Annotated in this window: 96 protein-coding genes, 3 tRNA genes and 1 pseudogene (2 of these 100 only partly in view); 56 read left to right on the forward strand and 44 right to left on the reverse strand. The window is 30.1% G+C overall.

Annotation, left to right across the window (positions count from 1 at the left end):
- The 9 genes from Lupro_RS10140 to Lupro_RS10180 all read right to left on the reverse strand — a co-directional run.
- On the reverse strand, positions 1 to 953 hold the beginning of the coding sequence (locus Lupro_RS10140) for an efflux RND transporter permease subunit (protein WP_068209650.1). Its footprint begins 2473 nt before the window's first position; only the first 953 of its 3426 coding nucleotides appear in the window; the start codon lies at positions 951 to 953; its stop codon lies off the left edge, out of view.
- 30 nt (positions 954 to 983) lie between these two features.
- Entirely contained in the window at positions 984 to 2117 is a 1134-nt protein-coding gene (locus tag Lupro_RS10145) for an efflux RND transporter periplasmic adaptor subunit (RefSeq protein ID WP_068209653.1), read from the reverse strand.
- 13 nt (positions 2118 to 2130) lie between these two features.
- A complete protein-coding gene (locus tag Lupro_RS10150) occupies positions 2131 to 3474 on the reverse strand; it encodes a TolC family protein (protein ID WP_068209655.1) in 1344 nt (447 codons plus the stop codon).
- Complete coding sequence (locus Lupro_RS10155) at positions 3471 to 4082, reverse strand: TetR/AcrR family transcriptional regulator (RefSeq protein WP_068209658.1); 612 nt, start codon at positions 4080 to 4082, stop codon at positions 3471 to 3473. Before Lupro_RS10155 ends, Lupro_RS10150 begins: the two co-directional genes overlap by 4 nt.
- Positions 4083 to 4381: 299 nt before the next feature.
- Complete coding sequence (locus Lupro_RS10160) at positions 4382 to 5266, reverse strand: patatin-like phospholipase family protein (RefSeq protein WP_068209661.1); 885 nt, start codon at positions 5264 to 5266, stop codon at positions 4382 to 4384.
- A gap of 44 nt (positions 5267 to 5310) precedes the next feature.
- Positions 5311 to 6657, reverse strand: coding sequence for a TolC family protein (locus Lupro_RS10165; RefSeq protein WP_082703894.1), 1347 nt, complete (start codon positions 6655 to 6657; stop codon positions 5311 to 5313).
- Positions 6658 to 6666: 9 nt separating this feature from the next.
- Positions 6667 to 9750: an efflux RND transporter permease subunit gene (locus Lupro_RS10170; RefSeq protein ID WP_082703895.1), complete on the reverse strand. Its 3084-nt coding sequence runs from the start codon at positions 9748 to 9750 to the stop codon at positions 6667 to 6669.
- A gap of 38 nt (positions 9751 to 9788) precedes the next feature.
- Positions 9789 to 10805, reverse strand: a complete 1017-nt coding sequence (locus Lupro_RS10175) for an efflux RND transporter periplasmic adaptor subunit (RefSeq protein WP_158499566.1) — start codon at positions 10803 to 10805, stop codon at positions 9789 to 9791.
- 110 nt (positions 10806 to 10915) lie between these two features.
- Positions 10916 to 11497 (reverse strand): TetR/AcrR family transcriptional regulator, encoded by a 582-nt coding sequence (locus Lupro_RS10180; RefSeq protein ID WP_068209670.1) that lies wholly within the window; start codon positions 11495 to 11497, stop codon positions 10916 to 10918.
- A 137-nt stretch (positions 11498 to 11634) separates the two neighbouring features.
- Here Lupro_RS10180 and Lupro_RS10185 point away from each other — a divergent pair, with 137 nt between their 5' ends.
- Positions 11635 to 12606 carry a polyprenyl synthetase family protein gene (locus tag Lupro_RS10185; protein ID WP_068209673.1) on the forward strand — a complete coding sequence of 324 codons (972 nt, stop codon included), beginning with the start codon at positions 11635 to 11637 and terminating at the stop codon, positions 12604 to 12606.
- Positions 12606 to 12944, forward strand: a complete 339-nt coding sequence (locus Lupro_RS10190; protein ID WP_068209676.1) for a hypothetical protein — start codon at positions 12606 to 12608, stop codon at positions 12942 to 12944. The genes Lupro_RS10185 and Lupro_RS10190 overlap by 1 nt, the downstream gene beginning before the upstream one ends.
- On the opposite strand, the gene Lupro_RS10195 is transcribed toward Lupro_RS10190, so the two are convergent.
- Entirely contained in the window at positions 12928 to 13377 is a 450-nt protein-coding gene (locus tag Lupro_RS10195) for a hypothetical protein (RefSeq protein ID WP_068209678.1), read from the reverse strand. The genes Lupro_RS10190 and Lupro_RS10195 overlap by 17 nt on opposite strands.
- Before the next feature lie 155 nt (positions 13378 to 13532).
- Here Lupro_RS10195 and Lupro_RS10200 point away from each other — a divergent pair.
- From Lupro_RS10200 to Lupro_RS13855, 8 genes and pseudogenes are all read left to right on the forward strand, one after another.
- Positions 13533 to 13606, forward strand: a tRNA-Ile gene (locus tag Lupro_RS10200).
- Between the two features lie 374 nt (positions 13607 to 13980).
- Complete coding sequence (locus Lupro_RS10205; RefSeq protein ID WP_068209681.1) at positions 13981 to 14523, forward strand: hypothetical protein; 543 nt, start codon at positions 13981 to 13983, stop codon at positions 14521 to 14523.
- Between the two features lie 94 nt (positions 14524 to 14617).
- Entirely contained in the window at positions 14618 to 15166 is a 549-nt protein-coding gene (locus Lupro_RS10210; protein WP_068209684.1) for a hypothetical protein, read from the forward strand.
- 195 nt (positions 15167 to 15361) lie between these two features.
- Positions 15362 to 15624 (forward strand): annotated as a pseudogene (locus Lupro_RS13975) (IS982 family transposase); the annotation flags it as partial.
- 261 nt (positions 15625 to 15885) lie between these two features.
- Positions 15886 to 16434, forward strand: coding sequence for a hypothetical protein (locus tag Lupro_RS10215; protein ID WP_068209687.1), 549 nt, complete (start codon positions 15886 to 15888; stop codon positions 16432 to 16434).
- 88 nt (positions 16435 to 16522) lie between these two features.
- Positions 16523 to 17074, forward strand: a complete 552-nt coding sequence (locus tag Lupro_RS10220; RefSeq protein ID WP_068209690.1) for a hypothetical protein — start codon at positions 16523 to 16525, stop codon at positions 17072 to 17074.
- Between the two features lie 117 nt (positions 17075 to 17191).
- Complete coding sequence (locus Lupro_RS10225; RefSeq protein ID WP_068209693.1) at positions 17192 to 18730, forward strand: IS1182 family transposase; 1539 nt, start codon at positions 17192 to 17194, stop codon at positions 18728 to 18730.
- A gap of 593 nt (positions 18731 to 19323) precedes the next feature.
- Positions 19324 to 19455: a PID-CTERM protein-sorting domain-containing protein gene (locus Lupro_RS13855; protein ID WP_257720991.1), complete on the forward strand. Its 132-nt coding sequence runs from the start codon at positions 19324 to 19326 to the stop codon at positions 19453 to 19455.
- On the opposite strand, the gene Lupro_RS10230 is transcribed toward Lupro_RS13855, so the two are convergent.
- Positions 19456 to 20040: a riboflavin synthase gene (locus Lupro_RS10230; RefSeq protein ID WP_068209696.1), complete on the reverse strand. Its 585-nt coding sequence runs from the start codon at positions 20038 to 20040 to the stop codon at positions 19456 to 19458.
- A 62-nt stretch (positions 20041 to 20102) separates the two neighbouring features.
- Between Lupro_RS10230 and pdxA the strand changes: the two genes are divergently transcribed.
- From pdxA to Lupro_RS10265, 7 genes are all read left to right on the forward strand, one after another.
- Positions 20103 to 21155: a 4-hydroxythreonine-4-phosphate dehydrogenase PdxA gene (gene pdxA / locus Lupro_RS10235; RefSeq protein ID WP_179945743.1), complete on the forward strand. Its 1053-nt coding sequence runs from the start codon at positions 20103 to 20105 to the stop codon at positions 21153 to 21155.
- Between the two features lie 56 nt (positions 21156 to 21211).
- Positions 21212 to 21769, forward strand: coding sequence for a YceD family protein (locus Lupro_RS10240; RefSeq protein ID WP_068209702.1), 558 nt, complete (start codon positions 21212 to 21214; stop codon positions 21767 to 21769).
- A complete protein-coding gene (gene rpmF / locus Lupro_RS10245) occupies positions 21756 to 21950 on the forward strand; it encodes a 50S ribosomal protein L32 (RefSeq protein WP_068209706.1) in 195 nt (64 codons plus the stop codon). Before Lupro_RS10240 ends, rpmF begins: the two co-directional genes overlap by 14 nt.
- A 153-nt stretch (positions 21951 to 22103) precedes the next feature.
- Positions 22104 to 23096 (forward strand): beta-ketoacyl-ACP synthase III, encoded by a 993-nt coding sequence (locus Lupro_RS10250; RefSeq protein ID WP_068209708.1) that lies wholly within the window; start codon positions 22104 to 22106, stop codon positions 23094 to 23096.
- Between the two features lie 31 nt (positions 23097 to 23127).
- Positions 23128 to 23604: an acetyl-CoA carboxylase biotin carboxyl carrier protein gene (gene accB, locus Lupro_RS10255; RefSeq protein WP_068209711.1), complete on the forward strand. Its 477-nt coding sequence runs from the start codon at positions 23128 to 23130 to the stop codon at positions 23602 to 23604.
- An 83-nt stretch (positions 23605 to 23687) separates the two neighbouring features.
- Entirely contained in the window at positions 23688 to 25037 is a 1350-nt protein-coding gene (gene accC, locus Lupro_RS10260; RefSeq protein ID WP_068209714.1) for an acetyl-CoA carboxylase biotin carboxylase subunit, read from the forward strand.
- A gap of 68 nt (positions 25038 to 25105) precedes the next feature.
- Complete coding sequence (locus Lupro_RS10265; protein WP_068209716.1) at positions 25106 to 25570, forward strand: Lrp/AsnC ligand binding domain-containing protein; 465 nt, start codon at positions 25106 to 25108, stop codon at positions 25568 to 25570.
- 19 nt (positions 25571 to 25589) lie between these two features.
- On the opposite strand, the gene Lupro_RS10270 is transcribed toward Lupro_RS10265, so the two are convergent.
- Positions 25590 to 26288, reverse strand: coding sequence for a zinc metallopeptidase (locus Lupro_RS10270; protein WP_068209719.1), 699 nt, complete (start codon positions 26286 to 26288; stop codon positions 25590 to 25592).
- A gap of 80 nt (positions 26289 to 26368) precedes the next feature.
- On the opposite strand from Lupro_RS10270, the gene Lupro_RS10275 reads away from it, so the two are divergent.
- The 6 genes from Lupro_RS10275 to Lupro_RS10300 all read left to right on the forward strand — a co-directional run bounded on the left by Lupro_RS10275 (position 26369) and on the right by Lupro_RS10300 (position 30773).
- A complete protein-coding gene (locus Lupro_RS10275) occupies positions 26369 to 27406 on the forward strand; it encodes an asparaginase (RefSeq protein ID WP_068209722.1) in 1038 nt (345 codons plus the stop codon).
- A 296-nt stretch (positions 27407 to 27702) separates the two neighbouring features.
- On the forward strand, positions 27703 to 28449 hold the full coding sequence (locus tag Lupro_RS10280; protein WP_068209725.1) for a MotA/TolQ/ExbB proton channel family protein: 747 nt from the start codon (positions 27703 to 27705) through the stop codon (positions 28447 to 28449).
- 8 nt (positions 28450 to 28457) lie between these two features.
- Positions 28458 to 28916: a hypothetical protein gene (locus Lupro_RS10285; protein WP_068209728.1), complete on the forward strand. Its 459-nt coding sequence runs from the start codon at positions 28458 to 28460 to the stop codon at positions 28914 to 28916.
- Between the two features lie 7 nt (positions 28917 to 28923).
- A complete protein-coding gene (locus Lupro_RS10290; RefSeq protein ID WP_068209731.1) occupies positions 28924 to 29541 on the forward strand; it encodes an ExbD/TolR family protein in 618 nt (205 codons plus the stop codon).
- A gap of 9 nt (positions 29542 to 29550) precedes the next feature.
- A complete protein-coding gene (locus Lupro_RS10295; RefSeq protein ID WP_068209734.1) occupies positions 29551 to 30018 on the forward strand; it encodes an ExbD/TolR family protein in 468 nt (155 codons plus the stop codon).
- Between the two features lie 80 nt (positions 30019 to 30098).
- A complete protein-coding gene (locus Lupro_RS10300) occupies positions 30099 to 30773 on the forward strand; it encodes a porin family protein (protein WP_068209736.1) in 675 nt (224 codons plus the stop codon).
- On the opposite strand, the gene Lupro_RS10305 is transcribed toward Lupro_RS10300, so the two are convergent.
- The 12 genes from Lupro_RS10305 to Lupro_RS10360 form a co-directional block, all read right to left on the reverse strand.
- Positions 30761 to 31366, reverse strand: a complete 606-nt coding sequence (locus tag Lupro_RS10305) for a hypothetical protein (protein WP_144439137.1) — start codon at positions 31364 to 31366, stop codon at positions 30761 to 30763. The genes Lupro_RS10300 and Lupro_RS10305 overlap by 13 nt on opposite strands.
- A gap of 16 nt (positions 31367 to 31382) precedes the next feature.
- A complete protein-coding gene (gene rpoN, locus Lupro_RS10310) occupies positions 31383 to 32840 on the reverse strand; it encodes an RNA polymerase factor sigma-54 (RefSeq protein ID WP_068209743.1) in 1458 nt (485 codons plus the stop codon).
- A gap of 83 nt (positions 32841 to 32923) precedes the next feature.
- Positions 32924 to 34357, reverse strand: coding sequence for an asparagine--tRNA ligase (gene asnS / locus Lupro_RS10315; protein ID WP_068209746.1), 1434 nt, complete (start codon positions 34355 to 34357; stop codon positions 32924 to 32926).
- Positions 34358 to 34505: 148 nt separating this feature from the next.
- On the reverse strand, positions 34506 to 36872 hold the full coding sequence (locus Lupro_RS10320) for an efflux RND transporter permease subunit (protein ID WP_068209749.1): 2367 nt from the start codon (positions 36870 to 36872) through the stop codon (positions 34506 to 34508).
- A 56-nt stretch (positions 36873 to 36928) separates the two neighbouring features.
- Positions 36929 to 39439 (reverse strand): DUF5686 family protein, encoded by a 2511-nt coding sequence (locus Lupro_RS10325; RefSeq protein WP_068209752.1) that lies wholly within the window; start codon positions 39437 to 39439, stop codon positions 36929 to 36931.
- 96 nt (positions 39440 to 39535) lie between these two features.
- Positions 39536 to 40090 carry a ribosome recycling factor gene (gene frr, locus Lupro_RS10330; protein WP_068209755.1) on the reverse strand — a complete coding sequence of 185 codons (555 nt, stop codon included), beginning with the start codon at positions 40088 to 40090 and terminating at the stop codon, positions 39536 to 39538.
- 24 nt (positions 40091 to 40114) lie between these two features.
- A complete protein-coding gene (gene pyrH / locus Lupro_RS10335; protein ID WP_068209758.1) occupies positions 40115 to 40822 on the reverse strand; it encodes a UMP kinase in 708 nt (235 codons plus the stop codon).
- 79 nt (positions 40823 to 40901) lie between these two features.
- Positions 40902 to 44192, reverse strand: a complete 3291-nt coding sequence (locus Lupro_RS10340; RefSeq protein ID WP_068209761.1) for a VCBS repeat-containing protein — start codon at positions 44190 to 44192, stop codon at positions 40902 to 40904.
- Between the two features lie 73 nt (positions 44193 to 44265).
- A complete protein-coding gene (locus Lupro_RS10345) occupies positions 44266 to 46320 on the reverse strand; it encodes a beta-N-acetylhexosaminidase (protein ID WP_068209764.1) in 2055 nt (684 codons plus the stop codon).
- Positions 46321 to 46323: 3 nt separating this feature from the next.
- Complete coding sequence (gene nagB / locus Lupro_RS10350) at positions 46324 to 48240, reverse strand: glucosamine-6-phosphate deaminase (RefSeq protein ID WP_068209767.1); 1917 nt, start codon at positions 48238 to 48240, stop codon at positions 46324 to 46326.
- 154 nt (positions 48241 to 48394) lie between these two features.
- A complete protein-coding gene (locus tag Lupro_RS10355) occupies positions 48395 to 49972 on the reverse strand; it encodes a RagB/SusD family nutrient uptake outer membrane protein (RefSeq protein ID WP_068209769.1) in 1578 nt (525 codons plus the stop codon).
- A 4-nt stretch (positions 49973 to 49976) separates the two neighbouring features.
- The gene (locus tag Lupro_RS10360; RefSeq protein WP_068209772.1) at positions 49977 to 53069 is read right to left on the reverse strand and encodes a SusC/RagA family TonB-linked outer membrane protein; all 3093 of its coding nucleotides are present in this window, start codon (positions 53067 to 53069) and stop codon (positions 49977 to 49979) included.
- A gap of 193 nt (positions 53070 to 53262) precedes the next feature.
- Here Lupro_RS10360 and Lupro_RS10365 point away from each other — a divergent pair, with 193 nt between their 5' ends.
- The 4 genes from Lupro_RS10365 (at position 53263) to Lupro_RS10380 (ending at position 57628) form a co-directional block, all read left to right on the forward strand.
- Positions 53263 to 54318, forward strand: coding sequence for a sensor histidine kinase (locus Lupro_RS10365; protein ID WP_227807442.1), 1056 nt, complete (start codon positions 53263 to 53265; stop codon positions 54316 to 54318).
- Positions 54308 to 55030 (forward strand): LytR/AlgR family response regulator transcription factor, encoded by a 723-nt coding sequence (locus tag Lupro_RS10370; protein ID WP_068209775.1) that lies wholly within the window; start codon positions 54308 to 54310, stop codon positions 55028 to 55030. The genes Lupro_RS10365 and Lupro_RS10370 overlap by 11 nt, the downstream gene beginning before the upstream one ends.
- 152 nt (positions 55031 to 55182) lie before the next feature.
- Entirely contained in the window at positions 55183 to 56514 is a 1332-nt protein-coding gene (locus tag Lupro_RS10375; RefSeq protein WP_068209778.1) for a sugar MFS transporter, read from the forward strand.
- A gap of 10 nt (positions 56515 to 56524) precedes the next feature.
- Positions 56525 to 57628 carry an acyltransferase family protein gene (locus tag Lupro_RS10380; RefSeq protein WP_068209780.1) on the forward strand — a complete coding sequence of 368 codons (1104 nt, stop codon included), beginning with the start codon at positions 56525 to 56527 and terminating at the stop codon, positions 57626 to 57628.
- 53 nt (positions 57629 to 57681) lie between these two features.
- On the opposite strand, the gene tsf is transcribed toward Lupro_RS10380, so the two are convergent.
- The 8 genes from tsf to polA form a co-directional block, all read right to left on the reverse strand.
- Positions 57682 to 58647: a translation elongation factor Ts gene (tsf, locus tag Lupro_RS10385; RefSeq protein ID WP_068209783.1), complete on the reverse strand. Its 966-nt coding sequence runs from the start codon at positions 58645 to 58647 to the stop codon at positions 57682 to 57684.
- A 52-nt stretch (positions 58648 to 58699) separates the two neighbouring features.
- Entirely contained in the window at positions 58700 to 59443 is a 744-nt protein-coding gene (rpsB, locus tag Lupro_RS10390; RefSeq protein ID WP_068209785.1) for a 30S ribosomal protein S2, read from the reverse strand.
- Between the two features lie 171 nt (positions 59444 to 59614).
- A complete protein-coding gene (rpsI, locus tag Lupro_RS10395; RefSeq protein ID WP_068209788.1) occupies positions 59615 to 60001 on the reverse strand; it encodes a 30S ribosomal protein S9 in 387 nt (128 codons plus the stop codon).
- Complete coding sequence (gene rplM / locus Lupro_RS10400; RefSeq protein ID WP_068209790.1) at positions 60001 to 60456, reverse strand: 50S ribosomal protein L13; 456 nt, start codon at positions 60454 to 60456, stop codon at positions 60001 to 60003. The genes rpsI and rplM overlap by 1 nt, the downstream gene beginning before the upstream one ends.
- Before the next feature lie 166 nt (positions 60457 to 60622).
- Positions 60623 to 61333, reverse strand: coding sequence for a hypothetical protein (locus tag Lupro_RS10405; RefSeq protein ID WP_068209793.1), 711 nt, complete (start codon positions 61331 to 61333; stop codon positions 60623 to 60625).
- Between the two features lie 53 nt (positions 61334 to 61386).
- On the reverse strand, positions 61387 to 61785 hold the full coding sequence (locus Lupro_RS10410) for a hypothetical protein (protein ID WP_068209796.1): 399 nt from the start codon (positions 61783 to 61785) through the stop codon (positions 61387 to 61389).
- A gap of 82 nt (positions 61786 to 61867) precedes the next feature.
- Positions 61868 to 63832 (reverse strand): LTA synthase family protein, encoded by a 1965-nt coding sequence (locus tag Lupro_RS10415; protein WP_068209799.1) that lies wholly within the window; start codon positions 63830 to 63832, stop codon positions 61868 to 61870.
- 9 nt (positions 63833 to 63841) lie between these two features.
- A complete protein-coding gene (polA, locus tag Lupro_RS10420) occupies positions 63842 to 66679 on the reverse strand; it encodes a DNA polymerase I (RefSeq protein ID WP_068209803.1) in 2838 nt (945 codons plus the stop codon).
- 123 nt (positions 66680 to 66802) lie between these two features.
- Between polA and Lupro_RS10425 the strand changes: the two genes are divergently transcribed.
- Positions 66803 to 68011, forward strand: a complete 1209-nt coding sequence (locus Lupro_RS10425) for a metallophosphoesterase (protein WP_068209806.1) — start codon at positions 66803 to 66805, stop codon at positions 68009 to 68011.
- A gap of 86 nt (positions 68012 to 68097) precedes the next feature.
- Positions 68098 to 68397, forward strand: coding sequence for a thioredoxin family protein (locus Lupro_RS10430; protein WP_068209809.1), 300 nt, complete (start codon positions 68098 to 68100; stop codon positions 68395 to 68397).
- A 3-nt stretch (positions 68398 to 68400) separates the two neighbouring features.
- Here Lupro_RS10430 and Lupro_RS10435 read toward each other — a convergent pair whose 3' ends face one another.
- Complete coding sequence (locus tag Lupro_RS10435; RefSeq protein ID WP_068209812.1) at positions 68401 to 69039, reverse strand: polysaccharide deacetylase family protein; 639 nt, start codon at positions 69037 to 69039, stop codon at positions 68401 to 68403.
- A 20-nt stretch (positions 69040 to 69059) separates the two neighbouring features.
- Positions 69060 to 72146 (reverse strand): glycosyltransferase family 117 protein, encoded by a 3087-nt coding sequence (locus Lupro_RS10440; RefSeq protein ID WP_068209815.1) that lies wholly within the window; start codon positions 72144 to 72146, stop codon positions 69060 to 69062.
- A gap of 168 nt (positions 72147 to 72314) precedes the next feature.
- On the opposite strand from Lupro_RS10440, the gene Lupro_RS10445 reads away from it, so the two are divergent.
- A tRNA-Gln gene (locus tag Lupro_RS10445) sits at positions 72315 to 72385 on the forward strand.
- A 55-nt stretch (positions 72386 to 72440) separates the two neighbouring features.
- Here the strand turns inward: Lupro_RS10445 and Lupro_RS10450 are convergent.
- Positions 72441 to 73271, reverse strand: a complete 831-nt coding sequence (locus tag Lupro_RS10450) for a universal stress protein (protein WP_068209818.1) — start codon at positions 73269 to 73271, stop codon at positions 72441 to 72443.
- Positions 73272 to 73437: 166 nt separating this feature from the next.
- On the opposite strand from Lupro_RS10450, the gene rimP reads away from it, so the two are divergent.
- From rimP to infB, 3 genes are read left to right on the forward strand one after another with little or no spacing between them, the layout of a single operon-like run.
- Positions 73438 to 73902 (forward strand): ribosome assembly cofactor RimP, encoded by a 465-nt coding sequence (gene rimP, locus Lupro_RS10455; protein ID WP_068209821.1) that lies wholly within the window; start codon positions 73438 to 73440, stop codon positions 73900 to 73902.
- 12 nt (positions 73903 to 73914) lie between these two features.
- The gene (gene nusA / locus Lupro_RS10460) at positions 73915 to 75174 is read left to right on the forward strand and encodes a transcription termination factor NusA (protein WP_068209824.1); all 1260 of its coding nucleotides are present in this window, start codon (positions 73915 to 73917) and stop codon (positions 75172 to 75174) included.
- 40 nt (positions 75175 to 75214) lie between these two features.
- A complete protein-coding gene (gene infB, locus Lupro_RS10465) occupies positions 75215 to 78091 on the forward strand; it encodes a translation initiation factor IF-2 (protein ID WP_068209828.1) in 2877 nt (958 codons plus the stop codon).
- A 154-nt stretch (positions 78092 to 78245) separates the two neighbouring features.
- Here infB and Lupro_RS10470 read toward each other — a convergent pair whose 3' ends face one another.
- Positions 78246 to 78617: an SPOR domain-containing protein gene (locus Lupro_RS10470; protein ID WP_068209831.1), complete on the reverse strand. Its 372-nt coding sequence runs from the start codon at positions 78615 to 78617 to the stop codon at positions 78246 to 78248.
- A gap of 214 nt (positions 78618 to 78831) precedes the next feature.
- On the opposite strand from Lupro_RS10470, the gene Lupro_RS10475 reads away from it, so the two are divergent.
- The 18 genes from Lupro_RS10475 (at position 78832) to Lupro_RS10555 (ending at position 100992) form a co-directional block, all read left to right on the forward strand.
- Complete coding sequence (locus Lupro_RS10475) at positions 78832 to 80406, forward strand: c-type cytochrome (RefSeq protein ID WP_082703898.1); 1575 nt, start codon at positions 78832 to 78834, stop codon at positions 80404 to 80406.
- Positions 80407 to 80437: 31 nt separating this feature from the next.
- Positions 80438 to 83488 carry a TAT-variant-translocated molybdopterin oxidoreductase gene (locus Lupro_RS10480; RefSeq protein ID WP_068209834.1) on the forward strand — a complete coding sequence of 1017 codons (3051 nt, stop codon included), beginning with the start codon at positions 80438 to 80440 and terminating at the stop codon, positions 83486 to 83488.
- Positions 83489 to 83509: 21 nt separating this feature from the next.
- Complete coding sequence (gene nrfD / locus Lupro_RS10485; protein ID WP_082703899.1) at positions 83510 to 84904, forward strand: NrfD/PsrC family molybdoenzyme membrane anchor subunit; 1395 nt, start codon at positions 83510 to 83512, stop codon at positions 84902 to 84904.
- Positions 84897 to 85415 carry a DUF3341 domain-containing protein gene (locus Lupro_RS10490; protein ID WP_068209840.1) on the forward strand — a complete coding sequence of 173 codons (519 nt, stop codon included), beginning with the start codon at positions 84897 to 84899 and terminating at the stop codon, positions 85413 to 85415. Before nrfD ends, Lupro_RS10490 begins: the two co-directional genes overlap by 8 nt.
- A 5-nt stretch (positions 85416 to 85420) precedes the next feature.
- Positions 85421 to 85981 carry a c-type cytochrome gene (locus Lupro_RS10495; RefSeq protein ID WP_068209843.1) on the forward strand — a complete coding sequence of 187 codons (561 nt, stop codon included), beginning with the start codon at positions 85421 to 85423 and terminating at the stop codon, positions 85979 to 85981.
- A gap of 33 nt (positions 85982 to 86014) precedes the next feature.
- On the forward strand, positions 86015 to 87358 hold the full coding sequence (locus Lupro_RS10500) for a quinol:cytochrome C oxidoreductase (RefSeq protein ID WP_068209845.1): 1344 nt from the start codon (positions 86015 to 86017) through the stop codon (positions 87356 to 87358).
- Positions 87359 to 87451: 93 nt separating this feature from the next.
- Positions 87452 to 88459 (forward strand): cytochrome c oxidase subunit II, encoded by a 1008-nt coding sequence (locus tag Lupro_RS10505; protein WP_068209848.1) that lies wholly within the window; start codon positions 87452 to 87454, stop codon positions 88457 to 88459.
- A gap of 37 nt (positions 88460 to 88496) precedes the next feature.
- Positions 88497 to 90248 (forward strand): cytochrome c oxidase subunit I, encoded by a 1752-nt coding sequence (locus tag Lupro_RS10510; RefSeq protein WP_068209852.1) that lies wholly within the window; start codon positions 88497 to 88499, stop codon positions 90246 to 90248.
- Positions 90249 to 90321: 73 nt separating this feature from the next.
- The gene (gene ruvB / locus Lupro_RS10515) at positions 90322 to 91344 is read left to right on the forward strand and encodes a Holliday junction branch migration DNA helicase RuvB (protein WP_068209855.1); all 1023 of its coding nucleotides are present in this window, start codon (positions 90322 to 90324) and stop codon (positions 91342 to 91344) included.
- A gap of 80 nt (positions 91345 to 91424) precedes the next feature.
- A complete protein-coding gene (locus Lupro_RS10520; RefSeq protein ID WP_068209858.1) occupies positions 91425 to 93158 on the forward strand; it encodes a SulP family inorganic anion transporter in 1734 nt (577 codons plus the stop codon).
- Between the two features lie 73 nt (positions 93159 to 93231).
- Entirely contained in the window at positions 93232 to 94953 is a 1722-nt protein-coding gene (locus Lupro_RS10525; protein ID WP_068209862.1) for a SulP family inorganic anion transporter, read from the forward strand.
- Between the two features lie 79 nt (positions 94954 to 95032).
- Complete coding sequence (locus tag Lupro_RS10530) at positions 95033 to 96448, forward strand: MBL fold metallo-hydrolase (RefSeq protein WP_068209865.1); 1416 nt, start codon at positions 95033 to 95035, stop codon at positions 96446 to 96448.
- A gap of 129 nt (positions 96449 to 96577) precedes the next feature.
- Entirely contained in the window at positions 96578 to 97027 is a 450-nt protein-coding gene (locus tag Lupro_RS10535) for a rhodanese-like domain-containing protein (RefSeq protein ID WP_068209868.1), read from the forward strand.
- Between the two features lie 9 nt (positions 97028 to 97036).
- Positions 97037 to 97603 (forward strand): Tll0287-like domain-containing protein, encoded by a 567-nt coding sequence (locus Lupro_RS10540; protein ID WP_082703900.1) that lies wholly within the window; start codon positions 97037 to 97039, stop codon positions 97601 to 97603.
- 5 nt (positions 97604 to 97608) lie between these two features.
- Positions 97609 to 99066 (forward strand): NAD(P)/FAD-dependent oxidoreductase, encoded by a 1458-nt coding sequence (locus Lupro_RS10545; protein WP_068209874.1) that lies wholly within the window; start codon positions 97609 to 97611, stop codon positions 99064 to 99066.
- Between the two features lie 26 nt (positions 99067 to 99092).
- Entirely contained in the window at positions 99093 to 99257 is a 165-nt protein-coding gene (locus Lupro_RS13600; protein ID WP_169792340.1) for a hypothetical protein, read from the forward strand.
- A gap of 37 nt (positions 99258 to 99294) precedes the next feature.
- On the forward strand, positions 99295 to 99567 hold the full coding sequence (locus tag Lupro_RS10550; protein WP_335339103.1) for a heavy-metal-associated domain-containing protein: 273 nt from the start codon (positions 99295 to 99297) through the stop codon (positions 99565 to 99567).
- 111 nt (positions 99568 to 99678) lie between these two features.
- Complete coding sequence (locus Lupro_RS10555) at positions 99679 to 100992, forward strand: NAD(P)/FAD-dependent oxidoreductase (protein ID WP_068209881.1); 1314 nt, start codon at positions 99679 to 99681, stop codon at positions 100990 to 100992.
- A 143-nt stretch (positions 100993 to 101135) separates the two neighbouring features.
- Here Lupro_RS10555 and Lupro_RS10560 read toward each other — a convergent pair whose 3' ends face one another.
- Complete coding sequence (locus tag Lupro_RS10560) at positions 101136 to 103520, reverse strand: TonB-dependent receptor (RefSeq protein ID WP_068209884.1); 2385 nt, start codon at positions 103518 to 103520, stop codon at positions 101136 to 101138.
- A gap of 531 nt (positions 103521 to 104051) precedes the next feature.
- Here Lupro_RS10560 and Lupro_RS10565 point away from each other — a divergent pair.
- A complete protein-coding gene (locus tag Lupro_RS10565; RefSeq protein ID WP_144439138.1) occupies positions 104052 to 105167 on the forward strand; it encodes a hypothetical protein in 1116 nt (371 codons plus the stop codon).
- A gap of 14 nt (positions 105168 to 105181) precedes the next feature.
- Positions 105182 to 106444 carry a thiamine pyrophosphate-dependent enzyme gene (locus tag Lupro_RS10570; RefSeq protein WP_068209890.1) on the forward strand — a complete coding sequence of 421 codons (1263 nt, stop codon included), beginning with the start codon at positions 105182 to 105184 and terminating at the stop codon, positions 106442 to 106444.
- 11 nt (positions 106445 to 106455) lie between these two features.
- On the opposite strand, the gene arfB is transcribed toward Lupro_RS10570, so the two are convergent.
- From arfB to Lupro_RS10595, 5 genes are read right to left on the reverse strand one after another with little or no spacing between them, the layout of a single operon-like run.
- A complete protein-coding gene (gene arfB, locus Lupro_RS10575) occupies positions 106456 to 106860 on the reverse strand; it encodes an alternative ribosome rescue aminoacyl-tRNA hydrolase ArfB (protein ID WP_068209893.1) in 405 nt (134 codons plus the stop codon).
- Positions 106861 to 107514, reverse strand: coding sequence for an AAA family ATPase (locus Lupro_RS10580; RefSeq protein ID WP_068209895.1), 654 nt, complete (start codon positions 107512 to 107514; stop codon positions 106861 to 106863). It abuts the gene before it with no gap.
- Positions 107475 to 108185, reverse strand: a complete 711-nt coding sequence (pnuC, locus tag Lupro_RS10585) for a nicotinamide riboside transporter PnuC (RefSeq protein ID WP_068209898.1) — start codon at positions 108183 to 108185, stop codon at positions 107475 to 107477. Before pnuC ends, Lupro_RS10580 begins: the two co-directional genes overlap by 40 nt.
- Positions 108182 to 108889, reverse strand: coding sequence for a phosphoglycerol geranylgeranyltransferase (locus Lupro_RS10590; protein ID WP_068209901.1), 708 nt, complete (start codon positions 108887 to 108889; stop codon positions 108182 to 108184). Before Lupro_RS10590 ends, pnuC begins: the two co-directional genes overlap by 4 nt.
- On the reverse strand, positions 108882 to 109520 hold the full coding sequence (locus Lupro_RS10595; protein WP_068209904.1) for a 4'-phosphopantetheinyl transferase family protein: 639 nt from the start codon (positions 109518 to 109520) through the stop codon (positions 108882 to 108884). The genes Lupro_RS10590 and Lupro_RS10595 overlap by 8 nt, the downstream gene beginning before the upstream one ends.
- 86 nt (positions 109521 to 109606) lie before the next feature.
- Here Lupro_RS10595 and ahcY point away from each other — a divergent pair, with 86 nt between their 5' ends.
- From ahcY to Lupro_RS10610, 3 genes are all read left to right on the forward strand, one after another.
- On the forward strand, positions 109607 to 110923 hold the full coding sequence (gene ahcY / locus Lupro_RS10600) for an adenosylhomocysteinase (RefSeq protein WP_068209907.1): 1317 nt from the start codon (positions 109607 to 109609) through the stop codon (positions 110921 to 110923).
- Positions 110924 to 111012: 89 nt separating this feature from the next.
- Positions 111013 to 111807, forward strand: a complete 795-nt coding sequence (locus Lupro_RS10605; protein ID WP_068209910.1) for a universal stress protein — start codon at positions 111013 to 111015, stop codon at positions 111805 to 111807.
- Positions 111808 to 111815: 8 nt separating this feature from the next.
- Positions 111816 to 111889: transfer RNA gene (locus Lupro_RS10610), tRNA-Ala, on the forward strand.
- Positions 111890 to 112120: 231 nt separating this feature from the next.
- On the opposite strand, the gene Lupro_RS10615 is transcribed toward Lupro_RS10610, so the two are convergent.
- Both Lupro_RS10615 and Lupro_RS10620 read right to left on the reverse strand, forming a co-directional pair.
- Positions 112121 to 114673: a fused MFS/spermidine synthase gene (locus Lupro_RS10615; RefSeq protein WP_068209913.1), complete on the reverse strand. Its 2553-nt coding sequence runs from the start codon at positions 114671 to 114673 to the stop codon at positions 112121 to 112123.
- A gap of 108 nt (positions 114674 to 114781) precedes the next feature.
- Positions 114782 to 115343 carry the 3' end of a RagB/SusD family nutrient uptake outer membrane protein gene (locus Lupro_RS10620; protein ID WP_144439139.1) on the reverse strand. The gene runs 773 nt beyond the window's last position, so only the last 562 of its 1335 coding nucleotides appear in the window; its start codon lies beyond the right edge, outside the window — the gene reads right to left on this strand; the stop codon is at positions 114782 to 114784.

The raw sequence follows: 115343 nt of genomic DNA on the forward strand, positions 1-115343 counted from the left end.
TCTTCTTTAGCTTTCGCAATAATTACATCAATTTGTTCAGAAGCATTTATTAAATTTTCACCACCACGCTTTGTAACATCAAGCATAACTACTGGCTGCGAAAACTCACGCGCATAACTTTGTTTTTCTTGTTCTTTAAAATTAACACTAGCAATATCACGCAAGTAAACAATGTGTCCATGTTCTTGCTTTACAATAATATCTGCTATTTCTTTTGCCGATTTAAATTCGCCAATAATGCGCACATTTCTACGCAAACCTTCTTCTAATAAATCACCGCCAGAAATAGTTATATTTTCATTTTGAATAGCTTGAGCGATATCATTAAAACTAATTAGTGAGACTTCCATTTTGTACAAGTCAACACTAATTTCCATTTCTTTATCTTGAATACCGCGAATATCAACTTTTGAAATTTCAGGAACCTTTTCAATTTCATCTTCTAAATATTCGCCATATTCTTTTAATTCATCCATAGAAAAATCTCCTGACAAATTAATATTCATTATTGGCCTTAATTCGGCAAAATTCATTTCTTGTACGTTGGGATCGGCAGGTAAATCTGTTGGGAAATCTTTGTCAGATTTTGCTGCATCAACTTTGTCTTTTACCTTACGCAATGCTTCAGTTGGGGTAATACTAAAATCAAATTTTACTTGAATAGAAGAAAAACCTTCAATTGAAGTTGAAATAATTTCATCAACTCCAGATATTCCATTAATTTCTTTTTCAAGTGGACGTGTAATTAACTTTTCGATGTCAATTGCTGAGTTTCCGGGATAAGGTGTTGATATAAATATTTGAGGAATAACAATTTCAGGGAAGGCCTCTCTAGGCATACTTTGGTAAGAGAATATACCAGCTATAAAAATCATTACAATCAACACAAATACAGTCATTTTATTATGAATTGACCATGTTGAAAGTTTAAACTCTTTTAATACTTTATTCATTATAAGATTTCTTCTAAGTTAATTTTAAATTTAGTTTGCACTTATTTTAACAATTTCACCAGCTTGTACAAGCCTAGCTCCTTTATTTACGATAGTATCATTTTTTGTCAACCCTTCACTTACATACGTTTTATGATTGTACTCTTTTGCAGCAGTTATTATGCTTTTTACAACGGTATGTTCTCCATTTTTAGTTTTAACTGTAAATACATAATTATTGTTATTTTGATCTTGCTGTACTAAATTTGATGGAACTATAATACCATTGGCTTTAAAATCTAAAAATTTAACATCAGCCAATAAGTTAGGTTTAATACGTTGATTTTTATTTGGAAGGTTAATTCTTGTTTTAAAACTTCTATTGTTTGGATTTATATAATTTCCAACTTGAGTTATTTTTGCAGTTACTTCTTTATGAATTGAAGGGAAACTAATTATAGTTTCTGTACCTATTTTAATTATTGGTAAATACGTTTCGGTTACGTCAGCTTCAACGTAAATATTGTCTAAATTTAATAAACGTATAATTACTAATTGAGGGCTGGTAAGTTCCCCTTTTTTAGGAAAAATTTCATCAACAACACCACTAAAAGGTGCTGTAATTTTCATTTTTTTTGCTTGGGTTTTTAAACTAGCTAGTTTGTTTTCTAAACTTTCTTTTTTAGTTTTAGTTTGTAAATATTGTATTTCAGAACCTATTTTTTGATCCCAAAGGCGTTTTTGACGTTCAAAAGTTGTTTTTGCTAAAAATAGTTGGGTGTTTAGCTCAGTAATTGCATCTTGAAGTTCGACATCTTCTAATTGAATTAGTGTTTGTCCACCAGTAACACGTTGCCCTTCTTTTACAAAAATAGTTTTTACAATTCCTCCTAACTCAGGACGAATTTCAATGTTTTTATCGGCTTGTACTATTCCCTGAATTTCTACGTAATGTTTAAAAGTATCATTTTTAACAGGTATTACAGTTATTATTTGTAAATTTTCACGATTATCTAATTTTGAAATTTGCTCTTCAACCGTTTTTAACTCCTTTGATAAACTTTCAATTTTACCAGTTAGAACAGTTTTCTGATTTGTTAACTCTTCTAATGAACCTTTTTTAGATTCGCTTTTACAAGAGATTAGTAGTATAGAAATTATTAAAAAGGTGATTATGTTTTTCATTGTTGACTATTTTCTAGTTATTAATTGGTGTATTTAATGCATTGTCTAAAGCTGCTTTGGTTTCAATTACTGTAAGCATTGCTTGTAAATAATTTTGTTGTAACGTGTACAATTGTCTTTGAGCTTGTAGCAAATCAAAACTTGTTGAAATTCCTTCAAAAAATTTGATTTGTTGTTTATGCTCTATGCGTTGAGCCAATGTTAAATTTTGCTTTGCAGTTTCTAGTTCTTCAATACTAAAATTGTATTCGGTTTTAGCAGTTTCTAATTGTAGTTGTAATTTTTGTTCAGTTTCTGTTAAATTGGTTCGTGCTTTTTCAAGTTCAATTTTAGCTTGTTGTGTTCTAGCACTTCTTGCCAAACTACTAAACAGGGGTATATTTAAAGTTACGCCAAGTAATGATGAGCCAAACCATCGTTGTTCTTTATTAAGAAAATTAAAGTTATTTCCAAACCCGCCGTAATCAAAGTTCACAAAACTACTTAAAGAAGGCAGTGCTTTACTTTGCTCTAATTTCACTAGAAGTTCATTTGATTTTTCTGTATTCTTTGCAATTTTAAAGTCTACGTGATTTTCAATTGTTAAATCAGAAGACAGTAATCCTAAATCAATATTTTCTTTTGTTAATTTGTTTAATGAGTCGGTTAAAATAACGTTGGTGTTTATATCAATTCCCAAAGTTATGTTTAACATTTTATAGGCAATGTTTCTTAAATTTTTAGTTTTTGAAAGCTTACTTCTAACGGATGATAATGTTATTTTTAATTGCTCAACACTCTCTTCTTCACCTAAACCATTTAAATAAATTTGCTCAGTTTCTCGAAGTGTTTTTTCTAAATTTTGAATGTTTTTTTGTAAAATTAGAAGACTTTCTTCACTTAACAGAACATTGCCATATGCATTTATAGTTGCCTCTCTAATACTTAAATCTGTTTTTTCCTTGGCATTTTCATATATTTTTAAGTAAGTTTTGGCTGATTGTAAACCAACGATATAAGAACCGTCAAAAATTAACTGACTTAAAGTAGCAGAAGCATTCATATTGTGTTTTGTTACAAATGATACTTCTGTAAATTCTCCCGGATTACCACCAATAAATTCAGCAGGTATTAAAATTAATTGCTCTTTTAACCATTGCTTGTAATCAATTTTGGCATCTATTTGTGGTAAGCCCATGGTTGTAGTTTCCCATTTTTTCTTTTTAGCAACGTCAATATCTCTTGATGCATTAATAGCAGCGTAACTATTTTTTAATGCGTAATTTATAGCTTGTTCAAGTGATAGTGAAATATTTTCTTGTGCATTTACAACAACACTCAAAAATATTCCTATAAATAATAGTGTTATTTTTTTCATAGTTGACTTTTGTTTTTCTCTAATTGTTCTTCTAACATTTCTATTCCTTTTTTTGTTGCAATTGCTCTGGTATGATATTCCAAGGCATCTATTTCTAGTTGATTTAATGTTTTGTTTTCTAGCGGAAATAAATTTGCATCATGTATGCCAAAAACTAAGGTAAAGTATAGTTTAGTTATAAGGTTAACATCTAAATTCTCTCTATATAATTTTTCAGAAATACCTTTTTCTATGTTTTGAGAAATGCAATCTCTAAACATGGTAAATTCGTTTTTCATTACATTTTTATAGGTTTCGGGATAATATTTTTGCAATTGAAACATGGGAGATTCACTAGAGTTTTGAAGTAAATCTTTAAACATTTTTTTTATTTCAAAATTTTCTTCAATAGCGTTATACCCTCTGCCGCAAACGCTAATAACTTCATTATGAATGGTATTGTGAAAAAAACTAACAGATTCTTTAACTAGTTGTTCTTTATTTTTGAAGTATTTATAAATGGTTTTTTTAGATATTGCCATTTTATTTGCAATATCATCCATAGTGGTACTTTTAAAACCAAATTTTAAAAATATTTCACCTGATTTTTTTAAGATTTCACTTTTCATTAAATTGTTTTACAATTTTTAAAGTGCAAAGATACTAAAGGAAACTTAAAACACAAATAAAGTTTCCGCAGTATCTGAGGTTTGTATGGTGAAATAAATTTGATAGGTGCATTTTAAGGTGGGTAATACAATAACTATTTTAGTTTATGGAGATATTAGTAGCTAACTTAGCTTATATATTTAAAATGATAAAACGTGAGTGTTAAACATATAAATTTAATAATTTATCAGGTCAAGCGCAGTCGAGACCTAATACTAACAAAGAGAATTCCTAAATAAATAATTTTATGTTTTATAATTTAAGTAGATTTATTTTTATGTGTCTCAATACTTTTACTTGCTATGTGTTTACCTATTTCAACTAATTCTTCAGCTTTATAAAAATCAAAAAGACCACAAGTTTTTCTAGATACATTGATTAAAATATCAGGATTATATTCTGCTAATATTAATTTAGAAAGTTGGTTTGACATTAAGCCTAGGGTTTTATTTATAAGGTTAAAATAGCCAAACTTTTTATCATGTTGGTTTGATTTTAATTTATTAATCTGGTTTTGAAAGTTCTTTATTTTAGTGAAATAAGATATTTCTTTAATTTTTTTTTCGGTAGTTGATAGAAGGGGTTTGTAAACAGGAACATCGGCATTTACATGAACAACTACCAATAAATCATTTTTATGCCTTGTAACATGTTTTATTGGTATATTATTGATAACACCTCCATCTACTAGTACAGATGAGCCTTTTTTAACAGGAACAAAAACAGTTGGAATTGATACGGAAGCTCTTATAGCTTCAAAGATGTCTCCAGATTCAAAAATATATTCTTTATCATTAACTATATCTGTTGCTACACAGGTAAAATCTATATCAAAATCTTCAATATTTTTATTAGAAATAAAACTTTTCATTTTTCTTAAAATTTTATCTCCCTTTACTAAACCATTAGCGCTAAATGAAAAATCAATAAGCTTAAAAATATCTAATTTATCAAGTGTGTACATCCATTTTTTATACGCTTCCATTTTTCCAGAAGCATAAACCCCACCAACTAAGGCTCCCATTGAAGTTCCTGCAATAGAACTAATTTCAAATCCTTGTTTTTCTAACTCTTCAATAACACCAATATGAGCGATACCTCTTGCTCCGCCTCCTGATAGTACTAATGCAATTTTTTGTTTCATTTTTAAGCTAAAGATACCATAATTATATTTATTTGTAAATAAGCTTATTCTGTTGTTTTGCCAACTGAAAGCAAATAGGTTGCTACTTTAATTTTGTATTGGCTTTTAGCATCTATAAATTCATCTTTAGCCTGTTGCGCAAGTGCTTTTGCTTCCAGTAAATCCGAAGTGCTAGTTAATCCAGCATCGTAGTTATCTTCCAATTCTTTTTGATATTCTAACGATTGTTTTAAAGATTTTTTTGCAATTTCAATTTGCTTATAACTAATAGTTAAATCCTTATATGCTTTTGTTATTTGTAACTTTAATAGCTCAGATTTATCTTCTAAATTGTTTTGTGCTATTTTAATTTTTATATCTTGTTCTTGTAATTTTTTAGAACCTCCCCACCAATCTGATATTGGAATAGATAAAGTAGCAAAGGCTAATCCATAGCTATTATTTTGTTCAAATGCATCTAAGTACAAACCGCTTGCTCCTACAGCTAATTGAGGGAGGTATTCTCCTAATGCCATTTTCTTTTGTAACTCTTCTGCTTCAATTACTTTATTAAGCATTTTATATTCATTGCGATTTTTTAAGGCGCTATCTGTTGCTAAAAAATAACTTTCTGGAGGTAGTACTGAAACAATGGAATCATTCACATTAAAGGACTGATTATAACGAATACCAATGTGTTGACAAAATACCCTCTTAAGCATTTCTATACCATTATTCAGTTTTAACTTATTAACTTCAATTTTATTTAATTCTAATTTCACTTTAAGCAAATCACTCTTATTAATCATCCCTGCATCATAATAATCTTGGACTTCCTTTTGTAATCTAAGTAATAACTTTTCATAATTATAGAGCGTTATTTTTTTTTCATTTAGAGCAACCAAACTCCAATAGTAACCCTCTGTAGTTGTTAAAATTTGATCTATAGATAGATTAAGTTGGTCTTGGTTAATTTCTACACCCAATTGGGCTAGATTATTTCCATTTCGAATACGTCCTCCAGCATAAATAGGAAGTGTAGCTGTAATCATTGCAGTATTCACATAATCTAATGATTGAATACTAAGTGATGGTACATAAGCAAACAGGGTTGCATTAGGTAAATTTGCAGGGTTTCCATCATATATCGGTAAATTCATTTCAGGTGTTTGTATGTCTAATAAATAATCTGATGAACGTAGTGCAAAACCTGAAGCCTCTACTTTTGGAAAAAAATTTGTAAAAGCACTTTCTTTTACTTTTTCAGAAGCCTTGAGTTTAAAAAGAGCATCTTTAATACGTTTATTATTCTCTAAAGAAAGAACTTTAGCAGAGTCTAACTTTATGTTTTGTGCGCTTAGAGGCACACTTAATATAAGTGCTAAGCTGATGTGTAAAATTATATTTTTCATTTATATATTTTATTCTGTTATTGTTTTTTTTATCTCTTTTTCACTTGTAGATTTCCAATAAAGTACTGGTAGTATTAACAAAGTTAAAATCATACCTGTAATTAACCCAAAGAATATTACGGTTCCTAAAGGAGCCCACAAAGAAGACTTACTAATAATCATTGGCACTACACCAATTGCGGCAGCCATAGAGGTAAGGAATATTGGTCGCATTCTTCTTTTACCAGCTGCAATACCTGCATCTTTAAAAGACATCCCTTCATTTACTAATTGATGTGCATAATCAACCAAAATGATTCCATTTCTTACGGTAATACCCATTAACCCCATAATTCCAATAAAGGAGGTGAAACCAAATTGATATCCCATTATTAATAATCCTAGACCAGCACCAAATAAACTTAGAAGCATGGTTGACATTATTAGCATAGATCTTCTTATGGTGTGAAATTGGAACATTAAAATAAAGAAAATAAGCAGCACACTAACTGCCATAGATTTTCCCATTGGAATAAAATTTTCTAAAGAAGCCTCATAATCTCCACCATAAGTAATATTTAAATTTTTAGGTAAGGTTATTTTACTAATGTATGGTTTAACTTGTTTCAAAAATGTTGAAGGAACTACACCTGTCTTTAAATCTGCCATTACTGTTAAAGTTCTAACTCCGTTTCTATTTACAATAGTACCTTCAGTAAAATCAGGAACCAATGTACCTATAGAACGTAATGGTAATGATTCTAATGTTAATGGTGATGTAACATATTGATTATTTAAATCGTCTATACTATTTTTTAAATAATCGTCTTTAGTAAGGATAACATTTATTGGATAATCGTTTTCCCAAACCGTAGCTACTGGCAAACCATCTAATGAAACTAGTAATGATGAGGCTACCAAAGATTTTGCATATCCTAATTTATTAGTTTTGTCTTTATTTAATTTCACAGCTATTCCTTGCCTTAGTTCATCCCAATCATCTCTAATCCAAGCAACATCATTACCTTCTTGTTTCAGTACGTTTTTTACTTTTTTAGCAACTTGTTTTAAATCTTTAATATTATTGGAAGCAATTCGTATTTCAATTGGTGCTTTATATGTTTCCATAGCAAGTTGCTTCCATTTTATGTGCGCTTCAGGAAACAAATCGTTGTACTTTTCATTATATTCTGCCAGTACTTCTAGTGTGGCCTCATTAGATATGGTATTAACTAATATTTGACCATAATTTTTAGCTGGTAAATGAGGCGCATATAATGCATTAAATCTTGGAGACCCATTACCTATAAAACTAGCTACATTAGTAATTCGAGAATCTGTTTGTAAAATAGTTTCTAAATTAGTTATTACTTTTTCTGTTTTTTCTATAGAGGATCCTTCTGGTAGATATACCTCTACAGAAAACTGCTTTCTGTCCATTTCTGGAAATAATTTTTGATCTATGTTTGCGAAAAATAAAATTCCAGCAACAACAAATAAAACACCTGTAAGTATGGTAAATTTTGGGTTTTTAAAGGTGAAATTTAAACCTTTATTATAGGTGTTTTGCAACCTGTCTAGTATGCTTTTTCTTTTCTCCTTACCTTCTTTTTTATGTAAGCCCTTTTTAATAAGGAGGTAGTTGATAAAAGGAACTAACAACATAGCTACTACCATTGAAACAGCTAAAGCAATACTAATTGTAATAGGAAATGTTCCAACAAAATCACTTGCCATACCTTCAAGAAAAATCATTAATGGTAAAAAGGACATAGATATGGCTAAAGTAGCTGAAAGTACTGGAACAAAAAGTTCTGTGGCAGATTTCCAAGCAGCGTTCCAAGGAGTTTCTCCTTCGTCTAGTTTTTCTAAATGATTATCAATTACCACAATGGCATTGTCAACCACCATACCTAAAACTGTTATTAATGCTGCTAAGGTTACAATATGAAGTTGAATCCCCACCAATTGCATAATACCAATAGTAATTAATATAGATACCGGAATAGAAATTGCTGCAACTGTTGCTACTCTAAATGGTAAAAAAATTAATATTACAATGATAACAGCGATAATAGCAAACATAAATTCTACTAAAAAATGTGAAATCGAATCATCAACAACTTCTGGTAAATTTGAAATAATATTAATTTTCACATCATCATCAATTCGGTTTGAAAATTGTTCTAATATTTTATTTACCTCTTCTCCAAAATGAACAATATTATTTCCTTTTTGCATTTCTAAAGATAACAGCAAGGAATTATTACCATTGTTTCTAATATAATTGATTGGTTTTTCATAGCGTCTTTCAATAACAGCGATATCTTTTAATCGTATTATGTTACCTTGGGGGTCTGAATATATTATTTGTTCTTCAATATCTTTTTCAGATTCATACCTTGGAGGTAAATGAATAGGGATATCTAAATCTCCATTATCTAATGAGCCTGAGTAATTGATTGCATTTTGTAGTTGGAAAGACCCTAAAATTACAGATGGTTTTACATTGAACTTATTTATTTTTTCAGGTTTTATATAGATATAGATGTTTTCTTTTTGAACACCAAATCTTTTAATTTTAGAAATAGAATTTAATTTTCTAACTTCTGACTCTAAGTCTTTTAAGATAACCTCTAGTTCTCTATAACTTTTCTCTTCAGATGACATTGTAATTAATAGTGCAGAAGTGTCACCAAAATCATTACTACCAATTAATGCCAATACATCTTTTGGCAATTGTTGTGCTTTAAATTCGCTCAAGCCTAACCTTAGTTTAGACCAGAATTTATCAGCATTTTTAACATTGTCATTAAGCTCTACATAAACAATCATCATTCCTTCTTTGGAATGTGAATAGGTTTTAGCTTTTTTTACTTCTTCGTAACCAAACAAGTAATTTTCAACTTTTGTAGTCAGTTGTTCTTCAACTTCTTTAGAGGTATGACCAGGATATACACCAACAACGATTCCCTGACGTATCGTAAATTCAGGAAATTCTCGTCTGGGCATATTTTTAAGTCCAAACGCTCCCAGCACCATCATTACCACAATTATAGATAGTATAATTTGGTAATGCTTCATCCCAGCTTCTATAAAATTTATTTTTTTCATTTTAAAACTTCATTAATTATGTTAGAAAAAGTTGATTGTTAAAAAGTTACTTTTTGCTGGTCAGTTATTTTTTGCTTACCATCTATAATGATTAAGTCTCCTCTAGAAATGCCAGAAATTATTTCAATTTTATTATTAACAAACGAACCTAATTGCACTACTTGTTTGGAAGCAACTTTGGAATTTGGATCTACAGTAAAAACATAATTTTCACCATCTTCATCTTTAGTAATACTTTGGTAAGGAATTGTAATCATATCCTCTTTAGAACCCATTATTATAGTAACATCACACGCCATACCAGGCTTTATTACACCTTTTTTGTTTGCAACTTTAATTTTTACATCGTAAGTTTTAGAAACGGTATTTGCTATAACTCCTATTTTATCTACTTTCCCTTTAAAATGTTCACTGCCTATTGCAGGAATAATTATATCTGCGGAAATACCTTTATTAAATCTATTAATTTCATTTTCTGGAACAGCAATTTTCACATACACATCATTAATAGATACAAGATTTAAAATTGGAATTCCAGTTATAGCTAATTCTCCTATTTCAACATTTCTCTTACCTATATATCCATTTGAAGGAGCTTTAAGAATTGTATTAGATAAATTTTGGTACGCAATTTTATTTAATGATTTTGCTTGTTGTAATTTGGCAGTAATCTCTTGCCATTTAATCTCGGGCAAACTCCCTTTGTCGTACACTGTTTTTAATCTATTATATGCATCCTGCGCCTGTTTTTCTGTAGCAGCAGTACTTTCAAAAGCACTTCTGTAAGCACTCTCATCTAACTTAGCCAATATTTTTCCTTTTTTTACAAAATCACCTTCCTCAACAAAAATATTAGTTATTGTTCCGGATAATAAAAAACTTAAAGGTGTTGTAATGGTTGGCGTTATTGTGCCATTATAGGAAAGTGAATAGTTTAATTCATCAGTATTTACTTTTTGTACAGTGACTTTAATTAATTTATTTTTGTAGCTTGTTTTAGAATTCTCGTGTTTTTCTTTTGTTTGGCAACTTTGTGTTAATAATATTAAAGCCATTGGTAACAACCATTTGATTCTTATTATTAATTTGTTTTTTGTCATCATCATTATTAAAAATTATTATATTTATACTAATATTGTTTTATAGTCAGTTTTTTGTAAAAAAATTAGGGTTGTAAACCTTTGGTAAAAATTCTTGTTAAATCATCAAAATAAGGAGAATATTTTTTATACTTACCTTGAATGAAGAATGGTATTTCTAAACCTTTTAAAACCATAATATAAACATCTAATAGGGCATTAATGTCACCCTTAATTTCAAATTCCTTTGTTTTAATGCCTTGTTCTATAATTTTTTTGATGTTTTCTTTTTCCCACACGTCCAATTCAGTTCTTAAATCATCAATAAAATCGAAGTGTTCAAAAAAATCTGCTTTAATAGTCTCGTGATAGTTAGAAGCATTGTGCATAACATCCATTCGAACAATAAAATAGGATTTAATTTTTTCGGATGCGCTAAGTTGTTTGTTTTGAACTAAAATAGAAAGCTGGTTTTTTATATTTATAATTTCTTTAGAAACTACTTCTTTAAATAAATCTTCCTTGCTTGCAAAATGATAATATAATGAGCCTTTTGCTTTTCTAGAAATTTTAGCAATTTCATCCATAGAGGTTTTATGAAACCCAAATCTGCTAAATAATTTGTTTGCAACGGTTATAATTTTTTCTCGTGTTCCTTCTATTGCCATAATTTGTAAAATTAATAAAACTGACTAAAATCGTTTAACGGTACAAAATTAAAATCTTTTTTTTAGATAGCCAAAAAAATATATAAATATTTTAAAGTAATTTTTAAAGCCGTATTTTTACCAAAATTAATTGATAAATGAAAGCAGTTGCTAGTTATAAAGATGATTTTTTAAATTTTTTATTTGAAAACATATCTGTAAAAGAGCCTAAAAAATTATACGAACCAATACATTATATATTACAACTTGGAGGTAAACGTTTACGTCCAGTTTTAACCTTGTTAATTTGTGATATATATAATGGAAATGTTACAAAGGCAATGAATGCAGCAGCGGCTATTGAAGTATTTCATAATTTCACTTTAATTCATGATGATATTATGGATAGCGCTACAATAAGAAGAGGTAAAACTACGGTTCATAAAAAATGGAATGTAAATACAGGTATTTTATCAGGTGATGCTATGATGATTATGGCCTATCAATTTTTAGAAAAATATGAACCACAGTTATATAAAAAATTAAATAGTTTATTTAGTAAAACAGCCTTAGAAGTTTGTGAAGGGCAACAACTAGATATTGATTTTGAAACTAAAAATGAAGTTGCCATTGCTGAATATGTAAAAATGATTACTTATAAAACATCGGTTTTGGTTGCAGCTGCAATGAAAATGGGCGCAATTATAGCAGATATTCCAGATGAAGAAGCTGAAAACATTTATAAATTTGGGTTAAATTTGGGGATAGCCTTTCAATTACAAGATGATTATCTTGATACTTTTGGAGACATTGCCACATTTGGGAAAGAAATAGGAGGAGATATAAATGAAAATAAAAAAACCTTTTTGTTTTTAAAAGCGTTGGAAGTTTGTAATAGTAATGATAAAAAAGAATTATTAAAATGGTACAGTTCCAAAAGTGCGTCTGAATTAAAAGTAAATGCGGTAACCAAAATATTTTCTAAAAATAAAATTTTGGAGCTTACTAAAACCGAAATTAAACAGTATACCAATGTAGCTATTGAAACCTTAAGTGATCTATCTATAAGTGAGGGTAAAAAAGAAATATTAAAAAAATTCGGTTTAAATCTAATGAATAGAGCTTTATAATGTTGCAAATTGTTGAATTATTAAATAAATCTATAACTGAAAATTTATATATTAAAATTATTCAGCAATTGAATAAAGATTTTTTATTAGCAAACATTTCTCATCATTTTTCGGAAGCTATAACCCCTTCAGAATTAAAAAATACGTTAACCACCATTTTAAACAAAATGATGGTTAATAATTATGACGATTACTTAAATTTAATTTACAGAATTGATATTTCTGAAAAAGATTTAGTAAAAGTAAAAGGACAAACCCTCAATTTGATTGTTGAAGAGATTGCATATTTAATTTTAAAAAGAGAATATCAAAAAGTGTGGTTTAAAAATAAATTCTAAAAACCGGATTTAAAGCTGAAGAACTAGTAATACTTTTAACTTTATCAAATAGAACATCATAACGTAAACCCATAGAAATATTACCAGTTACATATTCAAGTCCAAAATATAATGCATTTTGCCATTGAGAAATATTATTTGCAGAATAATAGTTTTGATTTATTTTTAAATTCTCGTATTCGGTAGATATTTGTAAATAATATACGGGTTTAAAAAGAGCCAATATGCTTCCTCCGTAAAGATTAGTAGTAGAATTTTGAATTGATTTATTTTTAACATAAACATAAGTCATACTTAATCCAGCACCAAATTTATCAGAAAAATCGTAAATAGCACTTGGAGATAAAGAAAAGGTTGAATAATTACTGCCAACACCTATATTAAACCCTCCACCAAAACGCACATTTTCAAAAAAAGCAGATTTATTGGACACGGAATTCTGTGCAAATAAATTAAAATTGATAAAAATAACTAAAACGAAAAAATTAGGATTTTGCTCATATTTATTATTTTCAGCTAAGATAATTTATTTTGTGAAATAAATATTGTACATAATACAAATAAGTATTATTTTCGCACCCAGATTTAGGTCCCATAGCTCAGTTGGTTAGAGCACCTGACTCATAATCAGGGGGTCCAAGGTTCGAGCCCTTGTGGGACCACAGGCTAAAAAGACTTTACTTAGTTGTAAGGTCTTTTTTTATAAATCACCTTCTTTCAAGATGAAAAACGACATAAACAAAAGGGATACCGCTAGTTAAATACACTAAAATTATAAAAATAGGTCTAATTTAAATCTAAATTTAAGTTTGGGTATTTGTACTTATTTCTTGTATTTGTAATTATTAATAAGTACTTTTGTAATGTGTTATTTCAAACACCCTTATGAAAAAGAAAAATACCCAAGAGTGTTGCAATAACACCCTACCCAAAAGTATATGGCTTATTAACTTTTACCCCCCCCCCACTATTTTTTTAAACTTAAAAGAAACTAAAATTATTTAATAGATTAATTATTAATTACAAATAAAACATTATGAAAAGAGTAACAATTATTAGCTGTTTAATTTTAATGACAGCATTAATTACAAGTTGTGAACAAGAAACATTAGACCCAGCAGAAAATGCTGAGTTAAATTCAAAAACAGAAATACAATCTTCTAAATTAGACGCTATTTCAGGAGAAACTATCTCAGATTATGACAATGATGGCTGCCTAAATGTTGATGATGCTCACCCAAGGTCAAATATGAGTGAAACAATATGGTTTGACGATTATACAGATACGGGCGTAGAAAATTCGTTTGTGAATTGCGGTTCTACTATGGCCGATTTAGTAGATGATCTTATTCGAGAAATGAATGAAGAATACGGGTGCTATATGAAAGTAAAATCAAACCTTTCTGAAAAAACTAGAATACGCGATGTAAATTGGGAGGTTATACACCGTAAATTTGTTAGAAGAATAGCACGTTTAACGTATTATTGGAGGAAAGATAAGTCAATTACAAGAGGTGAGAGATCTCAATTGTATCGTGCAGCTAAAGAATCAAATGTACCTTACTGTTATTACGACTAAAAATGAGAGTAAGTAAATAAGCCTTTCTGTTTTGAGATTTTTTAATTTATCAGAACAAACATTTAACTAAACATTTAACTATTAACCAAACATTATGAAAAGAGTAACAATTATTAGCTGTTTAATTTTAATGACAGCATTAATTACAAGTTGTGAACAAGAAACATTAGACCCAGCAGAAAATGCTGAGTTAAATTCAAAAACAGAAATACAATCTTCTAAATTAGACGCTATTTCAGGAGAAACTATCTTAGATTATGATAACGATGGCTGCTTAAATGTTGATGATGCCCACCCAAGGTCAAATATGAGTGAAACAATATGGTTTGACGATTATACAGATACTGGCGTAGAAAATTCGTTTGTGAATTGCGGTTCTACTATGGCCGATTTAGTAGATGACCTTATTCGAGAAATGAATGAAGAATACGGGTGCTATATGAAAGTAAAATCAAACCTTTCTGAAAAAACTAGAATACGCGATGTAAATTGGGAGGTTATACACCGTAAATTTGTTAGAAGAATAGCACGTTTAACGTATTATTGGAGGAAAGATAAGTCAATTACAAGAGGTGAGAGATCTCAATTGTATCGTGCAGCTAAAGAATCAAATGTACCTTACTGTTATTTTGAGAACAGATGAGAGTAAGTAAATAAGCCTTTCTGTTTTGAGATTTTTAATTTCTCAGAACAGAACAAACATTTAACTATTAACTAAAGGTTATAAAAAAAGTAATAATCATTTTTAATATAACCCATTGTGCACTATGATTTAAGAAATAAAAATTGAATATGTCGCTGATTGTCAGTAGACTACCTTAGCTGTAAAATATTAATTATGAACAACTTAAATGTAAATCATGAAAGAATATAGGAGGTATTACAAAAAACAACAAAAGATTAACATTTAGTCTATCAAAGCCGGCAACCTAAGATGAGATATTTGGAATTGATTAGTTTATTATCTAACTACTGAATTTATGGAAATAGATAGTGAGAATGATTTGTTCAGGAAGCTTCCTAAGGTTATTTTCTCAAAGATTAAAAAGAGGTGTTTATAATCGAAGACGGTTAAAGTTAGCGGCTTACCTAGATAACATATAATTAAAATCAACATTACTTAAAGTACGCAACGGATTTATTAGAATAGTGATACATAATAAAGGAGCTACCAATCAATTTAATTTTTAATTTGTATATGTAATTATTAATAAGTAGATTCGCATTCAAGTGTTTAAATCATCTTTTGAAAAAGATGATTTAAATAGGTTTTATATTGAAGTATCCCCCTCATATTCAAAAAATAAATATTAAAACATTAGGAGTAAATAATTACTTTTAATTAACTATTAACCAAACATTATGAAAAGAGTAACAATTATTAGCTGTTTAATTTTAATGACAGCATTAATTACAAGTTGTGAACAAGAAACATTAGACCCAGCGGAAAATGCTGAGTTAAATTCAAAAACAGAAATACAATCTTCTAAATTAGACGCTATTTCAGGAGAAACTATCTCAGATTATGACAATGATGGCTGCCTAAATGTTGATGATGCTCACCCAAGGTCAAATATGAGTGAAACAATATGGTTTGACGATTATACAGATACGGGCGTAGAAAATTCGTTTGTGAATTGCGGTTCTACTATGGCCGATTTAGTAGATGATCTTATTCGAGAAATGAATGAAGAATACGGGTGCTATATGAAAGTAAAATCAAACCTTTCTGAAAAAACTAGAATACGCGATGTAAATTGGGAGGTTATACACCGTAAATTTGTTAGAAGAATAGCACGTTTAACGTATTATTGGAGGAAAGATAAGTCAATTACAAGAGGTGAGAGATCTCAATTGTATCGTGCAGCTAAAGAATCAAATGTACCTTACTGTTATTTTGACGAAAGATGAGAGTAAGTAAATAAGCCTTTCTGTTTTGAGATTTTTTAATTTCTCAGAACAAACATTTAACTAAACATTTAACTATTAACCAAACATTATGAAAAGAGTAACAATTATCAGCTGTTTAATTTTAATGACAGCATTAATTACAAGTTGTGAACAAGAAACATTAGACCCAGCGGAAAATGCTGAGTTAAATTCAAAAACAGAAATACAATCTTCTAAATTATCTAAATTAGAGGAAGAAGGATTACATTTTATTTCAGATGATTATGACAATGATGGCTGCTTAAATGTTGATGATGCCCACCCATGGTCAAATATGAGTGAAACAATATGGTTTGACGATTATACAGATACGGGCGTAGAAAATTCGTTTGTGAATTGCGGTTCTACTATGGCCGATTTAGTAGATGATCTTATTCGAGAAATGAATGAAGAATACGGGTGTGGAGAATGGGTCTCCTCTGATCAAGGTTCTGAAATAAATATGGATAACTGGAAAGTTATACACCGTAAATTTGTTAGAAGAATAGCACGTTTAACGTATTATTGGAGGAAAGATAAGTCAATTACAAGAGGTGAGAGATCTCAATTATATCGTGCAGCTAAAGAATCAAAGGTACCTTACTGTTATTTTGAGTATTAATTATTAAGGAGGAAACTACAACCGTACTGTTGTATAGATAAAAGTAAATGTAAGAGGCTGTCTGAAAAGGCAGTCTTTTTTTTTGGAAAAAAGTTAGCGATTGCTTATTTTCATGGTATGAAATCAAAAGCAGTATTCAAGACCTATAATCAAGACCAATTAAGCTTACTACCTCCAAGTTACGATGAATTAGTACCAAAGAATCATCCAGTCCGCATAGTAAATCATATCATAGATAATGTAGACATTAGTACTTTAGAATCAACTTATAAAGGAGGAGGTACTTCGAGTTATCATCCACGCATGTTATTAAAAGTAATTGTTTATGCCTATTTACGCAATTTATATTCTTCCCGAAAAATAGAGCAAGCTTTATATGAGAACATTCATTTTATGTGGCTTAGTGGACAAAGCAAACCAGACCACAATACCATTAATGATTTTCGAGGAAAGCGACTACAAGGACATTTAAAAAAAATATTCCATCAAGTAGTGCTACTTTTGTCAGAACAAGGTGTTTTATCCTTAAAAGATATTTTTGTAGATGGTACTAAAATTGAAGCCAATGCCAATCGCTATACTTTTGTATGGGGAAAATCTATAAAGACCAGTAAAGAGCGTATTAAAAAACAACTCAAAGAACTTTGGTATTATGTAGAAAAGGTTTATAAAGAAGAACAACATATTCCAAATACACCAGATTTTCAAGCCCTTGATGCAGACAAAATAGAAGCCACTATTAATCAAATAAATGAAGCTTTACAAGGAAAGGAAATAGACAAGAAAGTAAAACAAAAACTCTCTTACGCTAAGAGAAATTGGCCAAAAAACATGGCTAAATATCAACAACAAGAAGCAATTTTAAAACAGCGAAACAGTTATAGCAAAACTGACACAGACGCTACTTTTATGCGTATGAAGGATGATTATATGCAAAACGGGCAACTCAAGCCAGCCTACAATGTTCAAGCATCCACAAATAATCAATACCTAACCAATTATACTTTAGCACAAACCACAGCAGATACCACTACTTTAAAAGACCACATCAATAATCGTATAGAAAACTACAAACAAAAACCCGAAACACTTACAGCTGATGCAGGCTATGGTAGTGAAGAAAACTACACCGATTTAGAAGATAAAGAGATTACTGCTTATGTAAAATACAATTACTTCCATAAAGAACAACAGGACAAGAAAAAAGGTAAATCAAATCCATTCCATCCAGATGAATTATACTACAATCAACAAACCGACACCTATTACTGTCCAATGGGACAAGCTATGACTTATATTGGAAGTTATCAAAAGAAAACTAAAAATGGTTTTAGCCAAGAACTGCACAGATACCAAGCACAAAACTGTGATGGTTGCCCACTAAGGAGTCTCTGTCATAAATCAAAACACAATCGTATTATAGAACGAAATTACAACCTAATACGGTTAAAATCTAAAGCAAGAAAATTACTGTTGAGCCAACAGGGAATAGCTAAACGAAAACAACGTTGTTGGGATGTGGAAGCTGTTTTTGGAAATATAAAGCAAAACATGAACTTTAAACGATTTATGCTAAGAGGAATTGGTAAAGTAAACGTAGAAATAGGGCTAGTTGCAATGGCACATAACCTTAAAAAGTACAGTTTAACGCTCTAAAGAGTGTTTTTTCTCTTTTTTGTTTATTGGTTTTTAGATTAAAAATCAATGTGAAAAAATAACAGAGATTACAAAAAAGAAAATCGTCTAAAAATTACTTTTTAGACGACCTCACCTCTTTTTTATTATCTTAATTTAGGGAGTGGGTAAATAAAAATAATGTTGATTATAGAAACGTAAAAAATATAATAGATATATTGGGAAAATAAATTTTCTTATAACCATTAGTTTATTTTTAAAAATAAACCAATTATATTACATAATATACCGTTGGTTTAATAACCTTGAAAAGGTATAGGTTCTGAAATAATAAATTTATATTTGTGTTCAATAGCAACTATGTTAATAAAGAATTGAGCATTATTTTTTTTGATTGAAGTAGGTATAAATACGGTTTGGCGGCAAAATTCAAACAGTTGTTTACTAACTGTATAAATTTATAAATATTTTTATGATATTTAAAAAACAATACGCTTGTAAAAAAGAACTATATTTGTATTCTTGTAGTTTTATAACAATAACCTCAACCCCAAATGAGAAGTAGATTTAATAAATATTTATTAAGTTTTTGCTTTATGCTAATAAGTTCAACAATGTTTGGACACAAGCCACCTCCTTTACCAACAGGAGCTCCAAACCCGGGTTTACCAATTGATGGTGGTATATCTTTCATGCTTATTTCAGGTGTTGCTTATGGAATTTATGAATTAAAAAGAAAAAAATAATTATTTTTCTAATAATCGAGCTACATATTTACCTATTACATCAAATTCTAAATTAACTACAGTGCCATTTTTAAAGGTGTGAAAATTAGTAAATTCATAAGTGTAGGGTATAATTGCAACAGAGAAGCTATTTTTTTTAGAATTAACCACAGTCAAACTGGTTCCATTAATAGTAATTGACCCCTTTTCAATGGTAATATTATTAAGAGAACTATCATACTCAAAACTAAAAACCCAACTGCCATTTTCTTCAATAACATTTGTGCAAATCGCAGTTTGATCAACATGTCCCTGTACAATATGCCCATCTAATCTAGCACCAAGCACCATTGCTCTCTCTAAATTTATGAAATCTCCAATTTTCAAATTTTTAAAATTCGATTTATCAATCGTTTCTTTAATTGCGGTTACGGTATAATTATTACCATTTATATCTACAATAGTTAAGCAAACTCCATTGTGGGCAACACTTTGGTCAATTTTTAATTCAGAAGCAAAACTACTTTCAATAGTGACATGTACATTTTCACCTTCTTTAATAATATTTTTTACAATACCTAATGTTTCTATTATACCTGTAAACATAATTTTATTAATTTAATTGATTACTTTTGTACAGCCAAAATTAAGCATAATATACCTGATTGATGAATAAATCTAAAAAAATAATAATAGGAATTTCCATAGGAGATTTTAACGGTGTTGGAATAGAAATTATTCTAAAAACATTTTTAGATAAACGAATGTTAGATTTTTGTACACCTATTGTATTTGGATCAACCAAATTAATTTCAGCCTATAAAAAAGGCATGGATTTAAACATTCCATTCAATGGCATAAAACAAATAAATAGAGCAATACATGGGAAGTTAAATATCTTAAATATTTGGGATGAAGAAATTAAAATAAATTTAGGAATACCTACGGAAGCCTCTGGAAATTACGCATTCAAATCTTTAGAAGCAGCAACTAATTCGTTGGTGAATAATGAAATAGATATTTTAGTAACCGCACCTATAAATAAAGATAATATCCAATCTGAAAATTTTAAATTCCCAGGGCATACAGAGTACCTAGAATCAAAATTAAACGGAGAAAGTTTGATGATTTTAATGGAAAACAATTTAAGAATAGGCTTAATAACAGGGCACATTCCAATTTCAAAAGTAGCAGAAACAATTACACCTGATTTGATTCAGAAAAAGGTAGCTATTTTATATCAAACATTGGTTCAAGATTTTGCTATTTCAAAACCAAAAATCGCAATTTTAGGCTTAAATCCACATTGTGGAGATAATGGCGTAATTGGAAGTGAAGATGATGAAATAATAAAACCAACAATTACAGAAATTCAAAATGAAAACAAGTTAGTTTACGGCCCTTATGCTGCTGATAGTTTTTTTGGTTCAGAGAATTATAAAAATTTTGATGCAATTTTGGCGATGTATCACGATCAGGGGTTGGCTCCATTTAAAACATTATCATTTGGAAAAGGTGTTAATTTTACAGCAGGTTTAGATAAAATAAGGATATCACCAGACCATGGAACGGCATACGACTTAGCAGGAAGAGGAATAGCCAATTTTAATTCATTTAAAGAAGCTATTTTTAGTGGAATTGAGATATTTAGAACTAGAAATGAATATAAAAGTTTGACTAAAAACAGTTTAAAAGTAAGAAAACAAAAAGAAAAACAATAAATTTTTAAAATTTATTTATAATTTCATATCTTTGCACGCTCAAATTGAAGTTCTAGATGAAAGATTTAAAAGAGTTTGATATTTCTTTTATAGGTTTAAAGGAAGGAATACATCAGTTTGACTATATAATAGAAAAGAAGTTCTTTGATTTTTTTAATTATGAAGAGTTTTATAACTCAAATATAAAAGTAGCATTATCCTTTTTAAAAAAAACCACAATCTATGAGTTGCATTTTGATTTTAAAGGTTGGGTTGAAGTAACCTGCGATGTTACAAATGAGTTGTTTAAATACCCTATAGAAACATCTATAGATTTAATTGTGAATTTTGGTGATGAGTTTAATGATGAAAATGAGGAATTGTTAATATTGCCTTATGCTGAACACAAAATGAATGTGGCACAATATATTTATGAAGCAATTATATTGGGATTACCTTTGAGGAAAATTCATCCTGGTGTAAATGATGGAACTTTACATTCAGTAGTGTTAGATAAATTAAAAGAATTAGAGATAAAAGAAGAAAAAGAGACTGAAAATAAAAAAATAGATCCTAGATGGGATAAATTAAAAGATATATTAATAGACAAAAATACAAGTAATGGCACATCCTAAAAGAAAAATATCAAAAACAAGAAGAGATAAAAGAAGAACTCACTATAAAGCAGTTACACCTCAAATAGCTATTGACCCAACTACGGGTGAAGCACACCTATACCATAGAGCTCATTGGCACGAAGGCAAATTGTATTACAGAGGACAAATTGTAATAGATTCAGAAGAAATTCAAGCTTAATTTAATTAAGTGTAAAATATGTTAAAAACTCTCATTTTGAGGGTTTTTTTATTTTTTAGCTTAAAATTGATTAGAAAATGATGAAATTAAGTAAAAAATCAAAATAAATTTCATTACTTTGAGCGTCTTTTTTCACTAAAAGAGAAACAAATTATGACAAAAATTACCGCTGCAATTACCGCCGTTGGGAAATATGTTCCTGAGGATATTTTAACAAATAAAATGTTAGAAAAATTAGTTGATACTAATGATGATTGGATTACTACCAGAACGGGAATAAAAGAACGAAGAATATTAAAAGGAGAAGGGAAAGGAACTTCATATATGGCTATTAGAGCTGCAAAAGACTTAATTAAAAAGAAAAATTTAGATCCAAAAGAAATAGATTTGGTAATTGTTTCAACGGCAACACCTGATATGCAAGCTGCTGCAACAGCAGTTTATACAGCAACTCAAATTGGTGCTACAAATGCATTTGGATTCGATTTAGAAGCGGCTTGTTCAAGTTTCTTATATGGAATGTCAGTAGCTTCAAGTTATATAGAATCTGGGAGATATAAAAAAATACTACTTATTGGCGCTGATAAATGCTCTTCAATGATTGATTATACTGATAGAGCAACGTGTATTATCTTTGGAGATGGTGCAGGCGCTGTATTATTTGAACCTAATGAAGAAGGTTTGGGTTTACAAGATGAATATTTACGTGGTGATGGAGATGGAAGGAATTTTCTAAGAGTAAAAACAGGCGGATCTATGTATCCAACTACGAAAGAAGCTATAGATAATAAAGAAAATTTTGTTCGTCAAGATGGTAAAACTGTTTTTAAAAATGCAGTATTTAATATGGCAGATGTTACCGCTAAAATATTAGAGCGAAATAAGTTAACAAATAATGATGTTACTTGGCTTGCGGCACACCAAGCCAACAAAAGAATTATTGAGGCAACAGCAAATAGAATTAATTTAGATGCTTCGAAAGTGATGATGAATATCCAAAAATATGGAAATACAACATCAGCAACGTTACCATTACTTTTGGCCGATTATGAACAACAACTTAAAAAAGGAGATACTATAATTTTTGCTGCTTTTGGAGGTGGTTTCACTTGGGGAGCTATCTATTTTAAATGGGCATATAATTAGAAATAAAAATAACAACTAAAACAAACAGAATATGGATTTAAAAGAAATTCAAAATCTAATTAAATTTGTAGCCAAATCTGGCGCAAGTGAAGTAAAATTAGAAATGGAAGATATTAAAATAACCATTAAAACTGGGACAGAAAAATCAGAAACTACTACAATAGTTCAGCAAGCTCCGTTAGCACCACAGGTTCCTGTTGCTGTTCCAACAACTCCAGTAGATACAACAGGGGTTAAAGCTACTGATAAGGTTGATGAATCTTCAAAATATATTGAAATCACTTCACCTATAATAGGAACTTTTTATAGAAGACCTTCACCTGATAAACCTGTATTTGTTGAAGTAGGAGATACAGTTAACCCAGAGTCAATTGTTTGTATTATTGAAGCCATGAAACTATTTAATGAAATTGAATCTGAAGTGTCAGGAAAAATAGTTAAAGTCTTGGTTGAAGACGGTACACCAGTTGAATTTGGACAGCCATTGTATTTAGTAGATCCATCATAAATTTAATTTCAAAAAATTTAATATTTAAATTTCAAATACCTATTTGAAATAGGTATTTTGTTTATAAAATAAGTTGAAGTCTTATGTTTAAAAAAATATTAATTGCCAATAGAGGTGAAATAGCTTTACGAGTTATTAGAACTTGTAGGGAAATTGGAATAAAAACAGTAGCTGTATATTCAACTGCTGATGCAGAAAGTTTACATGTTCGTTTTGCTGATGAAGCAGTATGTATAGGTCCAGCATTAAGTAGTGAATCTTATTTAAAAATGTCAGCAATTTTAGCTGCTGCTGAAATTACAAATGCAGATGCAATACATCCAGGATATGGTTTTTTATCTGAAAATGCTAAATTCTCAAAATTATGTGAAGAACATAATATTAAATTTATAGGTGCTTCTGCAGATATGATAAGTAAAATGGGAGATAAGGCATCAGCACGTGCTACTATGAAAGCTGCAGGTGTGCCTACAATTCCAGGATCTGAAGGACTGCTAGAAACATTTGAAGAGGCTAAGAAATTAGCTAATGAAATGGGGTATCCTGTAATGCTAAAAGCTACTGCAGGAGGCGGAGGGAAAGGAATGAGAGCTGTTTGGAAAAAAGAAGATTTAAAAGAGAATTGGGATGCGGCCAGGCAAGAGGCTTTTGCTTGTTTTGGAAATGATGGAATGTATTTAGAAAAACTAATTGAAGAACCACATCATATTGAAATTCAAATAATTGGTGATTCACTAGGGAATGCTTGTCATTTATCTGAGAGAGATTGTTCTATTCAGCGTCGCCATCAGAAATTAACAGAAGAATCACCATCTCCATTTATGACTCCTTCGTTAAGAAAAAAAATGGGTGATGCTGCGGTAAAAGCGGCTGAATATATTAAATATGAAGGTGCAGGAACTATTGAATTTTTAGTTGATAAGCATAGGAATTTCTACTTTATGGAGATGAATACAAGAATTCAGGTAGAGCATCCAATTACTGAGCAGGTGATAGATTATGATTTGATTTATGAGCAAATAAAAGTAGCGGCAGGAATTCCTATTTCAGGAAAAAATTATTTACCTAAACTATATTCTATTGAATGTAGAATTAATGCTGAAGATCCATACAAAGATTTTAGGCCATCACCAGGAAAGATAACAACATTACATATACCAGGAGGTCATGGAATTAGGGTTGATACACATGTGTATGCAGGTTATATTATTCCTTCGAATTATGATTCTATGATTGCCAAATTAATTACAACTGCTCAAACTCGTGAAGTTGCAATAAGTAAAATGAGAAGAGCTTTAGATGAATTTGTAATTGAAGGTGTAAAAACAACAATTCCATTTCACAGACAGTTAATGGATGACCCAGATTATATAGCGGGGAATTATACGACTAAATTTATGGAAGATTTTGAACTGAAACCAGAAGAAAATTAAAATAAAAATAAAGGATATGAAAACCCATATCCTTTATTTTTTTAAATTTACTTTCAATTATAAACCTTATGAAAGAAAAAGAGTTACATATTGATGGTATTGATAAAATTATTTTAAAGAATTTGATGGAAGATGCTAGAACTCCAATTTTAGGGATTGCTCGTGAAATAGGAATTTCTGGAGCCGCAGTTCATCAAAGATTACGTAAATTAGAGACATCAGGATTAATAGATGGTTCAAAGTTTATAATTAACCCAAAAGTTTTAGGATACAAAACACTAGCTTTTGTAGGTATTTTTTTAGACGCTGCAAGTAAATATTCCTTAGCGATAAAAAGACTAAAAGAAATTCCGGAAGTAATAGAGAGTCATTATACAACAGGTAATTACGCTATATTTATTAAAATTCTATGCAAAGATAATGAGCATTTAATGAAACTGCTTAATCAAGAAATACAATCTATTAAAGGAGTTGCTAGAACAGAAACGTTTATCTCTTTAGATCAACAAATAGATCGGCAAATAAAATTATAAAGATTCTTTAACTGAGAATTTAATTTCTAGATCCAAGTATTTTAATACCCCAATACAATAACATAGCTAAAGATCCCAAAGCAGCTACTAAATAGGTTCTTGCAGCCCATTTTAAAGCATCCTTAGCGCCATCTTGTTCAGCGTTTGTTAACATATTATTTGTTTTTAGCCAAGCCAAAGCTCTATTACTTGCATCATATTCAACAGGTAGTGTGATAAAACTGAAAATAGTTGCAAGAGCCATCATTCCTAAACCTACAATAGCAAGCGAAAAACCAATACCACTATTCCCAGATGCAGCTCCTAAAATTAAACCACCAATAACCAACCACTGTGAAAATTTTGATGAAATATTTACAGCAGGCACTAATTTTGATCTTAGCTGAAGCCACTGGTAGGCCTTGGCATGTTGAACGGCATGCCCAACTTCGTGAGATGCAACTGCGGCAGCAGAGGCATTACGTTCATTATATACAGATTCACTCAAGTTTACAGTTTTGTTTACAGGGTTGTAATGGTCTGTTAATCTTCCAGCAACAGAAATTACTTTCACATCAGAAATACCATTATCTCGGAGCATTTTTTCTGCAATTTCTCTACCGCTTAAACCATTTTGTAACCTAATTTTGGAATAATAATTAAATTTACTTTTTAGTTTTTGACTTACTAGCCAGCTAACAAGTGAAATAACTCCAATTATAACGTAAAAACCAATCATATAATTTCTTTTTTAATTATTGTTTTATTATTTGATAAATTTACATCATAAATTATTCCAAAACAAAGAAGGCAGACAAAATGGCAACAAAACCAAAAATACTTTTAATATATACGGGAGGAACAATAGGTATGGTTAAAGATTATAAAACAAGAGCACTTAAAACTTTTAATTTTGATAAACTTTTGAAGCATATTCCAGAGATAAATCAATTAAATTGTACAATAAACAATATCTCATTTAAAGAACCTATTGATTCTTCAAATATGAGCCCTTCAAATTGGATTTTAATTGCAAGTATTATTGAAGAAAATTATAAAAACTATGATGGATTTGTTGTTTTACATGGTTCAGACACAATGTCTTATACTTCATCAGCTATCAGTTTTATGTTTGAAAATTTAACAAAACCAATAATTTTCACAGGTTCACAATTGCCAATAGGAGATTTAAGAACTGATGCTAAGGAAAATTTGATTACTTCAATTGAAATTGCTTCTTCCCAAGAAAATGGCGTCCCAATTATTTCAGAAGTATGTTTGTATTTTGAATATAAATTATACAGAGCGAATAGAACAACGAAAATTAACGCAGAGCATTTTGAAGCATTTACATCTCCTAATTTTCCGCCATTAGCAATTAGTGGAGTTCATTTAAAATTTAACAAGCAGCTAATTTATACGCCAAATAATAGAAAACCATTAAAAGTTAGGAAGCATTTAAATAGCAATATTGCTATTTTAAAAATATTTCCAGGAATAACAGAATCCGTTATTGCCAGTATTTTAGAAAATAATACTTTAAAAGGAGTAATTTTAGAAACATATGGATCTGGAAATGCACCTACTAAACAATGGTTTCTTAATTTATTAAAAAAAACGATAGATAAAGGAATACCCATTATAAATGTAACTCAATGTACAAGTGGAAATGTAATTATGGGTCAATATGAAACAAGTGTTGAACTTGAAAAAATAGGTGTTATCAATGGAAATGACATTACAACTGAATCTGCATTGGCTAAATTAATGTACTTATTGGGAGAAAATATTGAAAAAAATAAATTTAAATCAATTTTTGAGACTTCATTAAGAGGGGAAATAAGTATTATTGAGTGATTTTTATTTAATTAATTATCAGTATTTTAAATTTATTTTCAAAAAAGTAATCTAAATTGGTTTAATTTTTGCTAATATTTAAAAAAAGAGGAGAGTTCCTAAAAAAATAACTTAAAGTAGTTCTAAAATTTTTAGAACTCAACATTTTTTTGTTACTTGCCATTCGCAAAAAGATGTTAAAATGAGAAGATCTATGAGTTATTAACTTTAAGTTCTTATTGTTTTGGCGGTTTTATTGTTTTGTGAAAATTATTATATATTTGAACCGAAAAAATTAATAAATTAACTATTACACAATGAGAAGAGTATTTACTATCCTTGCAATCACAGGATTATTGTTATTTGGAGCAGCACCTAAAGCAATTGCACAAGATGCAGCAAAAACTGAACAAGTTGCAGACGCAACAGAATCAAAAACATTTCACCAAGAATTAAAGCAACGTTTTATTGAAGGTGGTCCATTTTTTATGGGAATTGTATTAGTAGCCTTAATTTTAGGGTTAGCAATTGCTATTGAAAGAATTATCTATTTAAATATGGCAACAACGAATACTAAGAAATTAGTAAATAAAGTTGATGAAGCTTTAAAATCAGGTGGTGTTGAAGCAGCAAAAGAAGTTTGTAGAAATACGAAAGGACCTGTTGCATCTATATTTTATCAAGGGCTAGATAGAATGGATGAAGGTATTGACAATGTTGAAAAAGCGGTTGTTGGTTATGGTGGAGTTCAAATGGGGTTATTAGAGAAAAACATCTCTTGGTTATCACTATTTATTGCGCTAGCACCAATGCTTGGTTTCATGGGTACAGTAATTGGTATGATTGGAGCCTTTGACTCTATACAAGCAGCTGGGGATATTTCTCCAACAGTTGTTGCAGGAGGTATTAAAGTAGCATTATTAACAACAGTATTTGGTTTGGTTGTTGCAATTATTCTTCAAGTTTTTTACAATTATATTATTTCTAAAGTAGATAGTATTGTAAATAATATGGAAGATGCTTCAATTTCACTTATTGACCTTTTGGTTAGATATAAAAAATAAGAATAATTATGAATGATAAAATTTCAAAAATATTAACATTAGTTGCAGGACTGATTGGATTGATAGGTTTCTATTTTTTCATTAGAATTGTAATGATAGGAGATGATGTGCTTGAAACTGATGCTACATTACAAAATAGTGTATTATCACCTTTTATTTATTTTGCACAAATATTATTAATTATAACAATTATAATTTCGATTGTATTTTCCGCAATAAACCTAGTAAAGCATCCTCAAGTTTTAAAAAGAACATTGATTGGGGTAGGAGCGCTATTAATAATATTAGTGTTGGCATATTCGTTTGCTGATGACGGAGCAGTTATGTCTATGGGAAAAGTATTGCCTGATGGAGAAGCTGGAAGTGTGTCCAAATGGGTAAGTACAGGAATAAACTATAGTGCTATTTTAGGTATTATTGGTTTTGGAGCCTTTTTAACAGATTTTGTAAAATCACTTGTAAAATAAATAAAACATGGCAAGAAGAGAAAATTCAGAAATTAATGCTGGTTCAATGGCAGACATTGCGTTCTTGCTTTTAATATTCTTCTTGGTAACTACAACCATGGATGTGGATTCAGGGATTTCACGTAAATTACCTGAAAAATCTGAAGATACTCCTGAAGTAGTTATTAAAGAAAAAAATATACTTGATATTGTTGTAAATAGAAATAATCAAATTTTGGTTGAAGGTGATCGACAAGTTCAAGTAACAGATATTAAGCGTATAGCTATGGATTTCATTGATAATGGAGGTGGTTTATCTGCTCCAAAAGATGGGAAACCTGGAGAACCATGCGATTATTGTAAAGGGGCAAAAGATCCTTCATCATCAGATCATCCTTCTAAAGCAATAATTTCTTTACAAAGTGATAGAGGAACAACTTATGGTATGTATATTTCAATTCAAAATGAAATTGAAGCAGCATATAATGAGTTAAGAAATAGATTGGCTTTGCAAAAATATAAAAGATCTTATAAAGATTTATTAAGAGATTACAAAGACAGTGGAAGTAAAAAGATTAAAGAAAAGATAGATTTTTTGAAGGAAAGTTATCCTCAGATTATATCTGAACCAGAACCTATAAAATAATATCAGAATATGAGTAAATTTAAAAAGAAGAAAAAAGGGTTGCCTGCGATTTCTACGGCATCTTTACCTGATATTGTATTCATGTTGTTATTCTTTTTTATGGTGTCAACAACTATGAGAGAAACAGATTTGTTACTACAACCTATTAAATTTCCTAGCGCTACCGAAGTGAAAAAGTTAGAACATAAAAGTTTGGTAAGTACAATTTATGTTGGGAAATCTAAAGATGCTAGAATATCTGGAGATAAAATTCAGGTAAATGATAAAATTATTGATGTAAAAGATATTCCAAGTTTTATTTTTTCTGAAAGAGCATTACGTAAAGAAGAAGAAGTTAAATATATGACAACTTCTATCAAAGCTGACAAAGAGGCTAACGTAGGAACAATTTTAGATATTAAAGAACAATTAAGAGATATCAATGCGTTAAAAGTTAGTTTTTCAACAAAAGGAACTAACATAAGGAGTAATTACTAAAAAGGTATAAACTTTATTTTAATAAAAGCAATCAAATACTATTTGATTGCTTTTTTGCTTTTATGAGGTATATTTGCTTTATGAATAAAATAGTTATAGTAATTGGTATGTGTTTCATATTTTCTAAGCTTGAAGCACAAGTTCAAAATGATTCTATTGATATAAAATATTTAGAAGATCAAATCTATTTATCTTTTACCTACAATATTTTAATTAATGAGCCAAACACAATTACTCAAAACGGTTTTTCAGGAGGAACGTCTATTGGATTTATTAAGGATATACCCATAAATAAAAAAAGAACTTTTGGATTTGGACTGGGGTTAGGATACAATTATGACGTATACATTCAAAATTTGAAAATAACAAAAGAAAATCAAACAACGTTATTTAAAATAGCACAAGATTATAAGATTAATAGATTTAGATTGAGTAGGATAGAAATACCTATTGAGTTAAGATGGCGAAATTCAACTCCTCAAAAATATAAATTTTTTAGAGTTTATACAGGCGTAAAATTTTCTTACCTACTATCATCTAAAACAAAATTTACAGATTTAACAGAAACTATAATCACAAAAAATATACCTGAATTTAATAAAATACAATATGGTTTAACTTTAGCAGCGGGGTATGGTACTTGGAATTTATATATTTATTATGGGTTAAATCCATTTTTTAAAGGAGCTCAACTCAATGGAGAAACCCTTAATTTAAAAGACTTATCCATAGGCTTAAAATTTTACATTATGTAAATGTAAAAAACAATAAATTGGGATAAAATTCCAAAAATATAACCCAAATATACTTCACGTGGGTTATGAACTTGTAACCTTAGTCTTGAAGTTGCAATTAAACCACTAATTATAAAAAGTATTGATAAAATAACAATTAAGTTTATTTTATAATAGTAGCTAAAACAAATTAGAAATCCAATCAAACCCCCAATTGCTGCTGTGTGTAAACTTATTTTAAATTTTAGATATAAAAATAAATATGAAATAATAAGTCCTAATCCATATCCAAAATAGAAAAGAGATAAAATGTTTACTATAGATGATTTAAAAAGCCAATATCCTAAGAAAATGCAAATTGAAATAAAGAGTAGTGTAGGGAATTTGCGTTCTTCAATGGTTTCCATATGATAGCTATGAATCATTTTAGAGCGTTTTAAAAGGGCTAAAAGGAATAGCGGGAAAATGTATGTTCCTAGTAGAAGTACAATTAAAATAAGATGTTCTTGTTGTTTAAAAATGTATTCAGGAATTAGCAGAAAATACAAAATTGAGCCAAGAATTGGAAAATTTATTGGATGAAAAAAATAAGATATAAATTTTGAGAATTTCATAGGTTAATTTTTGGTACTACATTTCTTTTCTTAATCTTGCTACAGGAATATTTAGTTGTTCTCTATATTTCGCTACAGTTCTTCGGGCAATTGGATATCCTTTTTCTTTTAAAATATCAGCTAGTTTTTCATCGGTTAAAGGTTTCTTTTTATTTTCTTCTTTTAGTACAGTTTTTAAAATACTTTTAATTTCTTTTGTTGAAATGTCTTCTCCTTGATCATTTTTCATTGATTCTGAAAAGAATTCTTTAATTAGTTTTGTACCGTAAGGTGTAGATACATATTTACTATTAGCAACTCGTGAAACGGTTGAAACATCCATATTAATAGCATCGGCAATATCTTTTAATATCATAGGTTTCAATTTGCGCTCATCACCTGTTAAAAAATATTCCTTTTGATGTTTTACAATGGCGTCCATATTTAAAAACAGTGTTTGCTGCCGTTGTTTTATAGCATCAATAAACCATTTTGCACTATCTAATTTTTGTTTGATAAACTGTACAGCTTCTTTTTGTGATTTAGATTTATCTTTAGCATCTTTATAGCCTTGCAATAGGTTATTATATTCATTTGAAATGTGAAGTTCAGGAGCATTTCTAGAGTTCAATGATAGCTCTAGTTCACCATCAACAATTCTAATTGTAAAATCTGGAACAATTTGTTCTGCAATCTTGTTATTTCCAACATAAGACCCACCAGGTTTTGGATTTAGTTTTTCAATTTCTTTGATGGCTTTTTTTAGTTCATTTTCTGATATATGAAACTTTTGTAATAGTTTTTTATAATGTTTTTTTACAAAATAATCAAAAGAATTTTCTAAAATGTTAATTGCCAGGGTTCTACTTGGTTTTTCTTTTTTGCGTTTTAGTTGAATTAACAGGCATTCTTTTAAATTACGAGCACCAACCCCGGCGGGATCTAATTGTTGAACAATTTTTAGTAAACGTTCCAGTTCTTCTTCCGTTGTAAAGATATTTTGTGTAAAAGCCAAATCATCTAAAATATCTACTAAATCACGTCTAATGTAACCGCTATCATCAATACTACCTATTAAAAAATCAGTGATTATTTCTTCTTCCTCAGTAAGCCGGTAAGTATTTATTTGATCTTTAAGCGATTGTGTAAAGGAGATGCCCGATGCGTAAGGGATATGTTTATCCTCATCATCAGCGGCATAATTGTTGGCTTGTGTTTTGTAATTTGGAATTTCATCGTCACTTAAATATTCATCAATATTAATGTCTTCAGCTTCAATATTTTCATTTCCAGTAGTATCATATTCATCTTCTAGTTGTGAATTTTCAAATTCTTCTAATTTTTCTTTACCACTTTCTAATGCTGGATTTTCTTCAAGTTCTTGTTTTAAACGTTGTTCAAATGCTTGTGTAGGCAATTGAATCAACTTCATTAATTGAATTTGCTGAGGGGATAATTTTTGTAATAACTTATATTGTAAACTTTGTTTTAGCATAAACTAACCTAAAATAACTTTGGGTTTTGTTAAAAATACGAAAAAACATAGAACATTAAATAATATGTTTTTTAATTTATTTATTAAAATTCTGCGTTTTGGGGTGTTCTTGGGTAAGGAATAACATCACGAATATTTCCCATACCGGTTGTAAATTGTACAAGACGTTCAAAACCTAACCCAAAACCACTATGTACTGCAGTTCCAAATTTTCGTGTATCTAAATACCACCACAATTCCTTTTCATCAATATTTAATTCATTAATTTTTTGCTTTAAAACATCTAAACGTTCTTCTCGTTGGCTACCGCCAACAATTTCTCCAATTCCAGGAAATAAAACATCCATAGCTCTTACGGTTTTCCCATCTTCATTTAAGCGCATATAAAAAGCTTTAATATTTGCAGGATAGTCAAATAAAATTACCGGACATTTAAAATGTTTTTCAACTAAAAAACGTTCGTGTTCACTTTGAAGATCTGCTCCCCATTCATTAATGATATATTGAAATTTTTTCTTTTTATTTGGTTTACAATTTCTTAAAATATCAATTGCTTCTGTATAACTTACACGTTTGAAATTATTTTCAACAACGAAATTTAATTTTTCTAATAGAGACATTTCATTGCGTTGTGCAGCGGGTTTAGATTTATCTTCCTGTGTTAATCTGTTATCTAAAAACGCTAAATCATCTTTGCAATTATCTAACACATAAGAAATAACAGATTTAATAAAATCTTCTGCTAAATCCATATTATCATCTAAATTATTAAACGCTACTTCTGGTTCAATCATCCAAAATTCAGATAAATGGCGTGTAGTATTAGAATTTTCGGCTCTAAATGTAGGACCAAAAGTATAAACTTTTCCCAAAGCCATTGCATACGTTTCAGCTTCTAGTTGACCTGATACTGTTAAGTTAGTTGTTTTTCCAAAAAAATCTTTACTGCGATCAACTTTACCATCTTCTTTTTTGGGTAGGTTTTCAACGTCTAATGTGGTAACATTAAACATTTCTCCAGCGCCTTCGGCATCTGAACCTGTAATTATAGGAGCATGAAAATTATAAAAGCCATTTTTAATGAAATAGTTGTGAACTGCGAAAGATAATGCAGAGCGTAAACGCATTACAGCACTAAAAGTATTTGTTCTAATACGTAAGTGTGCATTTTCTCGTAAAAACTCAAAACTATGTTTTTTTGGTTGGATAGGGTATTCCTCAGGATTAGAATCTCCTAATATTTCTATAGTTGAAACTTTAACCTCCATATTTTGCCCCCTTCCAAGGCTTTCAACTAATGTACCTTTAATAGAAACAGCAGCTCCTGTTGTAATTCGTTTTAAAATACTTTCATCAGTATTTTCAAAATCTACAACACACTGTATGTTATTTATGGTAGAACCGTCATTTAATGCAATAAAACGATTTGCTCTAAATGTTCTAACCCAGCCTTTTAAAGTTACTTCTTGTAAAAATTTATCTGAACTTAAAAGTTCAGCAACATTGGTTCTTTTCATATTCTAAATTTTAAGAGTCGCAAAGATACATTAAGAATTGATAAGATAAAATATTTCAATCCTTATTGGTATGAATTAATGCAAGTGAAATAAAAAACTGTAATGCTAAAAAAAGCAGTTATTTCTTTCGTATTATATTTATGAATAGTTATTTTTCTTCTTCGTCAATTAAAATATCAAGTGTAGGCTCTTTAAAAACTTTTTTATTGGCTATGTTTTTTTCTAAAGAGAGCAATAATGAAGGTAGTAGTAACAAATTAGAAACCATAGCAAATAATAGCGTAATAGAAACCAAACCTCCAAGAGCTTTTGTGCCTCCAAAACTGGAAATTGTAAATACTAAAAACCCAAAGAATAAAACAATTGATGTATAAAACATACTAACTCCTGTTTCTCTTAAAGCATTGTATACGGATTGTTTAATTCTCCAATTATTCTCTTTTAACTCTTGACGGTATTTTGCTAAAAAATGTATGGTATCATCAACGGAAATACCAAAAGCAATACTAAAAACCAAAATAGTTGAGGGTTTAATAGGAACACCAATGTAGCCCATTATTCCTGCAGTTATTAGAAGAGGAAGTATATTTGGTATTAAAGAAATGAGTATCATTCTAAATGATCGAAACATAAAAGCCATAAAAAGAGCAATTAAAATAATAGCTAATGAAAGGGATATAATTAAGTTGTTTATTAAATAATTAGTACCCTTTAAAAACACCAACGCTTTACCAGTCATGGTTACATTGTATTTCTCTTTTGGAAATACTTTGGCTATTTTTTGATTTAAACGATTTTCAATAAGCTCCATTTTATCCGTTCCAATGTCTTTCATAAAAGTTGTTATACGAGCATATCTTCCTGTAGAATCAATAAAATTATTTAATAAATTAGTATTGGGAGAAGAATTTTTAGTATAAGATAAAATCCAATTTTTTTCTTGATTTGTTGGTAATTGGTAGTACTTTGGGTTTCCGCCATAAAATGCTTGTTTTGAGTATTTAACAAGGTTTAAAACGGAGATTGATTTAGATAGTTGTGGAATTTCATCAATAGTTTCATCTAATTTATTCATGCGTTTAAGTGTAGATAACTTCATAACACCTTTTTCCTTTTTGGTATCAATTATTATCTCTAAAGGCATAATACCACCAAACTCATTTTCAAAAAACACAATATCTTTAAAAAATTGTTTACCTTTTGGCATATCTTCAATTAAACTTCCAGATACTTTAATTTTATAGACTCCAATAATACTTACAATAATTAAAACAAGCGTAATAGCATAAACTGAAATTCTATGATTTCGAACGATAGATTCCATCCATTTAACAATGTATTCAATCCATTTACGTTCTAGATGTTTTAAGTGCTTTTCTTTAGGAAGAGGCATAAAACTATACATTATAGGTATAATTAATAATGCTAAAATAAATATGGCTAAAATATTTATAGAAGCAATAGTACCAAATTCACGTAGAAGTTGACTTTTAGTGAAAATAAAAGTTGCAAAACCTGAGGCGGTAGTTACATTAGTCATTAAGGTAGCATTTCCTATTTTTGTGATTACACGCTGTAATGATTTAGCCTGGTTTCCGTGTTTTTTTATTTCTTGTTGATATTTGTTTATTAAAAATATAGCGTTTGGTACACCAATTACAATAATTAATGGAGGAATTAACGCCATTAAAACAGTAATTTCATACCTAAATAACCCTATAAATCCAAATGCCCAAATTACACCTATGCTAACTACTAAAAGTGTAATTGCAGTTGCTCTTATTGAACGAAAAAATAAAAAGAAAATAAACGCTGTTACTCCTAATGCTAATCCTACAAAAACCCCAATTTCATCAATTATATTTTGGGCATTCATAGTACGTATATAGGGCATACCTGATACTCTAATATCTATGTTATTTTCTTTCTCAAACTGACTAATTATAGGGTTTAATGTATCAAAAACAAAATCTTTACGGGCAGCAGTATTTACAATATCTTTCTTTAAGTAAATAACAGTTCTAATAGTTCCTGATTTTTTATTGTATAAGAAATTATCAAAAAAGGGAAGGTTATCAAAAAGTTCATGTTTAATTTTCAAGACATCATCAACAGTTTCTGGAATCTTGGTGTAAATGGGTTCAACATCAAACCGTTGTTTCAGAGTGTTTTTCTTAAGCTTTTTGATATCTCCAACTGCTACAGTAAAATCAACTTCGGGAAAACTATCAAATTTTTCTGATAAGTTATTCCATGCATTGAATTTTTTTGGCGTAAAGATGGTTGAATCTTGAGTTGCTATGATTATAAGATTTCCTTCTTCACCAAAAAGTTCTAAAAAATGATTGTATTCAATATTAACTTTATGATTTTCAGGGAGTAAGTTAGCTTCGGTGTATGAAAAACGCATATATTGCATTTGAGAAGCTAAAAAGTAAGTTGCGGCAGCTATTAGTACCAGTATTATATATCTTCCTTTTAAGATTATCCTAGAAACATGAGTCCAAAAATTCATTCAACTATTTTTTGCAAAGTTAAAAAAATAGTTGAGCTTTTATAGGTGTATATTCGTTAAAATCCCAATCTTAATTTATAAGTTAATTTTAAGGCTAAATTATCACTCCATTCAGGGTTTTTGTAGTATCCATACCTATAAAAAGCACTTAGTCCAAAGCCTTTAAAAAGTTCATTTAATTCTAAACCACTTTCTATATATCCTTTGTTTAATTTCTTAAATATTAAACCGTAATGTTGTAGTGGTTTTTCAATGTCTCCAATTGCTACTCTTGTAACTAATGTAAATTGAGGTTTAAATTTTGAACTAATCTTTAGAGGTTTTAAGAGATGTTTTAGGTGGATTGAAACAAATTTATCTGAGATAAACTCATTGTAACCCATAGTTTCAAAGCTGTTTTTACCTGCAAGTGTAATTCTTTTTCTCCAAGGGTTTTTAAATGTATAGTTAGGTGTTGAATTGTATAGGTGAGAAATTGGGGCTTCCCCAAAAACAATGCCTCCTTCAATTAATATATTTGTGGTAGCTTTTCTTAGTCGTTTAATTTTATGTAAAATTCTTAAGTTAATTTGAGTAAAATCAAAATTACTAGCAAAAATATTTTCAAAACTCTTAGTTAGTTGAAAGGTAAATTGAGGGAATTTATTTTTCATTTTTAGTTTACCTATAGGTGAATTCATATATTCATTTTTTGGGTTAAACTGTAATCCCAAGCTTGCAGTTGTTAATTTGTATTCAGATAAATTTTTTGTAGCTGATATAAATTGATAATTAAATAGAGGTTTATATTTGCCGGTGCTTAATTTTAATTTAGCTTCCAAATTAGGTTTTATATCATGTTTAAAATACGTATTAATTGTTTTATAGTTATAAAATTTACTGACATTTAAATTTCGTGGATTTATAGGAGAAAACGATGTGTTTTCAGCTATAAAATCTAAAGATGCAGCTTCTTTTAAGTCATTTACATAACTTAATCCGAACCAAGAATTAGTATTTTTCTGAACCCTAAATGAGGCTCCTAAGCTATACTTAAAATCGGTGTCTTTTGTGCCATAAGCAGCATAGGATTCTATTTTAAATTTAGAAGAAAAGTTAGTGTTAGTTTCACCTCCAAATCCAATTCGTAGCCCTTCATAATTATTTAAGTTAATAATTTTACCAAGATTTAAATTAATATATTTTGTTGGGTAATACCCTTTTAAAATATTTCTGGCTAAATTTATTTTTTTTTCTACGCCTTCTTCTTCTGAAATGCTGTCAAGAAAAGTATATGTTCTTTTTCCACGATTTGTAAGTGAGTCGGTTCTGTAAGTATTCCAAAAAACTGCTGTCTTTTTATTCGCATCGTCATTAAATTCTATAATTGTAGCAGTATTTTTTAATATTATAGGGGTATTTATTTCAATATTTGAATTAACAGATTTAGATATAAAATAAGTAACATCTTCAGGGTTGTTTTTATGGGTATTAGTTACAGAGTCATTTTTTTTACTCTCGCTAAATTTTACAGCACCTCCAAATAAAGAAATATTTTTATTATTATCACCCTTTTTTAATACAATATTCATGTTTTTAGGAAACCAAGTATTGTACTTTTTTATATATTTAAAATTTTGAATAGCCTTTACATTAACAATACTTTTTAACTCAACAATTGCTTTAGTTATAGCAAAATTTTGAGTATCTATATACAATACACCTTCTATTCCTAAAAATTCTTTCTTTTCTTTTGGTTTGAAGTAAATGAGAATTGAAGCTCTGTTTTGAGTTGTAACAGTATCTAATATTTTATAATTATACTGTTTTATGGCGTTATTAGCAATTGGATTTGTGTATTTTGTACCAGCAATTGTATAAAATTCATTGTAAAATGAAAAATCTTGAAAAGTAATTGCAAATAATTCATAGAGAGGTTGTTTTAACCCTGCCATTCTTGAAGCTAAAATAATTTCTTTTTTCTTTTTCCCTTTTTTAAATTTAAATTCTGAAATTTTTTCTGAAATATAAATATGCTGCTTATTTATTTCTTTTTTAAATTTATAATTAGAAGAATCTAATTTTTTAAATGTTTTTTTCCCTTTTTTTAAAACAAATATAGAATCTATCTTGCCGTTAATTGAGTCAGGGTTTGCAGTAACTATTATTTTATTATAGGTAATAAACTTAAAAGAATTCAATGATTTTTCAATATTATTTTTAGACTTATTTTTAATTGTATTTCTAATAATTTTTAAGGCCGGATTTTCTTTTGCTGTAATTAAAATTTCTTTTAAATTCTCAACGGAAGGCTTTAATTTTATTTTTAAAAATTTATCATTAGTATTTATTGAAATAATTTTAGATTTATAACCAACATAGGAAATCCTAATTTGATTGAAATGTTTTTTTGTTTTTATATGAAATTTTCCATCAACATCAGTTAATGTTACATAATTTGTGTTTGTTGAAATTGAAGCAAAAGACAACGGTTGTTTTGTTCTGCTATCTACAACTAAACCCTGAATTTGATTTTGAGATATAGATAATAAAGGGACAAGTAGTAGTAAAAAGAATATTTTTCTCATTTAATTATTCTACGTTTAGCACAAACAAATATAGGATATTAAAAAAGCACCTAGAGAAGTGCTTTTTATTTTTTAGATAAGTTTAACTTTTAAAACTTAAACTTTCATAATTTCTTGATCCTTTATTTTATACAGTTCATCAACTTTAGCAATAAACATATCAGTTAATTTCTGAATATCAATTTCAGCATTTGCTTTCATATCTTCAGATGCATCATCTTTCTTAATTTCGTGCATGGCATCTTTACGATCGTTTCTAATACTTACTTTTGCTATTTCAGCTTCTGCTTTAGCTTGTTTAGAAAGTTCTTTACGCCTTTCTTCAGTTAAAACAGGAACGTTAATGATAACTATTTCACCATTATTCATAGGGTTAAAACCTAAGTTTGCCACCATAATAGCTTTTTCAATTTCATGAAGCATCTGTTTTTCCCAAGGTTGTACAGTAATGGTATGTGCATCCATAGTACTAACATTGGCAACTTGTGTAAGAGGTGTTTGAGAGCCATAATAATCTACTGTAACACTTCCAAGCATGGAAGGACTAGCTTTACCAGCTCTAATATTTCTAAATTCTTTTTCTAAGTGTGTGATAGCATTTTGCATTAATTCTTTAGTGCTATCAATAATAAATTTTAATTCTTCATTCATAATAGAACAATTTAAATTATAGAGTTATTTATCAACTTTTGTTCCAATTTTTTCTCCTGAAACTAATTTTTCTAAATTTCCTTTGGTATTCATATCAAAAACAACAATAGGTAAATCATTTTCCTGACTCAAAGTAAAAGCTGTCATATCCATTACTTTTAAGCCTTTACTCATTACATCTTTATAGGTAATAGATTCAAATTTAATGGCGTCTTTAAATTTTTCTGGATCTGAGGTGTAAATACCATCAACACGAGTCCCTTTTAAAATAGCATTTGCATTAATTTCAATAGCTCTTAAAACTGCGGCCGTATCAGTGGTGAAATATGGATTACCTGTACCTCCTCCAAAAATTACAACTCTCCCTTTTTCTAAGTGGCGAACAGCCCTTCTTTTAATAAAAGGTTCTGCAACTTGTTCCATTTTTATAGCAGTTAATAATCGAGTTTTAATTCCTGTATCCTCTAAAGCACTTTGTAGTGCCAAGCCATTTATAATTGTGGCAAGCATTCCCATGTAATCTGCTTGAACTCTATCAATACCATTGCTTGCACCTGCTACGCCTCTAAAAATATTTCCACCACCTATAACTATGGCAACTTCAACACCTTTATCAACAATTTTTTTTATTTCTTTAGCATATTCAGCTAATCTTGCAGGATCAATACCATACTGGCGATCTCCCATAAGAGCTTCACCACTTAATTTTAAAAGAATTCTTTTATAAGTCATAATATCTTTGAAAGTTATGCAAATATAAGAAATTGTTTAGAAGTATAAATGGATTGTTTTTGTTGAATTTGTGGATTAATTAATTCAATTTTAGAATTTGAAGTTTATTGTTCTTATTTAAAATAATAAGGTGTTGTTTGTGGTTAATTATAATTTTTTTAACAACTTTTGCTTCGTTATTGTTATAGAAACTTAAATTTTCACTAAAATTAAAATTTCCATTTTTATCCCCAAATAGTAAATATCCTTTTGACGCATCATACCTAATAGTTTCAACTTCAGTATCATAAATATTTCCTAAGCCAAAAATATCTTCATAACCATCATTATTTATATCAAGTGTTTCAATACTTAATGTTGGACTAAATTGTGCTTGAATTGGTAATTCTTGAATTGTAAAATTTCCGTTTTTTGTATTTTTTAAAATGAATGATTTTAAATTATTAACTTTAAAATGGAATGCTTTTTTTAAAGCATCTTCTCCATAAATACCAGGTAAAGTTAATGATGCAAATTCTTTAAAAGTGGTTATTTTTTTATTTAAAACAGGAACTTGTTGTGACGAACATTCTTTTCCTCTTACAGGCAATAATTTACCTGTTTTAGATACTTTACTTAAAACAACATCAAAAGTTGAATTTGCATCTAAATAATCGGCATATATATGTAGTGGTTTTTCAATAGTTGGATGAAACTTATTATTTGTTCCCCAATTTCCAATTATGTAATCTTTAAATCCGTCTTTATTTATATCTGTTTCAGCAATACTTTGATACCATCCATTTGAATTTTTAAGTATATCTAGTTTTTTTCTAATGAATTTTTTATTCACATTTTCAAATAATACAATAGGCATCCATTCTCCAACAATAAACAAATCAGCATCTCCATCATTGTCAAAATCTGAAAAAATAGCATCGTTTACTAGCTGTATGTCAGATAAGTTGGGGAGTTTTTCTAAAGAGATATTTTTAAAAATCCCATTTTTATTTTCAAGTAAATAGGGCTTATTGGCTAACGGATATTTTCCGTGAATCGCTCCATTTCCTATAAACAAATCTAGATCACCATCTTTGTCATAATCTGCTACTGCAATAGCTTTTGTATTTGAAAGCATTTTTGGAAGGTTATTCAATTTTTTAAAGCTGCCTTTCCCATTATTAATGTACAACCTATCTTGTAATAACGGGCTGTTTTCTTCAAGTTCGTAGCCTCCAGAAGCAACATATAAATCTAAGTCACCATCAGAATCTATATCTAAAAACGCGGCATTAGTATCTTCATAAACTTTGTCTTTTTCAAATAATTGTTCGTTCGAATTTAAAAATGTTCCATTGCTATTTTGAATAAATAATGCAGCTTTTTCTCCCAAAGCATTTCCAACAAAAAAATCATCCAGTCCATCACCATTAACGTCAGCAATGGTTAACGGGGATCCTTTTTCTGATTGTTTTTGAGGAAGTAATAATTGTAAGTCAAAATCATTAAAAATATTTTCTTTTTGTAGAAAATTAATACAAAGTTCTTCAGGATTAATGACTTCAAATAATGAAGTTTTTTTAGAAGAATTTTGTACTGTTTTTTTTGCCTCTTTATAGCTTAGAATATGAGTAATATTTATTTTACAATTGGTTATTAGTTGATTAGACCCATCAGACCAAGTAATTTTAACACTATCAATTTTTGTGCAGTTTCCTAACCCGAAATGCAATTTATGGGTTACGGAAGATTGGTAACCTCTACTTACATAAAGTTCTTTACCTTGTTGTAAGCTATCTGTATACACATAAACGATACTTCCAATACCATTTTTATTTTTTTCTGAACCAATTAAAGAAAAAGAAACAAAATTATTAGTCGCATTATTTTTATAAATAGAAGCTTCATCGGCTTGATTATTTACAACAATATCTAAATCGCCATCATTATCTAAATCAGCATAAATTGCACCGTTTGAATTTACTTTTACATCCAAACCCCATTTTTTAGTTGTGTTTGTAAAAGTTAAGTTTTTATTGTTTCTAAAAATATAGTTACTTAATTTATTGGAAGGCATCATATTTATAGCTTCCTCTAAAGAAACTTTTTTTCGGTTTTTAATATTCTTTCTCATTTGATTTCTAAAATCCTGATTGGAAAGATCATTTTTAATACCATTAGTTACAAATAAATCGTTAAATCCATCATTGTCAAAATCAGCAATTAATGGAGCCCAACTCCAATCGGTTTTAGCAATTCCTGCTAATTGACCAATTTCACTAAAACTGCCATCGTTATTATTGAGTTGTAACATATTTGACATGTATTGATGGTGATAACCAGCATTTACTAATTGTTCAAAATTTTCAGTACTCATAGATGCCATATTTTCTTTCCCTCTAATATGGTCTTCAGCCATCATATCCAAAACCACTAAATCTGGTTTTAAATCGTTATTTATATCAGCATAATCAGAGCCCATACTATTATAAGAAATATGTTTAAAACGAGTTAAAATTTCATCTTTAAATGTGCCATTTCCTTGATTTATATATAAAAAATCAGGTTCTAAAAAATCATTTGCAACATAAATATCGGGTAAATTATCATTGTTGAAGTCACCTATAGATGCACTTAATCCCCAGGCTTTATTGGTTATACCGGCTTCAGTAGTAACATTTGTAAAATGCATGTTATCATTTCTAAATAACTGATCTGAATTATAAGGTTCTTTATTCTGTTGAATTATAGGATTAATAGTTGTGTTATTTTGAAAATCTTGACGATGATTTACTAAATACAAATCCAGATCATTGTCCTTATCAAAATCAAAGAAATAAGCCTGTGTAGAAAATCCAAAATGATCAATACCATAGGAAGCAGCACTTTCTTTAAAGGTGTTGTTTTTTTGGTTGATAAATAATTTGTTTTTTCGTAATTCATGACTTTCTAAAGAACCTGATTTACAAACATAAATATCTAACCATCCATCATTATTTATGTCAATCATTGTTACGCCTGTAGACCAACCTTGTTTATCCACCACATTGGCTTTATTTGTAATATCTTCAAATTTAAAATTTCCTTTGTTTAAGTATAATTTATTTGAACCTTGGTTTGCGGTAAAATATAAATCTGGCAATCCGTCATTATTTATATCTCCAACAGCAACACCTGCACCATTATAGATATAGGAGTAATTTAAAAAATTAAAATGGAGACTTTCAGTTACTTTATTGGCAAATTGAATGTTCGTTTGGTTATTATCTAGTAAAGTAAAAAGTGAGGTTACTTCATCTCTATGAAGTTTTTTTTCATATTGAGTACATGCATTTAATAAACCAATTAATAAAAGTAAATTTAGAATGCTATTTTTTGAAAATATTTTCATAAATATATAAGGTATTATGCTTACTAGGTACGTGTTTTATTACTATAAAAGAAGCTTTCAGTAGTTTTTTTCACTAATTTATATGGACTTTTTTGTTACTCCATAAATAAGAAAGTTTTTTTAAGGAGTTATAAATTACTAGTTCTACATCTGCAACGGGTTTTTTAATTTCTATAAGCAGTTTGGTGCAATTTTCAATATCTGATTTTTTTTTATTTTTTGATTCCAAAATTGAAATTAAACTTTTTGAAATAGCACTTAAATTTTTTGATAAAGGCGCTATAGTTTTAAGAATTGGGCTACTTTTTTGGATTTGTAAAAATAACGTATAATTTGCAGCCCAATCTTTTAACATAATCAAAATTTCTTTTTTAGATGCAGTTTTTTTTGTGGTAAGATATTCGTTTACTAGATTGTTAAAAACAATAGCATCAGAGGCATCAGCAGTACAAGCATCAGCAAATAATGTAAATGGAGAATACGATTTATATTCAACGCCTCCTTTATTTCGGGTATATATTTTTAAAGGTTCATAAACTTTAGTTAGTTTTATTAAGGCTTCAATGTTTTGATTATTGGTAATATTTCTTAAAATTACATCTCTATTTCTTATATGTGTAATACCTAACTCTTCTAATCTAAAACTTACATGCTCTAAGCGTTTGTACATGTTAGAAACGTCATTAATTTCTTCTGAAGACCAAAGACGTTCTGCAATAGCGGCTGTTCTTGGCCACAACCTTGAATCTATTGTTAATGGTGTAACCAATTCACTCCACATGGTAGCTTCACCACCTAAAATACGTGCCTTTTCTATCTCAGTTAATGTATTGTTTTTTGGAAGCGGATTTACAACATAGTGTGCACTTGCTGGCTGTAATAAATCTATGTAATAACCATTTGAAAGTACTGTTTTATAACCTTTTTTAGCTGCGTTTATTAAGGATTGACCAGCAGGGACTCCTTCATTTACACCTTTCCAAGAATGAATTAATGCTGAGGTTGGTATTTTTTCGGTCATTATTTCTTCCCAACCCATAATGGACTTTCCAGATTTAGCCAAAATTCTTTCTAATCTAATATTGAAATATGTTTGTAAGTCGTGATTAGTTTCTAAGTTATGACTTTTTTTAAATTTCTGAATGTTTTCATTTTCATTCCAATGTTTACCTTCATTCTCATCACCACCAATATGAATGTATTTATCAGGGAACAAATTTGCTATCTCGCCAAATAAACCTCCTAATATTTCATACGTTTTTTCATTTGTAGGGTCTAATGTTGGATGAAATATTCCTGAAAACCGTTCAATATTATAAATAGTATCTTTACTTCCAATTTCTGGATATGCTGTTAAAATAGCTGTTGCATGGCCAGGAACATCAACTTCTGGAACAATTCTTATTCCTCTGTTGGATGCATATTCTACAACTTCTTTAATTTGACTTTGGGTGTAATACAATCCATCTGAGCCTAATTCATGTAATTTGGGATAACTTTTTGATTCAATTCTAAACCCTTGATCATCTGTAAGGTGCCAGTGAAAAACATTTAGTTTAACAGCAGCCATTGCATCTAAGTTTCGTTTTAATACATCAACTGGTTGAAAATGGCGAGCAACATCAATCATAAGACCTCGCCAAGTAAATCTGGGCTTATCATTAATAGTAACTTTAGGGAAATAGTAATTATCATGGGAAATCGTCATCAATTGTAAAAGGGTTTCCAAAGCATGGATAACTCCTAAATCTGTATTTGCATGGATATAAATTTTAGTGTCTGAAACTTTTAATTCATAAGATTCATCCTCATAAATTTCTAATTTTCCAATTCTATTAAATGTAATAGCCAATGAAGGGTTTTTAATTTTTGAAGAATTAAAAGCAAAACCATTCTCCATAAAAATACCAGTTCTTCCACTTAATCTTTGTAAAAATTTAGTAGTTGCAACCTTAACTCTTTTAGAAGAAATCTCAGTAACTGAAATTGTGAAATTAGAATTAATAATGAAGTATCCATTTCTAATATTAACTTCTCTAGGCCAGGGTATTAAGTTTAAATCTTCAGTTTGACTTATGCAATAAATTGAATGTAAACTTATAAATAAAAAGAGAATATTTTTTATCATTATTTAATAATAATATCTTTTAAAAGCTTCTAAAGCAGCATAGTCTGCTAATCCTAATTTATGATATTTTTGAGCAGTTTCATTGTTTCTCTCTTCTGCTCTTACCCAAAACTCTCTAAGGTCATTCCCCTGAAACATCACTCCATCTTTTTGAGATTGATGGAAGAAAATTGCTTTTCTTTTTTTTAGGACTTGATCTGGGCTCATTGGGATTGACATATCAATTTGGTGAATATCCCATTCGTGCCAAGCACCTCTGTATAACCAGATCCAACAATCCTTCATGAATTTTAGTGGTTTCAAGTGATTCAATGCCGAAAAAACAGCATCTAAACAAACTTTGTGAGTTCCATGAGGATCTGCTAAATCACCGGCAGCATAGATTTGATGAGGCTTTATTTTTGTAATTAGGTTCGCTACAATATCAACATCTATCTTTCCCATAGGGTGTTTTTTAATGGTTCCTGTTTCATAAAAAGGGAGATTTAAAAAATGAACATTTTTATCTGGTACACCGACAAAGCGTGTTGCGGCCAAGGATTCCCTTTTTCTTATTAAGCCTTTTAATATTCTAATATCCTTAATATCTTCAACATCTTCAGTTTTAGAATGTAATTTATTTATGATAGTATCAATTTTACTACCCTTTGAATAATCCATATCTTTAATTACTTCTGCAAATTTTAAAGCTTCCTGATTTGAAACAGCAATATTGCCAGAAGTTTGATATGCTATATGTACATCGTGTCCTTGCTCAACTAAACGGTCAAATGTCCCTCCCATAGAAATAACATCATCATCAGGATGCGGACTAAATATTATAACTCTTTTCTTGTGAGGTTTTGCTCTTTCTGGTCTTGATGAATCGTCTGCATTAGGTTTTCCGCCTGGCCATCCAGTAATAGTGTGTTGAAGTTTATTAAACATTTTAATGTTAATATCATACGATGAGCCACCTTGAATTAATAAGCTTGACATTCCATTATTATTATAATCTTCATCTGTTAATTTTAAGATAGATTTTTTAGTTAAATCACATAACCAAATAATAGCTTTACTTGATAATTCTTCATCCCAAATGCACTGCCCAACAAGCCAAGGAGTATTCAAACGCGTTAGGTCTTGTGCGGCTTCTTCGTTAAGGATAAAAGTAGTATTACTATGTTTTTGTAAATAACTAGCAGGAACTTCTGAAGTAATTTCACCTTCTATAGTATCTTTAATAATTGAAGATTTATTATGTCCCCAAGCTAAGAGAACAATTCTTTTTGCACTTTTAACGGTACCAATTCCCATGGTAATTGCTTTTTTAGGGACATTATTAATTCCTAAAAATGAAGGTGCAGCATCAATTTTTGTTAAATGATCTAGGGTAATGCTTCTTGTTCCTGAGTTGTAGTGAGAGCCAGGTTCATTAAATCCAATATGACCGGTTCTTCCAATACCTAATAATTGAAAATCTAAACCGCCATATTCTTTAATTTTTAATTCATAGTCAATGCAGTATTGATGTAATTCTTTTTGAGAAACAGAACCACTAGGGATATTAATATTGTTAGGGTTAATATTCACATGGTTAAATAGATGCTGATGCATAAAGTAAAAATAACTGTGAATGCTATTTTTATCCATAGGGTAGTATTCATCTAAATTAAAGGTAACAACATTTGAAAAACTTAAACCTTCTTCTATGTGCATTCTAACCAATTCTTCATAAACCCTTATAGGTGAGGAGCCTGTAGCAAGGCCTAATATACAAGGTTTGTTATTAGCCTGTTTCAGTTTAATTAATGTAGCAATTTCTTGTGCAACACAAATAGATGCCTCTACAGAATTTGAGAATACAACATTGTGTATTTTTTCAAACCGAGTGTCTTCAAATTGTCCAGCGGGTTTATAAGAGATATTAATAGCTTTCATAGTTAATTTTATGATTGTTATACTTTAAAAAATGAGAATGTTAAATAATATTGAAAAGAGATTATTATATTGTAAAAAGCAAACGGAAATAATTAATTTCCGTCTGCAAACAATTTATTAATTAACTTAATTCAAAATTGTATAACAATTATGTTTAGAAATTACTACCTGGAATATCCCACCAAAGTCTAGTCCCTCCATTATCGGGGCCATTTAAATAACTAATAGCGGTATTAACATTTGTACTATTAGTGTTAATTTCGTTACTAACAAAATTAATTCTTCTAATTTGGATATTAGTATCTATTGTACCTCCACTATTATTTATCATTACAGGGTAAATTCTTGGATATCCTGTTCTTCTAAATTCTGACCAAGCCTCTTGGCCATCAGGGAACATTGCAATCCATTTTTGGGTAATTATTTGTTCTAATTGTTCTTCGTTTGTACCAGTATTATTGTAGGCAATTTTTACATCGCTAGGGTAAGCAATATTATTTATTGGATTTATAGCATCTACAAAATCTTTTGGAGTGCTTGTATTATCTAATAAATACGCATCAACTCCTGAAACACTATGTTGAGAAAATGAAGTTCTAATCCCTGCTTCGTAATGAGCTTTAACATTACCAGCTCCTGACCATCCGCGTAAGGCTGCCTCAGCCATAAGGAAATGTACTTCAGCAGCAGTCATCCATTGCATTGTTTCTCCATCAATAACACTTCCAATTGATGAATGATTTCCATATTGTCCTTTGGCTTCTATTTCAATTCCCATTCTTATTCCTTTGAAAACACCATTTAAAGCAGGGTCACTAGCAGGATTAAAGTATTTTTCTTCTCTACCATCACCAAAACCTTCTAATATAGATTCCATTTCAGCACCCATTCTAACATCACCCCAAGAACCGCTAATAACTGTAATTGGATGCGCAAAACCAGTATTAATGTACATATCTTGTGTTTCTAACAAACCAGCATCACTTGATAATGATTTTTCACCTTGAGTTTTAGCTAAAGTTGGGTTAACATTTACTACACGCATAGCTAATCTTAGTCTTAATGAATTAGCATATTTTCTCCACATTGCGATATCCCCACCTAAAGATGACATATCAAAAGGAACAAATTGAGAATCGCTTTCAAATGACTTTAAACCATCTATTGCAGCTCCTAAATCGTTAAAAAATGCGTTGTAAGCAGTTTCTTGTGAGTCGTATTCTCCAGTTGTAGTAAAATCATCAAATTTTGTATAACGAATAGGGCCGTATATGTCAGACACTCTATGCATAGCACTTACCTTAATAATATTTGCCAAGTAAACAAATTTATCTCCTGAAGGGTCATTGCCTAATTCTACAGCATTTTTTATATCTAAAACAAAAGGCATTACACTTCCGTATGCATCGGACCAAGGAAAACCATTCCATCCATCAACTAATGCATAAGTCATATTATTAACATTACCAGCGAATGGCGTTGGGGGAGTCATATAACCTGAGTAAACATCTCCTAAAAGCCCTTGTTGTAATTGATAATTCCAAGCAGGAGTTACGTTGAATACATTTAAAAACATTGGTGTAAATGAGCCTCCAATGTGATTGTTCATTTGTGTCAAACTTTGGTTTGAGATTCCATTTGGATCAGTATTGATATCTTCAAAGTTATCAGTACAGTTTATGAAACTAACAGCAAGTATTGTTGCTAGTAAATATTTTAATAATTTGTTCATGTTTTTAGAAATTTACATTAATATTTAAACCAATACTTCTAGTAGAAGGTTGACCAAAAATGTCAACTCCCTGTAAACCAATCCCTGTACTTGAAGCAATATTAGGGTCAAAAGGTGCATCTTTATAAAGAAAGAATAAATTGTTCGCTATTAGTGATAAGCGAAGGTTTTCAATAAATTTATTTTCAAATTTTAAATTGTAGCCAATAGCGACTTCTCTTAAATTAACATTTGTTGCATCATAGACATATTCACCTAATAAACCTGCTCTACCACCAGTTTTTAGGTAATAGTCTTGCGCTGTCATTTGTTTAGTTACACCATTATTATCAACTACATCAATCATTCCTCCATTAGTATTTCTAGCATTAGCTGTTGCTTGTGAAACACCATAAAAATCATTTACAGCTTCAGTAACACTAACTACATCTCCACCAATTTTTGCATCAATTAAAAAGTTAAATGTAAAATTTTTGTAATCTATACTGTTATTCCACCCTAAGGTAAAATCAGGTTGGGCATGTGCAATAGTTTCCCAATCAGTAGTTTCAAGTGTTAAGTTTCCGTTATCGTCAGTAACTATAGGTAATCCATTTTCATTTCTTATAATTGAACGTCCTCTAATACTACCAAAATCTTCTCCTTCGATTAATGAATAGCCATAGCCATTAACACCTGGAGATGTTAGGATTGCTTCTCCATTTTGTAGAGAAGGGTGTACTGAGATTACTTTATTTTTGTTAGTAGCAAAATTTATTGAAGTGTTCCATTTCAAGTCATCACTTACAATTGGTTTTGCATTTAAGACTAACTCTATTCCAGTATTAGAAATTTCACCTGCATTTACAATATTTTGTGTATAACCATTAACATTAGGTTCTGCAGCTATAAAGAAAATTTGATTAGTAGTTTTTGAGTTATAATAAGTTAAGTCTATACCTAACCTGTTATGTAAAAAACGCCATTCAGTTCCGATTTCAAATGATTTTTGTTTTTCAGGTTGTAAAGTCTCACCTTCTTTAACACCAAAGGTTGGTTTTATAAAATTAGTTTGCCCTGTTGGAATTGAGTTTAAAGGAATTGTTGCATAACTAGGGATCTCTTTTCCAACTTCAGCATAAGAAACTCTTACTTTAGCAAAAGAAATACTTTTAGGTAGTTCAAACATGTCAGATAATACACCGGTTAAACCAAGTGATGGGTAAAAAAATGATTTGGTATTTGTGTTTACAAGTGTAGATGACCAGTCATTTCTACCAGTAATATCAACAAATAACATGTTTTTATAGCTAAAATTTGCAGATCCAAAAATAGATTGAACTTCTCTATTAGAAACACTCTGCGAAATGTTGTTAGTTTCAGCAAAATTGGCTATTGTAAATGCATTAGGATAAGTTAGGCCTTTACCATTCCCAGAGTCAAGAGAAAGTTTATCTCCAATAGAATATTTGGTTAAACTAGTACCAAGCACTCCAGAAAAACTATAATTCTCAGAAATATTTTTGTTGTAGGTTGCTATTAAATCAATATATTGCTGTGTGTTTTCAGTCTTTTCTAAAATATACCTACCTGTTGAAGGAACAAATGTTAAATCGCTTCCAGCATACATTTTTTTATCAAATGTAAAAAAGGATTTGTCAAAACTTCCTCTAGATTGAAGAGATAAATCATCTGTAACTTGGTATTTCACACTTACGCTTGCAAGTACCCTTTGTGCAATATCTTTACTTTGATTACGATTAATTAACCAATAAGGGTTTTGCTGAATATTTTCATCAAACGATGTAGCATATTGATCCATCATATTTGTTGATGGATTAAAATACTCATATTTGTTTTTGTAAATATTTAAATCAATTCCTACAGGGTTTAAATATAAGCCTGTTAGAGGGTTTGAGTATAACCCATTTGTTGGCCTGTTCCATATTCTTTGGTCAGATAAATTAATATTTGCTGAGACTTGAATTTTTTCATTCAAAAAATTTGCTGTTTCACGTAGATTTAAATTATTTCTAACTAATTTATTGTTTGGTAGTACACCATTGGTTAAGGTATTTGCAAACGATAAATAAGTTTGGGCTTTTTGATTTCCAGCAGTTAAGGATAATGATTGGATTGATGTGCTTCCGGTTTTAAAAAAACTATCTAGATTGTTTGATAGTCCACTAGCTTTCACCCCCCAAGATTTAGGATCTGTAACATTTCCATTTTCAGCAACAGGTTGTCCAACAGAGTTAGATTGATATTCTGTTTGTAGTTCAGGTAAAGAAATTACATTATCAATAGTTAGGTTTGAATTAAAGTTGACGCTTAATTTTCCATCTTTACCCCTTTTTGTAGTAATTAAAATAACTCCATTTGCACCTTGGCTACCGTATAAAGCAGCAGCAGAAGCACCCTTTAAAATAGACATGCTTTCAATATCATCAGGGTTAATTAATGACATGGCGTCACCACCATCTCTATTCCCTATTTGACTACCAAAAATATTAGCACCTGGTGCTTCACCATTTTGTCCATTTCCATTATTTAGCATAGGAATCCCGTCAATTACATATAAAGGATCATTATTTGAAGTTGATGAATTCCCTCTTAAAACCACTTTAGAGGCTCCGCCAGCACCAGAGGAACTCCTTGTGATAGTTATTCCCGCAGATTTACCAGATAAACTATTTATTGGGTTTGTTTGTTTAACTTTTGTTAAATCATCACCTTTAACTTCTTGAGCAGAGTATGTTAAAGCCTTTTTTTCTTTTTTCATTCCTAAGGCTGTAATAATTACCTCATCTAAACTTTGTGCATCATCAAACAATACAACGTTTAATGTATTTGAGTCAGTTACAGTTATAGACTTAGTTTTCATTCCTAAAAATGAAAATTCTAACACATCGCCATTTGAAGCTTCAATGGTGTAGTTCCCGTCAAAGTCAGTTTGGGTTCCTTTTGTTGTTCCTTTAATAACAACATTTACTCCGGGTAATGGAGACTCATCTGATACAGACGTTACTGTACCAGAAACTGTTTTCGTCTGCGCTGCTACTTCTTGAGTAATAGCGAGTGAGAAAATCATAATTAATAATGGTATTAATTTTTTCATAAATAATTAAATTAGTTAAATTTTGTAATTATAAACATATAATTAACATTAATTTATTCAAAAGTTAATCTACAAACAACCTAAAAATAACAACGAAAAGCATTTTTTTAAATCAAATTACTAGCTCTAAATTTTGTTGTGATGAAAAAAACTGCTACTTTTTCCCAAAATTTAAAATTTAAAATTCTATTTTTTGACTGCAAAATTGTTTAAAAATACTAGTTATTCCATTCCAACAAAATACCATATTTGGTTTTGGGTGTCTTATTTCATTTTTGATATAATACGCTGGGGAAGTTATTATGAAGATTATTGGTATTCTTTTAAATCAAATTTGGTTACATTTTCTTTAGGAATGCTTTTAGTTTATTTTAATATTTATTTTTTATTTCCAAAATTTATTTTAAAGAAAAAATATAAAAAATATATTCTATTTTTTCTTTTAACACTTTGTGTATTTTATGTTGTTAGAACTGAACTTATCTATTTATTAATTAATAAAAATGTTTGGCCTGAGTCAGATTCTCTTCAAAGTGCTTACTCCTTTAATCATATTGTAGTTGTTTTTTTGACTGGAATCTATGATGTTGCACTCGTAACTACTATTAAGTTAACTGCTGATTGGATTTATGAGCGTAAGCGAGTTGAAGATTTGCAAAAAGTACAACTAAGAACAGAATTGGACTTTTTAAAAGCTCAAATTCAGCCACATTTCTTTTTTAATACCTTAAATAACTTATATGCATTAACTTTAGAAAAATCTGAAGCTGCTCCAAGTGTGGTTTTAAAACTTTCAGACATCATGCAATATGTTTTATATGATGCAAAAGAGCCATTAATTAGTTTATTTAAAGAGATAAATTACATACAAAGCTATCTAGATTTAGAAAGATTGAGGTATGGAGATAATGTAATTTCAAGGACGGATGTTGTAGGTAATATAGAAGGCACTAAAGTACCTCCTTTAATTTTTTTACCGTTTGTAGAAAATTGTTTTAAACATGGTGCTAAAAATAATGACAATCTTGAAGTTAATATAAGTTTTGAAAATGTATTAGATAAATGGCTCATCTTTAAAGTTGAAAACACCTTCAATCAATTAAATGATTCTGATTTAAAACATGGAATTGGCAATCAGAATGTAAACAGACGATTAGAGTTGTTGTTTCCAAATAATTTTGATTTTAAAACAACTATTGAAGAAAATAACTATTGTATTCAGTTAAAAATTCCAATCTATGAAAATTAAGTGTATTATTATTGATGATGAGCCTTTAGCAATTAAAGTTATACAAAATCATTTAAGTGATTTTCCAGATATAGAGTTGGTGGCTACATTTAACACGGCAATTGCGGCATTACCTACTATTGAAATTGATGAAATTGATGTGATTTTTTTAGACATTAATATGCCTAAAATGAGTGGATTGGATTTTTTAAGGTCACTACCTAAAAAACCACACGTAGTAATAACAACTGCTTACAGGGAATATGCTATTGAAAGTTTTGATTTAGATGTGTTAGATTATTTGGTAAAACCAATTCCGTTTGGACGCTTTGTAAAAGCAATTGCAAAAATAAATAACAGAGTAGGTATTGGAAAAGATAAAAAAAATGAAGTTTCATTTAAAGAAGAGCCTTTTATTTTTTTGAAAGTTGATAAAAAATTGATGAAAATTAAACTTAATGATATTTTATTTATTGAAAGCTTAAAAGATTATATAAAGGTATTTACAAAAGTTGGTGATTATTTGGTTCATAAATCTATGAATAGTATTTTAGAAGAATTGCCAAGTGAAATTTTTTTAAGAATTCACCGTTCGTTTACAATAGCAATCAATAAAATAACTTCTGTTGAAGGAAATTCAGTTGAAATAGCAAATAGAAGAATTCCTATTGGTAGAAATTACCTTCAATTAGCAAAGCAAAAAATATTAAACACAAATAATTTGGTTGGTTAACTTATGTTTGTACCTGTAATTCCTTCGTTTAACTTTAATTGTATGTTGATTATAGAAAATAATTAGTAGATGTAAATTAATATGTTACTTTAGAAAACTGTCTTTTTAAAGAGCACAATAAGAATTAATTAATTTTATGTAAAACAATAAGTATGTCTATAAAAGTAAACCAAATTTCAAACAAGAAAACCAACACATTAGTACCAATTATAATTATTGCAGGATTATTTTTTATTTTCGGATTTGTAACTTGGATTAATGGCGCTTTAATTCCATTTATGAAAACCATAAACGAATTAACATCAGCTCAATCATTTTTAGTAGCATCAGCATCTTATATTTCTTTTGTGGTAATGGCTTTACCAGCTTCAGCAATTATTAATAAAATTGGATATAGAAAAGGGATGTCTTTAGGGTTAATTGTGATGGCAATAGGAGCATTGGTTTTCATTCCGGCCGCAGAAGCTAGAACTTATTGGGTGTTTTTATCAGGAATTTTTATTCAGGGTATGGGAATGACCTTATTGCAAACAGCTTCTAATCCATATATTACCATTTTAGGACCCATAGATAGTGCAGCGAAACGTATTGCTATAATGGGAATTGCAAACAAAATAGCAGGGGCATTAGGCTCTCTTATTTTTGGCGCACTGTTGTTATCAGGGATTGATGAAATTAAAGATAAATTAAGTACCGTAAGTGTTACAGAAAAAGCACAATTATTAGATACCATGGCAGATAGTGTTGTAACTCCGTATATTGTTATGGCTGCAGTTTTATTTGTTTTAGGTGTTTTAATTAGAAAAGCTCCGCTTCCACATGTGGAGGCAGAACCAATTGAGGAAGCGAAAGACGGTGAAACTACCAAAACCAGTATTTTTCAATTTCCACACTTATGGTTGGGTGTTTTAACATTATTTGTTTATGTTGGAGCTGAAGTTGTTGCTGGGGACACTATAATTGCTTATGGAATTTCATTAGGGTTTACAGCAACTAAGGCTAAATTTTTTACAACATTTACGTTAATGGCAATGGTTGCAACCTATGGTTTAGGCGTGTTTTTAATTCCGAAATATATAAGTCAGACTTTTGCTTTAAAAGTAAGTGCAATTTTAGGTATAGTATTTACTTTCTGTATTGTGTTTACTTCAGGGTTTACATCTGTTCTTTTTGTTGCAGCATTAGGAATTGCAAATGCATTGGTATGGCCTGCAGTTTGGCCATTAACATTAAAAGGATTGGGAAAATTTACAAAAACCGCATCAGCATTATTAATTATGGCAATCTCTGGAGGGGCAATTATTCCTCCGTTATATGGCTGGTTTGTTGATGAAAATAAAGTTAAATTAATTGCACAGGGTATAAGTGAAGCTACGGCCTCAGCAGAAGCCTCAACAGCTGGTTACTGGATTTTATTACCGTGTTACCTTATTATTTTATATTATGCAGTTGCAGGGCATAAATTAGGATTGAAAAAAGATTAATTTTTAGAATATGGTAGCTAAAAGATTAATAGCATTAGATGTTTTAAGAGGTTTAACCATTGCTCTTATGATTATGGTAAACAACCCAGGAAGTTGGAGTTATGTATACCCGCCTTTACTTCATTCAAAATGGCATGGTTGTACTCCAACCGATTTGGTTTTCCCTTTTTTCTTGTTTATTGTGGGAGTATCTATGTGGTATTCTTTTAAGAAATATGGAAATGGACTTACTAAAAAAGGACTTTTAAAAGTTTTAAAAAGGTTTTCAATAATTTTTTTATTAGGACTTTTTTTAAATGCTTATCCAAAATTTAATTTTGAACATATCCGTGTTTTTGGAGTATTGCAACGCATTGCTATTGCTTATGGAATTGCAGCAATTTTTTGTATGCAATTTAGTGTTAGGTATTTATTAGTTATTTGTGGTTTAATTTTAGGAGGTTATTGGGCTCTCTTATATTTTGGAGGTACTGGAGATGTATATTCTTTAGGGGCAAATATTGCACGAAAAGTTGACTTGTTTATTTTAGGTGAAAATCATATTTATAAAGGTTTTGGCATTCCTTTTGACCCAGAAGGATTGGTTTCTTCAATTCCATCAATAGCTACAGTAATATTAGGCTATTTAACAGGAAGGTTAATTGAGCGATCAAACAATGTTTTAAAAGCAATTAAAAAATTAATAATATTTGGCTTGGCTAGTGGTGTTTTAGGGTGGTTTTGGGGATATTTATTGCCAATTAATAAGCCTTTATGGACAAGCTCGTATGTGTTGTATACAGCCGGTTGGGCAATGCTAATTTTGGCTTTACTATTATGGATTATTGATGTTAAAGGTTTAAAAAAATGGGCGAATCCATTCATTCATTTTGGAACAAACCCACTGTTTATTTTTATCTTTTCAGGAATTTACGCTAAAACAATAATTTATTTAGTAAAATTCACAAACTCAGATGGTGAAATATTAACAGGTTATAGTTACCTATATAAAAATATTTTTGTTCCAATTGCAGGTAATATGAACGGCTCATTGTTATTTGCAGTTACGCATATTATTTTCTTTTGGTGGTTAACGTATATTTTATACAGGAAAAAGATATTTATCAAAATATAAATCAAAAAAAAACTCACCAATTGGTGAGTTTTTAATATCATTTTAATGTGTGCTTAAACTAAAGAAACACGTTTAAAATCAGTAATATCAACGCCTTTAGATTTAACATAATCTGCAACAGTCTGTTTTTCGTCTTTTATAAAGTTTTGGTCTAAAAGACATAACTCTTGATCTAAAGTTGTATTGTCAGAAATAAAACGTTCTAATTTACCAGGAACAATTCTATCCCAAATTTGTTCAGGTTTACCTTCGGCTTTAAGTTCAGCTTTTATATCTTCTTCAGCTTTCGCAATAATTTCATCAGTTAATTGTAATCTTGAAATATAGGTAGGTACATGTTTCAATGTTTTACCTAATCTCTCTAATTCAATATTTTCTTTTTCAATTACTGCAATGCGTGCTTCAGTTTCTGAAGCTACAAAAGCAGGATCTAAATCTTTATAAGATAATGTGGTTGCTCCCATTGCTGCAACTTGCATAGAAATATCTTTTGTAACGGTTTCAGCATCATCAATCTTACTAGATAACGCAGTTAAAGCGGCTATTTTGTTTCCTGCGTGGATGTAGAAACCTACATATTCACCAGTAACTTTTTCAAAACCTCCAATTTCTAATTTTTCACCAATAACGCCTGTTTGCTCAATCAATTTTTCAGCAACAGTCATGCCTCCAAAATCAGCGTTTAAAAATTCTTCTTTTGAATTAGTGTTTAGTGCAATTGCTGCAAATTCCTTAGCTAAATTTACAAAATCATCATTTTTAGCTACAAAATCAGTCTCACAGTTTAATGAAACAATTACACCTTGCGTATTGGCATCATTAACTTTTGCAATAACAGCACCTTCAGAAGTTTCTCTGTCGGCTCTTTTATCAGCTACTTTTTGTCCTTTTTTTCTTAAAATACTTACTGCTTTGTCAAAATCTCCTTCTGCTTCAACAAGTGCATTTTTACAGTCCATCATACCAGCTCCGGTAGATTTTCTTAATTTACTTACTTCTGCGGCTGTAATTTTTGCCATTTTATTTTATAATTTTTTGTTGAATAATGAGTATTCAACTATTGAACATTTATTATTTTTTCACTACAGTTTTTTCAACTTTCGCTTCAACTGCTTTTTCTTTATTTGCTTTTCTTTCAGCTAAACCTTCAGCAATTTCTTCGATAAGAAAACCTAATACTTTATCAATAGATTTTGAAGCGTCATCATTTGAAGGAATTACATAATCAATACCTCTTGGGTCAGAGTTTGTATCAATCATTGCAAAAATTGGAATATTTAATTTTTTAGCTTCAGCAACAGCAATATGTTCTTTTTTTACATCAACTACAAAAATAGCACCAGGTAAACGAGTCATATCAGTAATTGAACCTAAGTTTTTTTCTAATTTTTCTCTTTGACGGTTTATTTGTAATTTTTCTCTTTTAGAAAGAGCATCAAATGATCCATCTTGCTTCATTCTGTCAATTATAGCCATTTTCTTAACAGCTTTTCTAATAGTAATAAAGTTAGTTAACATTCCCCCAGGCCATCTTTCAGTAATGTAAGGCATGTTTACACTCTTAGATTTGTTGGATATAATTTCTTTAGCTTGTTTTTTTGTAGCTACAAAAAGTATTTTTCTGCCAGAAGTTGCAATTTTTTTTAGAGCTTCAGCAGCTTCTACAATTTTTGCAGCAGTTTTGTAAAGGTCAATAATGTGAACTCCGTTTCGTTCTCCATAAATGTACGGAGCCATGTTTGGATCCCATTTTCGTGTAAGGTGTCCAAAGTGTACACCTGCATCTAATAATTCTTGAATTTCAATTTTTGTCATCTGTATTTAGTTTACGTTCCGTTGAGTTAGCAATAGGGAAGTAGCGAAAATCGATCTTCCCTATTTGGATGCTAAACTTTTTTCAGTCATTGACTGATCAACGACAACTTTGTTTTAATTTTAATTTCAATGAACCACCAAATAAATTGGTGAAACAATTCACAAGTACGATTAACGTTTTGAGAATTGGAATTTTTTTCTTGCTTTCTTTTGACCGAATTTTTTACGTTCAACCATTCTAGGATCTCTGGTAAGTAAGCCTTCAGGTTTTAGAATTGCTCTATTTTCAGGGTTTATTTCAATTAAAACTCTTGAAATAGCTAAACGAATAGCTTCTGCTTGTCCTGTTACTCCTCCTCCAAAAACATTTACTTTAATATCAAATGCTTCAGCATTATCAGTTAAATTTAATGCTTGCATCACTTTGTATTGTAAGTGAGGTGTTGTAAAGTAGTTTTTAAAATCTTTTTTGTTAACGGTAATATTCCCTTTTCCTTCAGAAACATAAATACGAGCAACTGCCGTTTTTCTTCTACCTATTTTGTGTATTGTATCCATTATCTAAGATCGTTAAGGTTAATAGCTTTTGGTGTTTGAGCAGTTTGGTTATGTTCAGCACCAGCATAAACATATAAGTTTCTGTACAAAGCACTTCCTAATTTAGTTTTAGGTAACATCCCTTTTACTGCTTTTTCAACAAGACGTGTTGGGTCTTTTTCAAACATTTCTGTTGCAGTTAATGATCTTTGTCCTCCTGGATAACCTGTGTGACGAATGTAAGATTTGTCACTCCATTTTTTCCCACTTAATTTGATTTTTTCTGCGTTGATAACCACTACATTGTCTCCGCAATCTACGTGAGGAGTGTAATTTGGTTTGTATTTACCTCTAATTAGCATCGCTATTTTAGAAGCTAGACGACCCAACGTTTGGCCGTCTGCATCAACTAATACCCACTCTTTAGTAACGGTATTTTTGTTAGCTGACACTGTTTTGTAACTTAATGTATTCACAATTAAATTCTTTGTTATAGTTAAACATTCTTTTTTTGCCCCTAAAAAGGGAGTGCAAATGTAAAGAATATTATTTATATAACAAACAGTAAGTTAGGTATATTTTAAAGGGTTTAAATTTATAGTTTTTATAAATCTAAACCCTTAATATTTTAGATAAGTATTTTTATTTTATTCTAGCTTGAAGCTCAGGTATTACATTTGAGTAGCTTCGTAAAACCCTATCCCATTCCTTGTAGAATTCGTCACTTTTAACACTTGTCATCGGTAATCCAGATTCTTCACTAACCAATTTAACTTTAAAAGTTAGAGGTGCGTCAGATGTTTGTTTAATAATGATACGTGTTCTAATTGTATTTTGCTTAAATATTTTAAGAGACCAAGCAGTTCTTAAATAACCAGTTTCTTTGTCTGTCATTTCAATAACATCAATATTTGAAAGAATTATTTGGTTTATTAATTTCCAAGCTTTGTTTTTGCTAATTGTACATTTTAACTCAATATCAACATTTGCAATATCAGTTTGTATTGAAGCATCAAAAGCGTCATCTCTTACCAACTGCATATAATAAGATTTAGGTGGTTTTGCCATCCCTTTTCTATTGCAGAACTCTATTTTTTCTATTAGAAATCCAATTTTTTTCACAATAACAGTTGTACAGCTGTTTGAAGATACAACAACTACTAGATTACCTTTACCTAGTAATCTTCCGTTAATCCATATTTCAGCATCGGATTCTGAAACTCCAAACTCTATTTTTCTTTTACCTATTAGATTTTCTAAATTGACATCATCGGTATTAATATTAAGTGTATTTGCTTGAAAGTCGTTAAAAACGAAAAGGAAAAGTAGGATTAAGGATATTTTTTTTAACATTTTTTATTTTTTAAGTTATTATTAAAGTAATTATTTTTTTTGAAGTAAAGGTACTATTCTAAATTTAAAGATAATTCCCCAACTTTAATTGTCTCAAGATTAATTATTTTTTTAATTCTATCATCAATTAAGTTTTCATTTTTACAATCTTTACATATTATTGTAAGCGTTATAGTTCCTCTTGTAAGAGCAGTATTAGCGGATATACTTACTCTATCTCCCTTTGAAAAACTACCACCCCCTTGAGACCAAAGAGAAAATGCAGATTGAAGTTCATCAGACTTGCTAAATCCATCTTCACCAGTATAGATTATTGTAGTTGAGTAATCAAAATTTTGAGGAGTATCTTTAAATTCGACATTGTAAGAGACGTTTCTTTCATCATCATTAGATACATTGCAACTATTAAATATTAGTAATAAAATCCCTAGTATAAATATAATTTTTTTCATGCTTTTCTAAAGTTTTTTAGGTTGATTTTTTGCTAAAGTAATAAAATTCAAGGTTATTTAGTTTTAAAGAAAAAAATAAAACTTAATAACCAAGTTTTAATCCCTCATTTTTAAATAAATCAAAAGCAGTTTGATAGTGAAAAATAGTTTCTTTAAGAAATAACGTATCTGTTTTTTGAAGTGTTAGCTCATTGGTTTGTTTTTCCCATCTATAAAAATTTTGATTTTTATGGTTGTTTAAAATTAGAAGTTTATCACCTTTTAGTAGTCCTAATTTTCGGTGATTTGCAATTAAAGCTCTTTCATCTTTTGGTTTCATCGTATTAATATCTTTACCAAAAAAATTAGATTTATATGTCCAATTTAAATATCCAAATAGTGTAGGAAATATATCAATTTGAGAACTTAATTTGTTTATTTCTTTAGGGGTTTCGTTTTGTAGATTGTAAATAAATGCTGGAACATGATAACTTTCTACGTTAATTTCTGATCTACCAGCACTATAAGCACAGTGGTCTGATACAATTACAAATACAGTATTTTTAAACCAAGGTTTGTTTTTTGCTTCTTTAAAAAATTTATCAAAAGCCCAATTGGTATATTTTAAGGCGCCTTCTCTATTTGTTCCTGAGGGAATATCTATCATACCATTTGGATAAGTAAAAGGTCTGTGGTTAGTGCTGGTCATTATAAAATTAAAAAAAGGTTTCTGAAGTTTATGCTGTTTGTCAGCTTCTTTTAAAACTTTATCATACAAGTCGCCATCACAAACACCCCAAGCATTTTCAAAAGTAACTTCATCGTCAGTAATTTGAATTCTTTCAGTAAGGAGTTTTTTATTTAAACGATGTTTCTTTTTTCTATCTATAATATCAAAACCATTGCTTGAAAAGAAATTATTCATATTATCAAAATGACCATCACCTCCATAAAAAAAGGTTCGAGTGTATCCTTTTTGTTTAAAAACTTCTCCAATTGTGAATAAATTATTGTTATTTTCTCGCTTAACAATACTTCTGCTTGGAGTTGGAGGAATGCAAAGTGTAATAGCTTCCATTCCTCTAATAGTTCTTGTGCCAGTTGCCTGTAAATTGGTGAAGAAAATGGATTTTTTTGCAAGTGAATCTATAGTTGGAATTATGTTCTTCTCATTTCCAAACCGTTGCATAAATTTAGCGCTAACACTTTCTAAACCTATAAAAATAACATTTGGTTTTTGTTCTTCTCCTTCATTAAAAATATATCTTTTGATGCTCTTTTTTGTATCAATTAAACTATCGTTTTTTGCAGTAACCAAATTTTTAATATTTTTATAAGTTGTGTTAGATGGTATGGTTTTGTAAAAATCATAATAATTTAATTCGTTACTGTTATATGCTGCAAAAAAAGAATAAATACCAGATTTTGTTATTTCGTTTTCATATTGATTTAAAAATTTCTCAGCTTGACTATTTTTAACGTTTAAATGAAAACCACCTAGAATTAACATCCAAAATAGCGTTGGAATTATTTTTATTGAAAATGTGTCTGAGTTATTAAAGGTATCGTAAAGTGCATTTTTTTTCTTGGCTATTTTAATGGATAAAAAAGTAGCAATAATTAGAATTCCAATAATAAATGGTAACGGATACGATTGATTAATGTTTTGGACAACTTCATAGGTATATAATAAATAATCTACAGCTATAAAATTAAATCGTTTTTGATATTCTCCCCAAAAAGTGAGTTCTGCTAAAAATGAAAATATCATAAAAAATAGCACTAAAGCATACGAGGTATTTGTAAGAATTTTATCTAGCTTACTTCCGTAAAATTTAGTTGGAAGTATAAGTAAATAGATGGAGTAGAATGTTAAAATATATGAAAGACATCCTAGGTCAAATAAAAAACCTATTCCAAAAATTTTGATAAAATTTAAGAAAGAGAAATCAATTTCTCTAAAAGACCAAAAATAAAGAGTAAGTCTAATAATAAATGCAAACATCAAAAATGTTGCAGTGAAAGCTTTTACTAAAGAAAATCGTTTGGGAAATAATATTTTTAACATGATCTCTTGTTAATGTGCTTCTAACCAGTTTTGTCCTTCGCCTAAATCAACTGTTAAAGGAACAGAAAATTCAAAAGCATGTTCCATTTCTTTAATAATGAGTGGTTTTAGAGTTGCTATTTCATCATTGTGCATATCAAAAACCAATTCATCATGAACTTGTAATAACATTTTAGATTTGTAATTTCCTTCTTTTAATAATGTATCAATTTTAATCATTGCAATTTTAATAATATCAGCGGCACTTCCTTGTATTGGTGCGTTTACGGCATTCCGTTCGTCACCCGAACGAACAATGGCATTTTGAGAATTGATATTTTTTAAATATCTGCGACGGCCTGAAATTGTTTCAACATACTCATTTTCACGAGCAAAGTCTATCTGATTTGCAATATATTGCTTTAAAGTTGGAAATGTTTTGTAATAACTATCTATTAATTCTTTAGCTTCAGCTCTAGATTTGTTTAATTGTTGTGCTAAAGTAAAAGCTCCTTGCCCATAAATTATACCAAAATTAACAGCTTTTGCATCGCTACGTTGTTCTCGGGTAACTTCGTTTAATGGTATTCCGTAAATTTTAGCGGCTGTAGAAGCATGAATATCTTCACCTCTATTGAAAGATTCTATCATACTTTTATCATTACTTAAAGAGGCTATAATTCGTAATTCAATTTGAGAGTAATCAGCTGAAACAAGGGTGTAGTTTTCGTTTCTTGGAACAAAAGCTTTTCTAACTTGTCGCCCTCGTTCTGTCCGAATAGGAATGTTTTGAAGGTTTGGATTATTAGAACTTAACCGTCCTGTTGATGCTACTGCCTGACTAAAAGTTGTGTGAATTCGTCCTGTTTTTTTATTTACGTCATTTGGTAAAGCATCAACATAGGTGTTTTTTAGTTTTACTAATCCGCGCCATTCCAATATTTCTTTTACTATTTTATGTTTCGGAGCTAATTTTGATAAAATTTCTTCGCCGGTTGCATATTGGCCTGTTTTTGTTTTTTTTGGCTTTTCAACTAATTTCAAGTGCTCAAATAAAACATCACCTAGTTGTTTTGGAGAAGCTAAGTTAAATTCAATATTGGCTTCTTTGTAAATAGTGTTTTCTAAGTTTTGTATATCTTCTATTAATTTTTCAGATAATGAATTTAAAAAATCAGCGTCAAGCCTAATTCCTTCTAATTCCATAGAAGCTAATACACGTAGCAATGGAATTTCAATATTAACATATAGTTTTTTAAGATTTAATTTGGCTATATCTTTTTCAAAAAATTGTTTTAATTGAAATGTTAAATCCGCTTTTTCAACAGTAAAATTTGCTTGTTTTTTTAACTCAATTTTGCGAATAGATAGTTGGTTTTTACCTTTTTTACCAATTAAGGACTCTAAACTGGTAGGTTTGTAATTTAAATAAGTTTCAGAAAGAACATCAAGGTTATGGCGCATATCTGGGTTTAATAAATAGTGTGCTAACATTGTGTCAAATAAATTTCCTTTTAATTTAATAGCGTAATTGTAGAGAACTTTAATACTATACTTGATGTTATGCCCTATCTTTTCAATAGTTTTATTTTCAAAGAAAGGCCTAAATTCTTCTAAAATTTCTTTTGTATTTTCTTTATCTCCTGAAAGATTAACAAAGTAACCTTTTCCTTTTTCATAAGAGAATGAAACACCTATAATATCAGCTTCAAAAGAGTTTGCTCCAATGGTTTCTATATGAAAACTTACAGATTTTTGAGTTATTAGTTTTTTAAGTAGTAGTTTTCTTGAAAATGGAGTATCAACAAATTGATAAAAATGATTAGAGTTTTCAGTGGTTTTGTAGTTTAAATTATTTTCTGAACTGTCTTCAATGTCAATAGTAGAAAATAAATCAAATTGGTGTGATGTTGCTGAGGTTTGTGATTTTTCAGTAGAAGAAGACTCTTTTTGTTGTTGAGTTTGATTTTTATGAGAAGGAAAAGACTCAAATATTTTTGGAAGGCTTTCAGCAATACGTCTAAATTCTAATTCTTTAAAAATCTCAGCTGTTTTATTAAAATCGGGATGATTTAATTCAAAATCTTTTTCGTGAAATTGAACAGGGCAGTCTAATAAAATAGTTGCCAATTGTTTAGAGAGTAATCCAAGCTCTTTGTTTGCCTCTACTTTTTCTCTCATTTTTCCTTTTAGCTCGTGTGTGTTTGCTAATAAATTCTCCATACTTCCGTATGTTTTTAAGAATTTTTTAGCAGTTTTGTCTCCAACTCCGGGTAACCCAGGAATATTATCAACAGCATCTCCCATCATTCCTAAATAATCTATTACTTGTTCGGGTCTTTCAACTTCAAATTTTTTCTGAACTTCAGGAATTCCCCAAATTTCAATACCATTTCCCATTCGTGAAGGTTTGTACATAAATATGTTTTCTGAAACTAGCTGTGCAAAATCTTTATCAGGAGTTACCATAAAAGTTTGAAAGCCTTCTTTTTCGGCTTGTTTAGAGAGGGTTCCAATTAAATCATCAGCCTCAAAGCCTTCTTTTTCAATAATTGGAATATGCATTGCCTCCAAAATTTTATGAATGTAAGGAACAGCAATTTTAATAGCTTCAGGAGTTTCTTGTCGGTTAGATTTATATTCAGGAAAGGCTTCAGAACGTATATGTGAACCTCCTTTATCAAAAGCAACGGCTAAATGATTTGGTTTTTCACGCTTAATTACATCGAGAAGTGAATTGGTAAACCCCAAAATAGCTGAAGTATCCATTCCTTTAGAGTTAATTCTAGGGTTTTTAATAAGTGCATAATAACCACGAAAGATTAGTGCATAAGCATCTAAAAGGAAAAGGCGTTTTTGAGTAGACATTAATTTTTAATATTGAAATTTAAATGAGAGTAAAAGTACTAAAATCAATTTTAACAATTGATTAATTAATTTCATTAATTGGTTTGAGACGTAAAATGTATATTTACTCAAATTAAAATTTAAATGATTCGTTGGGTACTATTTGTTGTTCTTATTTTATTTATTGATTTTTATGCTTTTCAAAGTGTAAAAATAGTTACTAAAAATAAAATTTGGCTAGTGTGCTATTGGTTAATTTCGTTAGCTGTTTTGGTTAATTTTATTATAAAATTCACAACTTTTAATAGTTCACATGGTTTTACACAATCAATAATGTTAGCATTCGGATTGTTAATTTTAATTTTGATACCAAAAATTATTGCTATTTCAGTGTTGTTTTTAGAAGATATTTTTAGAGTTTTTAAAACGATATCTTTATTTTTTACATCTAAATATCCAACTCATTTCCCTGAACGTAGAGAAGCAGTTTCTAAAATTGCTTTGGGTTTAGCAGCAATTCCTTTTGCATCTATAATTTATGGAATGACAAAAGGGAAATACAATTATCAAGTATTAAAACATACCTTATTTTTTGAAGATTTACCTGAAGCATTTGATGGCTTTAAATTAACGCATATTTCTGATATTCACAGCGGAAGTTTTGATGATGAATTAAAAATTAAATACGGAATAGATTTAATAAATAAACAAGAATCGGATGTTATTTTATTTACAGGAGACATTGTGAATAATAAAGCAGAAGAAATGGATAGTTGGATAGAAGATTTTAAAAAACTTAAAGCAAACTATGGAAAATATGCTGTGTTGGGAAATCATGATTATGGAGAGTATGTGAAATGGAAAAGTAAAAAGGAAAAAGAGCAAAATTTTCAAGCAATTAAAAATATTCACTCTAAAATTGGATTTAATTTGCTGTTAAATCACAGTGTTTATTTGGAAAAAGAAGATGCTAAAATAGCATTGATTGGAGTTGAAAATTGGGGAACGCGTTTTAAAAAAGCTGGAGATTTAGCTTTGGCATCATCAAAAATTAACAAAGAGGATTTTAAAATACTATTAAGCCATGACCCTTCACATTGGAATGCTGAGGTTAAAAACCATAAAAATAATTACCAGTTAACTTTAAGTGGTCATACTCATGGAATGCAATTTGGTATTGAAATTCCGGGATTTAAATGGAGCCCTATACAATATGTATACAAACAGTGGGCAGGTGTATATAAAGAGTTTAATAGCTATATTAATGTAAATCGTGGTTTTGGATTTTTAGCATTCCCAGGACGAGTTGGTATTTGGCCTGAAATAACCGTAATTACATTGAAAAAGAAGTAAATACTCCTTTTTTAAATTAAAATGCTACATTTGTATATAGAAATTATTGTTTTTTGAGTTTTTTATTCAAAAAAATATAAAAGATTATGACAAAGTTTGGAGAATTAATAGGTTCAAATATCCCTGTTTTAATAGATTTTTATGCAGAGTGGGAAGAAGAAGATTCTAATAATACGCATGGGTTTTTACGTGATGTTGCGGCAGCGTTAGGAGATAAAGCTAAAGTAATAAAAATTGATATTGAAAAAAACGAAATACTTGCAAATACACTTAGAATAAAAGGAAATCCTACGTTTATTATTTATAAAGATGGAGAAATGAAATGGCGTCAATCGGGTGAGCAAGATGCGAATACATTGATAAGTTTAGTTCAACAATATGTTTAACGGTTAGCTAATATTTTTAAATTCAAAGCCTTTTTGAGAGTAATATTCTAGTATTTTAGGGAGTACAAATTGCAATTTACCAGACGCTTTATTGCTGTCATGAAAAAGAATAATACTTCCATTTTCAGTATTTCTAATTACATTTTCTAAGCATTTTTCTTTTGAAACTGAGGTGTCAAAATCAGCACTTAAAACATCCCACATAATTATTCTATAACCCTGCTTTCTAATTTTTTTTGATTGTGAATACTTAAGCCTTCCGTAAGGAGGTCTAAATAGTTTTAAAAATTGTTGTTTATTTTTATGAATAGTTATTTCAGCTTTTTCAATATTATCAATATAAACCTGTGCTTCTGTTTTTGAATCGTTTAAATGGCTATAAGTGTGGTTACCAATTGAATGGTTATTTTTAATTATTTTATTGTAAACTTCATGATGTTCATCAATATTTTTTCCAACACAAAAAAAAGTGGCTTTAGCACTGTATTTTTGTAGTTGATTTAAAATCCATTCTGTAATTTCAGGTGTTGGCCCATCATCAAAAGTTAAATAAAGAGTTTTTTCTTTTTTAGAAAAACTCCAAACTCTATTTTTGAATAAAAATTTAAGTAGCTTAGGAGTTTTAACTAAATATGGTTTCATGTATTTAAATTTAATTGGTTTTATTCTTCACTTATTAAAAAATCAAATAATTTCAAGTATTCAACATATTCATCTTTAATTGAAATTGCATATTTCTCGTCATCAAACCTAATAGTAGTTTTAACAAGTTGGTCATACATTAAAAGGTTTTGTTTAATTTCATTAAAGATATTTTCAATTTCAGCTTCATCAAATTGACTGTAATATACTAAGTTTTCTTGCAATACCTTTTTTAATTCAGATATTAATTTTCGGGCTTTCTCTTTCTCATTCAATTGGTAATATAAATCTACATAAGAAATTAGCATGCTATAATGTCCAAATTTTTGAACAGGCATTTTTTCTAAGGATATATCAAGAATTTCTGTGGCTTTATCTAATTTGTTTTCTTCAAGCAGTTTTCTAGCTAAACGTTCCATGTTATTTCTATAAGAAACGGCATTTTTTCTCGTTTCAGGATCTAAATAAATAGCATCATCGGTAATGTTTCTCCAGTCCCAATTTTTCACATTTTTATACATAATAGCTGTATTTATTCTGCCCATTTCAAAGAAATTACCTTCATTAGGTGTTTTAATAGGTACTAATCTATATGCTAAACCATCTAGTTGTAAATAGTCTTTCAGCCAAATATATTCTTCATTAGCTTGTGCACCTCCAGTAAAATATATAGGTTTTTCCCAATTGTTATTTGCTAATATATCTAACATTAAAATTCGGTTCTTAGATAGTGTACTTGAAATTTCAACATCTATATACGGTACAATTAAATCGGCATCTTTTGGTGCTACAACACCATATTTTAAAACAGCTTCTTTATCTACGGGTATTCTAATTTTATTTGTTGGTAATACCTTTTCAGGTATGCCATCATCGTCTAAGTCATAATATGTAATATCTTTATTACTTTGAATCCATTTCATAAAATAACTAATGTCAACTACAGAGTCTTTCAATTGAGGGAAAATTTCTTCGAAGTAATAAGCAACATCTAAGGTTCCTAATTTGTATTGGTCATGTGTTAATTGTGAAGGAATAGGATCAGCTTTATATGTTTTTCGTTTCATTTGATCTATATACCAATCGGTTTGAAAAAGACTGGTGTTAATCAATTTCATATCGGTTCTGTAATTTTCAACTTCTTGCATATACCACAGTGGAAAAGTATCATTATCTCCAATTGTAAAGAGTATAGCATTTTCAGCACAAGAGTCTAAATATGCTTTTGCATTTAAGTGTGATGTATATCGGTTTGATCTATCGTGGTCATTCCAATTTTCAGAAGCCATTAGTACGGGTACTGCTATTAATGAAATTAAAGTAACAGATATTGCTACTATGTTTGGTTTTGCATATTTTTTTAACTTTTCAAACAAAGCCAATACACCAAAACCAACCCAAATAGCAAAAATGTAGAACGAACCTACAACGGCATAGTCTCTTTCTCTTGGTTCGAAGGGTTTTGGATTTGTGTAAAATATAATGGCTAAACCTGTGAAAGCAAAGAAAAGGAATAGTGTGTAAAAATCATTTTTATTTTTTTTAAATTGAAAAACTAGACCTATTATCCCTAAAATAAAAGGGAGAAAATAATAGGTGTTTCTACCTTTGTTATTTTTTACATCAGAAGGTAAATTAGATTGTGGTCCTAAGTGTAATTCATCAATAAATTGAATACCGCTTAACCAATTCCCATTTTGTATATCTAACTGACCCTGTTCGTCATTTTGTCTTCCAACAAAGTTCCACATAAAATAACGGGCGTACATATAACCAAATTGAAAATCAACCATAAATTTAATATTTTCAAGAAAAGTTGGTCTTCGTTTACTGTTTTGTGGTATTCCTGCTATTGCTTTGTAGTTTTTAATTACGTTGGCATCGGTACTTACCATTCTAGGAATAAAACCTTTGTGTTTACTACTCCAATTAGGTAAAGCATCTTTGTATTTATTTACAATAATATATTTACCTATTTTTTCATCTTTTTCATACTTTGGTTTATCATCTCTAGTAGGTTTGTCAGCATCAACATCTCTATTGTAAATAAGAGAATAATAAGTATCGTAAAATACATTTGCATCACCATACTGTTCACGATCGTAATATGCTAATAATTCACGTGCACTAGAAGGGTTATTTTCATTAATGGTTGTATTTGCATTGGCTCTTATAGGAAGCATTAGCCAAGAAGAAAAACCAATCATTATAAAAAGTACAGACAGTATAATTGTATTTGCACCAACCAATTGTTTTTTATGGGTGTAATTTATTCCGAAGTAAAACAAAATAATTAGTAATATACCTGCAATTATACTCCCTGAATTAAAAGGTAGTCCAATAGAATTCACAAAAAATAATTCTAAGGCACTAAAATATTTTAAAGTGAAAGGAAACAACATTTTAAACACAAACATTAAAACAAATACAGAAATTATATTTGCAATAATAAATTGCTGAACAGTTAAATTTTTATATTTTTTGTAAATGTATAAGAAAACAATTGAGGGGATTACTAATAGCGATAAGATATGAACCCCAAAAGATAATCCAACAACAAAACTAATCAGTAGTAACCATTTATTGCCTTGTGGTTTATTCATTTCAGTTTCCCAGTGTAAGCCTAGCCAAAATAATAATGCCATTAAAAAAGAAGACATTGCATATACTTCAGCTTCAACGGCGCTAAACCAAAAACTATCAGAAAAAGTGTAGGTTAAACTTCCTACAAGTCCACTCCCTAAAATGGCAATAGAGGCACTTTTAGTTAATTCAGATTTGTTTTTAAGTAATCTTTTTGCAAGAGTTGTTATGGTCCAAAACATAAATAAAATAGTAAATGCACTTGCTAAAGCTGACATAAAGTTTACCATTTTAGCAATTTCTGTCACATCAGATGTAAACATTGCAAAAAACGCACCTAACATTTGAAATAAAGGAGCTCCAGGAGGATGTCCAACCTCAAGTTTTATAGCGGTAGAAATATACTCTCCACAATCCCAGTAGCTAACAGTAGGCTCTAGTGTTAGTGAGTATGTTATTAAAGCTACAGTAAAAGCAACCCAGCCAAGAATGGCGTTCCATTTAGAAAAATTGAATGAATTCATAAAAAAAAATTATCGAAGCGAATTTAGTAAAATAAACTTTAATATTGGAAGTAAGAACGTTCTATGGGGTTAAGAAAGTATTAAAGTGTTGTTAAAAGTGATTTTTCTAAAAAAAATTAGAAATTATTTGTCAAATTAAAACTTTGGCTTAAATTTGCACCCTCAAAATGACCCATGGTGTAATGGTAGCACTCCGGTTTTTGGTATCGTCAGTCAAGGTTCGAATCCTTGTGGGTCAACAAAAAAGCTTTAACGTAATAGTTGAAGCTTTTTTTATTTTATTCTATAGGTTTTTTATACTTTAAAAGTAACTACAGGTAATTTAGCATGGTTTGCTAAATCTTCTCCAATACTTCCTGTAAATAAATGAGCCAATCCACGTCTTCCACTAGTGTTTAACAAAATTACATCAGCATCAATAACTGTGGCAAAGTTGAGAATACCTGCTTCAATAGAAACATCATTATAAATGTTTAAAGTATACTCGCCTAAATCATACCCATTGATATAATTTCTAATAGCATCACTAGATTCTTTTGTGGTTTCAAAATTGTGAATAGTATTAATTTTAAGCAAATGCAATCGTGCATTAAAAAGAGAGGAAAAATCTAATATTTTTTGGAATGTTGTTTTACTTTTTTGATGAAAATTAGAGGCGAAAACAATATTTTCAATTTTAAAATTATCAACTTCTTGTTTAATAACAAGTACGGGTACATCAGAGTTTCTTACAACTTTTTCAGTATTTGAACCAACTAACATTTCTTCAAGCCCTGAAGTTCCTTTTGAACCCATTACTATTAAATCTATATTTTGTTTTTTACTTTCGTCAATTATACCATCATAAGCTTTGTGAAACTGCACAGAATCTTCAACTTCAATTCCTTCAAAAAAAGGCAATTTTTTAAAATCTTCAAACTTTTCATGAGCCCTTTTTAAAAATAGTAGAGTAGTAGGTGTATTGCTTGAATTTCCAAAGTTAGAAGGGTCTACAACCCCAGTTGGTAATTCTAACATGTGTAATAAAAATATTTTTGAATTTGTTAATTTAGCAATGTCTGAAGCAACTTTTGCTGCGTATTTTGCTTGATTTGAGAAATCTACAGGGACTAAGATATTTTTCATAAAAATTCGTGGTAAAGATTAATATGCCGAATGTAAAGTTAATAATTTTAAATTAAAAAGAAGAATGATTTTTTATCAATTAAAAAATTGTTACTATATTTGCACAGAATTTGAATAAAATAGAAGGATAGGAGGGGACGGTAAGTCCCCTCTTTTTATACTGATTATGGATACAAAAAAAGTTAAAAATTTATTAAAGAATGCTCTAGAACAAAATACTGACCTTTTTTTAATAGAATTAAAATTTTTAGCCGATAATAAGATTTATGTTGAGGTTGATGGAGATAAAGGCGTATCATTGAAAGAATGTATTAGAATTAGTAGAGAAATTGAACATAATTTAGATAGAGAAGAGGAAGATTTCTCATTAGAAGTTACCTCTCCAGATGTAGCTAACCCTCTAAGAGTTAAGAGGCAGTATGTGAAAAACATTAACCGTACGCTAGATGTAAAATTACAAGATAATACTACGGTTCAAGGCGTACTTAAAAATGTAACAGAAAATGAAATTGAATTAGAATGGAAGGCAAGAGAACCAAAACCAATAGGAAAAGGAAAAATAACTGTAGTTAAAAATGCGATTATACAGTTTGAAGATATTTTAGAAGCAAAAGTGAAAATAATATTTTAATTTAGAGAATGCATGGAAAATTTAGCATTAATAGAATCATTTTCAGAGTTTAAAGGAGATAAAAATATAGATAGAGTAACGCTAATGGCAATACTTGAAGAAGTATTTAGAGCTGCTTTAAAGAGAAAATTTGGATCTGATGATAACTTTGATATAATTATAAACCCAGATAAAGGAGATTTAGAAATTTGGAGAAATAGAGTTGTGGTAGCCGATGGAGAAGTTGAAGACCCTAATGAAGAAATTGAACTTTCAGAAGCGCAAAAAATAGAACCAGATTTTGAAATAGGAGAAGATGTATCAGAAGAAGTAAAGTTGGTTGACCTTGGAAGAAGGGCTATTTTAGCTTTGCGCCAAAACCTTATTTCAAAAATTTATGAGCATGATAGCACAAACACCTTCAAACACTTTAAAGAATTAGAAGGAGATATTTATAGTGCAGAGGTTCACCATATTCGTCATAATGCTATTATTCTATTGGATGATGATGGGAATGAGATTGTATTGCCTAAAAGTGAGCAAATACGTTCAGATTACTTTAGAAAAGGAGAATCAGTAAGAGGTATTATTAAAACGGTAGAACTACGTGGTAACAAACCTGTAATAATTTTATCGAGAACAGCTCCTGAATTTTTAGTCAAATTATTTGAACAAGAAATTCCAGAGGTTTTTGATGGTTTGATTACTATTGAAGGTGTTGCAAGAATACCTGGAGAAAAAGCAAAGGTGGCTGTAGATTCATATGATGATAGAATAGATCCTGTTGGAGCTTGTGTTGGAATGAAAGGGTCTCGTATCCATGGGATTGTTAGAGAATTAGGAAATGAAAATATTGACGTACTTAACTACACAAAAAACACACAGTTGTATATTGCAAGAGCTTTAAGCCCTGCAAAAGTAGTTTCTATGAAAATTCATGAAGAAGAAGGAAGAGCTGATGGTAAAAAAGGACGAGTTGATGTATTTTTATTGCCAGAAGAAGTTTCTAAAGCAATTGGTAAAAACGGTGTTAATATTCGTTTAGCATCACAATTAACAGGGTATGATTTAGATGTTCAAAGAGAAGGCGTTGAGGCCGAAGATGATGTTGAATTAACAGAATTCTCTGATGAAATAGAAGCTTGGGTAATTAAAGAGTTTAATAAAATTGGATTAGATACCGCTCGAAGTGTATTAGAAAAAGATGTAAAGGAACTGTTAAAAAGAACTGATTTAGAAGAGGAAACTATTCTAGAAGTTCAAAAAATATTAAGAGAAGAATTTGAAGATTAATTTCAGATAATTCAAGAATAATTGGCTAAAAAATAACCATATGGCTGACAACAAAAAATTGAGACTAAATAAAGTATTACGAGAATTGAATATTTCGTTAGATAGAGCTGTTGAGCACTTAGCTAGCAAAGGCTTTGAAATTGAAGCAAGACCTACAACAAAAATATCTAATGAAGAGTACGAAATACTATTAGATGGTTTTCAAACTGATAGAAGTAAAAAAGTAGCTTCAAAAGAAGTTAGTGAAGAAAAAAGAAAAGAGAAAGAGGCTCTTAGGATAGCTGCTGAAGAAAAAATGGAAAGACAGCGCCTTGAAGAAGAAGCTAAAAAAGTTGTTGTTAAAGCCAAAGCTGAAAAACTTGAAGTTAAAACTATTGGTAAAATTAATATTGAACCAAAAGAGGAACCCAAAAAAGAAGAAACAAAGAAAGAACAAGAAATAGAAAATAAGCCTAAAGTTGGGTCGAAACCTAAAGTTGAGCCAAAAGAAGAGTTAAAGCCAAAAAACAAGTTAGTAGAAAAAGAGCCAATTAAAGAAGTTAAAAAAGAAAAAGAAGAAATAAAGGTAGAAATACAAAAAAAAGAAGTTGAAAAAGTTGAACCAAAAATTACTGCCGAAAAAGTAGTAGGTAAGGTAGATGAACAAAAAAAGTCACTTAAAACAAGTAGTAAAGAAACTAAAATTGAAGAGACTAAGAAAGGCGATAATACTGAAACCATGTCATCTCAAAAAATTACAACGAACTATAAGAAGTTACATGGGCCAAAAATCACAGGTAAAACAATTGATTTAAAGCAGTTTGAAAAACCTAAAAAGAAAAAAACTGAACCTGTAGTAAAAAAAGGAACAACTGACACTAATAAAAAGAAAAGAAGACGTATAGTTAAAAAAGCACCCGCATACAATGGTAAAAAACCAGGTTCACCTGGACAAAATAGACCAGGGGCTAGAGGAGCTCAACGCCGTCCTGTAGGAGCTAGAAAACAAATAATAAAAGAAGAACCTTCAGAAGCGGACGTTCAAAAACAAGTTAGAGAAACTTTAGAAAAACTACAAGGTAAATCTAAAAAAGGAAAAGGAGCAAAATATAGGAGAGATAAAAGAGAGCAACACCGTCAACAATCTGATATAGACCAAGAATTGCAAGCAATTGAAAGTAAAGTGCTAAAAGTAACCGAGTTTGTTACAGTTAGTGAAATTGCAACCATGATGAATATTCCTGTTACTGATATTATTTCCGCTTGTATGTCTCTAGGTATGATGGTAACAATGAACCAACGTTTAGATGCTGAAACGTTAACTATTGTAGCTGAAGAATTTGATTATACGTTAGATTTTGTAGGTGCAGAAGTTGAAGAAGCTATTGAAGAACACAAAGATACTGAAGAAGAATTAGAGCAAAGAGCACCAGTTATTACAATAATGGGGCATGTTGACCATGGAAAAACGTCATTACTAGATTTTATACGTGAAGAAAATGTAATAGCAGGAGAATCAGGAGGTATAACCCAACATATTGGAGCCTACGGTGTTGAATTAAAAAATGGACAAAAAATAGCTTTTTTAGATACGCCAGGTCACGAAGCTTTTACGGCAATGCGTGCTCGTGGAGGACAAGTTGCTGATATAGTTGTTATTGTAATTGCAGCTGACGATGATGTGATGCCACAAACAAAGGAGGCAATAAGTCATGCACAGGCAGCAGGTGTACCAATTGTATTTGCAATAAATAAAATTGACAAACCAAGTGCCAATCCCGATAAAGTTAAAGAACAGCTTTCAGCCATGAATTTGTTAGTTGAAGATTGGGGAGGAAAAATTCAATCACATAATATTTCAGCAAAAACCGGCGAAGGTATAGACGAATTACTTGAAAAAGTACTTTTAGAAGCAGAAATGTTAGATTTAAAAGCGAACCCAAATAAACATGCAGTTGGTACTGTTGTTGAAGCTTTGTTAGATAAAGGGCGTGGATATGTATCAACAATCTTAGTACAAGAAGGAACTTTAAAAATAGGTGATTTTATGCTTGCAGGTAAACATAGTGGAAAAATTAAAGCTATGTTTGATGAAAGGGGTAATAGTATGAAGGAAGCAGGTCCCTCAACACCAGTTTCAATTCTAGGTTTAGATGGAGCACCACAAGCAGGAGATAAGTTTCATATTTTTGAAGATGAAAAAGAAGCTAAGCAAATAGCTTCTAAACGTTCGCAATTACAACGAGAACAATCGGTTAGAACACAACGTCACATCACTTTAGATGAAATAGGACGTAGAATAGCGTTAGGAGAATTTAAAGAGTTAAATATTATTTTAAAAGGAGATGTTGATGGTTCTGTTGAGGCTTTAACAGATTCTTTCCAAAAACTTTCAACTGATGAAATCCAAGTAAATATTATTCATAAAGGTGTTGGAGCTATTACAGAATCAGACGTGTTATTAGCTTCCGCTTCAGAAGCAATTATTGTTGGATTTAATGTGAGACCTTCTGGTAATGCACGTACTTTAGCTGACAATGAAGAAATTGATATTAGAACGTATTCGATTATTTATGATGCCATTAACGATTTGAGGGATGCAATGGAAGGAATGTTATCTGCTGAAATTAAAGAGGAAGTAACAGGGAATGTTGAAATAAGAGAAGTGTATAAAATTTCAAAAGTTGGTAATATTGCCGGTTGTATGGTGATAAGTGGTAAAATATTTAGAAACTCTAAAATTAGAATTTTAAGAGATAATGTTGTTATACACTCAGGAGAATTATCATCATTAAAACGTTTTAAAGATGATGTTAAAGAAGTAGCTAAAGGATATGACTGTGGTTTGCAAATTAAAAACTATAATAATATTGAGGTGGGAGATGTTATTGAAGCTTACCAAGAAATTGAAGTTAAGAAAAAACTAAAAAGAAACTAGTTTATATAAATAAAGAGGCTGTCTGAAAGGCAATTATACTTGTCATTTTGAACAAAGTGAAAAATCTCAACATCTTGATATATAAGTATTTAATTTCAAGGAGATTCTTCATTTACATTCAGAATGACACTTTTTAGACAGCCTCTTTTTTATATTAAATTTTATCTTCCAAAACAATTGCTCCAGAATAGTTTTCTTTAATAACAAGTAAAACTCTATCAGCTTCTAAACGTGTAGTAAAATTACCAACTTGCGTTTTCCATTCAGGAGACTTATAAATAATTTTCACCTTATATTCAGGAAACGAATTACTAAAATTACGTTTTATTTTATAAGCTTGAGTCTCATTACCATTGTAAAGTTGTATTTTATATACTATTGAATTTTTATTCTTTTTATTAAATTCCTTTTTTTGCTTTATTAAATTATTAATATTCTGACTTTCGCCTTGCGCGTAAGAATTAGTTATGTTTAAAAAAAAGGTCATAAAACCTAAAAGCATCAATTTTTTAATGAAATCATTCATAATTATTTTATTTTTTTCAAATTTATTGTTTTTCTTTTAATGGAGGAATTAGTATTGTTATTTAGAACGAATATAAATTACTGTTAACACAATTATAACATTTTGATGTTTATATATAAATGTTACTTTTGTCAAATCCTTTAAAAATGATTTAAGTCATCAGTTTTTAAATGAAAATATTGTACCAAACAAGAGAAAAATATTTTTTTTAAGTATGAAAAGTGTTAAATTACACAGACAATTATCAAGATTAGTAATCAATAGTCTTGTTTTCCTTTTATTATTTTCACTTAATTTATCGGCTCAAGAAGGCGATGTAGCAAATGGGGAAAAACTCTTCAAGTCTACATGTGCAGCTTGCCATAGGTTAGATAAAAAATTAGTTGGCCCTGCTTTAAAGGGAATTACTGATAAAAGAGAGCAAGATTGGTTAATTTCTTGGATTAAAGATAGTCCAGGAATGATTAAATCAGGAGATAAATTAGCAATTCAGGTTTTTGAAGAAAACAATAAATTGCCAATGACGCCAAACCCTCAATTATCTGACCAAGATATTATTGATATTTTAGCGTATACAAAAGGTGAGCCTGCAGCTCCTAAAGCGGAATTAGTATCTCAAGAAATTGATCCTGCTGTTGAAAGAGGGAAAAAAGTTTTTAAAACCAACTGTGTAGCATGCCATAAGTTAGATAAAAAACTAATTGGTCCAGCTCTTTTCAAAATTGGAGAAAAGCGTGAGGCAGAATGGTTAAAGTTGTGGATTAAAGATAACGCAGCTCTAGTTGCATCTGGAGATAAGCTAGCAAAAGAAGTAGCTAACAGTACCCCAATTGCAATGACTGCTTTTCCTCAGTTATCTGATCAAGACATTGAAGATTTATTAAAATACTTTGAAGTTGGTGATGTTAAAAAAGTAACAGCTAATGCTACTTCAACTTCAGTAGATAATCAAGAAATATTTAACAATCCAAGAACAGGCGTTTGGACCTCATTAGGTTTAACAATTTTAGCGTTTATATTGCTTTCATTAATTGTAGCTGCTACAACAAATAAAAAGGTTATAGAAGGTGAAGAGAAGGAAGATAGTATGCTAAAAAGCATGTTTTTGAGTCCTTTCTTACGTTTTCTAGCATTGGTATTCTTTTTATTAGGTGGGGCATACTTAACTTTTGGTTATTTTATGCAGGTAGGTGTAGATACGGGTTATCAGCCAATTCAACCTATAGCATTTTCACATGCTGTACACGCTGGAGATAATAAAATAGATTGTCAATATTGTCACTCTTCAGCAAAAAACAGTAAAACTTCAGGTATTCCATCTGTAAATGTGTGTATGAATTGTCATAAATCTATATCAGAATATAATGGTGAATTATTTGGAGAATATTCCAAAGCAGATTTGGATGGTGAAATTCAAAAAATATATGATGCAGTTGGTTGGGATAAAGAAAACCTCCAATACATTGAAGATTATGAACAAAAACCTATTGAATGGGTTCGTATTCATAATTTAGCAGATTTCGCATATTATAACCATTCTCAGCATGTAAATGTAGCAGGACTTAAGTGCCAAAAATGTCATGGGCCTGTGGAAGAAATGCACGAGGTAAAACAATTCTCAAAATTAACAATGGGATGGTGTATTAATTGTCACAAAACAACTGAAGTTGATATGAAGAATAATGATTATTATAAAAATATTCATGAACAATTATCAAAAAAATACGGTATAGAAAAAGTGACAGTAGCTCAAATGGGTGGACAAGAATGTGGAAAATGTCACTATTAATAAAAAAATATAGAAAATAAGTATATAAACAATGGCATCAAATAAGAAATATTGGAGAAGCGTTGAAGAACTTAAATCAGATAGACCTATTGTTGAAAGTTTAATGCAAAAAGAATTTGTGGAAGAATTACCTACAGATGCATTTTTGGGTGATAAAGAAAATTTATCTCAATCTTCAACAACTCGACGCGATTTTCTAAAATATGTTGGTTTCTCAACTGCAGCTGTTTCACTAGCAGCCTGTGAAGGGCCAGTAATAAAATCGATTCCTTATATTGTTAAACCAGATAATATAGTTCCTGGAGTAGCTAATTATTATGCTTCAACAATGGCTGAAGGAGGAGATTTTGCGAATATTTTAGTAAAAGTTAGAGAAGGAAGGCCAATTAAAATAGAGCCAAATAAAATGGCTGGAAACTGGGGGGTAACTTCAGCAAGAGTTCAGGCATCAGTTTTATCTTTATATGATAATAATAGATTAAGAGGTCCTTTAGATAAAGGAGAACCAACAAATTGGGATTCTCTAGATAAAAAAGTTATTGAAACTTTAAACACGCTGAAAAGTAACAATGAAAAAATTGTTATTTTAACAGGAACTACAGCAAGCCCTTCATCAAATAAAGTAATTGAAGATTTTACAAAATTTTATAGTAATGTTTCACATGTTGTATATGACGCATTATCTGAAAGTGCAGCATTAGACGCCTTTGAAAGTATGTACGGTGTTAGAGCTTTGCCAAATTATAAATTTGAAAAGGCTGATGTAATTGTTTCTGTTGGAGCTGATTTCTTAGGAGATTGGCAGGGAGGCCAATATAGTGCCGCATATGCTAAGGGTAGAGTTCCTTCAAAAGGAAAAATGTCAAAGCTTATACAGTTTGAATCTAATTTATCACTTACAGGAGCAAATGCAGATGTTCGTGTACCGGTAAAACCTTCAGAACAAGTTTACGCATTAGTTAATTTGTACAATTATGTAACAGGAAATAATTTTTATTCAAAAGAAACTCCTGTAGATGAAGCTATAAAAAAAGCGGCAGACCAACTTAAAAAATCTGGAAATAAAGCTGTTGTAGTTACAGGAATTCAAGATAAAAATGCACAGCTAATCGTAAATGCATTGAATGAGTATTTACAATCTGAAGCATTTGATATTACTACTCCTCGTTATGTAAAAGGAGGAAACGATGCAGATGTTAATAACTTGATTTCTGAAATGCAAGCTGGAAAAGTAGGAGCTTTGTTGGTTTATAACACAAACCCTTCTTATTCTCTGCCAAATGCAACAAAATTTAACGAAGCATTAAAAAAAGTTAAACTATCAGTTAGCTTTGGTATGTCAGCTGATGAAACAGCTAATAAAACTCAGTTTGTTGCTACAACACCACATTATTTAGAATCTTGGGGCGATGCGCATTTTCAAGTAGGAAACTACAGTTTAATGCAACCAACAATACAGCATTTGTTTGATACGCGTCAGTTTGAAGATAGTCTATTAACTTGGATGCAAGAAAATAAAAACTACTATCAATTCATAAAAGAAAATTGGGCCGCAACTATTTTAGATGGCGAATCGTGGAATAAAGTATTGCATGATGGTATTTATTCAAAAGAAGAAGAAATTTCGGTTGCTAAAAGTGAGGTAGATATGGCAAGTTCAGTAGCTACTTTACTAAGTAATACGAAACCTGCTGATTTTGAATTAAATTTATATGCTAAAATTGGTTTAGGAGATGGAAAACAAGCTAATAACCCTTGGTTACAAGAATTACCAGACCCAATAACAAGAACAAGTTGGGATAATTATATGACGATTTCTGCTGCTGATGCTGAAAAATTAGAGTTAGAAAATTGGACGGTTAGCGATGGAGCATTAAACGGAAGTTTGGTAAACCTTAAAGTTGGTGATTCAACCATACAAAATGTACCGGTATTAATTCAACCAGGACAAGCAAAAGGAAGTATAGGCTTGGCAGTTGGTTATGGTAGAGAAGCAGGAATGCAACTAGAAATGATGACTGGTGTAAATGCATATTCATTGATGCAAGGTTTCAATACATTCCAACCAGTTACAATTGAAAAAGTTGATGGTGAACATGAATTTGCCTGTGTGCAATTGCAACACACCATTATGGGGCGTGATGAAATTATTAGAGAAACAACTTTAGAGGATTATATTAATAAACCAAAAGATGATTGGAATAAAACACCTGAATTTTCATTAAACCATGTAGAGGTACCAGCTGAACGTGTAGATTTATGGGAAAAATTTGATGATACAATTGGTCATCACTTTAATTTATCCATAGATTTAGCCACTTGTACTGGTTGTGCAGCTTGTATAGTTGCTTGTCATGCAGAAAATAATGTGCCAGTTGTTGGGAAACACGAAATAAGAGTAAGTAGAGACATGCATTGGTTACGTATTGACAGGTATTACACCTCAGATATGACTAATGAAAAAGCAAAAGAAGAAGGAATTTTTGGTACAGGAAAAATGTTTAATACAATGACAATTCCTCAAGAAAATCCTCAAGTAGCTTTTCAGCCTGTGATGTGTCAACATTGTAATCATGCACCTTGTGAAACTGTTTGCCCTGTGGCAGCAACTTCACATGGCCGACAAGGTCAAAATCACATGGCATATAACCGTTGTATAGGTACCAGATATTGTGCAAATAACTGCCCTTACAAAGTTAGACGCTTTAACTGGTTTAAGTACCCAGACAATAATGAGTTTGATTTCAACATGAACAACGATTTAGGAAAAATGGTATTAAACCCAGATGTTGTAGTACGTTCAAGAGGAGTAATGGAAAAATGTTCAATGTGTTTACAAAAAACACAATTAACTATTTTGAATGCAAAGAAAGAAGGGCGTCCTATTGTTGATGGTGAATTCCAAACTGCTTGTTCAAGTTCTTGTCCAACAGGCTCCATGGTTTTTGGAGATGTTAATGATAAGGAAAGTGAAGTTGCTCAATTAGCAAAAGATGATAGAACTTTCCATTTACTTGGAGAAATAGGTACAAAACCAAATGTTATGTACCATTTAAAAGTTAGAAATATAGAAGAATCATAAATCAAAGATAGATATTAAATTATGTCTCATTACGAAGCACCTATAAGAGAACCATTAATAATTGGTAATAAAAGTTACCACGACATTACCGTTGATGTTGCAGCGCCAGTTGAAGGTAAAGCCAATAAAAAATGGTGGATTGCATTTACAATAGCATTAGTTGCATTTTTATATGGAATTGGAGCAATTCTTTACACTATTGGAACAGGAATTGGAGTTTGGGGATTAAATAATAGAATTAACTGGGCTTGGGATATTACCAATTTTGTTTGGTGGGTAGGTATCGGTCATGCCGGAACACTAATCTCTGCAGTATTGTTGTTATTTCGTCAAAAATGGAGAATGGGTATTAACCGTTCTGCTGAAGCTATGACAATTTTTGCTGTTTTTCAAGCAGGTTTATTTCCAATAATTCATATGGGTAGAGTATGGAATGCATTTTATGTATTACCAATACCAAATGCACTTGGCTCACTATGGGTTAACTTTAACTCGCCTTTATTGTGGGATGTTTTTGCAATTTCAACATATTTATCTGTATCACTAGTATTTTGGTATACAGGACTGTTACCAGATTTTGCAATGTTAAGAGATAGAGCTGTTAGACCTTTTCAAAAGAAAATTTACAGTTTGTTAAGTTTTGGATGGTCAGGAAGATTAAAAGATTGGCAACGTTTTGAAGAAGTGTCATTGGTTTTGGCAGGTTTAGCAACGCCATTAGTACTATCTGTGCATACAATTGTATCTATGGATTTTGCAACTTCAGTAATACCAGGATGGCATAGTACAATTTTTCCACCTTATTTTGTAGCTGGAGCAATTTTTTCAGGATTTGCAATGGTGCAAACACTTCTGTTAATTATGCGTAAGGTTTCAAATTTAGAAGCTTATATTACAAAAGTTCATATCGAAAATATGAATAAGGTAATTTTGCTAACAGGTGGTATTGTATCTGTAGCTTATATCACAGAGTTTTTTATTGGGTGGTACTCAGGAAGTAGTTATGAAGATTATACATATTTATCAGTTGGTGCTGCTACAGGACCTTATTGGTGGGCTTTTTGGGCATTAATTACTTGTAACTTTATATTTCCACAAACATTGTGGTTTAAAAAGTTAAGAACAAATTTTGTTTGGTCATTCTTTATTTCAATTGTTATTAATATTGGTATGTGGTTTGAGCGTTTTGATATTATTGTAATTGATTTAAGTAGAGGACATTTACCATCATCTTGGACAATGTTTTCACCAACGTTTGTTGATGTAGCTATTTTTATAGGAACCATAGGCTTTTTCTTTGTATTGTTTTTACTATATGCTAGAACTTTTCCAGTAATAGCACAAGCAGAGTTAAAGAGTATTTTAAAATCATCAGGAGAAAATTATAAAAAATTAAGAGGAGATAATCATGAGTAGTACAACTATACAAGCTATTTTCGACGATGATGATGTACTTTTAAGTGCTGTTAAAGACTTAAAAGCTGCAGACTATCATATTGAAGAAATATTTACGCCTTTTCCAGTTCATGGATTGGACAAAGCAGCAGGGCTTAAAAATACAAGAATTGCAATAACATCATTTATTTATGGATTAATAGGGTTGGCATTTGCAACTTGGATGATGAACTTTATGATGGTTGCTGATTGGCCTCAAAACATAGGAGGTAAACCAAGCTTCAGTTTTGCTGAAAACATGCCAGCTTTTGTGCCAATTATGTTTGAATTAACGGTATTTTTTGCTGCACATTTAATGGTAATTACTTTTTATATGCGTAGTAAATTATGGCCTTTTAAAAAAGCTGAAAATCCTGATGTTAGAACAACAGATGATCACTTTTTATTAGAAGTATCAACAATAAATGATGTAAAAACATTGGAAAATTTATTGAAAGATATGGGAGCTAAGGAAATTAAAACAAAAGCATAAGAATAATGAAACAAACACTTAACATAATAACAATAGTTGTATTGGTGATAAGTTTGAGTTCTTGTTATGGAGACAAGAGAAAGCCAAATGCACGTTATATGGCTAGTACAGACATGTATGCACCAGTTGGTTACGAAACCTATGCTAAAAATCCAAATTTTAAGAATGGATTAGAAGCTCAAGCTCCTGTAGAAGGCACAATTTTTAGAGGAGAAGTACCTTATGAAATTCCAAATACTGAAGATGGTTATGTTTTAGCAAAAGAAACATTAAAATCTCCTTTAGAAATTAACGAAAAAAACTTGTCAAAAGGGAAAGAATTGTACACAATTTATTGTGCTGTTTGCCATGGAAATAAAGGTGATGGACAAGGAATTCTTGTTAAACGTGAGAAGTTTTTAGGAATTCCTAATTATAAAGATAGAGAGATTACAGAAGGTAGTATTTACCACGTTATTATGTATGGAAGAAATATGATGGGATCACATGCATCACAATTAAAAAACAATGAACGTTGGCAAATTGTTCAATATGTTGAAGAATTAAGAGCCAATTTGTTACAGTAAAATACATCAAAAAATAAGATAGATATTAAGGATATGTATAGTTTTTCAAAAAAATTAAAATTAAGTGCAATCATTTTTATGATTACAGGAGTGTTAGGTATTGCTTATGGTTTTTATTCGGCTCCAAGTACTATTGCTGATGTTCAGGAGATAATGATGCATCAAGAAAATGGGCATAGTGAAGCACAAGTTTCAAACACAAATGAGCATATTGAAAAAGGAGAAGAGGCTAATAATGAGCATAATAATGAGAATGAACACCTAACTCATGCGCTTCATGCTTTACAAAACAGGCCATATTCTGCTGTGTTTATTGCTATGTTTTTCTTTTTTATGATAGCACTTGGAACACTTGTTTTTTATGCTATTCAATATGCCTCTCAAGCAGGATGGTCCATAGTATTGTTTCGAGTAATGGAAGGAATTACAGCATATTTATTACCGGGTTCATTATTTATTCTTGCTTTTTTAATTATCTCAGCTGCAAATGGTCACCATTATTATGTATGGATGACTCCAGATTTTTACAATCCACAAAGTGAACACTATGATGAAATTTTAGTTGGTAAAAGTTGGTGGTTAAACACTCCATTTTGGATGATTAGATCATTTATATATTTGTTAGGATGGAATTTTTACCGCTATTATGCTGTGAAAAAATCGTTAGCACAAGATGCATCAAAAGACTTAACATATTATAAAAAGAGTATGAAAGCATCTATATATTTTCTAATCTTCTTTTTTGTTACAGAATCTATGATGTCTTGGGATTGGATTATGTCTCTAACTCCACACTGGCAAAGTACTTTGTTTGGTTGGTATGTGTTTTCTTCAATGTTTGTATCTGCAATTACAGTAATTGCAATGGTTACAATTTACTTGAGATCTAGAGGTTTTTTGCCAAAAGTTAATGATAGCCATTTGCATGATTTAGCAAAATTTATGTTTGGTTTTAGTATTTTTTGGACTTACTTATGGTTTTCTCAATTTATGTTAATTTGGTACGCAAATATGCCTGAAGAAACGGCTTATTTTATACCTAGATTATTAGGTAATTATCAACTGTTATTTATTGGAATGCTATTGCCTAATTTTGTTTTCCCAATTTTAGTATTAATGAATAGTGATTACAAAAGAATTCCTTGGTTTATTATATCAACGGGTATCATAATATTAATTGGTCATTATGTAGATATTTTTGTGATGATTACTCCGGCAACCGTTGGAGATCATTGGAATATTGGAATACCAGAAATTGGTTCAATTTTATTCTTTTTAGGATTGTTTATTTATGTTGTATTTACAGCATTAACAAAATCGCCTTTATTGGTAAAAGGGAATCCATTTTTAAAAGAAAGTGAACATTTTCACTATTAAATAGAAAAAAACATTACAGAAAAGAATCCTGAACTCATTTTATTCGGGATTTTTTTTATATTTGACACTACTATAAAATAACTAACTAAAAAAATGACAGCATTACTTTATATTTTACTGGCAATTGTTATTGCAGTTGCCCTATGGCAGATAACAAGTATTTTCAATTTAAAGAGTACAATAGCTACTGAAAAAGATAATAATATTCAAGGAATTCTATTTGTACTCTTTGGGGTTTTCTTTTATGGATTAATGATATTTTCTTTTTGGAAATATACAGTGGTTTTATTACCTGAAGCTGCATCTATTGAGGGAGAAAGAATAGAAAACTTATATATTGTTACAATGTTGCTTATACTTTTTGTGCAAGCAATAACACAATTCATATTATTCTTTTTCGCTTTTAAGTATAGAGGTATTAAAGGTAGAAAGGCTCTATTTTATGCTGATAGTTCTAAGCTTGAAGCAATTTGGACTATTGTTCCAGCAATCACTTTATCAGGTCTAGTTTTATACGGACTTTTTGTTTGGACTGATGTAATGGATGCATCAAATGCTGAAGATCCTTTGATTGTTGAAATATATGCAAAACAATTTCAATGGGAAGCTCGTTATGCAGGTGAAGATAATGAACTTGGTAGAGCAAATGTAAGAAACATAAAAGGGATAAATACAATGGGTGTTGATATGACCGACAGAAATGCTAATGATGATATTCCTGTAAGAGAATTACACTTGCCAAAAGGACGTAAAGTAATATTTAAATTTCGTTCACAAGATGTGTTACATTCAGCGTATATGCCACATTTTAGAGCACAAATGAACTGTGTACCTGGAATGGTAACGCAATTTGCATTTACTCCAAGTTTAACAACTGAAGAAATGAGAGAGAATAAAAAAACAGTAGCTAAAGTTGCAGGCATAAATAAAATTAGAGCAGCAAAAGGAGAAGATCCTTATGAATTTGATTATTTATTATTATGTAATAAAATTTGTGGAGCTTCACATTATAATATGCAAATGAAAATTGTTGTTGAAGAAGAAGGAGCATTTAATTCTTGGTTAAAAAATCAAAAAACATTAGCTGAAATCATAAAATAATAAACTAACTACTACACTTCTAACTAAAAAATTTAATATGTCAGATCATCATCATAAAGAAACATTTATTACGAAATACGTTTTTAATACTGACCATAAAATGATTTCTAAACAGTACCTAATTACAGGTATATTCATGGGAATTATAGGAGTCTTTATGTCTATGTTGTTTCGTTTGCAAATTGCTTGGCCAGATCATTCTTTTGGAATAATTGAAGCTTTTTTAGGAAAACATCAAGACGGAGGTGTTATGACCCCAGATTTCTATTTAGCATTGGTTACCATCCATGGTACAATTATGGTGTTTTTTGTTTTAACAGCTGGTTTAAGTGGTACTTTTAGTAACTTATTAATTCCATTACAAATAGGAGCTCGTGATATGGCATCAGGTTTTTTAAATATGGTATCATATTGGTTATTCTTTCTGTCTAGCGTTATAATGGTTTGCTCTTTGTTTATTGAAGCAGGCCCAGCATCTGCAGGTTGGACAATTTATCCACCTCTAAGTGCATTGCCTCAAGCTATCCCAGGTTCAGGATTGGGAATGACTCTTTGGTTAATCTCTATGGCTATTTTTATAGCTTCATCTTTATTAGGAGCTTTAAATTATATTGTAACAGTTCTTAATTTGAGAACAGTTGGAATGAAAATGGTTAGATTACCTTTAACTATTTGGGCATTTTTTGTAACAGCTATTATTGGTGTTGTTTCGTTTCCGGTATTACTGTCAGCTGCTTTGTTATTAATTTTTGATAGAAGTTTTGGAACTTCATTTTACTTATCAGATATATTTATTCAGGGTGAAGTTTTACATTATCAAGGGGGGTCACCTGTATTATTTGAACATTTATTTTGGTTTTTAGGACACCCTGAGGTATATATTGTAATACTACCTGCAATGGGTATTGTTTCCGAAATTATAGCGTGTAATTCTCGAAAACCAATTTTTGGTTATAGAGCAATGATTGGTTCAATCATTGCAATTGCATTTTTATCTACAATTGTTTGGGGACATCATATGTTTGTGTCTGGGATGAATCCGTTTTTAGGATCCGTATTTACTTTTACAACTTTATTAATTGCTATACCATCAGCAGTTAAGTCATTTAACTGGATTACCACTTTATGGAAAGGAAATTTACAAATGAATCCAGCAATGTTATTTTCAATAGGATTTGTTTCTACATTTATAACTGGAGGATTAACAGGGATAGTTCTTGGAGATAGTGCTTTAGATATCAATGTTCATGATACCTACTTTGTTGTGGCTCACTTTCATTTAGTTATGGGTGTTTCAGCCATATATGGAATGTTTGCTGGTGTATATCATTGGTTTCCAAAAATGTATGGAAGAATGATGAATAAAACATTAGGATATTGGCATTTTTGGATTACAGCAGTAGCAGCTTATGGCGTTTTCTTCCCAATGCATTTTGTTGGCTTAGCTGGTTTGCCACGTAGATATTATTCAAATACAGCATTTCCTTTATTTGATGATTTAGCCGATATTAATGTTGTAATTACATTATTTGCTATTTTAGGAGGTTTAGCTCAAATTATTTTCTTAGCAAATTTCTTTATTAGTATTTACAAAGGGAAAAAAGCAACTCAAAACCCTTGGAAATCTAACACATTGGAATGGACGACTCCTGTTGAACATATCCATGGAAATTGGCCAGGAGAATTACCAGTTGTTCATCGTTGGCCTTATGATTATAGTAAACCAGGACTTCCTGAAGATTTTGTTTTACAAACTACGCCTTTATATGAAGGTGAAGAAGAATCTTAAATTTAAAATATTTTGTTTTGAAAACCTTTCTAATTTTTAGAAAGGTTTTTTTATTTCTACTATCTTTGTTTCTATGAATGAAAACTTGAATCCTGAAAAAAATGATTTTAACTCTGAAGAATTAGAAGTTGAAAAAAAATTACGCCCATTAACTTTTGATGATTTTACAGGTCAAGAACAAGTTTTAGAAAACTTAAAAATATTTGTTGAAGCTGCCAATTTAAGAGGTGAAGCTTTAGATCATACATTATTTCATGGCCCTCCAGGATTGGGAAAAACAACATTAGCTCATATTCTTGCTAATGAATTAAATGTTGGATTAAAAATTACTTCGGGGCCTGTTCTAGATAAACCAGGAGATTTAGCCGGTTTATTAACAAATTTAACAGAACGTGATGTATTATTTATAGATGAAATACATAGGTTAAGTCCAATTGTTGAAGAATATTTATATTCTGCAATGGAAGATTACCGTATTGATATTATGATTGAAACGGGTCCCAATGCACGTACAGTTCAAATAGATTTGGAACCATTTACCTTAATAGGAGCTACCACACGTTCAGGGTTATTAACAGCTCCAATGAGAGCACGTTTTGGTATTAGTAGTAGATTACAATATTATAACACAGAATTATTGACTACAATTGTACAGCGCAGTGCAACCATTTTAAAAGTACCAGTTTCAATGGAATCAGCCATTGAAATTGCTGGTAGAAGCAGAGGCACACCACGGATAGCCAATGCATTGTTGAGAAGAGTTCGTGATTTTGCTCAAATAAAAGGAGACGGGAATATAAATATAGAGATTGCAAAATACGCCTTAAATGCCTTAAATGTTGATGCCCATGGATTGGATGAAATGGACAATAAAATTTTAACAACTATTATTGATAAATTTAAAGGTGGTCCAGTTGGTATTACAACCATTGCAACTGCTGTAGGTGAAAATACTGAAACAATAGAAGAAGTGTATGAGCCATTTTTAATTCAAGAAGGTTTTATAATGAGAACACCTCGAGGAAGAGAGGTAACAGAGCTTGCGTATAAACACTTGGGTAAAATTAAAGGAAAAAATCAAAGAGAATTATTTTAATCAGATAAAGTGATGTTTATCACAATACTAAAAATAGTTCGCTGTATTTTTGTTTTAAAATAAGATTACAAACTTACAAAATGAGTTTAAAACAAGTATTCCCTTTTTTGAATTGGCTTCCTTTAGTTAAAAAAACTTGGAAGGATGATTTAATTGCTGGTTTAACAGGAACTATTATTGTAATACCACAAGCTGTAGCATTTGCTTTAATTGCCGGTATGCCACCAGTTTATGGATTTTACATTGCCATGGTAGCTCCAATTATTGCTGCATTATGGGGCTCCTCTTACCATTTAATTTCAGGGCCAACTACCACTAGTTCAATAGTGGTTTTTGCAATTATCACAAAATTTTACCATCCTGAGAATGAAATTGACATGTACATATCTATGACAATTGTTTTGTCTTTTATGGCAGGCGTTATAAAGCTGCTAATGGGGCTTTTTAAAATGGGGAAATTAGTAGATTTTGTTTCTAATTCTGTAGTAATTGGATTTACTGCAGGAGCTGGAATTTTAATTGCATTTAAACAATTAAAACATGTTTTTGGTATAAAAGTACCACAGGAATCAAAAATATATGAAGTTGTAAACTATATTATTCTACATATTAAGGAAACAAATACATATACTTTGCTAGTTGCTTTTGCTACACTTTTAATTGCGGTTTTAATAAAAAAATATTTAAAAAAAATAGGACGATTTAATTTGTTAATAGCGATGGTTTTAGGAACGTTGCTTGCAATTTATTTAGGAGGGGAACAAGCTGGAATTCAAACTGTTGGACACATACCAAACCATTTGCCACCTTTTAAAGTGCCTAATTTTAGTTTAGACTGGCTTCAGAAATTATTTCCAGGAGCTATTGTTTTAGCTTTATTGGGGTTAGTAGAAGCGGTATCAATTTCAAGAGCTGTAGCGTTACATTCACATCAAAAGTTAAACAATAATCAAGAGTTTATAGGTCAAGGACTATCAAATATTATTCCCAGCTTTTTTTCTTGCTACGCTAGTTCAGGCTCTTTTACACGGTCTGGAGTTAATTATCAGGCAGGTGCAAAAACACCACTTTCAGCAATAATAGCAGGAATTGGGTTAATTTTTGTTTTGCTATTTGGAGCTAAATATGCATCATACCTACCAAAACCTGCAATGGGAGGAATAATTTTATTGGTAGGCTATAACTTAATTGATTTTAAACATGTAAAATTAATTTATAAAAGCAGTAGAAGAGAACTGTTGGTGTTTTTATTAACTTTATTAGGAACATTATTTTTACATCTAGAACAAGCTGTAATTTTAGGTATTGCAGTTTCATTGGTGTTTTATCTAGAGAGAACATCTAAACCAAACATTGCAGAACTAGGTTTAAATAAGACTAAAAAATTTATAAACATTATAAGAGATTCTTCAGTACTTGAATGTCCACAATTAAAAATTATACGTATTGATGGTTCTCTTTATTTTGGAGCAGTAGAAGAAGTATCAAATTTTTTCACTGACCTTTATGAAAAAAATGATAGCAAGCATATATTAGTTCTTTCTAATGGAATTAATTTTATTGATTTAGCAGGAGCCGAATGGTTAACACATGAAGTTCAGAAATGGAGAGAAAAAGGAGGTCAAATTTATTTTTCAGGAATGAAATTAGTAAGTCAAGATATTCTTATTAAAGGAGGTTTCTTTGAAAAAATAGGAGCCCAATACTTTTTTAAAAATAAAAATATTGCAATAGCATCTATTTTTAAAGATTTAGATAAAAATATTTGCAAAGGCTGTGAGCTTAAAATATTTAATGAATGTAAAAATACGTAAGGTATTTTAGAAACATTAAACGCCATAAATAATTGTTTTAAAAGTATAAATAGACTTTTTAAAGTTAGAAACTATGAAATATGCTAATTTTTTACCGTTTTTAAACTGGCTTCCTGATTATAAAAAATCTTGGTTAAAAGGAGACTTTTCAGCTGGGTTAACTGTTGGTATTATGCTAATACCTCAAGGAATTGCCTACGCTATGATTGCGGGTTTACCACCAATATATGGTCTTTATACAGCAATGATACCTCAATTTATTTACGCCTTCTTTGGAACTTCACGACAATTAGCAGTTGGGCCTGTTGCTATGGACTCGTTAATAGTAGCTTCAGGGGTTGGTGCAATTGCAGTTGTAGGTTCAGAACATTTTATTTCTCTTGCAATATTATTGGCATTATTAATGGGGATAATGCAATTAGCCTTCGGGATATTTAGATTAGGATTTTTAGTTAATTTTTTATCAAAACCAGTTATAAGTGGATTTACTTCCGCAGCAGCGTTAATTATTGGTTTAAATCAGCTCAAACACATATTTGGTGTAAATATGCAACGAAATAATCAATTGCAATACATAATTTTAGATGCTTTTAACCAAATAAAATTTATTAATTGGCGAACATTTATTATTGGATTAATCTCAATATTATTATTGGTGTTTATAAATAAGTATTTTAAAAAATTACCAGGAGCTTTAATAGTTGTTGTTTTCGGAATATTGGTTGTTAAATTTTTTAATTTAAATGATTATGGAGTTAAAATAGTTGGTGATATTCCCAAAGGTCTTCCTGATTTTAAAATTCAATTCATGGATGTTGAAACAATTAAAGAATTAGCTCCAATAGCTTTAACATTAGCATTAATTGCCTTTATGGAAGCAATTTCAGTTGCTAAAGCAATAGAATCAAAACATAATAACTATAAAGTTAATGCCAATAAGGAATTAATAGCATTAGGGTTAGGGAACATTGTAGGTTCCTTTTTCCAAAGTTATCCGTCTACTGGAGGGTTTTCACGTACAGCTATTAACAATCAGGCTGGCGCCAACACACCTCTAGCTGCTATTTTTTCTGCATTAATAGTGGCACTAACATTGCTTTTTTTAACACCATTATTTTATTATTTACCAAAAGCAGTTTTAGGAGCTATTATAATGGTAGCAGTTTTTGGTTTGTTAGATTTTAGCGTACCTAAACAGTTGTGGAAATACACAAAACGAGATTTACTTATTTTAAATATTACATTAATAGTTACGGTTACTATTGGTATTAAAGAAGGAATAATTACAGGTGTAATTTTATCGTTAGTTATGTTAATTTATAAATCAACAAAACCGCATGTAGCAATTTTAGGAAATGTACCCAATACCTATTTATACAGAAATATTAAAAGATTTAATGATTTAATTGATTTGAAAGATGTATTAATTATAAGGTTTGATGCGCAACTACACTTTGCAAATACCACGTATTTTAAAGATACTATTTATAATGAAGCTGAAAAAAAAGGAAGTGATTTAAAAGTTATTGTTATTGATGGAGAAAGTTTAAATAGCTTAGATAGCAGCGGTGTTTATGCCTTAAAAGAAATTTTAACATATTTTAAAGAAAAAAATATAGATCTCTATTTTACAGGATTAAAGGGACCCGTTAGAGATACAATTTATAAGTCTAATATCATTGAAGATATAGGTCAAGAGCATTGTTTTATGAGTATACAAGAAGCTATAGATCATTACCAAAATAAAGGAGTTAATGTAAATAAAAAAAGGTATTCCAGCCAAAGAAACCTTTAGCAATGTGATGTTAATCACACAAAGAAGAAAACTAATTCATTAATTTGGAGCACTTTAATATTTATTTAAAATTAGAATCATGAAAGTAGAACAATTATTTACTGGCTGTTTAGCAGAAATGGCTTACTATATTCACTCGAATGGAGAAGCCGCAATTATTGACCCACTAAGAGAAACCGAACCCTATATAGAAATGGCAAAAGCTGATGGTGCAAAAATAAAATATGTTTTTTTAACACATTTTCATGCTGATTTTGTTTCAGGTCAAGTTGATTTAGCAAAAAAAACAGGAGCAACTATAGTTTTTGGTCCAAATGCTGAAGCTGAATACGATTTACATGTAGGAAAAGATGGAGAAGAGTTTAAAATTGGAGACTTAACATTACAATTATTACATACACCTGGTCATACAATGGAATCTTCTTCTTATTTGTTAATTGATAAAGATGGAAATACACCCTACGTATTTACAGGAGACTGTTTATTTATTGGTGATGTAGGAAGACCAGATTTAGCGGTAAAATCTGATTTAACACAGGCAGACTTAGCAGGTCATTTGTTTGATTCTCTACGGAATAAAATTATGACTTTACCAGATGACATTATTGTTTATCCTAATCATGGTGCTGGTTCAGCCTGTGGGAAAAATATGAGTTCAGAGACATTTGATACTTTAGGTAATCAAAAGAAAACAAATTATGCTTTAAGGGCTGATATGACAAAAGAAGAATTTATTAAAGAAGTAACTACAGGTTTAAAACCACCACCACAATATTTTGGGAATAATGTTAGAATGAATAAAGGCATAAATACAAATATTGATGAGGTACTGCACAGAGGAACAACACCAATTGATGCTGATACTTTTAAAGAAATGAGCGAGCAAAAAGATATTTTAGTTATTGATACAAGATCTAAAGAAATTTATGCTGAAGAAGGAACAGTTCCTGGAGCTTGGTATATTGGAGTAGATGGAAGTTTTGCCCCTTGGGTAGGTGCTTTAGTTAAAGATATTAATCAAAAAATAATTTTTATCGCAGAAGGAGGTAGGGAGCATGAAGTTGTTACGCGTTTTTCACGCGTGGGGTATGATAATACGCTTGGATATTTAAGAGGCGGAATGCATGCTTGGAAGGCTGCAGGTCATGAAATTGATAAAATTGGTTCTATCTCAGCAATTCAATTTGCAAATAAATTAAAAGAAGGCTCTATGGAAGCACCTTTAGATGTTAGGAAAGAATCAGAATACTTATCTGAACACGTTGTAGGGGTGAAAAATTTTCCATTAGATACAATTCATCAAAATTTTGCTGAAATTAACCCAAATAAAGAATATTTTTTACATTGTGCTAGTGGATATCGTTCCTTAATTGCAGCTTCTATTTTTCAAGCAAATGGAGTTAAAAATGTAACAGATGTTAGAGGTGGGTTTAATGATATTAAAGATAGTGGAGCTGAACTTACAGAGTATGTTTGTCCAACAACATTATTATAATTATTTTATTTTAAATAAAGTTTAAGAGAGAGTTTGTAACTCTCTCTCTTTGTTTAAAAATGTAACATGGGTTACTATCAAAACTTATAAGTAAATTTACATTTGCCAAAAAATCAAAAACAATTAAAAATGAAAACATCTATTAAATTATTAGGATTACTCAGTTTGAGTATTATTTTTATTAGTCTAAGTTGCAAAAACAATCAAGATAAAAATAAGAGTTCAACAAATAATATTATTGTTAATACCAATCAAGAAACCAAAGGTAAAATTACCCTTCTTTCACCATCAGAATTCAAAGAAAAATCAAAAGACCATCAAATAATTGATGTAAGAACACCTATGGAATTTAAAGAAGGTTATATTGAGGGAGCTAAAAATATGAATCTTAAAGGTGATGATTTTACAAAAGAAATATCTTCTTTAGATAAAGATAAACCTGTTTATATTTATTGTAAATCAGGACATAGATCGGGAATTGCTGCTAAAAAAATGATAGAACTTGGATTCAAAGAAGTTTATGATTTGCAAGGGGGTATTTTAAACTGGAAACAGAATAATAATAAAGTAAAAAATTAAGTAACTAAAATGTTAAAATATTTTTTAATTTTAGGTTTGCTATTAAGTATTATGGCTTGTAATACTTCAATATCTCTGAAAGAAAAGCAAGAATACTTAAAAAAAGGAAAGCAAATAACACAAGCCACCTTTAAAGAATTAAGTGGTAATTTAATGCAACAAATGAAATTAGGAGGCCCATCACAAGCAGTGCCTTTTTGTAACTTGCAGGCATTACCAATTGCCAATCAAATTTCTAAAAAGTTTGATGTGACTATTAAAAGAACTTCTAATAAATTGCGAAACCCAAAAAATAGCCCAAATAAACGAGAAGCAGAAATTATAAAACAATATCAAATTTTATTAGAAAAGGATAAAGAATTATTACCAATAGTTGAGGTAGGTTCTGATAATATGAAGCATTATTATGCTCCTATTAAATTAAACACAAAGTGTTTAGCTTGTCATGGAGAGTTAAGAAAAAAATTAAGTGTAAAAACAGACTCGTTAATTAAGTCTTTGTATCCAAACGATATGGCAATTAATTATAAAAAAGGTGATTTTAGAGGGATTTGGAGTATTGAATTTAAAAACTAATTGAAATGTCAAAAATAGTAGTATTAGGAGCTGGAATTTCGGGTCACACAGCAGTTTCATACTTAAGTAAAGCACTTAAGAAGAATCATGAAGTGATAATGATTTCCCCAAATAGCAATTTTCAATGGTTACCATCTAATATATGGGTAGGTGTTGGTTTAATGACTCCAGAACAAGTAAAATTTGCGTTATCTCCAGTTTACAAAAAATTAGGAGTCAATTATAAACAAGCAATGGCAGTTTCTATTTATCCAGAAGGAGATGATAAAAGTGCGAAAGGATTTGTTAAAATTAAATACGTTTCCGAAAAAGAAAACGGTAAAGAAGAAATTGTAGATTATGATTATTTAATTAATGCTACGGGTCCAAAATTAGATTTTGAAGCAACAGAAGGCTTAGGACCTCATAAATTTACGCAATCAGTTTGTACTTATGACCACGCAGCACATGCTTGGGATAAGTTTCAAGAAGCTCTTGCTAAGATGGAAAAAGGAGAACGTCAAACTTTTGTGGTTGGCACAGGCCATGCTTTGGCTACTTGCCAAGGAGCTGCATTTGAGTATATTTTAAATATAGCTTTTGAAATTAAAAAGAGAAAATTAATGCATTTAGCCGATTTATGGTGGCTGAGCAATGAATATGAGTTAGGTGATTTTGGTATGGGAGGTGCATATATAAAAAGAAATGGGTATGTTACACCAACCAAAATATTTACAGAATCTATTTTAAAAGAATATGGTATTAGATGGATAAAAAGAGCAGGTGTTCAAAAAGTAGAAGAAGGGAAAATCCATTATGAAAATTTAAGAGGAGAATATCATACAAAACAATTTGATTTTGCTATGTTAATTCCTGGTTTTTCAGGTGCAGGAATGAAAGCTTATAACAAGCAAAATAAGGATATTACTTCTGAAGTTTTTGTAGCTAACGGAATGATGAAAGTTGATGCTGATTACACTCCTAAACCTTTTGAAGAATGGCGAGCAAAAGATTGGCCATCAACATATCAAAGTGTAAAATATGATAATGTGTACGCAGCAGGTATTGCATTTGCTCCACCTCACGGAATGTCTAAACCAATGCAAAGTCCAAACGGAACAAAAATATTTCCAACTCCACCTAGAACAGGAATGCCATCAGGCGTAATAGGTAAAATTGTTGCGCAAAATATTATTCATGCAGTTAAAACAGGTAAAATGATTCATAAGCATAAGGCTTCTATGGCACATATGGGAGCAGCATGTATTGTATCTGCAGGATATGGATTATTTAAAGGTCAAGCTGCTGTTATGACTGTAAATCCTATTGTGCCAGATTGGGAAAAATACCCTAAATGGGGAAGAAACATAAAAGATACAGTTGGGGTTGTAGGTACAGCAGGTCATTGGATGAAATTGTTTATGCATTATATGTTTTTATATAAAGCGAAAGCAAAACCTTTTTGGTGGTTAATACCAGAATAAAATACGAATAGTTAAAAAAAAATAATATGACTAAAATAACAGAGAAAACAGTTCCTTATAGTAATATTTCATATGGAACAGAACCAACAAAAATGGTGAGATTTATGAGAAGGTTTTTTATTTTTCAAGTTTATAACTTTTTTAGATTAAATTTAAAAGTAATGAAAATTGTTGTTGGAGGACATTCATAAAGTATTAAATTTGCCCTTAATAAATAAAAATAAGTTGATGACAACAATTGAAGTATTAAATTTAAAATGTAATGGTTGCGCAAACACTATTACAAAAGGATTACTTTCATTAGAAGAAATAAAAGATGTGTCTATTGATGTAGCAACGTCTAGTGTTTCTTTTGATTCAAATAATGAAGAAAATTTAAAATTAGTAAAAGAGAAATTAGTTGCAATGGGATATCCTGAAGTTGGTGATACTAATACTATTGTTCATAAAGCAAAATCTTTTATTAGTTGTGCTACAGGAAGAATAACTTTGGAGGAATAGCTAATTTTATTAAAAATAAAACCCTTATTAATGTGATTAAAATCACATTAATAAGGGTTTTTTATTGTAATTTTTTCCCATCAAAATTTACGAACTAAAAAATATAAAATAATGTCAAAACATTTTCAGGTTTTAGTCATTGGAGGAGGTACGGCCGGAATAATGGTTGCATCCATGTTAAAACGAAAAAACACTTCGCTTAAAATAGGGTTATTAGATCCTGCAAAAAAACACTATTATCAACCAGCATGGACTTTAGTTGGAGCAAATACGTATGATTTTGAAAAAACAGCAAAATTTATGGATTCGTTAATTCCAAAAGGAGTTGAACATATTAAAGAATTTGCCGATAAATTTGATCCAGAAAATAATAAAATTATTTCTAAAGAAGGGAATGAATTTACGTACGATTATTTAGTGGTTGCTCCAGGGTTAAAAATTGCTCCAGATTTAGTAGAAGGTTTATCAGAAGCTATGGATAAAGGTGTTGTTTGTAGTAATTATACAAACCCAAACCATACTTGGGAGGTTCTTAAAAACTTTAAAGGAGGTACCGCTTTATTTACACAACCCTCAACTCCAATAAAGTGTGGGGGAGCTCCTCAAAAAATAATGTATTTAGCCGATGAGCATTTTACTAAAATAGGTGTTAGAGATAAAACAAATATTGTTTTTGCAATGCCGGGTAATGTTATTTTTGCAGTAAAAAAAGTAGCCAAAACATTAATGGAAGTTATAGATAAAAAGGATATTAATGTTCGGTTTTATCATAAATTAGTTAAAGTTGATGCAAAAGAACAAATTGCTTGGTATGAAATTTTAAAAGAATCGGATGATGGTAATGATTGTGTGGTAATTAAAGCTAAAGAAGGTGATGTTGTTGATAAAGAAATTCAGCATAATTATAAAGATATAAAAGCCATTGAAAAAGATGGTTTAATAGGCATTCATTTTGATATGATGCATTTGGCACCACCACAACAAGCACCAGATTTTATTAGAAACTCTCCTTTAGCCACTGAATCTGGCTGGTTATCTGTTAATTCTTCAACAATGCAACATAAAAAATACAGAAATATATTTGGAGTTGGGGACGTTTGTGAGTTGCCAACGGCCAAAACAGGAGCAGCGATAAGAAAACAGGTGCCTGTAGTTGTTGAAAATATTTTAAATTTATTAAGTACAAGTAAGTTGGCTGATAAAAAGTACGATGGTTATTCTTCTTGTCCTTTGGTTACAGGTTATGGGAAAATGGTATTAGCAGAATTTGATTATTCGAAAGAGTTTAAGCCAGACCCCAAATTAAAAGAGTTTCCGTTAATGATTAGTGATTCTTCAAAAGAACATTGGCGTTTATGGATTCTAAAAAAATATTTATTACCGTATTTATATTGGAATAAAATGATGAAAGGTATTGAAGTATAAAACAAAAATACCATATAGAGCGCACTCGAAATATAGTTTAACACAATTTCTATTTTTCGACTGCGCTCGAAATGGCTTCCTAGCTGTTATGCTTAATTTGTTTTAGCACCTTATTACATAAATTCTTTTTTTTATCGTTCTTCTTAAAATTTTAGAGTAGCTCCAACCAAAAAATTTCTAGTGGCTTGAGGATAATACCCTGCTCCATCTAAAGTAGTGGTTTCTCCCGGAACAGACCAAGTATCATCATAGGTATAATAATATCCGTTTGAAATATATTCAACATTAAAAATATTATTTAACAATGCTGTAAACACAATAGATTTAATTATTTTTTTAGGTTTAATTTCATAGGAAAAATTTAAATCATTTACAAAATAGCTCTCCAATTTTGAATTTTTGTTATCAATATTTCCCATATACTGTTCTCCTACATATTTTGAAAGTAGAGAAATATACATTTTTGTATTTGGTGCATAAGTAAATGAATTCCCTGCAACTATTTTTGGAGAAAATGAAAGATTGGTTTTTCCTAAACTCACTAATTCTCCATTCCATGAAGTTACAAAATCAAGGTTTTTATTACTGCTTATAGCAATATTTGGTTGCCAATTAAACCGATTATTAAGTTTAATTTTTCCATCTATTTCCAATCCTAATCGGTAACTTTTACCACTTGTTGCTCTTATAAAATCACCAGTATCATCAATAGCTCCTGTTAAAACCAATTGATCTTTGTATTTCATGTAATAAATATTGGTATTTACAGCCACATTTTCTGATTTATAACGCCACCCAAGCTCAAAATCAGTTAATTTTTCAGCTGTGTTTACACCGTATTTAAAATCATTTCTATTAGGTTCTTTAGTAGCTTTTGCAACTGAAAAATAGATGCTATTACTATTATTAGCTTTAAAAGTTAAACCAGCTTTTGGATTGAAAAACGAGTAATTTTTATTGATTTTTATTGGAATTATGTCTGAAGTAATACCAGCTGTTTTAAACCTTACAAACCGACCTTGTAAATCGGTAAACAACATCCATTTGTTAGTTAATTTATAAGTTAATTTACCAAAAATATTGGCATCATTTTTTTTTGTATTACTATTGTAATAATGCTCTCTAATTTGTGAATCACTGGCATATTGAGCCCAAATAATTTCCCCAAAATGGCCTCCTTTATAATAACTTACAGATGTTCCAAAAATAATTTCTAAGCTATTATTTTTATAGGTTGCATTAGCATTAGCAACATAATAATCGTTGTCTAACCATCTCCTTCTAATTAAGTCGGTTTTATCAATAGTTTCACCACCTATTGTAATTGGTATTAAATTATAATCAGCAAAATTTTGATTTGCTTTATATTGTTCATAGTAACCTTTTCCTTTAGTGTAATTTAATGCTATGTTAGAACTCCAATTTTTTGATAGTTTTTGATTCCAAAGGATTTGAAAATGATCTTGTTGATAATTATCAGTTTCATTATCATAAGAATAGGGGTTGTAAGTTCTACCCAATGTTGCCATTTCCTCCTTAGTAACACCATACCAAGCTTGGTATGTTTTTTCTTTTCCCCCAAAAGTTAGAGCCTTAATTAATGTGTTATCATCAACATAAGCAGCTTGTAAGAAATAGGATTTAAGATTGGAGAAAGCTCTGTCAATATAACCATCAGAATCAATTTTAGAAAATCGCCCTGCAAACTCTATATGGTTATTAATTTTACCCGTACTAAATTTAACAGTGTTTTTAGAAGTGTTAAATGATCCTATTGAACTACTAATTTCACCGTACGAATATTTAGAAATTGCATCTGTCAAAATGTTTAAACTTGCCCCAAAAGCTGCCGAACCATTGGTTGATGTACCAACACCTCGTTGCAATTGTATACTTTGAGTTGAAGAAGCAAAATCGGGTAAATTAACCCAATACGTTCCTTGACTTTCAGCATCGTTATACGGAATTCCGTTAATGGTAACATTAACTCTGGTAGCATCGCTACCTCTAACCCTAATACCTGTATATCCAATACCTGCACCAGCATCAGAAGTGGTTACTACCGATGGTAAATAATTTAAAAGTATGGGTATATCCTGCCCTAAATTTCGCTTAGCTAACTCTTCTTTAGTAATATTACTGTGTGTTACCGGAGATGATTCTTTTACCCGAACAGCATTTACAAGTACCTCTTCTAAATTCACAAAACTATCAGCCATATTAATGGTAATAGATTTATTTTTGTTTAAATTAACCTTAATTTCTTTAGGCTTACTAATAGCACTTACCACTAAAGTATAATTTCCTTTTTTTAATTGGAATTTAAAATTTCCGTGTAAATCAGATGTTGTACCTTTTGACGTTCCTTTAATTAAAATACTTGCTCCAGTGAGTGGCTGATTTCCATCAACAACTTTTCCTGAAAGTGTAAATAATGTTTGTGCATTTGTGTTTATTGAAAATGCAATAATTAAAAAAGCTACTAGTTGTTTTACTTTTTTAAAGTTCTGTTTTAAAAATAGTTTCATTTAATATAAAATAAAACGATTTAAAAAGAGGTAATTAATCGATGTTTAACTTAATTTGTTACTCAATTTTTTATTTTGAGCATCCCTTAACAGCATTACCTGTTCAGGTTCAATGGGTTTAATCTCAGCCTGTAAGGCACCCCTTTTGAGATGGGGTAAAATTACTTAATTTTTAATTGTTTTTAATAGAATTTACCAACTATTTTTTTAATGATTATAAAAAGAAGATTTACAATAATTTAATTGAAGCGATGTTTGAAATGATATTAAGAAATACAGCTAAAAACATACATCAGAAAATTTAATTCCGATTCTATAAATTTTGAACCTTTCTATAAATAGTTGTTTAGCTTATGAATGAGTAGATAGAAAATTAATAAGTATATTACTAAAATTATAAAATCAAGTCCTAAACTTATTCCTGTGGTAGTTTTTGATATGGTATTCTAAGAATATAAATATTTTTAAAAAAAAAGGCCTAATTTAAAATAAGTATAATACCTTTAAGGGTAAATTTTAAAAGGTGATATTTTGAATACTAAATCCTCAAAAAATGTCATGATTGATGCTTCAAGAATTATTACAGAAGCACTTGTACAATCCGGAGCAGATGTGTTTATAGGATATCCAATAACTCCTTCCAATTTATTTTATAGTTACTCAAAAGAACGTTTTCCAGAATTTTTAGCTGGTCCAGACGAGATATCTGTATTACAATGGATGTGTGGTTATTCGGCAGCAGGAAAAATACCTGTAACAGCAACAGCGTTCCCAGGATTGGCACTAATGACAGAGACGTTAAATATGGCTTATATGATGGAGCTGCCAATGGTACTTATTATTACACAAAGATTAGGCCCAAGTACTGGATCTGCAACAACTGGAGCTCAAGGAGATTTAAAATTTTTAGATGGAATTATTTCTGGTGGTTTTCCACTACCTATATTTTCTCCTTCAAACTTTAATGATGCTTGGACACTTTCAAATAAAGCAGTAAAAACGGCCATTGAATTTAGAACACCTGTAATTATTTTAACCTCAAAGGAATTGGTAATGACTCAAAGAAGTTTTAATATCAATTTACTAGAACCATTAGAGCAAATTAATAGAACGCCAAAAGTAGTTGAACCACCCTATAAACCTTATAAAGCAGGTAAAGATAGGGTACCCACATTTTACCCTTTAGGGAATAATGAATATCAAACACGGTTTAATGCCTCAACACACGATAATGATGGGTTAATTCGTAAAGGAACACCTGAAAGTTTAGCTAATACTTGGAGACTTCGTGAAAAACTAGAAGAAAGAATAAATGAATATTCTTTTTTTGAACTTGATGCTGATGATGGTGCTGATGATTTAATTGTAACTTGGGGTGTATCAGCAGATGCTTCTCGAGATGCTATTAACTTATTACGAAAGAATGGTAAAAAAGTTTCATTGTTAATAGTAAAAACCATACTGCCAATTTCACAAAATATTTTTAATATCATAGATTCTTTTAAGACAGTTACGTTTGCTGAAGAAAATATGACGGGTTTATACAAAGAAATGATATTTGGTAAACGAAAAAATTCTAAAGTTAAAGTAGCAACAAAATTTGGTAGCATGTTAACACCTTCTGAAATTGAAGAAATTGTAAATTAATTTGAATCAAATCTATGGAAGCAGCAAAAAAAATATTAACCAATATTAAGATGCCTTTTTGTCCAGGATGTGGACATGGAGTTTGTGTTAAAAGTATTTCTAAATCATTAGAAAATTTAGGATATAGATCTAAAGATGTTATTATAGTTAGTGATATAGGTTGTTCAGGATTGGTAGATCCATTATTTACTACACATACCATTCATGGGCTTCATGGACGTTCTCCTGCTTTGGGTGTTGGAGTAACATTAGGATTAGACAACCCCAATAAAAAAGTTATTGTTATTCAAGGAGATGGAGGAGCAACTATTGGCTTGCAACATATTTTGGAGGCTGCTCGACGAAATATTGATATGACCTTGGTTGTTATAAATAACCTGCTTTATGGGATGACAGGTGGACAAATGAGTGGTTTATCTACCAATGAATTTAAAGAATATAAGCATAGTAATGATGATGCAGATCCGTATGATGTTGTGAATTTAGCACATCAATCAGGAGCCGCATTTAGTATTCGGGTTAACAATATTTCAAATTTTACCGATGTACTCGAAGAAGCGATTCGTATTTCTGGATTTTCATTAGTTGAATTATCTAGTTTATGTACATCACATGGAATGAAAAAGATTTCAGAAATGAAACACTATATTGTTGCCGAAGAAAAACTTACAAATAACCGTTCTGTTGGTGTAAGTATAAAGCGTAATACAGCTTCCTTATTAGATAAATCAAAAATTTTAACACCTCAATTTACTTCGAAAATAAATGATAGTATAGGTATTGTTATTGCTGGGTCTGCAGGAGGAGGAGTACAATCTGCAGCAAAAATGTTAGCTCAAGCAGCAATTCTATCGGGCTTGTATGCTACAATGAAAGGAGAATATCCTATTACAGTAGGAACTGGATTCTCAGTTGCTGAAGTAATTTTATCAAAAAAACCAATCCATTTTACAGGTTTAGAAAACCCGAAAGTAGTGATGGTAGTTACTGAAGATGGATGGAATAAGGTTAAAAATAGAATTACAAATAGCACTAAAGTTTTTGTAGATACAAAAGTGAGTTATAATAGCACTTTTATTACAAAAGATTTTCTGAAAGTTGGTGGGAAAAAAGGAGCAGCACTAAGTGCAGTATCTTATTGGATTAAAGAATCAGGAGTGTTTCCTATAGAAGCATTATTTAAAGTAGTAGAAGATAGTAAATATGTAACGTCTTTACAAAAAGCGATTAAGGGAGCAGAAGAATTACGGGAGTTAGTCTATGCAGACAGGAAATAAAAAGAAAATTACTACAATATTTTAGGTTTATTTCTAAGAACTTTCTTGTATGCTTGTTTTTTCTTTTTTTCTAAACGTTTTTTAATACTTGATTTGGTAGGTTTTGTTGGCTTCCTTTTTCTTGGAACTTTCAACCCTTTTGTAATGAGTTGTAAAAAACGTTTTATAATAATTTCTTTATTTTTGTGCTGACTTCGGCTTTCATCACATTGTAACAGTAAAACATTTTCTTTCGTAAGTCTGGGTTTTAAGTTTTTTAATAATAATTCTTTTTCTTCATTGGTAAGTTCAGAGGAGTTTTGTATATCAAAAGATAGTTCAATTTTTGAAGAAACTTTGTTTACGTGTTGCCCTCCAGCCCCACTGCTTCTATTGGCTTTAAATTTAAGTTCTTTTATAATTTTTTCATTATCCATTTATCCTAGATTATTAAAATCGTCATTTTGTTGATGTATAAAATGTAAATCTAAATCAGTTAAATTATCTGAAAAACTTTGTAAATTTTGTTTTGAATTTAATATTCCATCAATTTTTTTAACAGCTTTTTCAAATCTAGTTTTTTTATCTCCTTTTAATAAAATATACGGTCTCTCATATTTTTTTAAAGTACCTTCAAAGGCCTTAAACATTTCTAAACGAAGTTCGGGGCGATCTCTTAAATCATCTTTTTCCCAAGGCGTATCAATATAAGTGAGCAAATACAAGTCGTAAGTATTATGTATTGCAGCTTTTTCTAATTCAGGATTCACATAACCTCCGTAATACTCTTCTGAATACACTTTGGTTTCTAATAAATCAGTATCACAAATTAGCACTTTATCGGCTTTTTGAGCCAAATCATTTTCTAATTTCATTTGACCCCTGGCTATAGGCAGTAAATCTGAATTTTGACATGTTTTACGTTCATTATTCCACTTATTTTGTAAGTATTCACGAGCAAATTCAGGAGCCCAAACGGTATTGTAATGCCTAGCTAATTGTTTAGAAAGTGTTGTTTTTCCAGTGCTTTCTGGCCCAAAAAGTACAACCTTTATAATGTTTGTTTTTTGTTGTTTAAGTTTTTCTTCCATGTAAAATATCCTTGTATTGCTAAAATTAAAAATATGCTGTATTGAATTCCTGTAAAACCATATCCTTTTACAAAATATAATGGAATAGAAGCAATATTACCAGCAATCCACAGTATCCAATTTTCTATTTTTTTGTTTGCCATTAGCCACATTGCGGCAAAAAATATTCCAGTGGTAAAAGTATCCAAATAAGGTGTTCCCTGCCTAAAGTTAGTTAAATTTCCCGAAGTAAGTTTTGTAATGGCGTAATTAATACTATCACTAAAACCTAAATTGTTTGGCATTACGTTGTAATACCTGTAAACAACTATCACAAAAATAGATGTAAAAGCAAAAATACCAAATACTTTTATTTTGTCAGTTTTGTTAGTTCTAGATATGGGTATGTGATGCTGTTTATTATCTATTATTTTACTCCACATATACCATCCGTACAAACTCATTACAGTGTAATAAATATTAATAATTAAGTCTCCATAGAGGTTCCATTGGGAAAGTAGATAAACATATATGGCTGTACTAATAATTCCTGTAGGGAAAACTAAAATATTTTCTTTTTTTGCATAAAAAACACTAATTACACCAAATAGAGCAGCAATAAATTCTAATGAAATATTCAAAGCACTTGCAGTTTGGTAGGGCTCAGTAAAAAAGTTAATTAAATCATTCATAATAAGTTGTCTTCAAAAGCATTCCCAACAACAACAATATCTGCACCACTATTAAAAGCCATTTTTATTTGTTGAATAGATTTTATTCCTCCACCTACAATTAACGGAATAGAAATTTGATGCTTTACTTTTTTAATTAAAGTTGAATTTACAGGATTTTTTGCTCCACTTCCAGCTTCTAAATATATTAATTGTTTTCCTTTGTACATTCCTGCAACTGCTGTTGCAATAACCAATTCGGTATTTTTTTGAGAAATAGGTGTTGTATTACTAATTTTTAATACAGATGAATGAGTGCCTCCATCAATTAAAATATAACCAGTAGGTATAATTTCTAAAGATGAATTTATTAGATATGGAACTGCTTTTATTTGTTGTTCAATTAAGTATTCAGGATTTCTACCTGAAAGCAACGATAAAAATAATAAAGCATCAGCGCTGTTGGATACTTGGGAATAATCACCAGGGAATAAAACAATAGGTATTTCAGTATAGTTTTTTAATTTTTTTACAAATAAATCTGTAGTTCCATTTTCCACAAAACTTCCTCCAACAAATATAAAATGCGCATTTAACTTTTCTATTCTTTTTAAGATTGAAGGAATTTCCTGCACAGAAGATTTATCAGGATCTAATAGAACGGCTAATATTTTTTCACCTTTCTTTGACGCCTTTTGTATGTGCGTTAAAATAGCGTTAGTCATTTTTACAGGGTTCTAAAGCATAAACAAGGGTAAAATTTTCAAATTGTTCAAAGCGAATATCATATTTTTTGTTCCAATCTTTCACTTTAATACAGCCTGTAGTTTTTTTATCAGAAATTTGAAATGAATTTATGTCAATATCATTTTTGAAAGTTAAACCTCCGTGAGGATAAATTTTATAAAGAGATTCTTTAGCTCCCCAAATTACAGTTAATTGTACAATATAATCATCATCTTTATGAATAAACCCTCGTTCAAAATTGACAAATTTATGTTGAATAATTTTTATTTTTTCTCTATTTTTTTCAATATCAATTCCAACCTCTCTATCACTAATAATAATGGCTGAAAAAATAAAAGAATGTGTTATGGAAATATATTTATTGTCAGTTAAATGAGGTTTGCCATTTCCATTATAATATAAATCAAAGTCTGAATATCCTGCTTCTTTTAGTAAATGACGTACACTTAAAAATCCGCGTTGGTGCAATTCAGATTTCATAGAAAATAATCTTTCTTTGCTATTATTCGTTAAATCAACATTTTGTAGTAATTCATCAAAAGATTCTTCAATTTTCCAGATGAATATTGAAGAATAATTATTTGGTTTAATGGTTTTGAATAAAGGCATTTAAAATATCAAAGGTATTTTGTACTTTTGCAAAATCTACAAACTAATTTTTAGTTGGTTTTAAATAAAAGACAAATTTAATAAATATGAGTACAGAAACATCAACTTACGTAAAATATAAAGTAAAAGATATAAATCTAGCAGATTGGGGTCGTAAAGAAATTCAATTAGCTGAAGCTGAAATGCCAGGTTTAATGAGTTTAAGAGAAGAATATAAAGGAAAGAAACCTTTAAAAGGAGCGAGAATAGCAGGTTGTTTACATATGACAATTCAAACGGCTGTTTTAATTGAAACCTTAGTTGATTTAGGTGCTGAGGTTACGTGGAGTTCATGTAATATATTTTCTACACAAGATCAGGCCGCTGCGGCAATTGCAGCTACTGGAGTTTCAGTTTATGCTTGGAAAGGAATGAATGAAGAAGAATTTGATTGGTGTATTGAACAAACATTATTTTTTGGAGAAGATAAAAAACCTTTAAATTTAATTTTAGATGATGGAGGAGATTTAACCAATATGGTACTTGATAAATATCCAGAATTAGCTAAAGGAATTAATGGATTATCAGAAGAAACCACAACAGGAGTTCATCGTTTATACGATAGAGTAATTGCAGGAACATTGCCAATTCCAGCCATTAATGTAAATGATTCTGTTACGAAATCTAAATTTGATAATAAATATGGATGTAGAGAAAGTGCTGTTGATGCAATTAGAAGAGCTACTGATATTATGCTGGCAGGAAAAAGAGTTATAGTTTGTGGCTATGGAGATGTTGGAAAAGGTACTGCTGCATCGTTTAAAGGAACAGGAGCTATTGTAACCGTTACAGAAATAGATCCAATTTGTGCTTTACAAGCTGCAATGGATGGTTTTGAGGTAAAAAAATTAGACAGTGTTGTTGGCAATGCTGATATTGTTATTACAACTACCGGAAATAAAGATATTGTTCAGGCACAACATTTTGAGAAAATGAAAGATAAAACCATTGTTTGTAATATTGGACATTTTGATAATGAGTTAGATATGGCTTGGTTGAACGAAAATTATGGAAGTACCAAAGTTGAAATAAAACCGCAAGTTGATAAATATACTATTGGAGATAAAGAAATTATTATTTTGGCAGAAGGACGATTGGTTAATTTAGGTTGTGCTACAGGACATCCTAGTTTTGTAATGAGTAACTCTTTTACAAACCAAACGTTAGCTCAGTTAGAATTATGGAATAATAGAGAAGCTTATGAAAATAAGGTTTATATGTTGCCAAAACACTTAGATGAAAAAGTAGCCCGTTTACATTTAGCTAAAATAGGGGTTGAATTGGAAACATTGCGTGAAGATCAAGCAGCTTATATTGGAGTTAAAGTTGAAGGGCCTTTTAAACCAGATTATTACAGGTATTAATTAAAATAATAATATTTTAAAGCTTTATAGCAATTGCTATAAAGCTTTTTTTATATTTGTTTTGAAAAATTAATTTAATACTTATTTTTATGAAATCAATACTAGTTCCTTTAGGCGATTCTGAAAAAGCAATTTACACATTACAGTATGCTATAGATTTTGCTTCAAAAGTTAATGCTAAAATTTATGTGATTCAAGTTTTTGGAGCTACTAAAGTTGCGGGTGTATTAAAAAACATGAATGAACTTTTAGAAAGAGATAGTAAAGAAGAATTAGCTCATGTTTTAGCAAATGTTGATAAAAAAGGAATTGAAATTATTTCAAAAACAGTTAAGGGCCAGATTGTTGACAGTATTAATAGAGTTGCTACACTTTTAAACGTTGATTTAATAATTGCATCAGCAAAAAATAGCGCGGCTGATTCATCTGTTTATCTAGGAAGAATAACTGGCGGATTAGTAAAACAAACTGAATTACCGATGTTAATTATACCAAAAGGATATAAATTTAAATCTATTAATAATATTTTATTGAGTATACGTTCAGGGTTACTTAAAAAGTCAAATGTTTTAGAACCTTTAAAAGATTTTGTAAAAATATTTAAAGCGAAAGTAAATTTATTACATGTAGTTACACCTCATAACTCAGTTGAAGATAATTTATTAGATCCAGATTTTACAGAAATAGCAGATACTATTGTTAATAGTGAAAATGCCACAGTTTTTCAAGGAGTTTTAGAGCATTTAATAGAAGTTAATCCAGATATGATTTGTGTAATAAGACGTAAACGAGGATTTTTTGCAAAACTTTGGGAGCAAAATAGCATTAAAAAAGTAGATTTTGAAAGTAGAGTTCCTTTATTAATTTTAAAAGGAAATTTATAAAATTAACTGGGGATGTAGCTCAGTTGGCTAGAGCGCTTGACTGGCAGTCAAGAGGTCGTGGGTTCGACTCCCATCTTCTCCACTTTAATAAATTTAGCATAAAAGAGGCTGTCTAAAAAGTGTCATTCTGAATGTAAATGAAGAATCTCCTTGAAATTAAACACTTATATATCAAGATGTTGAGATTTTTCACTTTGTTCAAAATGACAAGTATAATTGCTTTTCAGACAGCCTCTTATTGCAATTTCCCATTAATTCTAAATATACTTCTCTTTTTCCTACTGCCAAAATTGATATTCGTTTTTGAAATAGTTTACGGAGTTTCTTCTTTTGTTTTTAAAAAATCAGGATCCAAAAGGTGAATTTGTGAAAGAATGGTATTAGCTTCATTTTCTTTTCCTTTATTAATAAATTGTAGATACCGAAAGTATTTCAGTCCAATTTCAACATATTTAATTTCACGTTGTGGTAAATTAGAGAGGTAAGGATCTTTGTTTGCGGGTAGTGTTGTATTTAATGTGGTAAAGAGCTTATATAATTCTTGTTTAATAATATAGGTGTCTTTTCCTGCATTAGCTTGCTGTGATAAAATGGGGGCTTTAAATTCTACAGTTCTAAAGTTATCATTGTTAATAGTAGCATTTGAAAAGCGGTTTTTTAACGCATTTAAGTTTCCGAGGTAAAAAAGACCCATCATATGATTAGTTGAGTTGTCTGTATTTCCAACAGAACTAATAACGTTTGATATATTTTTTTTAAGTACTTCTTGATTTAACTTGATACCTTTTTCATGACCTATTAGAGCAATGCTAGCACGAGATTCAGAAAAATCACCACGCCATAAGGTAACCTCAGGAAAAACGGCAGCAAATGTTTTGCAAATAATTTCAAAGCTCTCAGGTGTAAGTTGATATAAGGGAAGCCATTGAGCAAAAACACCTTTCTTTTTAAGATGTGCTTTGGCTTGACGAAAATGCTCAATAGTATAAAGACTTCCTGTTCCTGCATGCCAGGGTGTAAAAAGATCTCCAATAATAACATCGAATTTCTCAGTAGATCCAAGTAAAAAATTACGAGCATCGTCCTCAATTATTTCAACTCGGTTGTCATTAAAAAGATTATTGGTCCAAGGCGAAAAATAGTGCTTTGCAGCAGGTATAACATTAGAAACTAATTCAACAACAACAACTCTTTCTACATTGTGACTTAATGAAGCTCCAGCAGTTATTCCAGTACCCATTCCTAAAAATAATATATTTTTAGGAGAGGGATGTATTAAAAGTGGGATATAACCTTGCATTTGTTCAACCAAAATAGATTTTGAATCTCCAAGTACATAAAAATTATCTAATCGCATCTGTATATTTTTATTTGTCTCTACAATAGAAACAATTCCATCACTAGATTGCCACAGTTTCAATATTTTTTCTCCTTTTTCTAGTCTAACAATAGGAGGGCTAGTTAATGTAACTATAGCAATAATACTTACAATAGGTAAAAATAACCAGCATTTTAACCTTTTGGTATTAAAAGTAAATGCTATATATAGAGCTATAACTCCATAGAATAGTGCCACAGTTTTAATGCTCATAGATATGCCAATAGCATCTAGTAAAATAAAACCTGCAATAACAGGACCAATGGTACTTCCAATTGAATTAAACAAAACTAATTTACCTACAAATTTACCAGGAGCTTGATCTAGTATGGGTGCAGCTTTTAGCAAAAAAGGGAAAATAGCTCCAATAATAACGGTTGGAAAAAATACGACGAGAAAACTTAGTTTAAATACTGATAAGAGGTAGTTAAACCAAGAAGCAGTAGGAGCGAGGTATTCCAAACCGTTTGTTAAGTAATAGAAGATAAGAGGAGTAGTACCAACGGCTATTGCACCTATTGAAAGAAGAATTAATAATACAGATTTTGGTTTTAATGATGTTTTTACGAGCTTATGGGATAATAATCCTCCAAATCCTAAAGCAAAAAGAAACACTACTAATATTGCTGAGAAAGAATAAATTGAATTTTGTAAAACTTGAGCAAACATTCTAGTCCAAATAGTCTCTGCTGAAAGTGCTAATAAACCAGAAGAAAAGGTTAATATTAAAAATTGCACATAGTTAATATTATAAGGGCTGGGAATGTTTACTAACTTCTTTATAGATGTAGTAGTACCCAATTTTTCAGTAATTGAAGATGTTCTTTTGTTACGTACAGTAAGCCTATCTATAATTATTGCAATTACACCAATACTGCCAACTAAAATTATAGCAAAGTAGTATGTAGAATTTACACCAAATTTTGAAAGTAGAAAAAAACCGGCAAAAAAAGCTCCACTTGCTGCTCCTAAAGTATTTACAGCATATAAAAAAGTTCCTTTGCTGGCAAGTTGGTGTTTCTCTTTACCTATATACTGAGCTAAAATAGGAAAAGTACCTCCCATAAGTACCGTTGGAAAAAGTAGTAATACAATACTAAAAATAAATTTAAAAAATGTAAGTAAATTTCGATCTCCATCAATAAATGTGACTATAGAGGCATAGTGAGTTTCATAAAAGGCTATACCTGGAATTAATAGTAGCGCGGTTAAGGCTATTCCAATTTCAACAAAGCCATAAGCAGAAAGAGGACGCTTAAATTTAGATGAAGCATTTCCTAAAAACCATCCTCCAATTGCTAAACCGAGAAAGAAGGCAGCTAATGTTGCTGAGGTTGCGTAAGATGAATTTCCAAAAATTAACCCTAAACGATACATCCAAACAACTTGTAAAATTAAACCTGCCGCTCCTGATAGAAAAAACAAAAAGGATAAGAAGGAAAAACGTTTTAAGCTTAATGTGTTTGAAATTTGAATTGGTTTGACCATAGTTAAAATTATATTGAATGCAATTTATAAAATTAAATGATGTTTCAAATAGAAAAAGAGGCTTACTTTAAGCCTCTTTTTTGAATTAAAAGTATTTTTTTAAAACCTTTATAGGCATTCAACGTAATTAGGATTGTTAGACTCAGATTGAGGAACAGGAAACCTTAAAGTTGAGCTGTATTCACCACCTTTAAAGTATGACCCCCAAGGGAATACACTAGATGGAGGCATTCCATATATATCAACCAATCGGTTCAAGTCACCATGTCTATGGCCTGTACTGAAAAGCCAATAGGCACGTTCTTTCATGTGCGCTAGCATAAGGGCATCTCCAGTTAAACCGGTTAAATCTAATGGAGGTAGACTTAAGGTTGCTCTAAGTGCATTATGAATAGTTTGTACACTGGATACGTCATCAGAATTTGCAGCTGCTTCAGCTTCAATTAATCTGGCTTCAATTCCAGAGGCTAATGCCACAGGAGCATTTGATGACGTGTATTTTAATTGATTGTAATAGAGGGTGATATCATCTTGACCATATACTGTGCCTCCATTCCATGGTGTTCTTGGATCTCCTGAAGAGCGATACATTAATCCATTTCCACCTTTACCATCTGCTATTGAAAATTGGCGACGAACGGTACTCATAATGTATATTCCGTTTTCTTGT

Origin of the sequence: Lutibacter profundi, from assembly GCF_001543325.1 — a bacterium.
Lineage (GTDB): Bacteria > Bacteroidota > Bacteroidia > Flavobacteriales > Flavobacteriaceae > Lutibacter > Lutibacter profundi.

What these genes read in the sequence shown, in the direction of transcription:
- Lupro_RS10145 (WP_068209653.1), bottom strand. Translation starts at nt 2,117, where the DNA reads ATGAAAAACATAATCACCTTTTTAATAATTTCTATACTACTAATCTCT.
- Lupro_RS10150 (WP_068209655.1), bottom strand. Translation starts at nt 3,474, where the DNA reads ATGAAAAAAATAACACTATTATTTATAGGAATATTTTTGAGTGTTGTT.
- Lupro_RS10155 (WP_068209658.1), bottom strand. Translation starts at nt 4,082, where the DNA reads ATGAAAAGTGAAATCTTAAAAAAATCAGGTGAAATATTTTTAAAATTT.
- Lupro_RS10160 (WP_068209661.1), bottom strand. Translation starts at nt 5,266, where the DNA reads ATGAAACAAAAAATTGCATTAGTACTATCAGGAGGCGGAGCAAGAGGT.
- Lupro_RS10165 (WP_082703894.1), bottom strand. Translation starts at nt 6,657, where the DNA reads ATGAAAAATATAATTTTACACATCAGCTTAGCACTTATATTAAGTGTG.
- Lupro_RS10170 (WP_082703895.1), bottom strand. Translation starts at nt 9,750, where the DNA reads ATGAAAAAAATAAATTTTATAGAAGCTGGGATGAAGCATTACCAAATT.
- Lupro_RS10175 (WP_158499566.1), bottom strand. Translation starts at nt 10,805, where the DNA reads ATGGCTTTAATATTATTAACACAAAGTTGCCAAACAAAAGAAAAACAC.
- Lupro_RS10180 (WP_068209670.1), bottom strand. Translation starts at nt 11,497, where the DNA reads ATGGCAATAGAAGGAACACGAGAAAAAATTATAACCGTTGCAAACAAA.
- Lupro_RS10185 (WP_068209673.1), top strand. Translation starts at nt 11,635, where the DNA reads ATGAAAGCAGTTGCTAGTTATAAAGATGATTTTTTAAATTTTTTATTT.
- Lupro_RS10190 (WP_068209676.1), top strand. Translation starts at nt 12,606, where the DNA reads ATGTTGCAAATTGTTGAATTATTAAATAAATCTATAACTGAAAATTTA.
- Lupro_RS10205 (WP_068209681.1), top strand. Translation starts at nt 13,981, where the DNA reads ATGAAAAGAGTAACAATTATTAGCTGTTTAATTTTAATGACAGCATTA.
- Lupro_RS10210 (WP_068209684.1), top strand. Translation starts at nt 14,618, where the DNA reads ATGAAAAGAGTAACAATTATTAGCTGTTTAATTTTAATGACAGCATTA.
- Lupro_RS10215 (WP_068209687.1), top strand. Translation starts at nt 15,886, where the DNA reads ATGAAAAGAGTAACAATTATTAGCTGTTTAATTTTAATGACAGCATTA.
- Lupro_RS10220 (WP_068209690.1), top strand. Translation starts at nt 16,523, where the DNA reads ATGAAAAGAGTAACAATTATCAGCTGTTTAATTTTAATGACAGCATTA.
- Lupro_RS10225 (WP_068209693.1), top strand. Translation starts at nt 17,192, where the DNA reads ATGAAATCAAAAGCAGTATTCAAGACCTATAATCAAGACCAATTAAGC.
- Lupro_RS13855 (WP_257720991.1), top strand. Translation starts at nt 19,324, where the DNA reads ATGTTTGGACACAAGCCACCTCCTTTACCAACAGGAGCTCCAAACCCG.
- Lupro_RS10230 (WP_068209696.1), bottom strand. Translation starts at nt 20,040, where the DNA reads ATGTTTACAGGTATAATAGAAACATTAGGTATTGTAAAAAATATTATT.
- pdxA (WP_179945743.1), top strand. Translation starts at nt 20,103, where the DNA reads ATGAATAAATCTAAAAAAATAATAATAGGAATTTCCATAGGAGATTTT.
- Lupro_RS10240 (WP_068209702.1), top strand. Translation starts at nt 21,212, where the DNA reads ATGAAAGATTTAAAAGAGTTTGATATTTCTTTTATAGGTTTAAAGGAA.
- rpmF (WP_068209706.1), top strand. Translation starts at nt 21,756, where the DNA reads ATGGCACATCCTAAAAGAAAAATATCAAAAACAAGAAGAGATAAAAGA.
- Lupro_RS10250 (WP_068209708.1), top strand. Translation starts at nt 22,104, where the DNA reads ATGACAAAAATTACCGCTGCAATTACCGCCGTTGGGAAATATGTTCCT.
- accB (WP_068209711.1), top strand. Translation starts at nt 23,128, where the DNA reads ATGGATTTAAAAGAAATTCAAAATCTAATTAAATTTGTAGCCAAATCT.
- accC (WP_068209714.1), top strand. Translation starts at nt 23,688, where the DNA reads ATGTTTAAAAAAATATTAATTGCCAATAGAGGTGAAATAGCTTTACGA.
- Lupro_RS10265 (WP_068209716.1), top strand. Translation starts at nt 25,106, where the DNA reads ATGAAAGAAAAAGAGTTACATATTGATGGTATTGATAAAATTATTTTA.
- Lupro_RS10270 (WP_068209719.1), bottom strand. Translation starts at nt 26,288, where the DNA reads ATGATTGGTTTTTACGTTATAATTGGAGTTATTTCACTTGTTAGCTGG.
- Lupro_RS10275 (WP_068209722.1), top strand. Translation starts at nt 26,369, where the DNA reads ATGGCAACAAAACCAAAAATACTTTTAATATATACGGGAGGAACAATA.
- Lupro_RS10280 (WP_068209725.1), top strand. Translation starts at nt 27,703, where the DNA reads ATGAGAAGAGTATTTACTATCCTTGCAATCACAGGATTATTGTTATTT.
- Lupro_RS10285 (WP_068209728.1), top strand. Translation starts at nt 28,458, where the DNA reads ATGAATGATAAAATTTCAAAAATATTAACATTAGTTGCAGGACTGATT.
- Lupro_RS10290 (WP_068209731.1), top strand. Translation starts at nt 28,924, where the DNA reads ATGGCAAGAAGAGAAAATTCAGAAATTAATGCTGGTTCAATGGCAGAC.
- Lupro_RS10295 (WP_068209734.1), top strand. Translation starts at nt 29,551, where the DNA reads ATGAGTAAATTTAAAAAGAAGAAAAAAGGGTTGCCTGCGATTTCTACG.
- Lupro_RS10300 (WP_068209736.1), top strand. Translation starts at nt 30,099, where the DNA reads ATGAATAAAATAGTTATAGTAATTGGTATGTGTTTCATATTTTCTAAG.
- Lupro_RS10305 (WP_144439137.1), bottom strand. Translation starts at nt 31,366, where the DNA reads ATGAAATTCTCAAAATTTATATCTTATTTTTTTCATCCAATAAATTTT.
- rpoN (WP_068209743.1), bottom strand. Translation starts at nt 32,840, where the DNA reads ATGCTAAAACAAAGTTTACAATATAAGTTATTACAAAAATTATCCCCT.
- asnS (WP_068209746.1), bottom strand. Translation starts at nt 34,357, where the DNA reads ATGAAAAGAACCAATGTTGCTGAACTTTTAAGTTCAGATAAATTTTTA.
- Lupro_RS10320 (WP_068209749.1), bottom strand. Translation starts at nt 36,872, where the DNA reads ATGAATTTTTGGACTCATGTTTCTAGGATAATCTTAAAAGGAAGATAT.
- Lupro_RS10325 (WP_068209752.1), bottom strand. Translation starts at nt 39,439, where the DNA reads ATGAGAAAAATATTCTTTTTACTACTACTTGTCCCTTTATTATCTATA.
- frr (WP_068209755.1), bottom strand. Translation starts at nt 40,090, where the DNA reads ATGAATGAAGAATTAAAATTTATTATTGATAGCACTAAAGAATTAATG.
- pyrH (WP_068209758.1), bottom strand. Translation starts at nt 40,822, where the DNA reads ATGACTTATAAAAGAATTCTTTTAAAATTAAGTGGTGAAGCTCTTATG.
- Lupro_RS10340 (WP_068209761.1), bottom strand. Translation starts at nt 44,192, where the DNA reads ATGAAAATATTTTCAAAAAATAGCATTCTAAATTTACTTTTATTAATT.
- Lupro_RS10345 (WP_068209764.1), bottom strand. Translation starts at nt 46,320, where the DNA reads ATGATAAAAAATATTCTCTTTTTATTTATAAGTTTACATTCAATTTAT.
- nagB (WP_068209767.1), bottom strand. Translation starts at nt 48,240, where the DNA reads ATGAAAGCTATTAATATCTCTTATAAACCCGCTGGACAATTTGAAGAC.
- Lupro_RS10355 (WP_068209769.1), bottom strand. Translation starts at nt 49,972, where the DNA reads ATGAACAAATTATTAAAATATTTACTAGCAACAATACTTGCTGTTAGT.
- Lupro_RS10360 (WP_068209772.1), bottom strand. Translation starts at nt 53,069, where the DNA reads ATGAAAAAATTAATACCATTATTAATTATGATTTTCTCACTCGCTATT.
- Lupro_RS10370 (WP_068209775.1), top strand. Translation starts at nt 54,308, where the DNA reads ATGAAAATTAAGTGTATTATTATTGATGATGAGCCTTTAGCAATTAAA.
- Lupro_RS10375 (WP_068209778.1), top strand. Translation starts at nt 55,183, where the DNA reads ATGTCTATAAAAGTAAACCAAATTTCAAACAAGAAAACCAACACATTA.
- Lupro_RS10380 (WP_068209780.1), top strand. Translation starts at nt 56,525, where the DNA reads ATGGTAGCTAAAAGATTAATAGCATTAGATGTTTTAAGAGGTTTAACC.
- tsf (WP_068209783.1), bottom strand. Translation starts at nt 58,647, where the DNA reads ATGGCAAAAATTACAGCCGCAGAAGTAAGTAAATTAAGAAAATCTACC.
- rpsB (WP_068209785.1), bottom strand. Translation starts at nt 59,443, where the DNA reads ATGACAAAAATTGAAATTCAAGAATTATTAGATGCAGGTGTACACTTT.
- rpsI (WP_068209788.1), bottom strand. Translation starts at nt 60,001, where the DNA reads ATGGATACAATACACAAAATAGGTAGAAGAAAAACGGCAGTTGCTCGT.
- Lupro_RS10405 (WP_068209793.1), bottom strand. Translation starts at nt 61,333, where the DNA reads ATGTTAAAAAAAATATCCTTAATCCTACTTTTCCTTTTCGTTTTTAAC.
- Lupro_RS10410 (WP_068209796.1), bottom strand. Translation starts at nt 61,785, where the DNA reads ATGAAAAAAATTATATTTATACTAGGGATTTTATTACTAATATTTAAT.
- Lupro_RS10415 (WP_068209799.1), bottom strand. Translation starts at nt 63,832, where the DNA reads ATGTTAAAAATATTATTTCCCAAACGATTTTCTTTAGTAAAAGCTTTC.
- polA (WP_068209803.1), bottom strand. Translation starts at nt 66,679, where the DNA reads ATGTCTACTCAAAAACGCCTTTTCCTTTTAGATGCTTATGCACTAATC.
- Lupro_RS10425 (WP_068209806.1), top strand. Translation starts at nt 66,803, where the DNA reads ATGATTCGTTGGGTACTATTTGTTGTTCTTATTTTATTTATTGATTTT.
- Lupro_RS10430 (WP_068209809.1), top strand. Translation starts at nt 68,098, where the DNA reads ATGACAAAGTTTGGAGAATTAATAGGTTCAAATATCCCTGTTTTAATA.
- Lupro_RS10435 (WP_068209812.1), bottom strand. Translation starts at nt 69,039, where the DNA reads ATGAAACCATATTTAGTTAAAACTCCTAAGCTACTTAAATTTTTATTC.
- Lupro_RS10440 (WP_068209815.1), bottom strand. Translation starts at nt 72,146, where the DNA reads ATGAATTCATTCAATTTTTCTAAATGGAACGCCATTCTTGGCTGGGTT.
- Lupro_RS10450 (WP_068209818.1), bottom strand. Translation starts at nt 73,271, where the DNA reads ATGAAAAATATCTTAGTCCCTGTAGATTTCTCAAATCAAGCAAAATAC.
- rimP (WP_068209821.1), top strand. Translation starts at nt 73,438, where the DNA reads ATGGATACAAAAAAAGTTAAAAATTTATTAAAGAATGCTCTAGAACAA.
- nusA (WP_068209824.1), top strand. Translation starts at nt 73,915, where the DNA reads ATGGAAAATTTAGCATTAATAGAATCATTTTCAGAGTTTAAAGGAGAT.
- infB (WP_068209828.1), top strand. Translation starts at nt 75,215, where the DNA reads ATGGCTGACAACAAAAAATTGAGACTAAATAAAGTATTACGAGAATTG.
- Lupro_RS10470 (WP_068209831.1), bottom strand. Translation starts at nt 78,617, where the DNA reads ATGAATGATTTCATTAAAAAATTGATGCTTTTAGGTTTTATGACCTTT.
- Lupro_RS10475 (WP_082703898.1), top strand. Translation starts at nt 78,832, where the DNA reads ATGAAAAGTGTTAAATTACACAGACAATTATCAAGATTAGTAATCAAT.
- Lupro_RS10480 (WP_068209834.1), top strand. Translation starts at nt 80,438, where the DNA reads ATGGCATCAAATAAGAAATATTGGAGAAGCGTTGAAGAACTTAAATCA.
- nrfD (WP_082703899.1), top strand. Translation starts at nt 83,510, where the DNA reads ATGTCTCATTACGAAGCACCTATAAGAGAACCATTAATAATTGGTAAT.
- Lupro_RS10490 (WP_068209840.1), top strand. Translation starts at nt 84,897, where the DNA reads ATGAGTAGTACAACTATACAAGCTATTTTCGACGATGATGATGTACTT.
- Lupro_RS10495 (WP_068209843.1), top strand. Translation starts at nt 85,421, where the DNA reads ATGAAACAAACACTTAACATAATAACAATAGTTGTATTGGTGATAAGT.
- Lupro_RS10500 (WP_068209845.1), top strand. Translation starts at nt 86,015, where the DNA reads ATGTATAGTTTTTCAAAAAAATTAAAATTAAGTGCAATCATTTTTATG.
- Lupro_RS10505 (WP_068209848.1), top strand. Translation starts at nt 87,452, where the DNA reads ATGACAGCATTACTTTATATTTTACTGGCAATTGTTATTGCAGTTGCC.
- Lupro_RS10510 (WP_068209852.1), top strand. Translation starts at nt 88,497, where the DNA reads ATGTCAGATCATCATCATAAAGAAACATTTATTACGAAATACGTTTTT.
- ruvB (WP_068209855.1), top strand. Translation starts at nt 90,322, where the DNA reads ATGAATGAAAACTTGAATCCTGAAAAAAATGATTTTAACTCTGAAGAA.
- Lupro_RS10520 (WP_068209858.1), top strand. Translation starts at nt 91,425, where the DNA reads ATGAGTTTAAAACAAGTATTCCCTTTTTTGAATTGGCTTCCTTTAGTT.
- Lupro_RS10525 (WP_068209862.1), top strand. Translation starts at nt 93,232, where the DNA reads ATGAAATATGCTAATTTTTTACCGTTTTTAAACTGGCTTCCTGATTAT.
- Lupro_RS10530 (WP_068209865.1), top strand. Translation starts at nt 95,033, where the DNA reads ATGAAAGTAGAACAATTATTTACTGGCTGTTTAGCAGAAATGGCTTAC.
- Lupro_RS10535 (WP_068209868.1), top strand. Translation starts at nt 96,578, where the DNA reads ATGAAAACATCTATTAAATTATTAGGATTACTCAGTTTGAGTATTATT.
- Lupro_RS10540 (WP_082703900.1), top strand. Translation starts at nt 97,037, where the DNA reads ATGTTAAAATATTTTTTAATTTTAGGTTTGCTATTAAGTATTATGGCT.
- Lupro_RS10545 (WP_068209874.1), top strand. Translation starts at nt 97,609, where the DNA reads ATGTCAAAAATAGTAGTATTAGGAGCTGGAATTTCGGGTCACACAGCA.
- Lupro_RS13600 (WP_169792340.1), top strand. Translation starts at nt 99,093, where the DNA reads ATGACTAAAATAACAGAGAAAACAGTTCCTTATAGTAATATTTCATAT.
- Lupro_RS10550 (WP_335339103.1), top strand. Translation starts at nt 99,295, where the DNA reads ATGACAACAATTGAAGTATTAAATTTAAAATGTAATGGTTGCGCAAAC.
- Lupro_RS10555 (WP_068209881.1), top strand. Translation starts at nt 99,679, where the DNA reads ATGTCAAAACATTTTCAGGTTTTAGTCATTGGAGGAGGTACGGCCGGA.
- Lupro_RS10560 (WP_068209884.1), bottom strand. Translation starts at nt 103,520, where the DNA reads ATGAAACTATTTTTAAAACAGAACTTTAAAAAAGTAAAACAACTAGTA.
- Lupro_RS10570 (WP_068209890.1), top strand. Translation starts at nt 105,182, where the DNA reads ATGGAAGCAGCAAAAAAAATATTAACCAATATTAAGATGCCTTTTTGT.
- arfB (WP_068209893.1), bottom strand. Translation starts at nt 106,860, where the DNA reads ATGGATAATGAAAAAATTATAAAAGAACTTAAATTTAAAGCCAATAGA.
- Lupro_RS10580 (WP_068209895.1), bottom strand. Translation starts at nt 107,514, where the DNA reads ATGGAAGAAAAACTTAAACAACAAAAAACAAACATTATAAAGGTTGTA.
- pnuC (WP_068209898.1), bottom strand. Translation starts at nt 108,185, where the DNA reads ATGAATGATTTAATTAACTTTTTTACTGAGCCCTACCAAACTGCAAGT.
- Lupro_RS10590 (WP_068209901.1), bottom strand. Translation starts at nt 108,889, where the DNA reads ATGACTAACGCTATTTTAACGCACATACAAAAGGCGTCAAAGAAAGGT.
- Lupro_RS10595 (WP_068209904.1), bottom strand. Translation starts at nt 109,520, where the DNA reads ATGCCTTTATTCAAAACCATTAAACCAAATAATTATTCTTCAATATTC.
- ahcY (WP_068209907.1), top strand. Translation starts at nt 109,607, where the DNA reads ATGAGTACAGAAACATCAACTTACGTAAAATATAAAGTAAAAGATATA.
- Lupro_RS10605 (WP_068209910.1), top strand. Translation starts at nt 111,013, where the DNA reads ATGAAATCAATACTAGTTCCTTTAGGCGATTCTGAAAAAGCAATTTAC.
- Lupro_RS10615 (WP_068209913.1), bottom strand. Translation starts at nt 114,673, where the DNA reads ATGGTCAAACCAATTCAAATTTCAAACACATTAAGCTTAAAACGTTTT.